The organism is Phycobacter sedimenti (assembly GCF_038148855.1).
In the GTDB taxonomy this organism is placed as follows: domain Bacteria; phylum Pseudomonadota; class Alphaproteobacteria; order Rhodobacterales; family Rhodobacteraceae; genus Phycobacter; species Phycobacter sedimenti.
Map to the genome: position 1 here is coordinate 341,019 of NZ_JBBVGR010000001.1, position 115,343 is coordinate 456,361.

97 protein-coding genes and 3 tRNA genes (2 of these 100 cut by a window edge) are annotated in these 115,343 nt (G+C 62.3%); 53 read left to right on the forward strand and 47 right to left on the reverse strand.

Translation table 11 applies throughout. The features are described 5' to 3' along the window. Positions 1 to 2,987, forward strand: partial view of a translocation/assembly module TamB domain-containing protein gene (locus AADA15_RS01640; RefSeq protein ID WP_341639800.1) — the 3' portion only. 517 nt of this gene lie to the left of the window's left edge; only the last 2,987 of its 3,504 coding nucleotides appear in the window; its start codon lies off the left edge, out of view; the stop codon is at positions 2,985 to 2,987. Here AADA15_RS01640 and AADA15_RS01645 read toward each other — a convergent pair. Next, a complete protein-coding gene (locus tag AADA15_RS01645; protein WP_341639801.1) occupies positions 2,971 to 3,936 on the reverse strand; it encodes a glucokinase in 966 nt (321 codons plus the stop codon). The two genes, AADA15_RS01640 and AADA15_RS01645, sit on opposite strands and share 17 nt — an antisense overlap. Before the next feature lie 175 nt (positions 3,937 to 4,111). On the opposite strand from AADA15_RS01645, the gene AADA15_RS01650 reads away from it, so the two are divergent. Then, entirely contained in the window at positions 4,112 to 5,200 is a 1,089-nt protein-coding gene (locus AADA15_RS01650; RefSeq protein ID WP_341639802.1) for a glycosyltransferase family 2 protein, read from the forward strand. Then, entirely contained in the window at positions 5,193 to 6,185 is a 993-nt protein-coding gene (locus AADA15_RS01655) for a glycosyltransferase family 2 protein (RefSeq protein WP_341639803.1), read from the forward strand. Before AADA15_RS01650 ends, AADA15_RS01655 begins: the two co-directional genes overlap by 8 nt. A 111-nt stretch (positions 6,186 to 6,296) precedes the next feature. Here the strand turns inward: AADA15_RS01655 and AADA15_RS01660 are convergent, their stop codons facing one another. Next, on the reverse strand, positions 6,297 to 7,064 hold the full coding sequence (locus tag AADA15_RS01660; RefSeq protein ID WP_341639804.1) for a WecB/TagA/CpsF family glycosyltransferase: 768 nt from the start codon (positions 7,062 to 7,064) through the stop codon (positions 6,297 to 6,299). A 228-nt stretch (positions 7,065 to 7,292) separates the two neighbouring features. On the opposite strand from AADA15_RS01660, the gene AADA15_RS01665 reads away from it, so the two are divergent. From AADA15_RS01665 to AADA15_RS01700, 8 genes are all read left to right on the forward strand, one after another. Further along, complete coding sequence (locus tag AADA15_RS01665) at positions 7,293 to 8,756, forward strand: hypothetical protein (RefSeq protein ID WP_341639805.1); 1,464 nt, start codon at positions 7,293 to 7,295, stop codon at positions 8,754 to 8,756. 291 nt (positions 8,757 to 9,047) lie between these two features. Continuing rightward, positions 9,048 to 15,524 carry a type I polyketide synthase gene (locus AADA15_RS01670; RefSeq protein ID WP_341639806.1) on the forward strand — a complete coding sequence of 2,159 codons (6,477 nt, stop codon included), beginning with the start codon at positions 9,048 to 9,050 and terminating at the stop codon, positions 15,522 to 15,524. A 5-nt stretch (positions 15,525 to 15,529) separates the two neighbouring features. Beyond that, the gene (locus tag AADA15_RS01675; RefSeq protein WP_341639807.1) at positions 15,530 to 16,585 is read left to right on the forward strand and encodes a glycosyltransferase family 2 protein; all 1,056 of its coding nucleotides are present in this window, start codon (positions 15,530 to 15,532) and stop codon (positions 16,583 to 16,585) included. Continuing rightward, positions 16,582 to 21,177 (forward strand): MupA/Atu3671 family FMN-dependent luciferase-like monooxygenase, encoded by a 4,596-nt coding sequence (locus AADA15_RS01680; protein WP_341639808.1) that lies wholly within the window; start codon positions 16,582 to 16,584, stop codon positions 21,175 to 21,177. The genes AADA15_RS01675 and AADA15_RS01680 overlap by 4 nt, the downstream gene beginning before the upstream one ends. Next, positions 21,174 to 21,890, forward strand: a complete 717-nt coding sequence (locus AADA15_RS01685) for a 4'-phosphopantetheinyl transferase family protein (protein WP_437343159.1) — start codon at positions 21,174 to 21,176, stop codon at positions 21,888 to 21,890. The genes AADA15_RS01680 and AADA15_RS01685 overlap by 4 nt, the downstream gene beginning before the upstream one ends. 2 nt (positions 21,891 to 21,892) lie before the next feature. Beyond that, positions 21,893 to 22,822, forward strand: coding sequence for a hypothetical protein (locus AADA15_RS01690; protein ID WP_341639810.1), 930 nt, complete (start codon positions 21,893 to 21,895; stop codon positions 22,820 to 22,822). After that, a complete protein-coding gene (locus tag AADA15_RS01695) occupies positions 22,822 to 25,344 on the forward strand; it encodes a hypothetical protein (RefSeq protein ID WP_341639811.1) in 2,523 nt (840 codons plus the stop codon). Before AADA15_RS01690 ends, AADA15_RS01695 begins: the two co-directional genes overlap by 1 nt. Beyond that, positions 25,341 to 26,177, forward strand: coding sequence for a glycosyltransferase family 2 protein (locus AADA15_RS01700; RefSeq protein WP_341639812.1), 837 nt, complete (start codon positions 25,341 to 25,343; stop codon positions 26,175 to 26,177). Before AADA15_RS01695 ends, AADA15_RS01700 begins: the two co-directional genes overlap by 4 nt. A gap of 108 nt (positions 26,178 to 26,285) precedes the next feature. On the opposite strand, the gene AADA15_RS01705 is transcribed toward AADA15_RS01700, so the two are convergent. After that, positions 26,286 to 27,497: a glycosyltransferase family 4 protein gene (locus AADA15_RS01705; RefSeq protein WP_341639813.1), complete on the reverse strand. Its 1,212-nt coding sequence runs from the start codon at positions 27,495 to 27,497 to the stop codon at positions 26,286 to 26,288. Positions 27,498 to 27,756: 259 nt separating this feature from the next. On the opposite strand from AADA15_RS01705, the gene AADA15_RS01710 reads away from it, so the two are divergent. Then, positions 27,757 to 29,124: an oligosaccharide flippase family protein gene (locus tag AADA15_RS01710; protein ID WP_341639814.1), complete on the forward strand. Its 1,368-nt coding sequence runs from the start codon at positions 27,757 to 27,759 to the stop codon at positions 29,122 to 29,124. Between the two features lie 24 nt (positions 29,125 to 29,148). Here AADA15_RS01710 and AADA15_RS01715 read toward each other — a convergent pair whose 3' ends face one another. From AADA15_RS01715 to AADA15_RS01730, 4 genes are all read right to left on the reverse strand, one after another. After that, positions 29,149 to 30,369 carry a GumC domain-containing protein gene (locus AADA15_RS01715; RefSeq protein WP_341639815.1) on the reverse strand — a complete coding sequence of 407 codons (1,221 nt, stop codon included), beginning with the start codon at positions 30,367 to 30,369 and terminating at the stop codon, positions 29,149 to 29,151. A 116-nt stretch (positions 30,370 to 30,485) separates the two neighbouring features. After that, a complete protein-coding gene (locus AADA15_RS01720; protein WP_341639816.1) occupies positions 30,486 to 31,421 on the reverse strand; it encodes a CpsD/CapB family tyrosine-protein kinase in 936 nt (311 codons plus the stop codon). Between the two features lie 200 nt (positions 31,422 to 31,621). Further along, entirely contained in the window at positions 31,622 to 32,407 is a 786-nt protein-coding gene (locus tag AADA15_RS01725) for a sugar transferase (RefSeq protein WP_341639817.1), read from the reverse strand. A 534-nt stretch (positions 32,408 to 32,941) separates the two neighbouring features. Then, the gene (locus tag AADA15_RS01730; protein WP_341639818.1) at positions 32,942 to 33,961 is read right to left on the reverse strand and encodes an AraC family transcriptional regulator; all 1,020 of its coding nucleotides are present in this window, start codon (positions 33,959 to 33,961) and stop codon (positions 32,942 to 32,944) included. A 289-nt stretch (positions 33,962 to 34,250) separates the two neighbouring features. Between AADA15_RS01730 and AADA15_RS01735 the strand changes: the two genes are divergently transcribed. Beyond that, positions 34,251 to 35,141 carry a 2-dehydro-3-deoxygalactonokinase gene (locus AADA15_RS01735; protein ID WP_341639819.1) on the forward strand — a complete coding sequence of 297 codons (891 nt, stop codon included), beginning with the start codon at positions 34,251 to 34,253 and terminating at the stop codon, positions 35,139 to 35,141. Positions 35,142 to 35,282: 141 nt separating this feature from the next. Here AADA15_RS01735 and AADA15_RS01740 read toward each other — a convergent pair whose 3' ends face one another. Next, positions 35,283 to 36,077: a TIGR03084 family metal-binding protein gene (locus AADA15_RS01740; protein ID WP_341639820.1), complete on the reverse strand. Its 795-nt coding sequence runs from the start codon at positions 36,075 to 36,077 to the stop codon at positions 35,283 to 35,285. A gap of 128 nt (positions 36,078 to 36,205) precedes the next feature. On the opposite strand from AADA15_RS01740, the gene AADA15_RS01745 reads away from it, so the two are divergent. Together AADA15_RS01745 and AADA15_RS01750 are read left to right on the forward strand one after the other, a co-directional pair. Continuing rightward, complete coding sequence (locus AADA15_RS01745) at positions 36,206 to 36,874, forward strand: TetR/AcrR family transcriptional regulator (RefSeq protein WP_341639821.1); 669 nt, start codon at positions 36,206 to 36,208, stop codon at positions 36,872 to 36,874. After that, complete coding sequence (locus AADA15_RS01750; protein WP_341639822.1) at positions 36,858 to 38,000, forward strand: acyl-CoA dehydrogenase family protein; 1,143 nt, start codon at positions 36,858 to 36,860, stop codon at positions 37,998 to 38,000. The genes AADA15_RS01745 and AADA15_RS01750 overlap by 17 nt, the downstream gene beginning before the upstream one ends. A 21-nt stretch (positions 38,001 to 38,021) precedes the next feature. Here AADA15_RS01750 and AADA15_RS01755 read toward each other — a convergent pair whose 3' ends face one another. After that, entirely contained in the window at positions 38,022 to 38,999 is a 978-nt protein-coding gene (locus AADA15_RS01755; protein WP_341639823.1) for a hypothetical protein, read from the reverse strand. 313 nt (positions 39,000 to 39,312) lie between these two features. On the opposite strand from AADA15_RS01755, the gene AADA15_RS01760 reads away from it, so the two are divergent. Further along, a complete protein-coding gene (locus AADA15_RS01760) occupies positions 39,313 to 40,566 on the forward strand; it encodes a hypothetical protein (protein WP_341639824.1) in 1,254 nt (417 codons plus the stop codon). 189 nt (positions 40,567 to 40,755) lie between these two features. Then, on the forward strand, positions 40,756 to 41,541 hold the full coding sequence (locus AADA15_RS01765; RefSeq protein ID WP_341639825.1) for an EAL domain-containing protein: 786 nt from the start codon (positions 40,756 to 40,758) through the stop codon (positions 41,539 to 41,541). A gap of 47 nt (positions 41,542 to 41,588) precedes the next feature. Here the strand turns inward: AADA15_RS01765 and AADA15_RS01770 are convergent, their stop codons facing one another. Further along, on the reverse strand, positions 41,589 to 42,908 hold the full coding sequence (locus AADA15_RS01770; RefSeq protein WP_341639826.1) for an ATP-binding protein: 1,320 nt from the start codon (positions 42,906 to 42,908) through the stop codon (positions 41,589 to 41,591). An 81-nt stretch (positions 42,909 to 42,989) separates the two neighbouring features. Between AADA15_RS01770 and AADA15_RS01775 the strand changes: the two genes are divergently transcribed. Then, positions 42,990 to 43,904, forward strand: a complete 915-nt coding sequence (locus AADA15_RS01775) for an MBL fold metallo-hydrolase (RefSeq protein ID WP_341639827.1) — start codon at positions 42,990 to 42,992, stop codon at positions 43,902 to 43,904. Between the two features lie 120 nt (positions 43,905 to 44,024). Next, positions 44,025 to 44,099, forward strand: a tRNA-Asn gene (locus AADA15_RS01780). A gap of 370 nt (positions 44,100 to 44,469) precedes the next feature. Here the strand turns inward: AADA15_RS01780 and AADA15_RS01785 are convergent. The 3 genes from AADA15_RS01785 to AADA15_RS01795 all read right to left on the reverse strand — a co-directional run bounded on the left by AADA15_RS01785 (position 44,470) and on the right by AADA15_RS01795 (position 47,724). Next, positions 44,470 to 44,544, reverse strand: a tRNA-Asn gene (locus AADA15_RS01785). Between the two features lie 300 nt (positions 44,545 to 44,844). After that, positions 44,845 to 47,214: a hybrid sensor histidine kinase/response regulator gene (locus tag AADA15_RS01790; protein ID WP_341639828.1), complete on the reverse strand. Its 2,370-nt coding sequence runs from the start codon at positions 47,212 to 47,214 to the stop codon at positions 44,845 to 44,847. 12 nt (positions 47,215 to 47,226) lie between these two features. Beyond that, the gene (locus AADA15_RS01795; protein ID WP_341639829.1) at positions 47,227 to 47,724 is read right to left on the reverse strand and encodes a putative pterin-binding protein; all 498 of its coding nucleotides are present in this window, start codon (positions 47,722 to 47,724) and stop codon (positions 47,227 to 47,229) included. 331 nt (positions 47,725 to 48,055) lie between these two features. Between AADA15_RS01795 and AADA15_RS01800 the strand changes: the two genes are divergently transcribed. Beyond that, positions 48,056 to 48,670 (forward strand): response regulator, encoded by a 615-nt coding sequence (locus AADA15_RS01800; protein WP_341639830.1) that lies wholly within the window; start codon positions 48,056 to 48,058, stop codon positions 48,668 to 48,670. 234 nt (positions 48,671 to 48,904) lie between these two features. Here AADA15_RS01800 and AADA15_RS01805 read toward each other — a convergent pair whose 3' ends face one another. Both AADA15_RS01805 and AADA15_RS01810 read right to left on the reverse strand, forming a co-directional pair. Continuing rightward, positions 48,905 to 49,768: a glycosyltransferase family protein gene (locus tag AADA15_RS01805; protein WP_341639831.1), complete on the reverse strand. Its 864-nt coding sequence runs from the start codon at positions 49,766 to 49,768 to the stop codon at positions 48,905 to 48,907. Between the two features lie 160 nt (positions 49,769 to 49,928). Beyond that, positions 49,929 to 51,155, reverse strand: a complete 1,227-nt coding sequence (locus AADA15_RS01810) for a cytochrome P450 (RefSeq protein ID WP_341639832.1) — start codon at positions 51,153 to 51,155, stop codon at positions 49,929 to 49,931. Positions 51,156 to 51,278: 123 nt separating this feature from the next. Here AADA15_RS01810 and AADA15_RS01815 point away from each other — a divergent pair, with 123 nt between their 5' ends. Next, positions 51,279 to 51,626, forward strand: coding sequence for a TfoX/Sxy family protein (locus AADA15_RS01815; protein ID WP_341639833.1), 348 nt, complete (start codon positions 51,279 to 51,281; stop codon positions 51,624 to 51,626). Positions 51,627 to 51,703: 77 nt separating this feature from the next. On the opposite strand, the gene ndk is transcribed toward AADA15_RS01815, so the two are convergent. Continuing rightward, on the reverse strand, positions 51,704 to 52,126 hold the full coding sequence (ndk, locus tag AADA15_RS01820) for a nucleoside-diphosphate kinase (protein WP_341639834.1): 423 nt from the start codon (positions 52,124 to 52,126) through the stop codon (positions 51,704 to 51,706). A 144-nt stretch (positions 52,127 to 52,270) separates the two neighbouring features. Continuing rightward, positions 52,271 to 53,473, reverse strand: a complete 1,203-nt coding sequence (locus tag AADA15_RS01825) for a multidrug effflux MFS transporter (RefSeq protein ID WP_341639835.1) — start codon at positions 53,471 to 53,473, stop codon at positions 52,271 to 52,273. Between the two features lie 124 nt (positions 53,474 to 53,597). On the opposite strand from AADA15_RS01825, the gene AADA15_RS01830 reads away from it, so the two are divergent. From AADA15_RS01830 to AADA15_RS01840, 3 genes are read left to right on the forward strand one after another with little or no spacing between them, the layout of a single operon-like run. Continuing rightward, on the forward strand, positions 53,598 to 55,451 hold the full coding sequence (locus AADA15_RS01830) for an ABC-F family ATP-binding cassette domain-containing protein (RefSeq protein WP_341639836.1): 1,854 nt from the start codon (positions 53,598 to 53,600) through the stop codon (positions 55,449 to 55,451). Beyond that, positions 55,448 to 56,074, forward strand: coding sequence for a MarC family protein (locus tag AADA15_RS01835; protein ID WP_341639837.1), 627 nt, complete (start codon positions 55,448 to 55,450; stop codon positions 56,072 to 56,074). The genes AADA15_RS01830 and AADA15_RS01835 overlap by 4 nt, the downstream gene beginning before the upstream one ends. A gap of 59 nt (positions 56,075 to 56,133) precedes the next feature. Continuing rightward, positions 56,134 to 56,715, forward strand: a complete 582-nt coding sequence (locus tag AADA15_RS01840; RefSeq protein ID WP_341639838.1) for a retropepsin-like aspartic protease family protein — start codon at positions 56,134 to 56,136, stop codon at positions 56,713 to 56,715. A gap of 19 nt (positions 56,716 to 56,734) precedes the next feature. On the opposite strand, the gene AADA15_RS01845 is transcribed toward AADA15_RS01840, so the two are convergent. From AADA15_RS01845 to AADA15_RS01870, 6 genes are all read right to left on the reverse strand, one after another. Next, positions 56,735 to 58,114, reverse strand: coding sequence for an SPOR domain-containing protein (locus AADA15_RS01845; RefSeq protein WP_341639839.1), 1,380 nt, complete (start codon positions 58,112 to 58,114; stop codon positions 56,735 to 56,737). Between the two features lie 160 nt (positions 58,115 to 58,274). Further along, positions 58,275 to 58,907, reverse strand: a complete 633-nt coding sequence (gene upp, locus AADA15_RS01850; protein WP_065273288.1) for a uracil phosphoribosyltransferase — start codon at positions 58,905 to 58,907, stop codon at positions 58,275 to 58,277. Between the two features lie 79 nt (positions 58,908 to 58,986). Beyond that, positions 58,987 to 60,201 carry a phosphopentomutase gene (locus AADA15_RS01855; RefSeq protein ID WP_341639840.1) on the reverse strand — a complete coding sequence of 405 codons (1,215 nt, stop codon included), beginning with the start codon at positions 60,199 to 60,201 and terminating at the stop codon, positions 58,987 to 58,989. After that, positions 60,201 to 61,505 carry a thymidine phosphorylase gene (locus AADA15_RS01860; protein WP_341639841.1) on the reverse strand — a complete coding sequence of 435 codons (1,305 nt, stop codon included), beginning with the start codon at positions 61,503 to 61,505 and terminating at the stop codon, positions 60,201 to 60,203. Before AADA15_RS01860 ends, AADA15_RS01855 begins: the two co-directional genes overlap by 1 nt. A gap of 6 nt (positions 61,506 to 61,511) precedes the next feature. Continuing rightward, on the reverse strand, positions 61,512 to 61,904 hold the full coding sequence (locus tag AADA15_RS01865; RefSeq protein ID WP_341639842.1) for a cytidine deaminase: 393 nt from the start codon (positions 61,902 to 61,904) through the stop codon (positions 61,512 to 61,514). Beyond that, entirely contained in the window at positions 61,901 to 63,004 is a 1,104-nt protein-coding gene (locus AADA15_RS01870; protein ID WP_341639843.1) for a cupin domain-containing protein, read from the reverse strand. Before AADA15_RS01870 ends, AADA15_RS01865 begins: the two co-directional genes overlap by 4 nt. 162 nt (positions 63,005 to 63,166) lie before the next feature. Here AADA15_RS01870 and AADA15_RS01875 point away from each other — a divergent pair, with 162 nt between their 5' ends. Next, the gene (locus AADA15_RS01875) at positions 63,167 to 65,440 is read left to right on the forward strand and encodes an NADP-dependent malic enzyme (RefSeq protein ID WP_341639844.1); all 2,274 of its coding nucleotides are present in this window, start codon (positions 63,167 to 63,169) and stop codon (positions 65,438 to 65,440) included. A 289-nt stretch (positions 65,441 to 65,729) separates the two neighbouring features. Continuing rightward, positions 65,730 to 67,727 carry a putative bifunctional diguanylate cyclase/phosphodiesterase gene (locus tag AADA15_RS01880; protein WP_341639845.1) on the forward strand — a complete coding sequence of 666 codons (1,998 nt, stop codon included), beginning with the start codon at positions 65,730 to 65,732 and terminating at the stop codon, positions 67,725 to 67,727. A 19-nt stretch (positions 67,728 to 67,746) separates the two neighbouring features. On the opposite strand, the gene AADA15_RS01885 is transcribed toward AADA15_RS01880, so the two are convergent. Beyond that, positions 67,747 to 68,205: a DNA polymerase III subunit chi gene (locus AADA15_RS01885; RefSeq protein ID WP_341639846.1), complete on the reverse strand. Its 459-nt coding sequence runs from the start codon at positions 68,203 to 68,205 to the stop codon at positions 67,747 to 67,749. A gap of 7 nt (positions 68,206 to 68,212) precedes the next feature. Then, positions 68,213 to 69,688, reverse strand: a complete 1,476-nt coding sequence (locus AADA15_RS01890; RefSeq protein ID WP_341639847.1) for a leucyl aminopeptidase — start codon at positions 69,686 to 69,688, stop codon at positions 68,213 to 68,215. A 194-nt stretch (positions 69,689 to 69,882) separates the two neighbouring features. On the opposite strand from AADA15_RS01890, the gene lptF reads away from it, so the two are divergent. Genes lptF through rsmA form a run of 6 tightly spaced genes read left to right on the forward strand, consistent with a single transcriptional unit; the run spans position 69,883 to position 77,439 of the window. Beyond that, positions 69,883 to 71,022, forward strand: a complete 1,140-nt coding sequence (gene lptF / locus AADA15_RS01895; protein ID WP_341639848.1) for an LPS export ABC transporter permease LptF — start codon at positions 69,883 to 69,885, stop codon at positions 71,020 to 71,022. Next, positions 71,019 to 72,140 carry an LPS export ABC transporter permease LptG gene (lptG, locus tag AADA15_RS01900; RefSeq protein WP_341639849.1) on the forward strand — a complete coding sequence of 374 codons (1,122 nt, stop codon included), beginning with the start codon at positions 71,019 to 71,021 and terminating at the stop codon, positions 72,138 to 72,140. The genes lptF and lptG overlap by 4 nt, the downstream gene beginning before the upstream one ends. Before the next feature lies 1 nt (position 72,141). Then, positions 72,142 to 74,304 (forward strand): LPS-assembly protein LptD, encoded by a 2,163-nt coding sequence (locus AADA15_RS01905; RefSeq protein WP_341639850.1) that lies wholly within the window; start codon positions 72,142 to 72,144, stop codon positions 74,302 to 74,304. Further along, positions 74,289 to 75,560 carry a peptidylprolyl isomerase gene (locus tag AADA15_RS01910; RefSeq protein ID WP_341639851.1) on the forward strand — a complete coding sequence of 424 codons (1,272 nt, stop codon included), beginning with the start codon at positions 74,289 to 74,291 and terminating at the stop codon, positions 75,558 to 75,560. Before AADA15_RS01905 ends, AADA15_RS01910 begins: the two co-directional genes overlap by 16 nt. After that, positions 75,557 to 76,534, forward strand: coding sequence for a 4-hydroxythreonine-4-phosphate dehydrogenase PdxA (gene pdxA / locus AADA15_RS01915; protein WP_341639852.1), 978 nt, complete (start codon positions 75,557 to 75,559; stop codon positions 76,532 to 76,534). The genes AADA15_RS01910 and pdxA overlap by 4 nt, the downstream gene beginning before the upstream one ends. 59 nt (positions 76,535 to 76,593) lie before the next feature. After that, entirely contained in the window at positions 76,594 to 77,439 is an 846-nt protein-coding gene (gene rsmA, locus AADA15_RS01920) for a 16S rRNA (adenine(1518)-N(6)/adenine(1519)-N(6))-dimethyltransferase RsmA (RefSeq protein ID WP_341639853.1), read from the forward strand. Positions 77,440 to 78,000: 561 nt separating this feature from the next. On the opposite strand, the gene AADA15_RS01925 is transcribed toward rsmA, so the two are convergent. The 3 genes from AADA15_RS01925 to prfA form a co-directional block, all read right to left on the reverse strand. Next, positions 78,001 to 78,690 (reverse strand): DUF4167 domain-containing protein, encoded by a 690-nt coding sequence (locus AADA15_RS01925; protein WP_341639854.1) that lies wholly within the window; start codon positions 78,688 to 78,690, stop codon positions 78,001 to 78,003. Positions 78,691 to 78,910: 220 nt separating this feature from the next. Further along, positions 78,911 to 79,726 (reverse strand): peptide chain release factor N(5)-glutamine methyltransferase, encoded by an 816-nt coding sequence (prmC, locus tag AADA15_RS01930; RefSeq protein ID WP_341639855.1) that lies wholly within the window; start codon positions 79,724 to 79,726, stop codon positions 78,911 to 78,913. Positions 79,727 to 79,760: 34 nt separating this feature from the next. Continuing rightward, positions 79,761 to 80,816 carry a peptide chain release factor 1 gene (gene prfA / locus AADA15_RS01935; RefSeq protein ID WP_341639856.1) on the reverse strand — a complete coding sequence of 352 codons (1,056 nt, stop codon included), beginning with the start codon at positions 80,814 to 80,816 and terminating at the stop codon, positions 79,761 to 79,763. 85 nt (positions 80,817 to 80,901) lie between these two features. Between prfA and AADA15_RS01940 the strand changes: the two genes are divergently transcribed. Next, complete coding sequence (locus AADA15_RS01940; protein WP_341639857.1) at positions 80,902 to 81,207, forward strand: hypothetical protein; 306 nt, start codon at positions 80,902 to 80,904, stop codon at positions 81,205 to 81,207. A 130-nt stretch (positions 81,208 to 81,337) separates the two neighbouring features. Here AADA15_RS01940 and AADA15_RS01945 read toward each other — a convergent pair whose 3' ends face one another. From AADA15_RS01945 to AADA15_RS01960, 4 genes are all read right to left on the reverse strand, one after another. Then, positions 81,338 to 81,796: a DUF1499 domain-containing protein gene (locus AADA15_RS01945; RefSeq protein ID WP_341639858.1), complete on the reverse strand. Its 459-nt coding sequence runs from the start codon at positions 81,794 to 81,796 to the stop codon at positions 81,338 to 81,340. Between the two features lie 69 nt (positions 81,797 to 81,865). After that, the gene (gene speB / locus AADA15_RS01950; RefSeq protein ID WP_341639859.1) at positions 81,866 to 82,813 is read right to left on the reverse strand and encodes an agmatinase; all 948 of its coding nucleotides are present in this window, start codon (positions 82,811 to 82,813) and stop codon (positions 81,866 to 81,868) included. A 7-nt stretch (positions 82,814 to 82,820) separates the two neighbouring features. Further along, positions 82,821 to 83,792 (reverse strand): agmatinase, encoded by a 972-nt coding sequence (gene speB, locus AADA15_RS01955; RefSeq protein WP_341639860.1) that lies wholly within the window; start codon positions 83,790 to 83,792, stop codon positions 82,821 to 82,823. An 81-nt stretch (positions 83,793 to 83,873) separates the two neighbouring features. Further along, a complete protein-coding gene (locus tag AADA15_RS01960; protein ID WP_341639861.1) occupies positions 83,874 to 85,049 on the reverse strand; it encodes a M20 aminoacylase family protein in 1,176 nt (391 codons plus the stop codon). A 62-nt stretch (positions 85,050 to 85,111) separates the two neighbouring features. On the opposite strand from AADA15_RS01960, the gene mazG reads away from it, so the two are divergent. The 4 genes from mazG (at position 85,112) to AADA15_RS01980 (ending at position 87,752) form a co-directional block, all read left to right on the forward strand. After that, entirely contained in the window at positions 85,112 to 85,936 is an 825-nt protein-coding gene (gene mazG / locus AADA15_RS01965; protein ID WP_341639862.1) for a nucleoside triphosphate pyrophosphohydrolase, read from the forward strand. 33 nt (positions 85,937 to 85,969) lie between these two features. Then, positions 85,970 to 86,911 (forward strand): nucleoside hydrolase, encoded by a 942-nt coding sequence (locus AADA15_RS01970; RefSeq protein ID WP_341639863.1) that lies wholly within the window; start codon positions 85,970 to 85,972, stop codon positions 86,909 to 86,911. Beyond that, on the forward strand, positions 86,908 to 87,357 hold the full coding sequence (locus AADA15_RS01975; RefSeq protein ID WP_341639864.1) for a GNAT family N-acetyltransferase: 450 nt from the start codon (positions 86,908 to 86,910) through the stop codon (positions 87,355 to 87,357). The genes AADA15_RS01970 and AADA15_RS01975 overlap by 4 nt, the downstream gene beginning before the upstream one ends. 119 nt (positions 87,358 to 87,476) lie before the next feature. Then, positions 87,477 to 87,752 (forward strand): YMGG-like glycine zipper-containing protein, encoded by a 276-nt coding sequence (locus tag AADA15_RS01980; protein WP_341639865.1) that lies wholly within the window; start codon positions 87,477 to 87,479, stop codon positions 87,750 to 87,752. 96 nt (positions 87,753 to 87,848) lie between these two features. Here the strand turns inward: AADA15_RS01980 and eno are convergent, their stop codons facing one another. The 3 genes from eno to AADA15_RS01995 form a co-directional block, all read right to left on the reverse strand. Continuing rightward, complete coding sequence (gene eno, locus AADA15_RS01985) at positions 87,849 to 89,126, reverse strand: phosphopyruvate hydratase (protein WP_341639866.1); 1,278 nt, start codon at positions 89,124 to 89,126, stop codon at positions 87,849 to 87,851. Between the two features lie 157 nt (positions 89,127 to 89,283). Then, positions 89,284 to 90,165, reverse strand: coding sequence for a DMT family transporter (locus AADA15_RS01990; protein WP_341639867.1), 882 nt, complete (start codon positions 90,163 to 90,165; stop codon positions 89,284 to 89,286). A 160-nt stretch (positions 90,166 to 90,325) separates the two neighbouring features. Then, positions 90,326 to 90,739, reverse strand: coding sequence for a Fur family transcriptional regulator (locus AADA15_RS01995; protein WP_341639868.1), 414 nt, complete (start codon positions 90,737 to 90,739; stop codon positions 90,326 to 90,328). Positions 90,740 to 91,111: 372 nt separating this feature from the next. On the opposite strand from AADA15_RS01995, the gene AADA15_RS02000 reads away from it, so the two are divergent. After that, positions 91,112 to 92,440, forward strand: a complete 1,329-nt coding sequence (locus AADA15_RS02000) for a DEAD/DEAH box helicase (protein ID WP_341639869.1) — start codon at positions 91,112 to 91,114, stop codon at positions 92,438 to 92,440. Between the two features lie 89 nt (positions 92,441 to 92,529). Here AADA15_RS02000 and AADA15_RS02005 read toward each other — a convergent pair whose 3' ends face one another. Continuing rightward, a complete protein-coding gene (locus tag AADA15_RS02005) occupies positions 92,530 to 93,228 on the reverse strand; it encodes an endonuclease/exonuclease/phosphatase family protein (RefSeq protein WP_341639870.1) in 699 nt (232 codons plus the stop codon). A 137-nt stretch (positions 93,229 to 93,365) separates the two neighbouring features. On the opposite strand from AADA15_RS02005, the gene AADA15_RS02010 reads away from it, so the two are divergent. Then, positions 93,366 to 94,253 carry a DMT family transporter gene (locus AADA15_RS02010; RefSeq protein WP_341639871.1) on the forward strand — a complete coding sequence of 296 codons (888 nt, stop codon included), beginning with the start codon at positions 93,366 to 93,368 and terminating at the stop codon, positions 94,251 to 94,253. 166 nt (positions 94,254 to 94,419) lie between these two features. Here AADA15_RS02010 and AADA15_RS02015 read toward each other — a convergent pair whose 3' ends face one another. Further along, positions 94,420 to 95,838 carry a protein adenylyltransferase SelO gene (locus tag AADA15_RS02015; RefSeq protein WP_341639872.1) on the reverse strand — a complete coding sequence of 473 codons (1,419 nt, stop codon included), beginning with the start codon at positions 95,836 to 95,838 and terminating at the stop codon, positions 94,420 to 94,422. A gap of 69 nt (positions 95,839 to 95,907) precedes the next feature. Here AADA15_RS02015 and AADA15_RS02020 point away from each other — a divergent pair, with 69 nt between their 5' ends. Next, positions 95,908 to 96,327, forward strand: coding sequence for a cupin domain-containing protein (locus AADA15_RS02020; RefSeq protein ID WP_341639873.1), 420 nt, complete (start codon positions 95,908 to 95,910; stop codon positions 96,325 to 96,327). A 402-nt stretch (positions 96,328 to 96,729) separates the two neighbouring features. On the opposite strand, the gene AADA15_RS02025 is transcribed toward AADA15_RS02020, so the two are convergent. Next, positions 96,730 to 97,845, reverse strand: coding sequence for an anhydro-N-acetylmuramic acid kinase (locus AADA15_RS02025; RefSeq protein ID WP_341639874.1), 1,116 nt, complete (start codon positions 97,843 to 97,845; stop codon positions 96,730 to 96,732). A gap of 129 nt (positions 97,846 to 97,974) precedes the next feature. On the opposite strand from AADA15_RS02025, the gene tyrS reads away from it, so the two are divergent. Beyond that, entirely contained in the window at positions 97,975 to 99,228 is a 1,254-nt protein-coding gene (gene tyrS / locus AADA15_RS02030) for a tyrosine--tRNA ligase (RefSeq protein ID WP_341639875.1), read from the forward strand. Between the two features lie 138 nt (positions 99,229 to 99,366). Further along, positions 99,367 to 99,630: a hypothetical protein gene (locus AADA15_RS02035; RefSeq protein ID WP_341639876.1), complete on the forward strand. Its 264-nt coding sequence runs from the start codon at positions 99,367 to 99,369 to the stop codon at positions 99,628 to 99,630. A gap of 26 nt (positions 99,631 to 99,656) precedes the next feature. On the opposite strand, the gene AADA15_RS02040 is transcribed toward AADA15_RS02035, so the two are convergent. After that, on the reverse strand, positions 99,657 to 99,863 hold the full coding sequence (locus AADA15_RS02040) for a hypothetical protein (RefSeq protein ID WP_341639877.1): 207 nt from the start codon (positions 99,861 to 99,863) through the stop codon (positions 99,657 to 99,659). Positions 99,864 to 100,453: 590 nt separating this feature from the next. Between AADA15_RS02040 and AADA15_RS02045 the strand changes: the two genes are divergently transcribed. After that, entirely contained in the window at positions 100,454 to 100,966 is a 513-nt protein-coding gene (locus tag AADA15_RS02045; protein WP_341639878.1) for a hypothetical protein, read from the forward strand. 413 nt (positions 100,967 to 101,379) lie between these two features. Here AADA15_RS02045 and AADA15_RS02050 read toward each other — a convergent pair whose 3' ends face one another. Then, positions 101,380 to 101,529 carry a hypothetical protein gene (locus tag AADA15_RS02050; RefSeq protein WP_341639879.1) on the reverse strand — a complete coding sequence of 50 codons (150 nt, stop codon included), beginning with the start codon at positions 101,527 to 101,529 and terminating at the stop codon, positions 101,380 to 101,382. Between the two features lie 45 nt (positions 101,530 to 101,574). On the opposite strand from AADA15_RS02050, the gene AADA15_RS02055 reads away from it, so the two are divergent. After that, complete coding sequence (locus AADA15_RS02055) at positions 101,575 to 102,489, forward strand: GNAT family N-acetyltransferase (RefSeq protein ID WP_341639880.1); 915 nt, start codon at positions 101,575 to 101,577, stop codon at positions 102,487 to 102,489. Between the two features lie 81 nt (positions 102,490 to 102,570). Next, positions 102,571 to 103,326: an SDR family NAD(P)-dependent oxidoreductase gene (locus AADA15_RS02060; RefSeq protein WP_341639881.1), complete on the forward strand. Its 756-nt coding sequence runs from the start codon at positions 102,571 to 102,573 to the stop codon at positions 103,324 to 103,326. 156 nt (positions 103,327 to 103,482) lie between these two features. On the opposite strand, the gene AADA15_RS02065 is transcribed toward AADA15_RS02060, so the two are convergent. The 3 genes from AADA15_RS02065 to AADA15_RS02075 all read right to left on the reverse strand — a co-directional run bounded on the left by AADA15_RS02065 (position 103,483) and on the right by AADA15_RS02075 (position 106,742). Then, a complete protein-coding gene (locus AADA15_RS02065) occupies positions 103,483 to 105,294 on the reverse strand; it encodes an ABC-F family ATP-binding cassette domain-containing protein (RefSeq protein WP_341639882.1) in 1,812 nt (603 codons plus the stop codon). 82 nt (positions 105,295 to 105,376) lie between these two features. Beyond that, positions 105,377 to 106,126 (reverse strand): GNAT family N-acetyltransferase, encoded by a 750-nt coding sequence (locus AADA15_RS02070; RefSeq protein ID WP_341639883.1) that lies wholly within the window; start codon positions 106,124 to 106,126, stop codon positions 105,377 to 105,379. A gap of 145 nt (positions 106,127 to 106,271) precedes the next feature. Next, on the reverse strand, positions 106,272 to 106,742 hold the full coding sequence (locus tag AADA15_RS02075) for an outer membrane protein assembly factor BamE (protein WP_341639884.1): 471 nt from the start codon (positions 106,740 to 106,742) through the stop codon (positions 106,272 to 106,274). Between the two features lie 111 nt (positions 106,743 to 106,853). Between AADA15_RS02075 and AADA15_RS02080 the strand changes: the two genes are divergently transcribed. From AADA15_RS02080 to AADA15_RS02115, 8 genes are all read left to right on the forward strand, one after another. Next, positions 106,854 to 107,390: a YceD family protein gene (locus tag AADA15_RS02080; protein ID WP_341639885.1), complete on the forward strand. Its 537-nt coding sequence runs from the start codon at positions 106,854 to 106,856 to the stop codon at positions 107,388 to 107,390. Positions 107,391 to 107,629: 239 nt separating this feature from the next. Beyond that, the gene (rpmF, locus tag AADA15_RS02085) at positions 107,630 to 107,836 is read left to right on the forward strand and encodes a 50S ribosomal protein L32 (RefSeq protein ID WP_341639886.1); all 207 of its coding nucleotides are present in this window, start codon (positions 107,630 to 107,632) and stop codon (positions 107,834 to 107,836) included. 40 nt (positions 107,837 to 107,876) lie between these two features. Then, positions 107,877 to 108,983, forward strand: coding sequence for a phosphate acyltransferase PlsX (plsX, locus tag AADA15_RS02090; RefSeq protein WP_341639887.1), 1,107 nt, complete (start codon positions 107,877 to 107,879; stop codon positions 108,981 to 108,983). Positions 108,984 to 109,005: 22 nt separating this feature from the next. Beyond that, a complete protein-coding gene (locus tag AADA15_RS02095) occupies positions 109,006 to 109,977 on the forward strand; it encodes a beta-ketoacyl-ACP synthase III (protein WP_341639888.1) in 972 nt (323 codons plus the stop codon). Positions 109,978 to 110,069: 92 nt separating this feature from the next. Continuing rightward, positions 110,070 to 110,372, forward strand: a complete 303-nt coding sequence (gene ihfA / locus AADA15_RS02100; protein ID WP_065273243.1) for an integration host factor subunit alpha — start codon at positions 110,070 to 110,072, stop codon at positions 110,370 to 110,372. A 43-nt stretch (positions 110,373 to 110,415) separates the two neighbouring features. Then, positions 110,416 to 111,963: a MerR family transcriptional regulator gene (locus tag AADA15_RS02105; protein WP_341639889.1), complete on the forward strand. Its 1,548-nt coding sequence runs from the start codon at positions 110,416 to 110,418 to the stop codon at positions 111,961 to 111,963. 72 nt (positions 111,964 to 112,035) lie between these two features. After that, positions 112,036 to 112,112 (forward strand) — tRNA-Pro (locus AADA15_RS02110). Between the two features lie 115 nt (positions 112,113 to 112,227). Next, entirely contained in the window at positions 112,228 to 113,307 is a 1,080-nt protein-coding gene (locus AADA15_RS02115; protein ID WP_341639890.1) for a 2'-deoxycytidine 5'-triphosphate deaminase, read from the forward strand. 24 nt (positions 113,308 to 113,331) lie between these two features. Here AADA15_RS02115 and AADA15_RS02120 read toward each other — a convergent pair whose 3' ends face one another. From AADA15_RS02120 to nagZ, 4 genes are all read right to left on the reverse strand, one after another. After that, the gene (locus AADA15_RS02120; protein WP_341639891.1) at positions 113,332 to 113,547 is read right to left on the reverse strand and encodes a hypothetical protein; all 216 of its coding nucleotides are present in this window, start codon (positions 113,545 to 113,547) and stop codon (positions 113,332 to 113,334) included. A gap of 65 nt (positions 113,548 to 113,612) precedes the next feature. Continuing rightward, complete coding sequence (scpB, locus tag AADA15_RS02125) at positions 113,613 to 114,281, reverse strand: SMC-Scp complex subunit ScpB (RefSeq protein ID WP_341639892.1); 669 nt, start codon at positions 114,279 to 114,281, stop codon at positions 113,613 to 113,615. After that, complete coding sequence (locus AADA15_RS02130) at positions 114,281 to 115,078, reverse strand: segregation and condensation protein A (protein ID WP_341639893.1); 798 nt, start codon at positions 115,076 to 115,078, stop codon at positions 114,281 to 114,283. Before AADA15_RS02130 ends, scpB begins: the two co-directional genes overlap by 1 nt. Further along, positions 115,071 to 115,343, reverse strand: the 3' end of a protein-coding gene (gene nagZ, locus AADA15_RS02135; protein WP_341639894.1) for a beta-N-acetylhexosaminidase. 735 nt of this gene lie beyond the right edge of the window; only the last 273 of its 1,008 coding nucleotides appear in the window; the start codon falls outside the window, past its right edge; its stop codon occupies positions 115,071 to 115,073. The genes AADA15_RS02130 and nagZ overlap by 8 nt, the downstream gene beginning before the upstream one ends.

A 115,343-nucleotide genomic window follows, 5' to 3' on the forward strand; every position in this document is an offset into this window, starting at 1 on the left:
TCACCCTGGCCGATGGGGCGCTCAGCACCAGACTGGACATCGACCGGCTGGACAAACCCGGCGACCGGGTGACCTTGATTGCGGGCTATGCAGATGCGACCCGGCAGATCGATCTGGATCTGGCCCTGTCGGAATCCTCGGACGGGCTGATTTCCGCAGCTCTGGACCTGCCTGGACGCCCCACACTGCAGTTGACCGCCAAAGGCAGCGGGCCGGTCAGCGATTTTGAAGCCGATATCACCCTGAGCAGCAACGGTCAGGAACGACTGGCAGGACAGGTCGTTCTGGCCGCCCTGCCCCAACCCGAACCAGGCCCGGACGCACAGGCGGACGCGGGCAACCCAGCCGCATCGACCATAGGGTTTTCGGCTGCCTTGAGCGGAGATATCGACCCGCTGCTGCGGCCGGACTACCGCCCGTTTTTTGGCCCTGAACTGCGCCTTGTTGCGCGCGGACGGACCGAAGCGAGCGGCGGCCTGTCCGTCGACACCCTCGCCCTCAATACTCAGGCGCTGCGGCTGACGGGGTCTTTGGCCAGCGCAGCAGAGGGCGGGCTTGGCACCGCGAACCTCAAGGCCACGATCACGCCTCCAAACGGCAACGCAGCCATCATCCTGCCGGTGCCGGGGGCAAGCACCACGCTGGCGGGTGCAGAGCTGGCGCTGCAGAAAACCGCTGATGGCCAATGGACGGTGTCAGGCGATCTGCGCGATCTGTCGCGTCCGGAACTGACACTGGCCAATGCGGCATTGCGCGCCTCCGGGACGATGGCCCAGGCTGGCACCGACACGGAGGGAAGCCGGTTTGACGGGCGCCTGCGGCTTGATCTGAGTGGTCTTGCCTTGCGCGATGCGGCCCTTGCAGCGGCTGTGGGCGACAGGCTTGAGCTCGAGAGCAAGGTTACGACACAAGGCCCCTCAGCGATTTCCTTGACAGAGCTCGAACTACGCGGCGCGGACTACCAGCTGGCTGGCGATGCAGCCTTTTCCGGACTTGAGAGCGGTCTGGAGATCTCTGCGGACGTCGCTGCGGGCGCCTCGGACCTGTCGCGGTTTTCGGCCCTCGCCCAGCGCCCGATTGGTGGAGCGGTCCAGGCCAGCGTCAAAGGCCGCGCGACCCCGCTTTGGGGCGGGTTTGATGCGGATGTTTCCCTCGTGGGACAGGATCTGAGCACGGGCATCGATCAGGTCGATACGCTTCTGTCCGGCACGGTCACGACACGCCTCGTGGCGGCGCGCGGCGCAGAGGGCCTGCGCATCGACCGCTTCGAACTGGACGGCGAGTCGCTGTCCGCCAGGGCACAGGGGGCTTTGAGCAGCAACTCGGGGTCTTTGACGGCAACAGCGCGTCTGGATGGGCTGGAACGGCTTTTACCCGAGGCGCCCGGATCACTGGAACTCTCGGCCGATCTGTCGCGCAGCGGGGATACCATAAGCGGTCAGGCCCGGCTCAAGGGGCCGCGCTCCTCCTCTGCCACGCTGGATGGAGACGTCCAGCTGAGCGGAGATGCGGCGTTCACCTTTGATGCCATCCTGAATGAACTGGAACGCTTTGTCCCCGAACTGGCGGGTGCAGTAGAGGCAAAAGGGCGCGCAGAGCGCCGTGGCGGTCTGTGGCAGATCGGCGCCAGGGCCACTGCGCCGGCCCAGACCACGGTTGATGTCGCGGGCACCTACTCAGAAAGCACCGGCATCATCGACGCAAAAGCCTCTGGCGATCTGCGTCTGGAGGGAGCCAATCCTTTTATCAAACCCAACCTGGCGAAAGGCCCAGCGCGTTTTGATATGGCCATCAAAGGCCCGCCCGCGCTCGACAGTGTGTCCGGGACAATCTTGACAACAGGCTCCGTTCTGGCGCTCCCCTCGGCGGGGCAGCGGATCGAGAATATCAACGCGAGCATTTCGCTGCAGAACAGTGGCGCCCAGGTGCAGATCACGGCCAGTCCCGGAGACAGCGGCACGCTGCGGATCAGCGGTCCGATCGCGCTGGCCCCACCCTTCCAAAGCGATCTTGGCATCGAGATTGTCAACCTCGTTCTCAGCGATCATCTGAGCTATGAGACGCTTCTCAACGGGCGGCTGAGGCTGAAGGGCGCCCTTGCAGGCAACAGCAGTGTCAGCGGCAGGATCGATGTCGGAGAGACGAACATCAACCTCAACACCGCCGCCGGGTCCGTGACCGCCGCCCCGATCCCGCAGATTTCCCATATCGGCGCATCGCAAGCGGTGCAGGCAACGCGCGCTCGTGCAGGTTTGATTGAAACCGCGCAGGGGCAGACCTCCAGCAGAACCTCCCAGACCACACTCGACGTGGTCATCGATGCCCCCGGCAAGGTCTTTGCCCGCGGACGAGGCCTGCGCGCCGAACTGGGCGGGCGTATTCTCTTGCGCGGCAGCACACGCCGGATCTCACCCTCGGGGCAGATCGGTCTGATCCGGGGAAGTTTCGATATCCTCGGGCGTCGTCTCTCCTTGGACGAGGGACAGATCACGCTATTGGGCAACCTAACGCCATTCCTGGATTTCAGCTCCTCCGCGCAGACCGAACAAGGCAGTGCCACGCTGAGGATTTCGGGGCTGATCGATGCACCGCAGATCGTCGTGACCTCAGAGCCGCCCCGCCCCAGTGAAGAAGCGCTGGCACTTCTGCTGTTCGGGGACAATATCAAGGACCTGTCGCCTCTGGCTCTGGCACGGCTGGCCTCCTCTGTGCTCACTCTGAGCGGGCGGAGCGGAAATGCCACCGAACGCCTGCGCAGCAGCACCGGAGCCGATGACGCCGATATCGGCCTCGACAAGCTAGGTGCCGGACAGCTGGGGCTGGGCGGCTACATTTCCGAGAACCTTTATACGGATGTGGACGTCAACACCCGCGGCGAAAGCGAGCTGAGCCTCAACCTGGACATCTCAGAGAGTCTGACTGTGACAGGCAAGGTTGACAGTGTGGGCGAATCCGGCCTTGGGATCCTTTTCAAGCGAGACTATTGAGCCGCGCCTTGGCCGCCTCGATCGCGTATCTGGCGGTGCCGCTCACTCCGGCGGCATCGTCCGTGACCAGCCAGAGGGGCACCTCGGCAGCCCGCTGCGAGAGCCTGCCGTGGGGTTCGGCAAAGGCACGCAGGAAATCCGCGCGCGCATCGGTGCCCAGCACGCCACGCGCAACGCTTCCTGCAAAGAACACCCCCTGCCCCGGCATATAGGTCGGCATCAGTTCATGGCCCAAGAGCCCCAAAAGCCGTGCCCAGATCGGCACGGTGCGCGCTGCGGGGTGGCCCGGTTCCGCGTCCGTGTAGGCCGCAACAATCCGGCTACCTTCTTCGGAAGGATCCCCGCCCAGGGCGCGGTGCAGCCGCACCAGGCCCCGCCCGGAAAAGAGCTCTTCCACACTGGCAAAGCCATGGTCCGGTTTCCCCAAGATGCGCGCCAGTTCCTGAGAGACGATGTCCGGAAGGCTCGCATGGCCAAGCTCGGCTTCGACGGTGCGCCCCGCCACCGAGAGCGCGACATTGAACCCGGTTCCGACACCGGCAACCAGTGCCTGCGCACCCTGTTGCCGCCCAGCCCGCAAGGACATGAGCTGGCCCGGCATCAAGACAGGCAGGGCATGTCCCAGGGCGGCCAGATCGTTGATCACATGCACCTGCCCCCCCGGCATCAGCGGCAGGCAGCCCTGCAGATCCTGCGCCGTTCCTTGCCAGTCCCGGTTTGTCAGACGATAGGTTTCGCCATAGACCGGGCCCGCGACGGCCAGACAGCAGCCCTGAAGATCGGGCAGATCCGGCTGCTCGCAATAGGCCGCCAGAACCTCCTGCAATGAGCCGTAGCTGTCGTTGGAAAAATGCTTGAGCGCGGTGACGCCGATCTCGGGACCGGCAAGCGCCAGGCGGGTATTGCTGCCGCCGACATCCCCTACAAGCACGGTCAGATCCGCTGCCATTGCAACCACCCCTCTCAAACCTATCGGATCGCGGGATCGTGCAACCCAAAGCTGCTTTTTCGAATATCAAATGTGAAATGTTGGCGCAACCATCACCGCTGCCACCTGCCCTCTTGCCGTTCACAACGATCTGGTCATAGGGTGCTTGAAAGACACTCGAACCGGACAGACCGCCATGACGACCAGCACCGCGCGCCTGCCTCTGTCCAAACGGCTGGGCAAACGCCTGGAGCGCTACAGGGAACGCCTGCGCTTTGCCGCGTCCCTGCGTCACATACACGGCCCCCGCCGCAGGTTCGCCGCCCCCGAAGAGGTCACCCTTGTCGCTCTGGTCCGCAACGGCAGCTATTACCTCGATGCCTTCTTCGACTACTATCAGGGCCTCGGCATTCGTCATTTCGTGTTTTTTGACAACGGTTCGGACGACGATACGATCACTCAGATCCGCAAGCGCCCCGGGACGGCAATTCTGCAATCCCGCCTCCCCTGGGGTGCCTTCGAGAACGCCTTTCGCAGTTATGCAGCCCGTCGATACGCAACGGACCGCTGGTGCCTGATCGTGGACATGGATGAAATCTTTGATTTTCAGGGGCGGGCCGACATCGGTCTGACGGGCCTCGTTCAATATCTGTCTGCCAACGGATATACCGCATTCATGGCGCAAATGCTGGAGATGTTCCCCAAGGCGCCCCTGCGTGACGTCGCCAAGATGCCTTATCCGGAGGTTCTCGAGGCTTTCAGCTTCTATGACCTCAGCGCGATCTCGGCTTATCCCTATCATTCAGCAGACACTGGCCTGTCGTTCTTCCTGAACCAGAACCACCCGAAGGATGCCAATGCGCCCCAGGTTCTTTTCGGAGGGGTGCGTGCCAAGGTATTCGGGGAGGCCTGCTGTCTGACCAAACACCCCTTGCTGTTTGTCGGGCCTGCCGTGCAGGCCGGGGTGCACCCCCACGCGGCTTCGGGCGTGCGGGTTGCTCCGATGACCGGGTTGATAAAGCACTACAAGTTCGCGGACGACGCGCTGGCGCGGGACCGCAAATCGGTGGAAACCGCATCCATCGCACACGGAGAGGACAAGCTGCGTCTGGAGCGCCTTTCAAAGCAGCCGGACCTTTCCCTGTGGTCCGAGGCGGCCCGCGAGACGCCAGATATCGCAACCTTGCAGGACCTCGGTTTTCTGAAGGCAAGCGAAGACTATGACGCCTACCTGCGCGAGATGAGCCGGAAACGGACTGGCCCCGGAAAGTCTGTTGATGGCTGATCACCTGTCCCCGAAACGAAATCGCGCCTTGCCGGTCGATGCCGTGGTGATCGGCCGGAACGAGGGGGAACGTCTGAAAAGGTGTCTCACCTCTCTGCGCGGCCAGGTGCGCCGTGTTGTCTACGTGGACAGCGGATCGAGCGACGGATCGGTTGCAGCGGCCCGTGCGCTTGGCGCGGAGGTGGTCGAGTTGGACCTCTCACGGCCCTTCACCGCAGCGCGCGCCCGAAATGCCGGGCTTGCGGCGCTTGGCCCCAGCGATGACGACAGCCTGGTGCAATTCGTCGATGGGGACTGCGAAGTTGATACGGACTGGCTGCCACAGGCCTGCGCCTTCCTGGCAGCGCACAAGGATGTTGCCGTTGTCTGCGGCAGGAGAAGAGAGCAGGACCCGGAGGGTTCCGTCTACAACCGCCTGTGCGACGCGGAATGGAATACTGCCGTCGGAGAGGCCCTGGCCTGCGGGGGGGATGCCCTGATGCGGCTGGGCGCGGTGCGCGCGCTCGGGGGGTACCGCGAAAGCCTCATTGCCGGGGAAGAACCGGAACTCTGTCTGCGCCTGCGACACAAGGGGTGGCGCATCTGGCGACTGGATGCCGAGATGACACGACACGATGCGCAGATCACACGCCTTGGCCAGTGGTGGAAACGCACACGGCGCGCCGGTCACGCCTTTGCCGAAGGTGCCGCGATACATGGCGCCCCCCCAGAGCGGCACTGGGTTCGGGAAACCCGCAGGGCAGTCCTGTGGAGCGCGCTCCTTCCGGCGACCCTTCTAGTCGGCATATTCGTGTCTCCATGGGCTTTGACGGCTCTGACCGCCTACCCCTTGCAATGCCTGAGGCTGGCCAGGTCGATGGGGTTTGAGAGGGCCTTTTTCACAGTGTTCGGGAAGTTCCCCGAATGTATTGGCGTACTTGAGTACCACTGGAACCGCCTCAGAGGACGCTCTCGAAGCATTCTGGAGTACAAGGGAACAAATTAGGCACCGCACCCAAACGGGTCGAGACATGTCAGACAAGAAAGGCTCAGACCAGCGCACCTGCAAGCGCGCAAACAGGATCTTGCACCGCTGGCTGATGCCAGCTCACATCCCTCAGGATGGGCTGTTTCCGCCCTGCCGCAGCCGCAGCGCCATCAGGGTATGTTTCGGCAAGATGGCCAGGCACTTCAAATAGCGCGGAATCATTCTCGACGGGCTGCTCAGCGCCCGCCAAAGCCACTCCAGTGCAAGCCTTCGCACCCAGGCCGGAGCCCGGCGCTGGTGCCCGCCGAGGAAATCCAGACCCGCGCCCACGGACGCAAAACCAACCCCCGGTGCAAGGCCCCGCCCGCGCGCGGCCAGGCGTTCCTGCTTTGGGGCCCCAAGCGCAAGAAAACAGAGCCCCACCTTTTTGCGGTTCAATGCGGACAGGATTTCAGCCGCTTCCTCGCTGTCAGGGTCGAACACCCCGGACGGCGCATGACACCACGTCACATCCAGTCCGGGAACCTCGGCCAACAGGGTCTGCCGCGCATCCGACAGAGCCTCACGGGTGCTGCCAACCAAGGCAACGGATACGCCCGCCTGAACCGCCAATCGGCACAAGGGAACCACCATGTCCGATCCCGGCATAAGCTGGACCGGTCGCCCCGCAACGCGGGACAACCAGACCACCGGGTGCCCATCCGCCACCACAAGGTCATGCGCTGCGTAGGCTGCGAGAAAATCCGCGTCCTGTTCCAGTTTCACCAGGTGATCGAGGTTGATCGTCGCCAATGCGAAGCCGCTCACCTCTTTCAGCCGCACAAGAACCTCATGTTCCAACTGCGGCCGGTCCACGATATTGACCGAGATCCTTTTGTCACCAAATTCGAAGTACAACGGACCATTCCCTCATGAACCGCTTCTGTTGATAGCGCTCCGCTTGCGGCAGCGCCAGCGAAGCATGGTCACAGAGGTTGTATTGTTGCAGTGCTGCCATCCGTTTACCGGATTTCGCTTTGTAGGGGACAGCAGAGGAAAGACTGCGTAGACTTTTAGCGAAAAGGGTGGATAAGGACAGGCCATTGACGCCTTTCCTCGCCCAAGACCGGAAAGCCCTGCGCGCCCATGCCCAATGCACTGGCATACCTGATGCTGATCAGCTGGCCTTTGGTCAGCCTGTTTCTGTTTCTGCGCCTGCCGCTGGAGCGCGCGATCCTGTGGTGCATCATCGGCGGCTACCTGCTTCTGCCTCCCTTGGCGGAATTCGATTTGCCGCTGGTGCCGGACATGGACAAATTCTCGATCCCATCGGTCATGGCTTTTGGACTGTGCCTCTTCGTGCTCCGCAAACCCGTCCCGATCTGGCCCCAGCCCTGGCTTGCCCGGCTTCTGCTACTGTTGTTTGTGACCTGTGTGATCCCGACGGTTCTGACCAATGGTGACCCGATACTGTTCCGCATCCTGCAGAATTCGGACCCGATCATCTTCTTGACCGACATGTTGCCGGGGCTCAGGTGGCGTGATCTGGGTTCGGTAATCATCAACCAGATCATCCTGTTGATGCCCTTCCTGCTGGCCCGCCGCTATCTTTCTGACGAAAAGGGACAAAAAGAGCTGCTTGTGGCGCTCTGCCTGGCCGGTCTGGCCTACAGTCTGCCTGCGCTGTTCGAAGTCCGCTTCAGCCCACAGCTGAACACCTGGATCTATGGTTTCTTTCAGCATGACTTTGCTCAGATGATGCGTCAGGGCGGGTTTCGCCCAATTGTCTTCCTGCCCCATGCGCTTTGGCTCGCGTTTTTTGTTTTCTCCTGCGTTGTGGCAGCGACAGCTTTGGCCCGGGCGGCCAAGGCGCCAGAGCGAACGCGCTTTGCACTGGCGGCGGTCTATCTTTTTGGCGTGCTGGTCCTGTGCAAAAGCCTCGCCTCCCTGGCCTATGGCCTCTCGATCGTGCCTTTGGTGGCGCTGGCATCACCACGCTGGCAGATCCGGGTTGCCAGCCTGATTGCCATCCTCGCGATCACCTACCCGATGCTGCGCAACGTCGGTGTGATCCCGACCGACGCAATCCTTGCGCAGGCCGAGGCGATCAGCGCCGAGCGCGCCCAATCCCTGGGATATCGCTTTGACAATGAAGCCATGATGCTGGCCCGTGCGGCCGAGAAACCCTGGTTCGGTTGGGGCGGCTGGGGCCGGAACCTGATCCGGGATCTTGAAACCGGCCACATCATTTCGATCCCGGATGGCCGCTGGATCATCACCTTCGGTACCTTCGGCTGGCTTGGATACATCGCGGAAATGGGTCTGCTCACGCTGCCAGTCTTTCTGCTGGCCATCGAGGTGCACCGCAGTCGGCAAAACGGTCTTTCTCCCTTTGCCACTCCCATCGCCCTGATACTGGCCGCAACCCTGGCAGACATGCTGCTGAACGACACGCTGATCCCGATCACCTGGCTTTGCGCGGGATCTGTACTGGGCCATGCTGAACGCCTGCGAAATCCAAAGCTTTTTTGCGGGAAACGCAGCCTGTTTGATGGCCAGCAAACCATGACCCCCGCCACAACCAAAGACAGCCCCCGCAGCATCCTCTAGCCACCCTAAATTGACAAGATGCCTCATTTTTTTCCATTTTCCGGCGCAATTGATCACCGTCCGTTCACAGCATGGCCGTATATGCTGACCACTCTGGCCAACGGGAAGGTCCGTTCAAACACTGCATATGCCGCCTGCCATATGCAGTGAGCCAGGAACCGCGGCAAAAGCCGACTTTCGCAGCAGACCGGTAGAAGACCGATAGTGATTGACAGTTACAAGCAACAGCGCACCATCAAGCCGGGTGCAAGCGGTACCGGATAGAGCGATACGTAAAAGGTGAAGATCAAGGTGGAAACGCAAGACGACAGCCAGTTTCGCACTCGGACCTATTCTGGCGACATCGCCATCGTCGGATTGGCGGTTGACGTCCCCGGAGCAGGATCGGCTGCGGCCTTCTGGGACAATCTCAGAAATGGCATCGAAAGCATCGAGGCCCTTGATGAACAGGCTTTGCTGGAGGCCGGAGAACGCGCCGACATTCTGAACCATCCGAATTACGTCCCAGCCGCCGCACGGCTGCAGGGATTTGACACCTTCGATGCGGAGTTCTTTGGCTTCAGCCCCAAGGAAGCCGCGATCCTCGACCCGCAGCACCGCAAGTTCCTCGAGGTGGCCTGGAGCGCGATGGAGGATGCCGGCCACCCGCCGGAGAGCCTTGATGCGCCCATCGGGGTCTATGCCGGCTGCGGCATGGGCAGCTATTTCTACTTCAACATCTGCTCCAACCCCGACCTCGTGGATGAGGTCGGCATGTTCCTGCTCCGCCATACCGGGAATGACAAGGATTTCCTGTCCACCCGCGTCAGCCATGTCTTTGATCTCAAGGGGCCTTCGGTCAACATTCAGACGGCCTGCTCAACATCCCTGGTCGCCGTCCACTATGCCTGCAAGGCCCTGCGCGAGGGCGAATGCGGCATGGCCCTGGCAGGCGGTGTCACCATCGAGCTGCCACAGGGGCGCGGCTATATCTTCAAGGAAAACGAGATCCTGTCGCCGGACGGTCATTGCCATTCCTTTGACCACCGGGCGCAGGGCACCGTCTTTGGCTCTGGCGCGGGTGCGGTCGCGCTGCGCCGCGTCGAAGATGCGATCGCCGACGGCGACCACATCTGGGCCGTCATCAAGGGATCTGCCATCAACAACGACGGCGCCGACAAGGCCGGATACCTTGCGCCTTCGGTCGGCGGACAGGCCGCAGCGGTGCGCAAGGCGCTGGCAGCAGCCGATGTGCCCGCCGACACCATCGATTATGTCGAATGCCACGGCACCGGCACCTACCTTGGCGACCCGATCGAGGTCACCGCCCTGACCGAGGCCTATCGCGATACGACGGATGAGGTGGGCTATTGCCGCATCGGTTCGGTCAAGACCAACATCGGCCATCTGGATACCGCGGCCGGTGTGGCAGGGCTGGCCAAGGCCACGCTTGCGCTGAAACACCGGCAGATCCCGGCCTCTCTTGGCTATGAAGCGCCGAACCCGGCGATCGATTTCGACCACTCCCCTTTCAGGGTGAACGCGGCCCTGACGGACTGGCAGCCCCACAAGGGGCCCCGCCGCGCCGGGATCAACGCACTCGGGGTCGGCGGCACGAATGCCCATGTTATTATTGAGGAAGCGCCCGAACGCAGCCCATCTGAGGAAAGCGACTTTCCGTTCCACGTTCTGTGCCTGTCAGGGCGAAGCAAAGGCGCCCTCGACGACAACACCGCCGCCTTGGTGAACTGGCTACGCGCCAATCCGCGCGCCGATCTCGCTGATGTGGCCTATACGCTGAAGGAAGGCCGCCGGGGCTTTGCCAAACGCCGCGTGGTTGTCGCCGAAACAGCGACCGAGGCCGCAGATCTGCTGGAGTCTGCGGATCCGCGTCAGGTCTTTACCCATGATCACCTCGGCGATGCGCCTGAGGTGGTTTTCATGTTCCCCGGTGGCGGCGCGCAATATGCGGGAATGGCGCGCGACCTTTACGAGACAGAGCCGGTCTTTGCCGACTGGATGGATCGCGGGCTGGATCACCTTCAGGCGAGCCTCGACTATGACATTCGCGCGCTCTGGCTCCCGGAAGAGGGACAGGAGGAGACGGCGAACGCTGCGCTCCAGAAACCTTCGGTGCAGCTGCCGCTGATCATGATCATCGAGTATGCTCTGGCGCAGCTCTGGATCAGCTGGGGCGTAGGCCCCTCGGCTATGGTTGGGCACTCCATGGGGGAAAACACCGCCGCCTGTCTAGCCGGTGTTCTGTCGTTCGAGGATTGCATCGATCTGGTCCTCTTGCGCGGGCGGCTCTTCGATACGGTGCCCGCCGGTGGCATGCTCTCGATCTCCCTGCCTCTGGAAGAGGTTCAGGCGCTCATCGGTGATGACCTCGATATCGCGAGCGTCAATGCGCCAAGCCTCACCGCCGTCTCCGGTCCGCAGGCTGCGCTTGATAGGCTGGCAGAAACCTTGAAAGCGCGTGACATCGATCACCAGCGCATCCAGATCGATATCGCCGCCCATTCGCGGATGCTGGACGGCATCCTTGATCAATACGGCGCGTTCCTGCGCGGTCTGACCCTGTCGGCGCCGACGATCCCGATCCTGTCCAATCGCAGTGGGCAGCTGTTGACCGCAGAAGAAGCGACCGATCCAGACTATTGGGTGCGCCAGCTGCGCGGCACGGTGCTGTTTGCCGACTGCATGGAAACTCTGAGTGCCGTGGCCGGGAGGATCTATCTTGAGGTTGGCCCCGGCAAGGCCCTGAGCGCACTGGCGCAGATGGCCCCAGCGGTGAAACCCGGACAGGTACTCAGCTCCCTGCGCCACCCGGATCAGGACGTAATGGACGATGCCTATTTCTTTGGCGTCATCGGACGGCTCTGGGCCTGTGGCCATGAGGCGGATTGGGATCAGATCTGGGGCGAGGCCAAGCGTCATCGCCTCTCCCTGCCCACCTATACCTTCCAGCGCAGCCGCTACTTCATCGAACCCGGAACCGCAGCGCAGGTCCAGGAGACGCCCCTGACCGCCCGGACGGATGACCTGACAGATTGGGGCTACCGCCCGGTCTGGCGCCCGCGCCTTGCCGATTGTCCCCTCGATATCGAAACGGACCTCGCAGAGGATCCGCAGACCTGGTTGATCTTCGAAGACGATATCGGTCTTGCCGCCAAGGCTGCTGAGCGGCTCGAGGCGGCGGGTCACAGGATCGCCCGTGTGCGTCCCGGCGATACATACGCGCAGCTTGCAGAGGCCTCATACGTTCTTGCGCCTGAACAGGGGCGCACGGGCTACGCCGCCCTTCTGGCCGATCTGGCGCGCGAAGCCATGCTCCCCAGCCGCATCGCGCATTTCTGGCTGGTGACTGATCAAGAGAGCTTCCGCCCCGGATCGTCCTTCTTTGACCGCAATCTGGAGATGGGCTTTCACTCGCTGACGGCCCTGGCGCAAGAGCTTGGCAGCATGGATCTGCCGCAGTCGCCTCATGTGACCGTTTTCACCACCGGCGCCGCGCAGCAACGGGATGAACCGCTGCCCTATCCGGAAAAGGCCCTGATCGCCGGTCCCGCCCGCATGATGTCGCGGGAACTGCCGGGGTTCACCTGCACGACGGTGGATATCGAACTGCCCAAGTCGCCAACAGGCCTCCTCGCCCGGCTGAGCGGCGCAGAGATCCCTGACATGACCCCGCGCCTGCTGGAAGAGATGCTGGCCGAGCCGGGCAATGCCGCCGCGATCTGGCGGGGTGAAAAGCGCTTTGAGAAAGACTGGCGCGCCCTGCCCTTGCCTCAGGCCGGCGCGTCGGCGTTCAAAAAGGGCGGCACCTACCTGATCACGGGTGGCTATGGCGGCATCGGTCTGACCGTCGCCCGCCACCTGATGCAGCATTTTGACGCCAATGTCGTGCTGATCTCCCGCGAAGGGCTGCCGCCGCGCGACGCCTGGATGCGCCATTTGCGCATGCACAGCCCAGCCAATCGCATCGCAAGGCGCATACGCGCCGTTCAGGATCTTGAGAACATCGGAAAAGGCACGATCCTTCCGCTCAAGGCGGATGTCTGCAACTCGGATCAGATGCGTAGCGCAGTCGAAACGGCCAAAGCGCGTTTCGGCCCCCTTACAGGAGTCATCCACGGCGCAGGGCGCATAGACGATGCGCCGCTTCTGGCCAAGACCGAAGAGCAGATTTCAAAGGTCCTTGCGCCCAAGGTCAGCGGTCTGCGGGTCCTGGATACGCTTTTCCCGGATGGCAGCCTTGATCTGATGGTCCTGTTTTCCTCCTCCTCCACAGTGACGGCGCCTGTCGGCCAGGTGGACTACGTTGCGGCCAATGAGTATCTCAACGCCTTTGCCGCCCATCGCGCTGGCGGGAAGACACGCGTCATCGCCGTGGACTGGGGCGTTTGGGCCGATGCGGGCATGGCCGCCGATGTATTGCATGCGCGCAGGGGAAGAACCGGGCCAAGTGATCAGACCCCATCAGGGCAGCCGCTCTTGGACAGTGAAGGCTTCGATGGTGCGGGCAACCGTATCTATCGCACCCGCCTCGATGCGCGTCGGCACTGGCTGCTGGATGAGCACCGCACCAAGGGCGGCACAGCCGTGATGCCCGGCACAGGCTATATCGAACTGGCCGCCGAGGCGCTGGCGGCCCTTGGGCTGACAGAAGATGGCACGCTGCCCGCGCTGGAGCTGCGGGATCTTTATTTCCTGCGCCCCCTGGTGGTGAAAGATGACAGCCCCGTTGACCTGCTGATCCGGCTCGTAGCGCAGGAAGACGGCTATGCGATCAGCTTCTATACTGCGGTGCGGGACGGCTTTGCCCTCCATGCCGAAGCGATGGCAGCTTTTATCGACGACACAGCGCCGCCAGTGGCGCTTGATGCCCTCAGCGCCCGGTGCGCGCAGCGCTTGGCTCCACAAGAAGGTCGCCTGCGCTCCCCGCAAGAGGCACACCTCGCCTTTGGACCCCGCTGGCATGTGCTCCATGAGATGGCATTCGGGACAGACGAAGGGATGGCCAGGCTGCATCTGTCACCGAGCGCAAAAGCCGACAAGGCGCTTTTGCATCCGGGCCTCTTGGACCTTGCGACCGGATGGGCCATATCGCTCGCCCCCGGGTACAGCCCGGATGCCCTGTGGGTTCCCGTGTCGTACCGGTCTATCCGCATCCATGCCCCCCTTTCAGAGACGATCCACAGCCACATGCGGCGTTCGCCTGAAGACACGGGGTCGCAGGATAACGCGCTTTTTGATGTCACCCTTACAGATGCCGCAGGCTCCACCCTGCTCGAAATCAAAGGCTTCCGCATGCAAAAGCTGGCCGCCGGGTTTGAAAGCGCCGCGAGCGATACGGTGGATGTGCAGGCGGCCGGCATCGCGATGTCCTCGCAAAGCAATGCTCAGCCGCTGTCAAAGGAAGAACAGCGTCTGCACCACAATATTGCCCAGGGCATCCGCGCCGATGAAGGGGGCGAAGCCTTGATGCGCGCCCTTGCGGCAGCTGCCAAAGGGACACTGCCGCAGATTGTCGTCTCGTCGATGGATCTGCACGCCCTTGTCGCAGAGGCCAACACCCGCACCGAAACCCTCGGCAAAGAAACCCAGAGTTTTGATCGCCCCGATCTCGATACGGATTATGTGGCGCCCGAAAACGCAGTAGAAGAGCGGCTGGCAGAGCATTTCCAGACCCTTCTGGGCGTTGCGCAAGTCGGCACGCAGGACAGTTTCTTTGATCTTGGCGGTCATTCCCTGATTGCAGTGCGCCTTTTTGCCCAGATCAAGCGGGATTACGACGTGGAATTCCCGCTCTCGGTCCTGTTCGAAGCGCCGAGCGTTGCGAGCCTGGCAGAGCGGATCATCGCCCGCACCGGCGGCGGCGTCAGCTCGGAGAGTACAGGCAAGGCCCCGGACAACCAGGAAGCGCCCGCCTTTACCCACCTCGTGAAGCTGCATCCGGGCGATGGTACCGGGCGGCGCCCCTTCTTCATCGTCGCGGGCATGTTCGGCAACGTGCTGAATCTCAGGCATCTGGCGCAGATGATCGGAGCGGATCGCCCAGTCTATGGCCTGCAGGCCCGTGGGCTGATCGGCAGCGATGCTCCACACGAGCGCATCGAAGAGGCAGCTGCGGATTACTTGCTTGAAATCAAGATGGTGCAGCCCGAAGGCCCCTATCTGCTGGGTGGGTTTTCGGGCGGCGGTATTACCGCCTATGAGATGGCGCAACAGTTGCAGGCCGCAGGCGAGGAAACCGCAGCCCTGATGCTGCTGGACACGCCACTTCCCGTGCGCCCCAGCCTGACGCGCAAGGACAAGGCGCTGATAAAACTGCAGGAAATGCGCCGCAAGGGTCCCTCCTATCTAACCGAATGGGCGCGCAAACGGATCGCCTGGGAGATCGAGAAACGCCGGGTCAACCCCGCCGAAAGTGGCACCAGCCCGGCCTTCAACAACCGCCGGATCGAATTGGCTTTCCGCGCCGCAATCGCAGCCTATGAGCTGCGCGCATGGGATGGCGTGATGACCTTGCTGCGCCCCCCGTTGGACCGGCACTGGGCGGTTTCGGGTGGCCGCTTTGTCAGCGCCGAGCGGGAGTATGTTTTTCCGGACAACGACTGGACCCGCTGGGCCCCCGGCTTGGAGGTGGTCGAGGTGCCGGGTGATCACGACAGCATGGTCTTGGTCCCGAATGTCAGCGTATTGGCCGCCGAGGTCAAGGCACGCCTCGATCGCTCGGACGCCTGCCACAGGCCCCGGCGCGCACATCATCAGGCAGCGGAGTGAAGACCATGTCCCCCCTCCTGCAAAGCTCTTGCACCGATCAGACAGCCCATGACCGCAACAGCGTACTCACCATCATTCTCAATTACCGCACGCCACAGATGACCCTGCAGGCCGCTGAAGCGGCATTGTCCGAAATGGAGGATTTGCCCGGAGGCCTGGTCATCGTCGAAAACGGCTCAGGCGATGGATCTTGGGAAGCCTTGCAGGAAGGGGCCGCCCGGCGCGGCTGGCTCGACGGTAACAAGGTGCACTTGATCCGCTCAGAGGTGAACGGAGGGTTCGGCGCAGGCATGAACATCGGTATGAAGGCCGGGCTGCCCAACGGCGGCGCGCCAGGCTTTTACTACCTTCTGAACTCAGATGCCTTCGTCGAAGGGAGCACCATTTCCCGCCTGCGTGATTTCCTGCTGCAAAACCCGGGAGCGGGGCTTGCCGGCTCTTTCGTCCATGGAACAGACGACAGTCCCCATCGCACTGCCTTTCGCTTTCCCTCGATCGCCGGAGAGTTCGAGATGGCCGCCCGCACCGGCCTATTCACCCGCCTCCTGCGCCACGCTGTCGTTGCAATGGATATCCCAGAAGCCGAAACGCAAGTCGATTGGACCGCAGGTGCCAGCCTGATGATCCGCCGAGAAGTCATTGAAGAGATTGGCGGATTTGACGAGACCTTTTTCCTCTATTTCGAGGAAACCGATCTGTGCCGCCGTGCAGCCCGGGCCGGATGGCGTACGCACTATGTGCCGACCAGTACGGTCGCGCATATCGGATCGGCCTCCACGGGCATGAAATCCTGGGATCGCACCCCGCCCTACTGGTTCGACTCGCGCCTGCATTACTTTGTGAAAAACCACGGGACGGCTTATGCGGCCCTGGCGACAGTTGCGCGGATCGGCGGCTCAGGCCTTTATTGCCTCAGGCGCCTGATCCAAGGCAAACCCGCCGCCGATGCCCCGTACTTCGTTCGTGATCTGACCCTGCATGCGCTGCGCGCGATGATCCGCCCCAAGACTTCCATTCGTGAAACGCGCCTTCACCCCCCCTTCCCGGAGGAGCAGAAATGACCTCATTTTCCTCGGTCATCATTGGTAATGAATCTCTTGCCGTAGGTTGTGGCGATGCGCTTCTGGCGCGCGGCCACAGGATCACGGCCGTCGTCTCGCAAGATGACGCGATCCGGACCTGGGCGAAAGAAAAGGGCATTGCGGCTCTTGCAAACCCAAATGATTTGAAGGACTTGGAAGGCGCATTTGATTGGCTCCTCTCCATTGCAAACCTGAGGGTCATCCCGGATGACGTTTTGAAACAGGCCACTAAAGGCGCCATCAACTTTCACGACGGCCCACTGCCGCGCTATGCCGGTCTCAATGCGCCGAACTGGGCCCTGATCGAGGGCGCACGCGACTATGGCATCACCTGGCACATGATCGAAGGCGGCATCGACGAAGGCGATATCCTTGCCCAGCGTCTGTTCGACGTTGCGACGGATGAGACTGCCTTCAGCCTCAATTCGAAATGCTATGCGGCCGCGATGGACAGTTTCGGTGAGGTGATCGACCAGCTTGAGGCCGGTAGCCTGAACCGTCAGCCGCAGGATCTCAGCCAGCGCAGCTATTACGCCCGCGCAGACCGCCCTGTAGCCGGTGCGCTTTTGGACTTTTCATGCCCGGCAGAAGAGCTTGTCCGGCTTGTCCGCGCGCTTGACTTCGGGGATTACTGGAACCCACTCTGTGCGCCTAAGATTGCCATCGATGACAAGGTCTATCTGGTGTCGCGCGCAGAAGCGGTCGAAGGCGAAGGCACTCCGGGCTGCGTGCTGGAAAACAGCAATGACGGGATGACCGTGGCCTGTTCCACCGGAGCTGTACGCCTCGGAGGCATTAGCGATCCGGTCGGGCGGGCAGTTCCCGCCCTTGATCTCTGCAAGGCGGGCGATGTCCTTGCGACCCGGCGCGCCGCGCAAGCGGATGAAATCAGTGCCGCCCTTGCCGCCACGCAAAAGGGCGAACACCATTGGCGACGTGCCCTTGCCGCCATGCAGCCCGCTCCGGTGCCACTTGCGCGCCAAACCGGTGACCAGGGCGTCAAGCGCCTGTCCATCAAGGCGCCCGAAGGTTTGAGCGACGCACAGATCGCCGTGGCTGTGCTGACATTCGCCCTGCGCAGCGCTGGTGTGGAAACCGCCGACATTGCCCTCTCTACCGAAAACATTGAACCGCTAAGCGGCCTTGTATCCGGCTGGGTGCCCTTGCAGGCCCATCATACGGACAGCATTTCCGACCTCCTGAACAAGACCTCGCAAGGCATTGAAAAAGCGCTCCTATATGGCGGGTTTGCCGAGGATTTGATCGCCCGCGCGCCCGAGCTTTTGCCACAGGATCTACCCGGCGTCGGTTTGTCCATGGGACGGGATGCGGCCCTGTCGGGATGCGCGGTCACCGTTTCTTGGGCGGATGGCGCGCTTACGCTCCACGTGGATGGTGCCCAGCTCGACCAAAAGGCTGCGGAGCTGCTCGCCGCGCGGCTGGAGTTGGTTCTGGGGGCCATTTCTTCCGTTGGAGACAGCAGTACCATCGCCGACCTGCCCATCCTGCCCGAGGCCGAGCGGCAACTGCTGCTGAACAACTGGAACCAGACGAATACTGACGTGGATCTGGAGCAGACCGTCCATTCGGCTTTCGCGGCGCAGGTGGCCCGCACACCCGAGGCCACGGCGCTGGTGTTCGAGGACCAAAGCCTCAGTTACGGCGAACTGGATGCCAGAACCAATGGCGTCGCCGCAAAGCTGCAGGAGATGGGTGTCAAACCGGGCGCCCATGTGGGTATCTACGTCTCTCGCAGCCCCGATCTGGTAGTTGCCGCCCTTGCGGTGATGAAGGCAGGCGGTGCCTACGTGCCGCTCGATCCCGCTTATCCGGCGGATCGGATCGCGCATTTCATCTCCGACAGCGGCGCTCAGGTGATCGTGACGCAAGAGACGCTGAAAGGCAGTCTTCCCGCTTCGGACGCGCAGATATTGGTTCTGGACGGACCTGAGGCGCCCGATCCGAGGGAAACGCCCGTCGATGGCGGTGCCAGCGGGCAGGATCTGGCCTATCTGATCTATACCTCCGGCTCCACCGGCCTGCCCAAGGGGGTGATGGTGCGCCATGCCAACGTGGCGAATTTCTTTGCCGCCATGGATGCCAAGATTCCCCACCAGCCCGGGGACGCCTGGCTGGCCGTGACCAGCCTGTCCTTCGACATCTCGGTGCTGGAGCTGTTCTGGACCCTGTCGCGCGGCTTCAAACTGGTGCTCTCCAGCGATGAATCGCGCCTGCAGCTCTCGAACGGGCCGATTGCCATCTCTGACCGGAAGATGGACTTCAACCTGTTTTACTGGGGTAATGACGACGGCCCCGGCCCGCGCAAATACAACCTGCTGCTGGAAGGCGCCAAGTTTGCCGACAAACACGGGTTCAACGCGGTCTGGACGCCCGAGCGGCACTTCCACGCCTTTGGCGGCCCCTATCCGAACCCTTCGGTCACAGGGGCGGCGGTGGCGGCTGTCACGCAGAACATCGGCGTGCGCTCGGGCTCTTGCGTGGCCCCCCTGCACCATCCCGCCCGCATTGCCGAGGAATGGGCGGTGATCGACAATCTGACGGCGGGGCGCGCGGGCATCGGCTTTGCTGCGGGCTGGCAGCCCGATGATTTCATCCTGCGCCCCGAAAACACACCTCCTGCCAACAAACCCGCCATGTACGAGGCGATCGAGACCGTGCGCAAGCTGTGGCGTGGTGAGGAGGTCGCCTTCCCGCGCAAGGACGGCGGCACCCATGCGGTGATCACCCAGCCGCGCCCCGTCTCCGGGGAACTGCCGGTCTGGGTCACCACCGCAGGCAACCCCGACACCTGGCGCGAAGCCGGAGAGATCGGCGCCAATGTCCTCACCCACCTTCTGGGCCAAAGCATTGACGAGGTGGCAGGCAAGATCCGTATCTACCACGATGCCCTGCGCAGTGCAGGTCACGACCCGGCGGATTTCACCGTGACGCTGATGCTGCACACCTATCTGGCCGAATCCCGCGAGGTGGCCCGCCAGACCGCGCGTGAGCCGATGAAGGACTACCTGCGCTCGGCTGCGGGCCTCATCAAACAATACGCCTGGGCCTTCCCGGCCTTCAAGAAACCCAAAGGCGTGAACAACCCCTTTGAGATGGATCTTGGCATCCTGTCCGAGGAAGAGCTGGACGCGATCCTCGATTTCGCCTTTGAGCGCTATTTCGAGGACTCGGGCCTGTTCGGCACGGTGCAGGACGGCGTCGCCCGTGTCGAGCAATTGAAACGCATTGGCGTCGACGAGATCGCCTGCCTCATCGACTATGGCATCGCGCCCGAGGTGGTTCTCGATGGGCTGAAACCGCTGGCAGAGGTTCTGCGCCTTTCAAACGCGCCGCAGGAGCTTGACCCAGCAGACTTTTCGCTGGCTGCGCAGATTCTGCGCCATGATGTCAGCCATATGCAATGTACACCCTCCATGGCGCGCATGATCGTGCAGCACGACGAAGCGCGTATGGTGCTGCCCCATCTGCGGCACCTTCTGGTGGGCGGTGAAGCGCTGCCCGGCGATCTGGTGGGTGATCTGCGCGAGGCGGGTCCGGGCGAGATCCACAACATGTATGGGCCGACCGAGACCACCATCTGGTCCACCATGCAGACACTTGATGGCACCCCCTCAGGCGTTGCCGACATCGGCGCGCCAATTGCCAATACCCAAGTCTATGTCCTTGACGCGAAAGGCGCCCCGCAACCCATTGGGGCACCTGGAGAATTGCTCATTGCGGGCGATGGTGTCACGGCCGGCTACTGGCAGCGACCCGAACTGACCGAGGACCGCTTTGTCGCCAATCCGTTCAAAGGCGGCCGGATGTATCGCACTGGGGATCTGGTGCGCTGGCGCGAAGACGGACGGCTCGACTTCCTCGGGCGCACCGATCATCAGGTCAAGATCCGAGGCCAGCGGATTGAACTTGGGGAGATAGAAGCCGCGCTTGCAGCACAGCCCGGTGTCACAGGCGCCGTTGTGATGCCGCGCAAGCTTGGCGCCGGAGAGCAGCTTGTCGGCTACGTCACGGCCTCTGCCGCGATCGACGAGACTGCGTTGAAACAGGCGCTTGCCGCCCGTCTGGCCGAGGTGATGGTCCCCGCCCATATCGTAACGCTTGACGCCTTCCCGCTGACCCCGAACAAAAAGATCGACCGCAAGGCCCTGCCCGATCCGAAACCGGCCCGCGTGACGGCTCCGGCAGCCTCAAGCGAGCCGAAGACCGGCGCGCAGGTGCAGATAGCAGCGATCTGGGGACGGATCCTTGGCCTCGACGGGATCGGTCCGCAGGACAACTTCTTTGTGCTGGGTGGCCATTCCCTGCTCGCGGTTCAGGCCCACCGGGATATCCGCACGGCGCTTGAAGTACCGAAACTGTCGATCACCGACATCTTCCGCTTCCCGACCCTGTCCGGGCTGGCAGATCATGTGGAAAGCCTGACGGGCGGATCGCAAGCTGCAGAAGATTCGACTTCCACGGCAGAGGCTGCCGCCACCGAGGCGGCAAAAACGGAAACCATGTCGAAACGGCGCGCCATGCGTGCCAACCGCCGAGCCCGAACCGGATGAGCACTGACACTTCCGAAAGCTCTCTTTCCCTCACGCAAGAGCGGCTGGACCTGGTCCGGCCGCTTTTCAGACCTGAGGTGGCAATGGCTGCCTTTGACCCTCTGGGCACCCCGCCAATGCCCTTTCCCGAGGAGCTGGCCTGCCTGAGCCCGCGTGCGGTTGAAAAGCGCCGCCGGGAGTTTGCAGCAGGCCGTGCTGCGGCGCATCAGGCCATCCGGGACTTGGGTCATGACGCACGGCCAATCCTGATTTCCGAAACCCGCGCCCCGGTCTGGCCCGAGGGCCTGACAGGCTCCATTACCCATACCAAAAGCTGCGCCATTGCAGCTGTGGCCCCTCAGCCTGACCTTCGGGCCATCGGGATCGATGTGGAAGAGGATACCCCCCTCAAGGAGGATCTTCGCCCGGCAATCTGCTCACCCGGAGAACAGGCCTGGCTGGATCAACAGGACAATCCCGGCCAGATGGGGAAGCTGCTGTTTTCGGCCAAGGAAGCCGCATACAAGTGCCAATACGCGGTCAGCCAGAGATTTTTTGGATTTGACGGCATGGAGTTAGAGGTTGAAGCTGACCAATTCAGATCAGGTCAGCGGGGCCGTTTTCTTGCGTTTTTCACTGCGGACCAACCGCCGTTCAGCCGTGGATTTTCGATTGAAGGTGCCTATGTGATCGGTGCGGGGATCATATTCACCACAGCCTCGCTGAGGGAGTGAACATGCGCAAACGGTCTCTTCTTTTGGCACTGACCACCTGTCTCAATGGCCTTTGGGGCGGCACCGGCATTGAGGCTGCGCCTTTCCCGGTCCCCCCCTTGGCGGCGCCTGATCAGCCGCTCAATGTCTATCACCTTGGGCACTCCCTTGTCGGAGCCGTGATGCCCCACATGCTGGCCCAGCTTGCCCCCAAAGGTCACATCTGGAACGGCCAGCTTGGGTCGGGCACCGCACTGAAACAGCATTGGGAGCCGGATGAGACAATTCTGGATTTCGATCTGGTCAACCAGCCCCCCGTCTGGCGCGACGCGAAAGAGGCCATCGGCTCCGGCGACTATGACGCGGTGGTGCTGACCGAAATGGTCGAACTGCGCGATGCCGTGAAATACTTTGGTTCTGCCAAGTACCTGCGCCGCTGGGCCTCTTTGGCGCGTGAGGGATCCCCCGACACCCGAATCTATCTCTACGAGACCTGGCATCACCTGAATGACCCCGATGGCTGGGAGACGCGCATCGACGCGGATCTTGAGCATCTCTGGCTGGGCAAGGTGCTCGGCTCGGACAGCCGCCGCAACCCGAAGCGACCGGTCTACCTCATCCCCGCCGGACAGGTGATGGCCGCGGTTTCTCGGGCGATAGATGCGGGACGGATCGAGGGGATTACGGATATCTCCGATCTTTTCTCCAAAGCACCGGATGGCACACAGGACACCATCCATATCAATGACTTGGGCGCCTATGTTGTTGCACTCACGCATTTCGCTGTGCTCTACCACCGGTCCCCGGTGGGTCTGCCGCACCGCCTCAGCCGCCCGGATGGAGAGGCCGCGACAGCCTTTTCCGCGCCCGCGGCGCGACAGGTACAGGAGATAGTCTGGCAGGTTGTCCGCACAATGCCGCGCACTGGCCTTGCCGAGGCGGGCCAGGGCTGATGCCGTTTGAGACGCTGATCGCCTCGGTCCTGATGGTGGGCCATTCGCTGTTCGGCCCGGACAATCCCGTGATGCTGCAAGACATGCTGCGCGAAACGACCCCTGAAGCCACCGTCGAGGCGCAGATCATCAACGGTGCGCCGCTCAGTTACAATTGGGAGCATGGGGACAGTGCCGAAGGGGTCAATGCCCGCAAGCGGCTGAAAAGCCCTGTCGATGCGGTGATCCTGACCGAAGCCATCCCGCTGGCAAATCACCTCAAGTGGAGCAATACCGAGGAAACGGTCACGCTGTACTATCAGGCAGCAAAGGCAGCGAATCCGGAGGCCAAGGTCTACCTGCAGGAAACCTGGCACAGCCTGAACAGCGGAACCGGCGCCGAGATCCCCTTTGACACAGGCGCAGACATCCCGTGGCGTGATCGGCTGGATCAGGACCTGCCGCGCTGGCAAGCGGTCGTGGATGAGGTCAACGACCGTGTAGATGGCGATCTGCGCCTTCTGCCTGCCGGTCAGGCCATGGCGCGGCTAGACGATGCGATCCGGGCTGGAACCGTTCCGGGCCTCAAGGACATCTCGGATGTCTTTGCGGACGACATCCACCCGAACACCACCGGATTCTACTTTATCAGCCTGCTGCAGTTCTCTGCCCTGACAGGAGAAAATCCAATCGGCCTGCCACCGCAGCTTGAGGGCCGTTGGGGCAGGACCTACCGGGTTCCCTCGGCTGCGCTGGCCCAGCGCCTGCAAGAAATCGCATGGGCCGCGTCCAAGGGGGAAGAGGTGCGGACCGCAGCACTGCCACCGGACCCCGCGCCCTTGCCCAGGGATCCCATCCTGCCGCTGCTGAATGGCTCTGCACCCATCGAAAAAGCAGCACAGACAACAGCAGCTCACGTCTCCCCCCCGAAACATCCCATGGCGATGAACCTGATGGGAGTGGCCGATTGGAGCCCACAGGCCCCCTTCCTGGATCACTTCAAGACGGCGCGCCCGTGGATCGGACACCTTCCGGGGCGCTGGGGCGGCGTCAGTCACGAGGATCTGGCCGCCGCGGGCTACCTCGATGAAAACGGGTGGCCCACCGCCCTGCCGCCCGAGCTTGGCTCCATCGGTACCGTGATCCTGACCGATCTGCCTGCCGAGGCGCGCTCCTTGTCCGGGCGTTATGTCCTGCGCTTTCAGGGCACGGGCATCGTCGAAGTGTCAGGGCGCGCCGAAAACGTCCGCTATGGCAAAAACGAAGTCTCCTTCGACTACACCCCCGGCCCCGGCCCCGTTGAAATCCGCATCCAGCGCATTGGGCGCGGCGGTGACTACATCCGGGATATTACCGTGGTCCGAGAAGACCAGATCGCCGCCTTTGAGGCAGGCGAGGTCTTCAACCCGCTCTGGCTCGACATGCTCGACGGGTTTGAGGCGCTGCGGTTCATGGACTGGATGGACACCAACGACTCCGCCCAGATCGGATGGGAAGATCGGCCCCAGCCCGCTGACTATACCTGGGCCATGGAGGGCGTTCCTGCAGAAGTCCTGGTCGATCTGTCCAATACGCTTGGCGCGGATCCCTGGTTCACCATGCCGCATATGGCCGACGACAGCTACATCCGGAATTTCGCAGAGCTGGTGCGGGAGCGCCTTGACGAGGATCTGCGCGCCTATGTCGAATACTCCAACGAAGTCTGGAACTGGCAGTTCGAGCAGGCCCGATGGGCCGAGGAGCAAGCCCGCGCCCAATGGGGAGGAGAAAACCTCTGGATGCAGTTCTACGGCGGGCGCGCCGCGGAAGTCTCTCGGATCTGGAGCGAGGTCTTTGGCGCAGACGCCAACCAGCGGCTGATCCGGGTGATTTCCAGCCAGACCGGCTGGCTGGGCCTTGAGGAACAGGTGCTGACTGCGCCGCTTTGGGTGGCCTCGGCCGCAGACCACAAACCGCCTGCAGCGTATTTTGATGCCTACGCGGTGACCGGGTACTTCGGAGGCATACTGGGCCTGCGTGAGCGGGCCCCGATCCTGCGCGCCTGGCTGTCGGACAGCCGCGACCGGGCGCGGGCCACGGCCACAGCCGAAGGGTTGATCGGCAAGGATGCAGAGGCCTTTGTATCCGCCCATCAATATGACGTGGCAACGGCACAGGCTGCACTCGAGTTGCAGGACGGGCTGCTGAGCGGCGACAGCGCCGATACGCTTGCCGATCTTCTGGGCCGGGTTCTGCCTTACCACAAAAAGGTTGCAGACCGTCATGGCCTGGATCTGATCATGTATGAGGGCGGCAGCCACGTGGTCGGGATTGGCCCCATGGTCGATGACGCGGAACTGACGGGCTTCTTCACCCATTTCAACTATACCGAGGCCATGGCAGGCCTTTACGAGCAACTTCTTACCGGGTGGAACGATATTGGCGGTGCTCTCTTTGGCGTCTATGCAGATGTGGCAGCTCCGGGAAAATGGGGCAGCTGGGGCGCCAGGCGCAGCTTGAGTGATGACAACCCGCGATGGCGCGTTCTGGAGGCCATGAAATGACCTCGCTCGTTTCCGTCCTCATTCCCGCCCACAATGAAGCGGACTATATCGCGCCTTGTCTTGAGGCCCTCTTTGCCTCGAGGCCATTGCCCGGAGAGATCCAGGTCGAGGTTCTGGTTCTGGCCAACGGCTGCTCTGATGATACGGCCCGCATTGCCTGCGATGTGCCTGCCCCCGATGGCTGGCACATCCGGGTGCTGGAGTTGCCCGAGGGCGGCAAGCTAGGCGCCCTCAATGCAGGCGACGCGGCCGCAAAAGGGTCCGTCCTTGTCTACCTCGATGCAGATGTGATCGTCTCTCCCGCCCTCCTTGGACAGCTGGCCACGGCGCTGTCCGGCGGCGCTCCGCGGTACGCCAGCGGCGCGCCGAGAGTTAGCCCCGCGCGCAGCCTCGTGACCAGAGCCTACGGCCGCTTTTGGTCACGGCTGCCCTTTGTGTGCGAAGGTGTTCCGGGGTTTGGGGTTTTCGCGATGACTCGCGCAGGGCGCGACCGATGGCAGAACTGGCCCGACATCATCTCGGACGACACGTTCGCAAGGTTGTCTTTTACGCCGTCCGAGCGTGTTCCCGTGCCAGCAACCTACCACTGGCCCATGGTCGAAGGCTTCACAAACCTGGTCCGCGTGCGCAGACGGCAAAATGCAGGCGTGGATGAGATCGCCGCCGCGTTTCCCCATCTTATGTCAAACGATGACAACCGCAGCATCGGCCCCCTTGGGGTCTTGCGCCTCGGAGTGCGCGACCCTCTGGGGTTTGGCACCTACGCTCTGGTCAGCCTTGTCGTCAAAACGCCTCTGTTCAAAAGCCGCTCCCGCTGGGCCAGAGGCCGTTAGCCACCTTTGCCGGATCAGAACCACCGCGCCGCGCCCTGGCGCGGCTACCCGCTATGCCGGGATCACGACGGGCGGGAGCGCACCGCTACGTTTCAATCCGCCCCTGTTTCAAGCCGCCCCTGTGGCCGTTTTGAACAAGGCTGACAGTTTCGCGGCTTCCTTGTCGCTGTCATGGCGCTCCAGCACCCGTATGCGTCCCAGATCGCCCATTTCCGCCAGCTTTTCCGGCGGCAGGTCCGCGATCTTTTTCACGCCCTCGGCCAGAGCTGCCTCATCGCCCGCCGGGATCAGCCATCCGGTCTCCCCTTCCATGACCAGCTCCGGTGTGCCGGCAACATAGGTTGCCAGTACCGGGCGGGCTGCGGCCATCGCCTCCATCACCACCATCGGCAGCCCTTCGGCAAAGGACGGCATGACCAATACCTGCGCGGCGGCCAATTCGGCGCGCACCCCCGCCTCATCCAGCCAACCGGTCAGGGTGACATGTGCCTGTAAACCGGACAGTCGGATCTCTCGCTCCAGATCAGAGCGCATCTCGCCATCGCCAATCAGCGTCAGATGCACCTCTGGTCGTTCCGCCACGATCCGCTTCATGGCCCGGATCAGCACCATCTGCCCCTTTTGCTCCACGAATCGTCCAATTGCCACCAGCCGCAATGGCCCATCCGGCATGGGCGCGGATGAGGCAAACCGGGCAGGCTCAATCCCGCAGTGCACAACCTTGATCCGCTCCCAAGCGCCAAAATCCGCCCAGCGGCTCAGCTGGCTCCTGCCAAAGCTGCTGATCGCCACCGCGAAGGCCGCCCGGTTCACCTTTTCGCCCAGGGACAATGCATGAGGCGCATCGAACTCCTCCGGTCCATGCGTGGTAAAGCTGTAGGGAATACCGCTCAACTCGTGGGCCAGCATGGCAACACTGGCGGAGTTGGTGCCGAAATGCGCATGCAGATGGTGCACGCCCTCGGCCGCGCAATACCGGGCGACATAGGCTGCCTCTGCCAGGTAGATCAAGTGCCGCAGGCGCCCCGCCGTCGACACCCTCCCCAGCCGCAGTGCAAGCGCCAGCGCCCGGCGAAAAGCCCCTGGTGCAGTCACGGCAGAGGAAAGCGCAGCGCGCAGAAGCCGCGCAGCCCCGGCCTGCAACACGTAGTGGGTTGCGCGGGCTTCGGCCTGATCGCCGACATCCACCAGCGGAGCCGCGCTGGCGCGCATGGCCAGTCGCAAGACCTGCGTTCCCTGCCGCTCCAGAGCCTGCACTTCACGGCGAATAAAACTATGAGACGGCTGCGGATAAGTATTCAGAATATAGGCAACTTTCACAGCAATCCTGCCTCGCGTCGATCCGGCCTCCCGGCGAGGCCCGCCTTTTGCGCCACGTTATACGCTCACAAATGCCCTGCCTAGAGCCACACAGAAACGGATCACGTCTTTGCATCAATCACGGCCCGCGTCATTCATTGTCTCACCTGCCAGACCGGATTACAGGCCCCGCCCTGCAATCAGGGCGCACCGATTGACCTTGCCACGGTCGCTGCCTAGCGTGCGACGCAGGGCCAACCGGGCATAACAAGGGAATCCGATGATCAAGCTTGCTGCGGTCTTTTCCGGTCGGGGCCTGATGGCCCGGGTGCTGCGCTCGGCGTCCTGGTTGATGATCGGCTACGGGGGCAGCCAGGCCTTGCGCCTTGCCGCCAACCTGGTCCTGGCGCGACTTCTGTTCCCCGAGGCCTTTGGCCTGATGGCGCTGGTCACCGTCGTGACCGTGGGGCTTTCGCTGTTTTCCGACGTCGGGATCGGACCGGCCATTGCGCAGAACCCGCGCGGCGATGATCCCGATTTCCTGAACACCGCCTGGACGATCCAGGTGATACGTGGGTTTGGGCTCTGGGCGATGACATTGCTTCTGGCTTGGCCCGTGGCCTGGGTTTACGACACGCCCGATCTGATACTCTACCTGCCCGTCGCCGGGGTTGCCCTTGCGATTGCGGGCTTCAACCCGACCCGGATCGAAACTGCACACCGACACCTGCTGGTCGGGCGGCTCACGGCGCTCGATCTGGCCGCGCAGGCCATCGGGGTGGGCGCAATGGTGCTGGTGGCCTGGGCCACCGGTTCGGTCATGGCGCTGGTCCTTGGCGGGGTCTTGCAGGCGGGTGCGAAACTGCTCCTGACGCACTATGGCCTGCCGGGCGCGCGAAACCGCTTTCGCTGGGAAAAAACCGCCGCACAGGAGCTGATCCGTTTTGGCAAATGGATCTTCCTGTCCACCGCCTTCTGGTTTCTGACCTCGCAAGGGGACCGGGCGATCCTGGGGCGCTTTGTGTCGCTTGATGTGCTGGGGGTCTACAATATCGGCTATTTCCTGGCCAGCTTTCCGATGCTTCTGGGTCATGCGGTCAACCAGAGACTGATGATCCCCGTTTACCGTGACAAACCCGCTGATGGCCCGCCGGAGAACCGGCGCAAGCACCGCCTGCTGCGGGCAGGGCTGAGCACAGTGGTCCTGTCGATGCTGCTCCTGATGGCCTGGATCGGGCCCTGGCTGACCGAGATCCTCTATGATGCGCGCTATCAGCAGGCGGGCGTCATGATCGTGCTGATCTCGCTTGCCCTGGCACCGGCGGTGATCACCATGACCTATGATCAGGCCGCGCTGGCCGCTGGCGACAGCCGGGCGTTTTTTTTCTTTACCGCCACGCGTGCACTGCTTCAGACAGGACTGTTTCTGCTTGGAACGCTCTGGTTCGGCCTGCCGGGTGGCATTGCCGCACTGGGGCTGGCGATGCTGGGGGCCTATCCGGTGCTGGTATGGCTTGCCCGCCGCCACCGTGCCTGGGACCCGATGCATGACCTGCTGTGCACCCTGATCGTTGGGGGGATCGGTGGTAGCGCCCTAGCCTGGCACTGGGAGGCGGTACAGGCTTTGGTCCTGGCGCTCGCCTCCTAGGCATGCCCCCAGACCGCCACGGTGTCACCTCCGCTTTCGCGCCGCTTTCATTTCCGGGATAGTCACCACCGGCATCAGCCCCGTTTCCCGCTTCATCTGCGCCGCAGACCTCAGGACAGGGTGCCGCAAATCCAGCAGGAAAGCGACCACCATCCCAAGAAGAAGGCTGGCAACACCTCCGAGGAGCGCTTTGCGCTTGCGCCCGCCGGTGACCGGATAGTCCGGCACAGCCGCAGGCTCGAGAACCGTCAGACGCTCTGACTGGCGCGATGTCTCGAGGCGAAAGCCGATCTCGGCCTCGTTCAGGCGCGCGCGCACCACATCCAATTCTCCCTGCAGCTGTTCCTGCTGCCGTTCATATGCCGCCAACCGGCGTTCGACCTCCGGCGTTGTCTCCAGCATCCGCTCAAGCTCTGACTTGCGCTGGTTGAGCAGCTCGCTTTGCGCAGAGAGGGTGGCAAGCTGCTCCTGGAACTCTTCGAGCATACGCTGCGCGGTGGCCGGGCGCTCGCTTGCAACTGCCTGATCCGCGGCGCGGCGGATCTGGATCTGCTCGCGGGCAATATCCAGCAAGGCCTCGTTCAATGTGGCAATTTCCGCCTGTCGGAATTCCAGCGCCCCCGGTTGCGCCACATCGTTGTCCGCCCGGAATTCCGCAATTTCATCTTCAAGGTCCAGCAGATCCGCGGCCAGGGCCTGTTCCTTTGCCGAGAAGAAATTGAGCGTCTCACGGGCCTGTTCGATCCGGGAGTTCACGCTGAGCTCAATGGTGCGGCGTCCAAACTCGGCAGCGACATCACGGGCCTGTTCAGGGCTGGGCATACGGGCAGTGATGGTCAGAACGGCGATGGTGCCATCATCCGCAAAGCCTTCCCGCACCGCTGCCACCCCCGTGATGGTGACGTTTTCCCGCACCAGAGCCACCAGTTCGGAGGGCTTCAGGTCGGGGCGGTCGGAATAGAGCCCGAAGCTCTCCACGATCTCAAGAATGGACCCACGCGCCATCAGTCGCTGCTCGATCAGCTGCATGCGCCGTGCGGTGGAGCCCTCGACAGTGGATTTGGCCAGATCATCCGCGATGGTGGGCTGAGCCACCTGGATGACCTCTGCGCTTTCATAGAGGTGCCGCTGGCTGGCCGCAAACCACAGCGACGCCAAGGCCCCCAGCACGGTGACAGCGACAATCACCGCGGCGCGGCGGCGCAGCATGTCCAGTAAATCCGCTAAGGAATGGATCGGCCCCATGACCTGTCTCTCTTGTACCGTTGCATTGGCATGTCCATGCGTGCGTGACCTGTGGCTGTGCCGGTCACCACTGTTGATCATGGCAAAAGGGCGAAAATTTGGCCAACAATCGATAGTTATGCGACGGCAGCACCGACATTCGCTCCCCGCCCCCGATTGAGCAGGACCCCCAGAAGCGGAACCTGCCCGGCCAGGATACTCTCGCAGGCCGCCAGTTGCGCCGCCGTGGTCCGGGTTCCGTCGGACACCAGGAGAACTCCGTCGACCTGCGGAAGAAAAGCTGCTGCATCATCGAATTCCAGCAAGGGCGGCAGATCGAAAAGCACGGTTTCCACTTCTGTGCGTCTGATCATGTCGTCGAGCACATCAGCACAACGACGGCCATGCAGGATTTCGGCTGCGTTTTCGTCGCGCACCGTATTCAGGCCAAGGGCAAGCGTGTCGAGCGGGCGCACCAGTGCGTCTTCGACGGGAATATCGCCTGCAAGAAAAGCGGGCAAATCACCCTCGGCCGCCAGTCCGAGTGCCGAGGCGACACCTGGCGCGCGGAAATTGAGATCCATCAGCAGGGTACGGCTGGATGGCACGCGCGCCAGGCTCAATGCCAGATTGACGGCGGTAAAGGTCGCCCCGCATTCCGAACTTGGCGCGCAGATTGCGATGCATCTCCAGCTGCGGGCCTTCAGGGTCTGCAGGAGCCGGGTCCGCAGAAGGTCAAACGCCCGCGCAGCCGGAGCGCTGCGACAGGTTGAAACCAGAGGAACGGAAGCACCGGCGGGATGATCCGGGTCAAAGGGAATCTGTGGCAGCCTGTCCCACAAGGGCGGCAGTTTGGCCGGCAGAGAGAGGGGGGTCTCGGACCCGATGTCAGACCTATACGCAGCTTGCCGCTCGGACAGGTGTGCAGATGCGCTGTGACCGGTTTCCTCGGCGGAACGGGCAAAGCCTGCCTGCCCGGAGGTGCTCTCCTGTACCGAAACTTGGTCGGCACCGGAACCCGGCGATGGCCGCTGCACCCTGCGGCGAAACCTTTTGAAGCCCTGTTGCGTCATGCCTTACCGAATTACCTTTGTTCGCTCCGCGTTATCTTGCCACGTTGGGGATCGCCCCTTTTCCAAATCCCGGCAAAGACCGCACAGCAGCCCCAGTTGGCATCCTATGACCCTGTCTGCCCAACGCCAGCCTGTGACAGACGCGAAACCTCATTTGTCACCACACGACCTTGGACAGTCATCATTTAAGCAATGAAGGGTTAATATCCAGTGCCCCTGAGAACCACGCCAAAGGTGCGAACGATCAGCCCAAGATCGTTGCCGAACCCAAGATCCCGGCGGTAGTCGGAATCCAGAGCAGCACGAAAGGCAAAGGTGGTCTCGTTGCGTGCAGAAACCTGCCACAGTCCGGTCAGACCGGGCCTGAGCGCGAAGTAGTCGCCGGGGTCACCGTAAAGGGGCAGCTGGTCCGTCATCATCGGCCTTGGGCCGACCAGGCTCATATCGCCACGGATCACGTTCCAAAGCTGCGGCAGTTCGTCCAGTGAGGTCATCCGCAGAAGCCGACCAACCCGCGTGATGCGCGGATCATGCTTCAGTTTCTGGGTGGTCTCCCACTCGTGGCGCATCGCCGGATCCTTTTCCAGATACATCGCCAGCCGGGCATCCGCGTCAGGGACCATCGTGCGCAGTTTCAGGATGCGAAACCGTTTGCCATTCCGCCCGAGCCGTTCCTGCGTATAGAAGGGATTGCCCCCCTCAAGCAGCAGCGCCAGCGCACAGAACCCGACGACAGGCAGGATCACAGGCAAGGACAACAGGGTCAAAACGAGATCGAGACAGCGCTTTCCCCACTTGTGGTAGCGGCCATCGCTGCGCAAGGCATCAGCGCGCACCGCCGGTTTGCCTGCACCACGATTGCGTCTGACGGGCTGTTCCGATCGGACCGGAACTGTCGAAGCCTGCGCATCAAGACCAATGGCCGAGCACGGAACACCTGCACCATGCAAGACCCGAGCGTTCCCCATCGACGGTGGCCTCTCCATTCCTGCATCCTGATTCAATAGGTCTTTCATGCAAACCCCCATTGATCGCCGAAGCACAGCCCGGCGCTCCGCATTGCGCGGAACTTGTTACGTTGCCTTGATCCGGTTCAGCAGTGACCGGCAAGAACGCTTTGGTTTTCGGTAGGTCTGCCCAGATGCACCCCCATGCATCTGCCGCTGCACCTAGTCTTCGACGCAGAGACCGAAGACGAACGAAATCGCGTCCCTATCTTTTTAGTACATTTTTAACAAAAGTGCCGATAATAAACGAGAAAAGGTTAAGATGAGGCATTTGCAAGGCATAGGCGCCAAGGCTTTCGAAACAATCCAAGTGCCGTCACCGCAACTGTTTCCAGGAGCTCTGAACGCTTCCGACATCGAGGCAGGTGTTATCGGGAATCAATGCAGGCCGAACTCGCAGGCGGAAATCTCCCTCACCCGCTTGTGCAGCTCCCAAATCGGCGCACGCGAGGGCATGATGGCAGACAGGCCCAGCTGACAGCAAAGGCTCAGAAAGTTCGGCGCTGATTGGCCTCACGTCCTGGATCGAAAGCGGCCCGGGCTTTGCCCCGTCCATCTCTTGAAGGCATCATTGAAGGAACTGAGGCTTCTGTACCCCAAAAGGTGGGCAATTTGCGCCAGGCTCAAATCGCTCTCGTTCAGGTACTTTTGGGCCATCTCGTTGCGTAGCGTTTCGAGGATCTGAAAGTAGCTGGTTCCTAGATCTTCGAGTTTGCGTGACAGGGTCCGGGAACTCATGCCCAGGTCTTTGGACACCGCGTCCAGCGACGCGGTACCGCCTCCGAGCCTGAGCGCCAGCAGGTGCCGCACCCGGCCTTGCAACTCTTCCCGCGTCACCGCAAGCGTTCCCGGCCCGCGGCTGGCGGCGCATGTGGTCAAGATTCTGTGCAAACGCGGGTCTGCAGTCACCAATCCAAGGCTCAGATCCGTTTGAGAGAACTCCAGCAGGCATGACGGCGCTTCATGCAGAACCGGGCAGCCAAAGAACTCTTCCAGCCTCGATGTTCCAGACAACCGGCTATGACAAAACGAGACCTTGCGCAGCGCGATGTGTCGTTGCGTGGCCCGGCGCAGTGTCGACAGGATCAAAGCCGCCAGGAACTGGTGATACTGTGCGCCAAGATCGGGGTCCTGCCAATTCGCATACCCCCAGGTGATCTGTCCGTTCTGGGTGAGCTGACTGGTATCAAAAAAGATCCGGCCACCAAAAAGGGACGCAAAATCAGACATGGACGTCCAGAAGCCACTTATATCCTCTGCGCAAAGGGACAGATACCCGATGAGCCCCGCCTCCCGCAGATCCGTGTGTTTGGCAAGATCGAGACTAAACAGGTCATTCCTGCTGATCCTCGCGGCGTGTTCAAAGAAACCAAGGATAAGCCCCAGATCGGCGACGGGATCCTGCTGCACGACAAGATGCTGGGCTTCGGGCAGCTCCGCAAAGACCGCAGGAGAGGTAAAACCCAACTCCCGCAGTCGCGCCGAGGCGCTGCGGACGAAAACTGCGCTCTCCAATGCTTGCGGCAGAGTCATTCGAAAACCCAAACGGCTCCTGATCTGTTTCCACTGTGCCCCCGTGGCGTGTGGAGTGGTGCGGTGTCAGGATAGACGATCCCAGACTGCCCCGACATGCCAGCTTGGGGTCAGCCTGAAAGGCATTTGGCTATGCGATACTGTTTTGGCATAGGTGAAGTACCCCTATCGCATAAGGGGAGCATACTTTCGTATTGATTGCCCCGCACCCCACAGCGGCATTGCCGGTTCACAGGAGGGGGCGGACTTGCTACCTCCGATGACATCGCGCAAGGAGACGAGAACCGACATGACTGCCAAACGCACACCTCCCCCCCTCTGGATCGCAGCCGAAGCCCGAGGCCCGGACTGGACGTTCTGGGCCATGTCCGGCGACAGCGTAAAGGAGCAGCAGCAGGCCCGTCTCGAACACGGAACTGACGATCCGGGCTTTGAGGCGACCTATCTGCAGCTTTGCACTGCCCTTGGAGGACCTACTGATATTCCTTTGATCGTCAGCGGCCTGGGCCGGATTGCTCATGTTCCTGTTCCGACGCGCCCGGAGGCATGCCTCCCCGTTGCGCTGTCGATGGACGGATCGGCAGGCACAGTACCTGCCGCCACGGAATTGCTTGCGGTTCCCGGTCTTTCGCAGACCTCCCCCCCAGCTGTGATGCGTTACGAAGCGATGCGGATCAGTGGCTTCCTGTCGTTGAACCGCTCGTGGGAGGGGGTGATTTGTCTTCCGGGGGCAACAACGCACTGGGCGCTGATCAGTGCCGACGAGGTGGTGAGCTTTCAAAGCTTCCTGACCACCTCGATGGTCGAGACCGCTTTTGCCCGCGCCGGTCTGCAGGCAGATCACTGGAGACCTCAGACTCTTGAGGACACGGTGGCGGATACGATCTCAAGACCCGAACTGACCGCCGCACGTCTGGCCGAGGCCTTGGCCGACCAGGCCCTGAACGGTGCTGAGGCTCTTGATACGGCAGGCAAGATCTGGGGGGCCCTGCTTGGCGCCGAACTGGCGGCCGCTCGCCCGTATTGGCTGGGTCAGAACCTCGCACTGATCGGCGCTCAAGAACACGCCGCGCCCTACGCAACCGCCCTCAAGGCGCAGGGGCTGTCGGTGACCGTCGCAGACGCCGAACGCATGTCCCTTGCAGGACTTACACGGGTCTGGCGGCAGCTTGCCGATTGACGTGACAAGAAAGGCCACAAGAGGCCGCCGGATTGCGCGCCGCGCCGCGCAGAGCGCGGCGCCGGGCCCAAGTGGCAGAAGCCTTTTTCCAAAAGGCGGACGCCGGGCGGGAGATCCACCGGCAGCCTGCGCCCTGTCACGTCAACTCTTGTGGCGCGCCCCCTTGGACGGTGGCGTCTCTGGCGGTCCGGCAAAGCACTGAGCGATCTCCATCCAGCGCGTGGCCGTATCGCCGGTCACCTCGAGATCGGTGTCCGCAATGCTGCGCACCTGGGTAACGACCTGAGCGAACTCCACCGCAGAACCGCGCAGCATGTTGTCCTCCTGCCGGTCGTTCCACTCCCAGACCACTCCCGAAGGCCCCGTCAGTTGCACAAAGGGCGCAGGATCCGGCACCTCTTCCTTGCGATTGAGGAAAGTCCAGCCATAGGTCGCCACCCCAAGATGCGCAATGTTGCGGATCCGGTCCTGCTCGGCGCGCTCAAGTCCCAAAAGATCAAAGACCTCCTGACCGTGCGCCCAGGTCTCCATTTGCCGTGCCGTGATCGACGAAAGCGCGCTCATGTCAGGGCCGACCCATTTGACGCGTGCCTTGGGATCGGCAGCGGCAAAGGCATCGGCACAGGATTCAGCGCCCGCTTTCCAGGCCTCAAACAGCGCACGCCCCGACAGACCATCCAGCCATGGAAACTGACACTCAAGGATCGTCTTGCCCGACTGCATGTCCTGCACGATGGGGCCGATAAACGCGGCGAAGGCCTCTTCGCCCAGCAAAGACGTCTCGGCAGCCACGTTGAAGAGGTGCAAGTGACCGATCACGTGATCAATCGTCCAGTCCTTGAACAATGTGGGCCTGTGAAAATCCGCTTCAGGCAGGTCCTCAAGAATGGCCGCCAGCGCCCTGCTTTCGGCGCGAAAATCCTCTGCTTGCTGCATCGGTGTGTGTCCCTCCCATTTCAACTTCCGCTGCGTCGGTTGTCTTCCAACCGGATTGAACCGACCGAACGTTCTGTTTTACGATTCCACAGCACGATAGGCCCTCAGATCCAGAATTGGCACCCGAAATGGCGGCAAAGAGCCCAGACAAACCTGACGTCACATCCCCCGAGCCGAGCCGCGCCGATCGCACGCGACTGCGGATCTACGATGCGGTGACCGATTGCCTTGACCAGTTTGGTTATGCGGAAACCTCGATCAACCGGGTACAGACCACCGCAGGCGTATCCCGCGGGGCGCTCACCCACCACTTTCCCAGCAAGGAAGAGATGATGGTGCGCACGCTGGAACACCTCCTCGCCCCCGTGCGCGGGCCGAAAGAGGCTGGAGAAACGGCCCACATTCTGCGCAAAGGGGCGCAAGGCGACGATCTGCCCGGCGAACTCCACCGCCTTTGGGCACGCGTCATCAACACCCGTGAGGGGCGCGCCGTGATGGAGATCCTGGTGGCCTCGCGCACGGACGCGGCCCTGCACAAGCGTATCACACCGTCGCTCTGGGACTATAACGACGCTTTCAACCGCAATATCGCCAACCTCTATTCGGCGCCCTCAGGCGAAGATCTGGCCCTGCTGTGGTCGATCTGCCGCAGTTTCATGCGGGGGCTGCACAGCCAGGCCCCCTATGAGCGCGACCCGGAAATCATCACCAAAATGGTCGACCTTTTCGGTCGCATCATGACCCCGCATCTGGCGGCGCGGGCAGATCCGGGAGGACAGAATGAAGAACCCCTTTGAAACCGAGGAACATCGTGCCTTTCGGGACAGCCTCCGCAGTTTTGTTGCGAACAAAATTCAGCCCTATTGCGATGACTGGGACGAAGCAGGCGCGATTCCCTGGGAACTGCATCAGAAGATCGGCGCCTTTGGGGTCTGGGGGTTCGGCATAGACGAGGCCTACGGCGGCCTTGGCTTTGACGACTGTTTCATGCGCATTGCCTATAGCGAGGAACTGGCCCGCTGCGGCGCAGGCGGTGTGACAGCCGCCATGGCCGGACGCACCATTTCGATCGAGCCCATAGCCCGCTTGGCCCATGAAGAGATAAAGTCGCGCGTCCTGCCTGAGATTATTTCGGGCCGCAAAGGCTCTTCCTTGGGCGTTACGGAACCCGGCGGCGGCTCGGATGTGGCGGGTCTCAAGACCACCGCCAGACGGGACGGGAACCACTGGGTCATCAACGGAAGCAAGGCCTTCATCACCGGCGGAATGACCTCCGACTATTTCGTGATCCCCGCCCGCACCGGCGGCGCGGGCCTGAAAGGGATCTCTCTTTTCTTTGTCGAGGCCGACACCCCCGGTTTCAGCCGCAGCGAAATGAGCCGCAAGATGGGGTGGTGGTGCGCCGACCAGGCGACGCTCTTTCTGGACGAGGTGCGCGTGCCTGCGACCAACATGATGGGAGAGGAAGGCGGCGGTTTCCTTGCCATCATGAACAATTTCAACATGGAGCGCATCAACCTGATTGCGGGTGTCCTTGGCATGATGAAAGCCTGCCTTGAGGATTCCATCGCCTGGGCTCAAGAGCGTGAAACCTTTGGCAAAAAGCTCATCGAGCACCAGGTGATCCGCCACAAGATCGCCGAGATGTCGGCCCGAATCGATGCGGTTCAGTCCACGCTCTGGCTGATTGCCTGGCAGGTCAATCAGGGCACGATGCCGGTCGCAGAGCTGAGCAAGGCCAAATTCTTTGCCACCAAGGCCTGCGAATTCTGCGCATCGGAAGCGATGCAGATCCTTGGCGGCGCCGGCTATCTACGCGGCAACCGTATCGAGCGGATCTACCGGGAGGTCAAGGTCATGGCCATCGGCGGCGGCTCGGAAGAGATCATGCGGGATCTGGCGGTGCGGCAGATGGGGCTGTAGCCGTCCCCTGCCCGGCAAGGTTCAGGCCGTTGTAAAGGTCTGTTCGGCGGCCTCGAAATTGCGGGTCAGCGGCGCCGTCAGGGACGACTGGGCAGAGTAATAGGCCCCTACCCGGCACAGCTGTACGGCAAAATCGGGATGCACCCCTGCGTCATCATATTTGCGCACGCGCGCCTTGCGCAGCCAGCCGCGCCGTTTCACCTCCCGCTCGATCAGCTTGAGCCGCTGCACGCAATGGAGCGTGGTGTAGACCGACAGGTACTCCATATACTCTGCAATATCATGTCCGCACCCTTGGTCGAAACACTCGATCACGATATCGGCCATGACATCCGGCGCCAGCGGCCAGGTTTCATCCGCAATAAGCCAGGCCAGATCCTCGGCCCCGTGGCGCAGACCCGCATATTCGAAATCGAACCAGCGCAGATAGCCGTCATCACCGATGGCCGCGTTGCCGGAGCGGCAGTCCCACTTGAGGAACTGAACGCCGGGAAAATCCATGAACTCTGCAACCGCAGTCTTGTCGAACCCGGCAGAGATGCCCAGCGAATAAGGCTCCATCGCGTGTACGGAGGTCACAAATGAGGTGATCCAGTCCGGGTTTGACCCCAGATGCGGCAGGATATCCGCCAGCTCGGTCTGGCGTGCGGCCGCATGGATGCGGAATATGGCGGCAACGGCTTCTGCTGCCAGCTCGACCTGATCCGCCGGGTCATACTCGAGGATCTCGGTGTTGAGACGGTGGGCACCGGTGTCAGACTGGAACATCACATCGCCGCTGACGCCCAGCACCTTTGGGATGTCATCGCAGTGCTGCGCCAGTTCGCTGAGCACGTGCGCCTCAAGGTGGGTCCTGCGAAACTCAGGCCGCAGGGTCGCAATCGCCGTATGATCGCCAAAATGCAGGCGAAGCGAGGAACGGGATGTCCCGCCGGGAGCCGAAATATGGTCCGGCGCCCGCCCCAGAACCGCCTCGGCCCTGGCCGCGATATAGGCCATGCGATCATTTCTGCCACCGTCCGCCACCCTGCCGTCCTTTCTGTTTCAGCCGGTCCTGTCCGTGCTTCTGCCAACCGAAAGAGGCCGTTTTCGGGACAAACCAAGGCAAAGCAATGGGAGATTCGCAGCCCTCCCCTTCCAAGTCCTCCCAGCCCGGACAGTTCAAAGATGGCCACAAACACGGGGTCGGCTTTGCCATTGTTTCCAGGTTGGCCGGATTTGATTGGCTTTTTAACCAAAATGAGGCCAAAAAATGGCACCCCGGCTGGCCGCCTCCTAGTCTTTTTCCGGTGTGGCGCGTTGGATTTGTTGCGTGCCGGTACGCGTGATTTTCAATCTGCGGGGTGAGACGATGCGCTGGGGACATTTTTCGAAACAGAGCTGGAACCATAGCAGCGGGCGCGAAGCCTGCGGCAGCGACAGCTATCACAACGGCGGCGTGCGCGGTGAGCACTTTGCCCGCTGGTATGACAACCACCTGTCCGACCGCTTTTACGGCAAAGACCATCACCACACGTCCTGGTGGGATAAACACGGTCGCAACGGCGATGAGGAAAACGGCAGCGGAACCGGTGGCTCTGCCGGGCACGGCAGCAAAGGATCTGGCGGCTCGAAAGGATCCGGCGGGACCGGCGGCTGCACCACGGGATCCGGCGGCGGATCGGGGCGCGGCACCTGGGGCGGCAAGGGCGATCATGGCAAAGGGGATCACAAGGGCCATCATGGCAGCAAGCACTGGTGGCATCACGACCGCGATGACGACGACTGCGCAAGCGGCGGAACCGGCGGCAGCGGAGGGTCCGGTGGCAGCGGTGGAACCGGAGGAACCTCTGGGGGCCACGGCAGCTGTGGAACCGGAGGGACCGGCGGAACCGGCGGCGGTGATACCGGAAACGACGATGGCAAGACCACCATCAGCTTTACCCTGGGCAAAGACCAACAGATCGACGTTCAGGTAACTCAGACGCCCGAAGGGCAGCTTTTTGTCTCGCTCTCTCCGGCCTCCTATGACGGGGAAGTCGCAGACATTGATGGGATGTTCCTCAATCTGCGCGACGACAGCCGCGCCGATGACCTGAATTTCTACCCGGACGAAAACGCCCTGCCCGTTACCGGACACAGCGCCACGGCAAACGGCGAAACCAGCCTCGACAATGGTGCAACCGTCACCGAAGCCTATGATGCCCACGTGCAGTTCGGCCGGCTGGCGGACAGTACCGAAGGGGCGGTCAACAGCGTGAATTTCACGCTTTGGGCCAACGACGGGCCACTCACCTTGCAGGATCTTGACCTGACCAACCTGTCATTGGTGATCAACAGCGATGGCCCAAGTCCCGAAGTTGTCACCGGTGGTCTGACGGACGAGGCCCAGGCCCTTGTGGACATCGACACGCAAGCCGCAGAAGACGGTCCATTGGACAGTTGGTCCGAAACCAGCCCAGTTGCAATCGTGCCGCCCGCAGCGCCCGCTGACATCATGGCGTTGATGTCACTTCCTGCCGAGCAGATGGTCATGCCCGATGAGCTGGCTGACACCGAAGACGATCTGGTCGTCGAGACCATCTGACCCGGCGTTTTCCGGCAACCTTCAACTCAATCGCATCGCCGCGGGGTCCGTCAAATGGCCTTGCGGCGATGACTTTTTTTCAAGGCGTTTCTTGGGTCTGCAGCTGTTTCCTAAGCGTTCGATCCTAAATCTTTGTTTAGGAAAGACCACTAAAAGCGAGTCGATAGCGCCATCTCGGGAGACCGTGCAGTGAACCGAAAGAAGTGTGAGGCCTGCAAGAACGGCGCAAAGTTCCCTGTTCCGATCACCATGGCATTTCAACCCATAGCTGCCCTTGGGGCGCAAAAGGTATTCGCCTATGAGGCGCTTTTGCGAGGACAAGACGGTTCGGGTCCGCGTGACGTCTTCAAACATGTGACGCCAGACACGCTTTATGCCTTCGATCAGAAATGCCGGACCACCTCTATCGAGCTGGCCGCCCGTCTTGATCTTGCGGGCGATGGCGCGCTCTTGTCGATGAATTTCCTGCCCAATGCCGTCTATGACCCAAAGGCCTGCATCCGCCTGACCCTTGAAATGGCAAAGAAAACCGGTTTCCGCGTGGATCGGATCATGTTCGAGTTCACCGAGACCGAGCGAGTCGACACGCGAAAGCTGCTCGACATCCTGACCACCTACCAGCGTCTCGGGTTCAAGACGGCGATCGATGATTTCGGAGCCGGGTATTCTGGGCTGAAGCTGCTGACGATGTTCCAGCCAGACGTCGTGAAACTGGACGCCGGCCTGATCCGCGACATTGATACGTCGCGGGCAAAGCAAGCCATTGTACGCAATTCAATCCGCATGCTTGAGGAGATGGGCGTCCTGATTGTCTGCGAAGGAATCGAGACGCAGGACGAATACAGCGCTCTCTACGATCTGGGCGTCGATCTGATGCAGGGATACCTGTTTGCAAGACCTGGTTTCGAAACCCTGCCAGAGCCCTATTGGCCCAGCCACGAGCCTGCCCCCATGGACCGCAGCCAGATACGCTAAGCGCAGATCATCCGGAAGTCTCACAAAAGAGACGACCAACAGTCTTCCTAGCGGGCTATGACGATATCAGCGCGCAGCCCGCCCAGTTCGGGGCTTTCGCTCAGACGCAGCGTACCGCCGTGCGCCCGTGCCACATCCACCACGATGGCAAGCCCCAGACCAACACCGGAACCAAGGTTCTGGTTGCGCGAACTGTCCAGCCTCGTGAACGGTCTTACGGCCTCTCCCCTCTGATCCGGCCCGATGCCCGGGCCATCATCCTCTACCCTTATGCGCAGCGACTTTTCTGTCAGCGTCACCGCGACCCGCGCCCGCGTGCCGTAGCGCACCGCATTGGATATGAGGTTCTCAACCGCCCGGCGCATGGACTGGCGCCTCAGCATCACCTGCCCGGATCCGCTCAGCTCTCCAAGCACCACATCCTTGCCCTGGCGCTTCCAATCCTCGACGATGGCTTCGACCAGGGCGACAGGGTCCACGGGTTCCGGCTCACCGGTAGAAGCGCCGCGCGAGAAATCGAGGAAAGCATCCAGCAGCGCCTGCATTTCGTTCACGTCTCGCAGCATGGGCTCGGCCTCGTCCTCATCCAGCATCGCAAGCCCCAACTTCAGCCGCGTCAGGGGCGTGCGCAGGTCATGACTCACCCCCGAGAGCATCAGGGTGCGCTGCTCGATCTGCCGTTCGATCCGCGCCCGCATATCGACAAAGGCACTGCCCGCGGCCCGCACCTCGGTGGCCCCGCGCGGCGAATAGGGCATCATGCGGCCCCGCCCGAACGCCTCGGCGGCCTCTGCCAGGCGCTTGATCGGGCGCAATTGATTGCGCAGGTAGATAAAGGCGATCAAGGCCATGAACAGACCGAAAAAGACCATGGTCACGATCAACTGATGGGGCGCGGCCGCGGTCAGCCGCCGCCGGTCGATCCGCAATTCCAGCCTGCCAAGGTCGCTTGCCAGGAACAGATGGACCTCTCGATTGTCAGGAAACTGCGCCGCCAGGAAGTCAGGCAGATCTGCCTGCAGTTTGTCCCGGACCACGCGCCCCGAGAACTCATACCAGGCAAGATGATCCTGCGGGTCGGGTGCGTCCGCCTCCAGAAACCGCGCCCCCATCTGCAATGGGATCAAGAAGGGGGCCAGACGCTCCAGGAACTCCGATTGGTTTTGGGCGCCAGCGCCTTGCTGCTGCAACAACCGCACTTCTCGCAGAACGGTTGCCGTCATCTGAGAGGTCACATCTTCCAGATCCCGCTTGATGAACACGACCGACACCACCAGCTGCAACGAGACGATGGGCACAATCAGGATCAGCGCAGCACGGCCATAAAGACTGCGGGGAGAATATTGTTTGAGGCTTTGCAATACCATGGGCTAAGCCTACAGGGGCACCACGACAGTGTGAAGCAATCATCCGGCCACAGCCCCCTTTGGTGAAGGACACAGAAACAGATGCAGGCACCAGACGATTTCAACCCCGCCCCAGGCATACCGGACCTCCTGCAACCGGGCGTGCGCCGCATCCTGGCTCCGAACCCCTCACCCATGACCTACCGAGGCACGAACACCTATCTCGTCGGCGAAACAGACCTCGCCGTGATCGACCCCGGCCCCGTGATAGAATCGCATCTGGACGCGATTCTCGCCGCCGTCGGACCCGGACAGCGCATATCCCATGTGATCGTGACCCACGCCCATGTGGATCACTCGCCCCTTGCAGCCGAACTTTCTCGCCGAACTGACGCTCCGGTTCTCGGGTTCGGTCCAGCCAGCGCCGGTCGCAGCGCTGTCATGCAACATTTGGTGGATCAGGGAATGCAGGGGGGCGGCGAAGGCATCGATACCGCGTTCTCCCCCGATATCGAACTGTCGGACGGCGAGGTGATCACCGGCGGTGGCTGGTCATTGGAAGTGCTGCACACCCCGGGCCATCTTGGCAATCATATCGCCCTGGCACTTGGCAGCGCCTGTTTCACCGCCGATCACGTCATGGGCTGGGCCAGCTCCCTTGTCTCCCCCCCCGACGGAGATCTCACCGATTTCATGGCCTCCTGCCGCAAACTGCGCGCCCGCCCCTGGGAGGTATTCTACCCCGGCCACGGCGCCCCGATCGAGGATCCTGCAGCCCGTCTGGATTGGCTCATCACGCACCGCGAGGCGCGCGAGGCCGCCATCCTGGATGCGCTCACCTCGGGCCCGGCCACACCGGGGGACCTGGCGCGAAAGATCTATACCGAAACGCCCGCCGCCCTCCTGATGGCTGCAGAGCGCAACGTCCTCGCGCATCTCATTGACCTTGTCGGAAAATCCCGCGTCGCCCCGTCATCCGGGCTAACCGCAACCGCAAGCTTCCAGCTTCTGGACTGATCCAGTAACAGAGACACGCGATGTGCCTTTCTTCGTCAAAAACAGGGCTGAAAAAAATTCGAGATTTTGCAGCCCCCCTCTGGACGCGCCGCATCAGCCCCGCTATACGGCCTCCACCGTTCCGGCGTAGCTCAGCGGTAGAGCAGTTGACTGTTAATCAATTGGTCGTAGGTTCGATCCCTACCGCCGGAGCCATAATAAGCCCTCAAGTCGCCGACTTGAGGGCTTATTTGCTGTATGCAAGGGTTTTTCTGCATTGAAAGTGCTATCGTTTTCCGGGCGTCGGACCGCTCTGTTGCCCAAGGCGAAAACCAAGGGCCGGTTCGCGCGTTGCAGAGTTGAATGCCACGTGCCACCCAAAAAAGACTCACAAGTACACGCTTCAGCCGTCTTGCTCGTGTCACGCAGGGGTAAGCACGGGAAAGATCAATCACATCACGTTCTTATTCAAAAGCAGACCTGTTCACTGTCAAACGCACCCTCCCTAAAGGCATCAAGCCCTCATTAGTGCCTAGGAAGTGTCAGGACACTGCAAGCACGATTCATCTGAGAAGGAAGAGTGATATGGCTCCGGCGGTAGGGATCGAACCTACGACCAATTGATTAACAGTCAACTGCTCTACCGCTGAGCTACGCCGGAACGGTGCGCGTGGTATAGAATCTCGAACACAACTCGTCCAGAGGAAAATCGCTCCGGTCCGCAGGTTTTTTCACCACCGGCAATGGAAGGCAAATTCTCAAGAAAACGCAGAGACTTAACAGCCATATATCACAAACATTTCGCGCCAATCGAGAAGCGAGAGCAGGGGACTCAGGCACACATATGCACGGACAGAGAGCTTTCGGCTTCGCCCCATATTTCGGCCAAAAGCTGCGGGTCGACCACGTCGGCGGCTTCTCCCGTTTCAATCTGAAGCATCATTTCGCGAAAGCGGGTCAGTCACAACACCGCAGCCGAGCCCGCGAGGCGGTGCGCCTCCCGCCGCAAGGCGCTGGTCAATTCGCCACTTGCGGCCAGATCCGCGCGCAGGCGTTCCACATCCTGACAAAACGTCTCCAGAAAACCACGCGCGCGCTCCGGCCCCAAGGCCTCGAAGAACTGGACTATGTTCTCGTTTGAGGCCCTGTCGGCAAGAACCGGTGTCTTTCCTGCCCTGCGGGCTATCAGATCTGCCAACTCACGCTTGCTGATGGGCTTGGTGATCACCTCGGCAAACCCCGCCTCCAGAATACGCGCGTGATCCTCGGGCGCGGCATGGGCTGTCAGGGCAACGATGTCCGTCCCCTCCGCAAGCTTGCGGTCCCGAATGCGGCGGATGGCTTCGATGCCGTCGACTTCGGGCATGCTGATGTCCATCAGGATCAAATCGAAACTGCCCTGCTCTGCGGCGTTGACAGCCTCTAGCCCGCCTGCTGCGGTCGTGACATCCTGGCCCTGCTGGATGAGCATCTGTTCAAGCAGCAAGCGATTGATATCATTATCTTCCACGATCAGAATTGCGCTGGTTCCGTTTTCTTCTCTGGAGCCGGATTCTGCCTTGTCCACCGGCGCAGTGGCCACCGGCAAGGGAATGGACATGATGAAAAGGCTGCCCTCCCCGACCTCGCTTTCGCAAGTGATTTCTCCGTCCATGGCCTGCACGATCCGGCGGGTGATGGCCAGACCAAGCCCGGTCCCCTCATTGCCGCGCCGATAGCTTGCATCCAGCATCGTGAAGTCTTCGAAGATGCGCTGTTGGTCTTCCTCAGGGATACCGGGGCCGCTGTCGGCGACCTGAAACGAAACCTCATCTGTCTCACCAATGCGCTGAATATCAACCGAAACCGCGCCTTCCCTGGTAAACTTGAGACCATTGGCGATGAGATTGAGCAGCGCCTGCTGAATGGCGCGGGGGCGGCCCGCGACAACCGAAGAGGACCCCAGACTACAGTGCAGCGTCAGATCAATGCCCCGGCTGATCGCATCGGCCTGCTGGCTTTCAAGCAGCCCCTCGGCAAGGTCCTGCAGATCAAAGATACGAATCTTCTCGGGATCCACACCTGCCTCAAGACGTGACAATTGCAGCACGTCGTTGACATGATGCAGCAGCAATTCGCCAGAGACGCGCATGGCTTGCAGATAGCGGGCCTGTTCCTGGCTTGGGCTCGTGTCCTCCAACAGGTCGATCGCCCCCAGAACACCGGTCAAAGGGGTCCGCATTTCATGGCTCATGACGGTCAAGAGGTTGGCCTTGGCCCGCTCGCCTGCCAGGGCGTCATCGCGCGCGGTGCGCAGTTCTTCTTCGGCAACCATACGATCGGAGATATCCCTCAGGAAACTGACAAAGACCGTATCCTGACCGGTCTGACTGAGCGAGAGCGACAGTTCGACCGGGAAGATCTCACCCGATTTGCGTTGCCCCTCCAGCCGGACCCGCCCGGCGCCGATGACCCGTGTTTCCCCGCTCTTGAGAAACCGCGTCATGCCGCGGGCATGCGCCTCTCTCAGATGGGGCGGAATGATCAGGTCCTGCATTTTTTTGCCGATGGCTTCGGCACTGGAATAGCCAAAGATCGTTTCGGCCGCACCGTTAAAAGCCAGGATGCGCCCGTCCTGGTCCACCATGAGAATGGCATCCAGAGAGGAAGAAATCATCGCCGCCATCCGTGAGGCGGCGCGGCTGCGTTCTGCGGCCAGCATACGGCCACGTCTGTACATGCGAGCAAGCATCAATGCGGTGACCGCCAGCGCCGCAAACAGACCCAGCACCACCAAGGCAAGCTGAGACAGTATACTGAACAATTTCAGGCGCTTGGCTTCGGTCCCTTCGACCTGGATGACCACGCCGAAAAGCGCGAGTTCGCGCACTTCTTCGCCATTCTTGATGAGTTCGTCCAGCACAAGCGAGCGGTTTTGGAGCAACTCCTCGTCGCTGACATCGATCAACTCTGCCAGCCGGTCCAGCCGCGCGCTCAATTCCCCGAGAAGACGATCACCGGCTTCGCTTTCGCGCAGATCCTCGAACAGCGGGCTTTCAAGAAAGGTGGCGATCCGGCTGTAGTAGATATCGAATCTGCGCCGCACAATCGGCAGGTCGCCCGGCTCCCGCACCGCATGGACCGCCGCATCCAGTTTCAGATGCTCTACCTCGGCCTGCGACATCACCCATTGCATGTTGTCCGTAGCCGCAGTGGACAGCCCTTCAAGACGCAAGAGCACCTGGTAGCCCAGGCGCACAGACTGAACAGCCAAAAGCGGCAGCACCACCAGTGCCGCCGCCAGGACCCAACGCGATGCCAGTGGAAATCGCCAGTCCGTCTCTTGTGTCACAACGCCTCCACCCTACTGTTCGACGTCGATCCGCTCCAACTGCCAGATGCTTCTGGAATAGACCGCCTCGGTCTTATACGCCGGATTGCTGTCGTAAGGGTAAACAAGCCACAATGGTCCCTTTTCCCGCACCGACATTTCCTGGCCGTTGCGCAAATAGGCTATAATCGGGCCACCCTCGATCGCATCGGCAAGCGGCACTTCCACCATGTAGTCATTGATCGCACGCGCCTCGAGCACCCCGTCTTTCAGGCCAAGATGCTCTGCCAGCGTCTGCAGCGAAACCCCGGTGAAGGTTTGCACACCAGAGGTCCAGATCGTCTCGGTTTCAAAAGAAGTCTCCCCGAGCGCGGCCAGATCGGTACGCGTGAAGGTCACCGTGCGGGCCTCATCCCCGTTGATCTTTACCGTTAGCAGAACCGGCCCGTCCGATGCGGCCTGCGCCACCGGCGCGGCGCCCGGCCAGATCAAGAAAGCAAGCGCACATACGAGACTAATCCAGCGGACCATATTTTACTCCTTATTGTTCAACACATATTCCTTTGCGCCGCATCATGTCAGAGACAGCTCTATATGACACTAACGCCTGCGGATATTTTCCTATTCTTTCGGATAGGCGGTAAGTCGAAAGGCGCGCGAACAAGAGCTGTGCCCGAACCGGCCTGTGGTGACGACGCCTTCGATCCGGCCCGAGACATCACATGAAGTTTTTCATCCTCCGGGAGCTGCTCTGAGGAGTTCAGCTCCTGATCCCATGTGCAATGGTCTGGAGTGTTGATATTTGTGAAACCCTTCTAGTTTAGTATGACAGCTCATCGTCTTGTTCAGACACGGGAAGTGCATGCGTATTCTTTTGGCAGACGACCATGATATGGTCCGGGAAACGATATCGGCCTATCTTCGAAATGAAGGAGGGGCCGAGGTCTCTCTTGCGACGGATCTGTCCGGCGCTTTGGACCTGATCGCCTCGGAGGGGCCGTTTGATCTTGTGCTTCTGGACTACCAGATGCCGGGCATGATGGGCCTTGACGGCCTTTCAAAGGCGCTGGAGGCGAATGGCGGCAAGGGCGTTGGAATCCTCTCGGGCAGTGCGCCGGCCAACACCGCCAAGGCGGCGCTGGATGCCGGTGCCATCGGCTTCATTCCCAAAACCATGGGCGCCCAGTCCCTTCTGAACGCGGTGCGTTTCATGAGCGCAGGTGAAGTCTATGCTCCTGTGGAATTGATGCGCGCTGAAAACGCTGCACCGACCCATCCGCTGGCCGAACGGCTCAGCCCGCGGGAGCTGCAGGTGCTGGACGGCCTGTGCCGCGGCCAGTCCAACAAGGAAATCGCGCGGGAGCTGGACCTGCAGGAGGTCACCATCAAGCTGCATGTGCGGACGCTGTGCAAGAAACTGGACGCCAAGAACCGCACCCAGGCCGCCCTGACCGCAAAAGAGGCCGGCCTGTTCTAGCCCACTGCCCCTGCCTTTTTGTCGGCCGACGTCCGCTCTGGCTTTCTCTGTGCCCGCACTCTGATAGACGGACACTGACCCACTCCATTCACGCGAGCACCCCGCAAAGCGACCTTCTGTGGCCCTGCGGGGTTCGCCCTGCCGTTGAGCTGTCTGGCTGGGGAGGCCGGGAAAGACGCGCTCAGGCAGAATATCCAAAGGTCAGGGCGCAAGCGCCGCACCTGAAGCGCAGCGTCAGGCCGCCAGGCTGTCCACCACGATGTGGCCAGCAGGATTCATAGGCGTGCGCCATGCTTCGACACTCGCACGGGTCTCTGCTGCGCTGCTTTCCAAAGGCCCATCCGGAGAGATCGCCACGACGGTCTGCATCCGCGACAGGACTGCGGTTTCGAAACTTTCTGCCTTCACACGGCCATAGGCTTCGGGCGCCAGGCGCAGGAAACCGGCGCCCTGCTGCATGCCCTCAACGGCTCGCTTGGTGGCTTGCAGCAGGCGCGGCGCATGGCGTTTGAACGCCGACAGAAGGCTGCCGGCCCGCACAAGATACACCCCCGCACTTTCAAAGCACTGAGGGTCATCCGGGTGGTCGGCAGCGGTCGCGGAAAACAGCGCCTGTACCGGCTGCCCGCCACGCACCCGAGACAGGGCGCGCACATGACCGTAGGAACCGACGCCCTCACCAGTCAACAGCACCAGATTCCCGCCAAAGGCAATCTGCATGGCGTTTTCGATCGCACGGCGGAAGACCTCGTTCCTCACATCTGCGTGCTCCGCCGGCAGAATCAGCAAAAGGGCCTCGGGGTCATGTTGAAAGCGCAGTGCAATGGCTGCCATTAGTGCCGCCGGCTTGCTTTGGCAGGGTTCCACAAGTACCTCGCCCGTGGCACCTACGGCCTCCATCTGCTGCACTGCCACAAACCGTTGCGCCGCGCAGGCAACCACGGTGGGAGCAGCGAACATGGGGTGATCCAGACCGTGCAGGACCGACTGGAACGGGCTCGCGCCCGGTCCCTCTGCGCAGAAATGCGCCGGGATCATGGCACCTTCTGCCATCTCGGTTCCGTTCTTCAGACCTGCGAGTACCACCGGATAAATCATGTGCTGTCCCTTCGGAGTGACGCTGACAACCGGCTTACCCGAGTGGGACCGCACGGGTCTCCTATCCATGGGGCGGCTTGCCGCGTCCAAAAGGATAGGTACGCTCTCCCATCATGATTTTGTCAGGGCAAAACGGTAACACCAGCCCCCCCCACAACGCTCAGCCGAGCCTTGCAGGCAGCGCCGCATATCCACGAAACCGGATACGCCCCCCCGGCACCCGCCCTGGCATCAGCTGGTAGTTCGGATAGCGGTTCAGGAAGCGCTCCAACGCGATCTTCCCCTCCAACCGGGCCAAGGTCAGCCCGACGCAGACATGGGGGCCACCGGCAAAAGCGAGATGACGGTTGGGCTTGCGCACTATGTCGAAGGTGGCTGGATCGTCAAAGACCTCCGGGTCGCGGTTGGCCGCGCCGATGACCAGATGAAGGTTGGTTCCGCGCGGGATGGTCATCCCGCCGATCTCGACCATGCGCGTGGTTTCCCGGTTGCCAAGCTGATTGGGGGAGCGGACGCGCAGGATCTCTTCGACCGTCGGTTTCATCAGATCGGAGTCTGCCTTGAGCCGTGCCAACTGCCCGGGATGATCATGGAGCAAGGCCAGGCCGTTGCCGATCAGGTTGGTGGTGGTTTCATGGCCCGCATTCAGAATGAAGATACAGTTCTGAATGAGTTCGATCTCGCTGAGCTGCGCATCGGCCCCCTCTCCCCGAATGAGCCGGGTCAGAACATCCGTTTCAGGATCGCCAGGGGTGGCCCGGCGACGGGCGATGAGATCGGTCAGATAGATCTTGAACTCTTCAACCGCGCGATGCCCACGCTCCAGTTGCGCTGCGCTCAGCGACGGCTCCAGCGCACCAAGAATCGCCAGCGACCAGTCCCGCAGGGGGCCGCGTTCCTCCATCGGGACATCCAGCAGGTTGCCGATGATCTGGATCGGAATGGTGGAGGCAAAATCCTCGATCAGATCCACCTCTTCGCGGCCCTCCATCGCGTCCAGCAGATGATCCACCGTCTCGACCAGCCCCGGCTCCATCCGGGCAATGGCGCGGGGTGTCAGCGCCGAAGTCATGATCTTGCGCACGCGGGTATGAAGTGGCGGATCCGAAAACACCAAGGACGTCGTGTGATGTTCAAAGAGGGGCGAGCCTTCTCCAAACTTGGGACCGAAGGCGGCCTTTTTATCCGAAGAAAACGACGTCGTGTCGCGGTAGACACGGTCAAGGTCCTCGTGGCGGCACAAAAGCACCGATCCGTCAGGCTGTTTCAGCACCGGCGCATGGGCAAGAAGCGCATCATAGAATGGAAAGGGGTCCTCGACGAAACCCTCAGGCGGATTGGCCAGGTCAAAGGCGCGGATGTCTTCGGCGGTTGGGTGTTTGGTCACGTAGGCTCCTCCCAGAACGTGCCGCAAGGTCATCCGCCCTTTTGCGACTGTCAATCGCTGCCCGAGAAAAATCCGTAGCGAAACCCGCGTGACAGGGACATGCAGGCAGCATATGTTCGCCTTATGTCCACGCCCGTCTCATCGATCCGCAATCTTGGCCCCGCCTCGGAAGCGGCCTTTGCCCGCGCTGGCATCCATTCTGCCGAAGAGCTGAGGGAGCTGGGCGCGGATGCGGCCTATGCGCGGCTGCTTCAGTCGGGCAGCCGCCCGCACTTCATAGGCTACTATGTGCTCGTCATGGGCCTTCAGGGGCGCCCCTGGAACGACTGCAAGGGCGATGAGAAAAAGGCGCTGCGCAAGCGGTTCGACCAGATCAAGGCCGAGAACGTGACTGCCGCCACCCAGACGGCTGGACTGTCGCGTCTGGAACGCGAACTGGACGCGATCGGTGTCATTCCACGGCGGGGATAGCAAATCACCCCAAGCAACGAAAAAGGCCGCGCAGGTCACCCTGCACGGCCCCGATTTCTGATCAAAACAGGCTCGACTTAGCCGACCAGTTCCAGACCGGAGAAGAAGTAGGCGATTTCAACCGCTGCGGTTTCCGGTGCGTCGGAGCCGTGGACGGAGTTTTCACCAACCGATTCCGCGAATTCGGCGCGGATGGTGCCGGGGGCCGCGTCTGCGGGGTTGGTTGCGCCCATGATTTCGCGGTTTTTCGCGATGGCGTTTTCACCTTCCAGAACCTGCGCAACGATCGGCGCGGAGGACATGAATTCACACAGTTCGTCATAGAAGGGACGCTCGGCGTGCACTTCGTAGAACTTGCCTGCCTGTTCCTTGGTCAGGTGAATCCGCTTCTGCGCAACGATGCGCAGGCCAGCTTCTTCGAACTTGGCGTTGATCGCGCCGGTCAGGTTGCGGCGGGTTGCATCGGGCTTGATGATCGAAAAGGTGCGTTCCAGAGCCATCGGGCGTTCTCCATTTCAAAGTGCAGGCACGGGGCAAATCCCGCGCCGAGTATCTGGCGCGCCGCCTACCATGCCTGCGCGCGCTTGGGAAGGGCCGAGTTGCCCTTGGCCGGGCAATTCTGGGCCATAGGCACGCGATGCCCGTCAGACCGTGTCCGGCAGCGGCTCGCGCAGATCCACCCAGCGCACATACAGCGCCGAAATCAGCGCCAGAATGCTGGAGCACAGGATGATACCCATAACGGTAAAGGGTGCCAGATCCGGCTCGACCAGGGCACCGGTAAGGGAGGTGATCACCGCGCCAAGCGCCACCGACAAGGCCCCCGACAGGCCCGAGGCACTGCCCGCCAGATGAGGGCGCACCGACATCAGGCCCGCGCTGGCATTGGCGATGGTCAGCCCGTTGCCGAACCCCACAAGGATTGCAGCTCCAAAGAAGACCGGAACGGAGCCCTGCCCCACGGCAAAAAGGAACAGACCGCCAAGCGGGCCGAGGGTTGCGCTGATACGCCCCAGGATGATCAGGGTCAAAAGCGGCACCCGCCCCGCCACGCGCCCGGTGATGAAATTCCCGACCATGAAACCGCTGGTTATGATCCCGATCCCAAGTCCCACCATGGCGGGGCTCAGGTCAAACCACGCAGCGGCAACCAGGGGCGCGCCTGTGATGAAGGCAAAGAACCCGCCAATCGAGAAAGCAACACACAGGCTGTAGCCCCAGAACCGGCGCGAGGTCAAAAGCTCAGGATAGGTGCGCATCTGTGCCCCGAAGGTGGCCGAACGGTTGGTGTTTGTTTCCCCCCAGTCGCCCCAGGCCAGTGCCAGCATGCCAAGACCAAGAACAGTATATAGGACAAAGCCCGCTCGCCAGCCAAAGGCCATCTCCAGAAAGCCTCCCAGCATCGGCCCCAGCATCGGCGCCAGCGCCATCGCCATCGAGACATAGCCCAGCTTGCTGGCGGCCTCTTCGGCGCTGTGCATGTCGCGGATCGCCGCGCGCGAAATCACCTGCCCCGCCACCACCGCGCCCTGCAGCAGGCGAAAGCCCAGAAAGACCCAGATCGACTCTGCCAAGGCGCAGCCGATGGAGGCGAGCGCAAACACCATGATCGACCACAGCATGACCGGGCGCCGTCCGAACCGGTCCGACAAGGGCCCCATCACCAGTTGCAACACGGCCGAGATCGCCAGATACCCCGCAATCGACAGGTTCACGAGGCCATAGTCGGCCTGAAAATCCTCTCCGATCCGGGCCAGCGACGGCAGGAACATGTTGAGCGACAGCACCGACAGGGCGGTGCCAAAGATCAGCGTGACGATATGTGGGGCGGTTTGCGCAGGACGCATGGCAGGATCACCAGATGCTAGGTATCAATGTGATCCAGCTAGCACGCACCCAAGGGCAGGACCAGTGCGACACCACGTGCAATCGCGCTGGTTTGCACCAATCGCCTCTGTTATGAGCGCGGCTATGTTACGCATTCAGGATATCACCTATTCGGTTGAAGGCCGCCCCCTGTTCGACGGGGCCAGCGCCACCATTCCCACGGGCCACAAAGTGGGTCTTGTGGGACGCAACGGCACAGGCAAGACCACGCTCTTTCGCCTCATCAAGGGGGAGTTGTCGCTTGAGGGGGGAAGCATCACCCTGCCCTCCAAAGCGCGGATCGGCGGGATCGCGCAGGAGGCGCCTGCCTCGGACGTGTCGCTGATTAACACCGTGCTGGCAGCGGATACCGAGCGGGCGGCCCTGATGGCCGAAGCCGAAACCGCGACGGACCCCTCACGTATTGCCGAGGTTCAGACCCGCCTTGCCGATATTGACGCATGGTCCGCAGAGGCGCGTGCTGCCTCGATCCTGAAGGGGCTTGGCTTTGATGAAGAGGCGCAACAGCGTCCCTGCGCCGATTTCTCGGGCGGCTGGCGGATGCGGGTGGCTCTGGCGGCAGTGCTCTTCTCGCAGCCCGATCTTTTGCTGCTGGATGAGCCGACCAACTATCTGGACCTTGAAGGCGCGCTTTGGCTTGAGGCCTATCTGGTGAAATACCCCCATACGGTGATCATCATCAGCCACGACCGCGAACTGCTGAACCGGTCTGTCGGCGGCATCCTGCATCTGGAGGATCGCGGGCTGATCTACTATGGCGGCAACTACGACCAGTTCGCCCGCCAGCGCGCCGCCAACCGCGCCAATCAGGCTGCGGCGGCCAAGAAACAAGAAACGCAGCGCGCGCACCTGCAGGCGTTTGTGGACCGGTTCAAGGCCAAGGCCAGCAAGGCCAAACAGGCGCAAAGCCGCGTCAAGATGCTGGAAAAGATGGAGACCATCCGCGCGCCCGAAGATGCGGCCCGCACGGTTTTCACCTTTCCCGAACCCGAAGAACTGTCGCCTCCGATCATCGCGATGGAGGGCGGATCGGTCGGCTATGGCGACACGGTGATCCTGTCGCAGCTCAATCTGCGCATTGATCAGGATGACCGCATCGCCCTGCTGGGCAAGAACGGCGAAGGCAAGTCGACCCTGTCCAAACTGCTGTCGGACCGGCTGAAACCGATGTCGGGCAAGATCACCCGCTCCGGCAAGCTGCGCATCGGGTTCTTTGCCCAGCACCAGGTGGACGAGCTTTACATCGACGAAACCCCGCTCCAGCACCTGCAGCGCGAGCGCCCCGAGGAAGGCCAGGCCAGACTGCGAGCGCGGCTTGCGGGCTTTGGCCTTGGCGCGGCTCAGGCCGACACAGAGGTGGCGCGCCTGTCGGGCGGGCAGAAGGCGCGGCTGTCGCTCTTGCTGGCAACGCTGGACGCGCCACACCTTCTGATCCTTGACGAGCCGACCAACCACCTCGACATTGAAAGCCGCGAAGCCCTCGTTGAGGCACTGACAGCCTACACGGGCGCAGTGATCCTTGTGAGCCACGACATGCACCTTCTGAGCCTCGTGGCAGATCGGCTCTGGCTGGTCTCCAAAGGAACCGTAGCGCCATATGAAGGGGATCTTGCCTCCTACCGGGCGCTTCTGCTCGAAAAAGACAAACCGGCGCCCAAAGCCACCGCGCCGAAGCCACAGCCCAAACGCCCCTCGCGCGATGCCATGCTTGCCCTGCGCTCAGAGGCGCGCAAAGCCGAGGACCGCGTCACCAAGCTGACCGCGATGAAGGACAAGCTTGACATCAAGCTGGCCGACCCGGAACTCTACGAGGCAGAGAAAAAGGACGAGGCCCGCGTCTGGCAGGCCAAACACGCCGAAGTGATCGAGGCGCTGGAGCGCGCCGAAACCCTGTGGATGCGCGCCCTTGAGAAACTGGAAAAGGCCGAGGCCCTATGATCGACACGGCCTTTCTGATCACCTCCTTTGTCACGCTCTTCGTGATCATCGACCCCATCGGCCTGACACCGATCTTTCTGGCGCTGACCCAAGGGATGACCCCGCGCGAGCGGCGCGGCGTTGCGATCCGCGCCTCCCTTACGGCGACCTTCATTCTCGCGCTCTTCACCCTGTTCGGCGAAGCGGTTCTGGCCTTTGTCGGCATTTCCATGCCAGCCTTTCGCGTGGCAGGCGGCATCCTGTTGTTCCTGACCGCGCTCGACATGCTGTTCGAGCGGCGCACCAAGCGGCGCGAGCATCAGGGAGAGGAAGCCACCGAAGTTGAGGATCCGTCGGTCTTTCCCATTTCCATCCCGCTGATCGCAGGACCGGGCTCGATCGCAACGGTGATCCTGCTGGCAGGTCAGAAACCGGGCATCGAGGGCTTTGCCCTGGTGATGAGCATCGTCCTCGCCGTGCTGGCCCTGATGCTGGTGATGTTCATGGTCTCCGGCGTTCTGGAGCGGCTTTTGGGCAAGACCGGCATCAACGTGGTAACACGGCTTCTCGGTATGCTGCTGGCGGCGCTGTCGGTGCAGTTCGTGCTCGACGGCCTGCGCGCCTTTGGTTTCGCCGGCGGTTAGAGCTTGAGGGCTAGGAACCCGGCGCAGGCTTCCTACATCAAGGGTCAGGAGGTGTGCGCATGAGCGATATGGATTATGGTCGGGTGATCTATCTGGTGCTGCTGCTGCTGGCGGTGGGCTCCTGGGTCTTCGTGCAGAACCGGCAGTCGCTGGGCAAGACGGTGCAGTCGCTGGCGATCTGGGCCTTCATCTTTCTCGGTGTGATTGCCGCCTACGGGCTTTGGGGCGACATCCGCCAGACCGTCATGCCCCAGCAAAGCGTGATGACGGATCAGGGCCGCGTCGAAGTCCCCCTGGCCAAGGATGGACATTACTACCTTACGCTTTCGGTAAACGGTACGCCGGTGAATTTCCTCGTGGATACCGGCGCCAGTCAGGTCGTTCTGAGCCGCTCTGATGCCGAACGCGCCGGGATCGATACCGAAAACCTCGCCTATCTGGGGCGCGCGCAGACCGCCAACGGCGAGGTGCGCACCGCCTCGACCTGGGTGGAGGAAATGTCGCTTGGTGGCATCACCGACGAAGGTGTTCGCGTGTGGGTCAACAGTGGCGATATGGACAAATCGCTGTTGGGCATGGGCTACCTGCAGCGCTGGTCGCGCATCGAGATCCAGAACCGCGCCCTTGTGCTGACGCGATAGGCCGCCCTCATTCAGGGCTTCACTTGCTGAGGCGGGCTTTGGGATACCCGGCCGCCTTTACCGCGGTCAGTGCGGCTTTGCCACTGTCGTCGCCGGAAAACGGCCCTGCAAGTACCACCTTGTAGCTTTGCCCCTTGCGCGTGACGGTACCAAGACGCACCGGCAGGCCCGTGCGCTGCGCCAGGGCCTGCGCCGCAACACGCGCGGCTTCGGCATCCTCAAAGGTCGCCGCACGAACATAGCGGCGCGGCGCTCCATTCCCGGCACTCTCGGCCTTCGGATCCGACCGGGTCGACAGGCGCAGCAGCAAGGGTTCACGGGCCTCGGCTGCGCTCACCGCCTCGGCCCCGCCCAGACGCACGGTCTGGCGGTCCACCGGTTTGCGGATCAGTGTGCGCGGCACGGTATTGGTCCAGATTTCGGCCATCCGGGCATCGCCCTCGGGGGTGCCACGCGCCCGCATGGTATTCATGCGGTCATCCTCACGCTCGACCCGAATGTAGCCGGGAGGCACGGTGGAGCTGTGGCGAATGACCGAAGGCGCAACGGTGCGCTCGGCACGGTGCGGATTGAGCCGATCGTCGCCCCAAACGGGGCGATAGCCCTCTGGGACAGAAATATCGCTGCTGGCGCGCCGCGCCTGATAAACATGGGTTGGCACAACCCGCGTATTTGGCGCCAGTATCAGGGATGAGTTCCGGTCACCGCGCCCATAGGTAATGGGTGACTCGGCTTGCGGACCGCAGCGCACGCCCGGCCCGGTGTTGATGTATTGCCGGCTGAGGTCAGATACTCCGGCGCAACCAGAAGCCGCCGGAGCCGTCTGTTCGGGCACAGGTGCAGGCGTCGGCGCGACAGGAACAGGCTTGACCACCTTCCGCGGTGCAGCCGTGCTGACGCGGGCGGGGTTGGCGCTGGTTGTATTTGCCGTGCGGCGCGGCTTGGCTGTGGTCACGACCGTCGGAGCAGCAGCCGGAGCGGCTGGTGCAGCCGAGGGACGGCTCGCGGTGACAGCGGGCTGGGTCGTCGTGCGTTTGGCAGGGGTGGCATCACCCGCTGCGTCCGGGCGCTGCGCCTCGGGCAACGTGATCATCTCGAATGCAGGGCTGCTCTGGCTGGCGGTCCTGGCCGCCCCTTCAACCGTGGTCGGCTTGTAGCCGCACAGCTGTTTGCGGCTGCGCGTCACCCGTGGCACCCAGTTCACATTGCCGTCGATCCCGGCGCGGATATAGATACATCCGCGGCTGTCCACATACTGTTTCCCCTTGTAGGAAGCAGGGGGCACTTCGGCGGGAGGACTGGACGCGCGCAGGGTTTGAGCCTCGGCTCCCTGAGATCCGCCCTGCATACCGATGGTGCCTGCAATGATGGCGAGCGCGACAATTCTTGTTATTCTCATGACTGAGCCCCACAACATATGGGCGCACGATGCCTGAAAATGAATTTTGAGTAAACCCGGCGCAGGGACAATCTGACCCGGAGAATGGAAATTGTTGCCGCGCCACAGCATCAGTGGCGCGGGCATTGCGCCCGAAGGGTCCGGGCGCCAACTGCGGTGCTTACTTGGTTCCGAACATGCGGTCGCCCGCATCGCCCAGACCGGGCATGATGTAGCCCTTCTCGTTCAACTCGCGATCAAGCGACGCGGTGACGATCGGAACATCCGGATGTGCCTCTTTCATGCGCGCAACACCCTCGGGGGCGGCCAGAAGACACAGGAAGCGGATGTTGTTTGCGCCCGCCTCTTTCAGCAGATCAATCGCAGCCGCCGAAGAGTTGCCGGTCGCCAGCATCGGGTCGACCGCGATCACCAGACGGTCCTTCAGCCCTTCGGGCGCCTTGAAGTAGTATTGCACCGGCTGCAGGGTCTCTTCATCGCGGTAAAGACCGACAAAGCCGACGCGGGCCGAGGGGATCAGTTCCAGAACGCCATCCAGCATCCCGTTCCCTGCCCGCAGGATCGACACCAGCGCCAATTTCTTGCCTGCCAGGATCGGCGCTTCCATCTCTTCCATCGGCGTGTCGATGGTGGTGGTGGTCAGGGGCATTTCGCGGGTGATCTCATAGGCCAGCAGCTGAGTGATCTCGCGCAGAAGGCGGCGAAAGCCCGCCGTGGAGGTACCCTTGTCCCGCATCAGGGTCAGCTTGTGCTGCACAAGCGGGTGGTCGACAACGGTCAGATGTTCGGACATGACGGCATTCTCCTGCAGAAATCGTTGCCCTCTCTTATGCGCCCTTGCCCCGGACAGGCAAGCCGGAAGGGCAGAGCAATCATAGAAAGCTGCGACCGGGCCCTTCAGCCCGCACACCAAGGTGCACAGCTATGGACACCCCAACATCCGCAAAGGCGCGGGCACCAATAGCCCCTGCCCGTCCCCTACCAGCGACCAGAACCGGCACCTGCTCGCGGGTATGATCGGTGCCGGGCCAGGACGGGTCATTGCCGTGATCGGCGGTCAGCACCAGGATGTCGCCGTCCCGCAGACGCAGCAGCAGCTTGCCGATCTCGGCGTCGAACCATTCGAGCGCACGGGCGTACCCCGAGATATCGCGCCGGTGCCCGTACAGGCTGTCGAACTCGACGAAGTTGGCAAAGGTCAGGCTGCCCTCCTCTGCCGTCTCGATGGCCTTGGCCAAGTGCCCCATCAGATCCGCGTCGCTGCCCTTTTTCAGGGTGTCGATGCCGCTCATGGTGAAGATATCACCGATCTTGCCGATGGCATGAACCTTGCGCCCGGCCTCCTGAACCCAGTTGGTCAGCAGCTTTGCCGGAGGCGTGATCGCAAAGTCCCGCCGGTTGGTGGTGCGGGTAAAGCCTGTCCCGGGCGTGCCGACAAAGGGGCGCGCGATCACCCGGCCCACCTTCATTGCGTGAAGACGTGGCGCCACCGCGCGGCAGAGGTCCAGCAGGCGCTCAAGCCCGAATGTCTCTTCATGGGCGGCGATCTGAAAGACGCTGTCTGCCGACGTGTAACAGATCGGCGCGCCGGTTTTCATGTGCTCGGCCCCGTGGCGGGCGATGATCTCGGTCCCCGAGGCATGGCAATTGCCGAGGATGCCCGGCGCGTCAGCGGCCTCGGCCACAAAGGCGCTGAGGTCTGCCGGAAAGGCAGGGTCGGTGTCGGGGAAAAAATGCCAGTTCCAGGGCACCGGCAGGCCCGCCAGCTCCCAATGGCCCGAGGGCGTGTCCTTGCCGGGGCTGACCTCCGCCGCGCAGCCCCAAAGACCTTCGGGCGCGGCATCAAACCCCGGACACGGCACGGATGAGGCCAGCCGCATGGCAGCCCCCAGCCCCAGACGATCCAGATTTGGCAGGTTCAGCGGACCGCTGCGCCCCTCTTCGGCGCGCCCTTCGGCGCAGGCTGCAGCGATATGAGCGAGCGTATTGGCACCGATATCGGGCAGATCGCCGTTGAAGAAACGGTGCGCATCCGGGGCGCCGCCAATGCCAACGGAATCCATCACCACAAGAAAGGCGCGGGCCATCAGATGATCCTTTCTTGTATGAGCCGTGGAACTTCGGGCGGCTTGGGCGCAATGGTGAACGCCTTCAAGACCTCCGTTGCGGCACGCTCGGCCGCATCCTCCCTTGACGCATGAATGCGTGCCAGCGGTGCGCCGCGCGCGACCTTGGTGCCGAGCGGCAAGATATCAGACAGGCCGACCGCAGGATCCACCAGATCGCTTTCCACCATGCGCCCGCCGCCAAGACGCACCACGGAGAGGCCCAGCGCCTCACCATTCATAGCACTGACATATCCATCTTCGGGCGCTGTGACCTCGCGGATCACGCTGGCCTCGGGCAGGACACGCCGCCAATCAGTTGCAAAATCGCGCGGCCCGCCCATGGCGGCCACCATGGCCTCAAACCGGCGCGCGGCGCGGCCATCGGACAGGACCGCGAACAGCGTCTCGGACGCGGCCTCCCGGGTCTCTGCAAGCCCGGCCTGAACCAACAGAACCGCGCCAAGGGCCACGGTGATCTCGGCAAGCGGGCCAGAGGCCTCACCTGTGAGGACCCGCATGACCTCGGCCACCTCCAGCGCATTGCCAAGCGCGGGGGCCAGCGGCTGGTTCATATCGGTAATCAGCGCCGAGGTCGGGCAGCCCGCCGCATTGGCAGTATCGACCAGAGACTGCGCAAGGGCGCGGGCGTCCTCGATGGATTTCATGAAGGCGCCAGAACCAACCTTCACGTCCAGCACCAGCGCATCGGGGCTGGCGGCGAGTTTTTTGGACAGGATCGAGGCGGTGATCAGATCGAGGCTTTCGACCGTCGCTGTCACATCGCGGATCGCGTAAAGGCGCTTGTCCGCCGGGGCGATCTGCGCGGTGGCCCCGACGATGGCGCAGCCCACATCGCGCATCAATTCGTGCAGGCGGTCCTCAGTGACATTGACTGACAGGCCCGGAATGGCCTCCATCTTGTCGAGCGTGCCGCCCGTGTGCCCCAGCCCCCGTCCCGAAATCATCGGCACATAGGCGCCGCATTCTGCCAGCGCGGGCGCCAGCAACAGCGAGACGCAATCCCCCACGCCGCCGGTGGAATGCTTGTCCAGCACCGGCCCGTCCAGATCCCATGCCAGCACATCGCCGCTGTCGCGCATCGCCAGGGTCAGCGCGCGCCGCCCTTCGGTGCTAAGGCCCCGAAGGCAAACCGCCATGGCAAAGGCCCCGGCCTGCGCATCGCTGACCGCACCATTGGCCAGCCCTTCGGCGAACCAGCTGAGGTCGGCGTCACTGGGCGTCTCTCCCCGGCGCAGGGCAGCGTTGATCGCGCGGGCATCCATGGCCGGTTACTGTCCGTCCATATGGCAGGTCTGAAATGCACCGGGCAGCAGGTCGGCAATGGTGCTTTGCCGCTCCGTCCCTTGCATGGTGCCCATTGTGACAGGCACATCCCCTGCCCCGAATTCCGCCAGTTTCTGGCGACAGCCCCCACAGGGGGGAACCGGATCGGGGCAATCGGCGATCACATAGACCTCGGTCAGTTCTTTCTCGCCCGCGGCGACCATGGCAGCAATTGCTCCTGCCTCGGCGCAGGTGCCCTCCGGGTAGGCTGCGTTTTCAACGTTGCAGCCCACATAGACCGTGCCAGAGGCAGCCCGGATGGCGGCCCCCACCTTGAAGTTGGAATAGGGCGCATGGGCGTTTTCACGAACGGCGGTGGCGGCGTCTTTCAGGCTCATGATGTCTCCAGGCTTGTGGTGAAGCTCCCCGGCAGGCTGACCTCCAGAAGCTCCAGATCTTCCGAGGCATCGCTGAGGCGGGTTTTCATGGCGGGCGGTAACACAAAGGCATCGCCGGTTTCCAGTGGATACGGCTCGCGCCCCTCCCCGTGCAGCGTGACACTGCCGGACATGACAAAGGTGAACAGTATATCTGTGTCATGGCTCGCCCATGGGCTGTTTCCGGCACCCTCCCCATTGCCAGGGCGCACCACCTGAACCGAGGCAACACCCTTGGTGTTTTCATTGATCGTGGTGTCGCGGCAGATGAAGCCCGGCAGACGGAAGGGCACCCAGTCGGCGCCCGCGGCCTGATTATAGACGAACCGCTGCCCCTGCCATTCGCGGTCGGGGCGGTAGTGGGGCGTCGGCAGGGTCATATCATGGTCGATCTCGGTCACATGTTCCGCCGGAACGCCGATCTCGATCACCTGCACATTGTCGCTGGCCTCCAACACGCGGTGGCGGATTTCGGGGGGCTGGATGAAACAATCGCCCGCCGTCAGGCGCATCTTCTCGCCCTGATCCTCATAGACCACGTCGACCCAGCCGTGGATGCAGAAGATCAGCTGAAACCCGACCCGGTGGAAGTGCACCATATCCGGCACCGGCCCGCCATCGGGGATGCGGATGTGGCTGGCGATGATCGAGCCGCCCAGACGGTCGGGAACCAAGTCACGATAGTGCATGCCCGCGCGCCCGATGATCCAGGGCGCCTGATCTTTCAGCCTGCGCACAACGAAGGAATGCACCGTCTGTGGCATCACCATGGGCGGGTGGCGGTCTTCAATCTCGATCTTCGTGCCATTCGGAGCCGTCAGGGTACGTTTGCCTTCCGCGAACCCCTCAGGGTCATCGGTCAGGATCCGCAGGGTGCCGGGACCCTCGGGTGCGCCGCGTTCGATCCTCAGGCGCAGACCGTGGCCGGAAAACACGCCTATCCGCGGATCATCCGCCGGGTAAATCATATCCAGCTTCATCCCCAGAACCTTCGTATAGAATGGAATATCGTCCCGCAGCTCTGTTGTCGGCAGGCGCATCTCTGCGATGGTCTCGGCCATTATTTTCTCCCTCACGGACTTTTTCGTCGTCTTTTGGCCGGTACAGTGATCCGATTGCCTCGGATGTGCAAGGATGTGCCCATCACACCGAAGTCAATGAAATCCCTGTTTCCCTGACGTCAAATATAGTTTAACGCTAAACTATCAGTTCTGGAGTGCCCCATGTCCGATACGCCCAACCTGCGCGACGCCGCGCTGCGATACCACGAACTCCCCCGCCCCGGTAAGCTTGAGATCCGCGCGACCAAGCCGATGGCCAACGGACGTGACCTGGCGCGGGCCTATTCCCCCGGCGTGGCGGAGGCCTGCCTCGAGATCAAGGAGAACGCCGCGAACGCCGCGCGCTATACCTCGCGCGGGAACCTTGTGGCGGTGGTCACCAATGGCACGGCGGTTCTGGGGCTTGGCAATATCGGCCCGCTTGCCTCCAAACCGGTGATGGAGGGCAAGGCGGTCCTCTTCAAGAAGTTCGCCGGTATCGACTGTTTCGATCTTGAGCTGAATGAGAGTGACCCCGAGCGCCTGGCCGATCTGGTCTGCGCGCTGGAGCCCACGTTCGGTGCGATCAATCTTGAGGACATCAAGGCCCCCGACTGTTTCATCGTTGAAAAGCTCTGCCGCGAGCGGATGGGCATCCCGGTATTCCATGACGATCAGCACGGCACAGCCATCGTCGTTGGCGCCGCAGCACGCAACGCGCTGCATGTGGCCGGCAAGGCGTTTGAGGACATCAAGGTGGTTTCGACCGGCGGCGGCGCGGCAGGTATTGCCTGCCTCAACATGCTGGTAAAGCTCGGAGTGAAACGCGAGAATATCTGGCTTTGCGACCTGCACGGGCTGGTCTACGAGGGGCGAACCGAGGACATGAACCCGGTGAAGTCTGCTTTTGCGCAAGACAGCGATCTGCGCACTCTGGATGACGTGATCGGGGGCGCAGATCTGTTCCTTGGTCTCTCAGGCCCGAATGTTCTGAAACCCGAACATGTGGCCAAGATGGGCAAGCGCCCGATCATCTTTGCGCTTGCGAACCCGAACCCTGAAATCATGCCCGATGAGGCCCGCAAAGTCGCCCCGGACGCGATCATTGCAACCGGCCGAAGCGATTTTCCGAACCAGGTAAACAACGTCCTCTGTTTTCCCTTCATCTTCCGCGGGGCGCTGGACGTGGGCGCAACCGAGATCAACGACGAGATGCAGATCGCCTGCGTCGAAGGCATTGCGGAGCTGGCCCGCAGAACCACCTCTGCCGAAGCGGCAGCCGCCTATCAGGGAGAGCAGCTGACCTTTGGCGCAGAATACCTCATTCCCAAACCCTTTGATCCGCGCCTTGTCGGGGTGGTTTCATCTGCGGTGGCCCGCGCGGCAATGGAAAGCGGCGTCGCCACCCGCCCGATCGAGGATCTGGCAGCCTATCGCGCCAAGCTGAACCAGACCGTGTTCAAATCGGCGTTGCTTATGAAACCGGTATTCGAGGCCGCCCGCGCTGCCGCCCGTCGCATCGTCTTTGCCGAAGGTGAGGACGAACGTGTCCTGCGCGCCGCGCAGGAGGTGCTGGAAGAAACCACCGAGACGCCGATCCTGATCGGCCGCCCCGATGTGATCGAGGCCCGCTGCGAGAAGCTGGGTCTGCGCATCCGGCCGGGCAGCGACCTGCAGATCGTCAACCCGGAGAACGATCCGCGCTATTACGACTACTGGAACAGCTATCACCGGATCATGGAGCGGCGCGGCGTGACCCCGGATCTGGCCAAGGCGATCATGCGCACCAACACCACGGCCATCGGCGCCATCATGGTGCAGCGCGGCGAGGCGGACAGCCTGATCTGCGGCACCTTTGGCGAATACCGCTGGCATCTGAACTATGTCAACCAGGTCCTGGGTGGCGGCACCTATGCGCCACATGGCGCCCTGTCGATGATGATCCTCGAAGACGGCCCTCTGTTCATCGCCGACACGCAAGTCAGGATCGAGCCGACACCCGAGCAGATTGCCCAGACCGTTCTGGGCGCCGCACGGCATGTGCGTCGCTTTGGCCTGGAGCCGAAGATCGCGCTCTGTTCGCAGTCCCAGTTCGGCAACATCGACTGTGATACCGGCACCCGGCTGCGGGCCGCCATCGACATTCTGGACGGCAAACGTCGCGACTTTGTCTATGAAGGCGAGATGAACATCGACACCGCCCTCGATGCCGATCTGCGCGCGCGCATTTTCCCCAACTCACGACTTGAAGGGGCGGCAAATGTGCTGGTCTTTGCCCATGCAGATGCGGCCAGCGGCGTGCGCAACATCCTCAAGATGCGGTCGGGCGGGCTGGAGGTTGGCCCCATCCTGATGGGCATGGGCAACCGCGCCCATATCGTCAGCCCTTCGATCACCGCACGGGGTCTGTTGAACATGGCAGCCATCGCCGGCACGCCGGTTGCCCACTACGGCTGAGGCGCAGGGCTGCCGCGCTATCGGACCTTCCACATCGCAAACTCTGAATATCAACAGAAAAATAACCCGCAGCCGCTAACACGGAAACGAACATCGAGCGCAAGACTGTCTTGCGCCGTCGCTCCCGTGGGCGGAATGCAGGGATATTGGTGTACCCGGACGCGGCGATGCGGCGTCCGGAGCGGTGCAAAGGTTGATAGAATTGTCGGAGAACAATCCGAACCAGGACGCAAGAGGAGCGACCATACCGGTCGGATCCGAGCCCCAATCCGTTGGGCTGAAACGCGACGTGGAAATTCGCCTCCTGACACATGCCTATCAGGGCTATACCTCCAATATCATTGTAAATGTAGCTTGCGGGCTTGGCCTTTACGCGCAGTTTCATCTTACTGGCCAGACCAACCATGCTGTCGATGCGGTGATCCTCTTTCTTCTCCTGCAATCGACAATCAGGGCGATCCTTGGCCTGCGCGATGCGCGGCGCCTGTCCGCAGAGTCCGATCCTTGTTCAAAAATAGCCATTCGAGCGACGCGCCGGTATCTTATGGGCGTGATTCTGGGCAGTGCGACTTGGGGCGGGCTTCTGCACCTGGCACTGCAGAGCAGCAACAACGAGTTGATGTATTTCTCGATCATCATGGTCTCAGCAATGGCCTCGGGCGCCACGGGGCTGATCGCCCCCATGCTAAGGTGCGGGCGGCTTTACATCTCCGCGTTGTTGTCCGTCTTGACAGTCGAACTCTTGCTCATGCCCGAGCCGCAAACCGTTCTGGCCTTCCTGGTGGTGGTCTTCATGGTGGTGATGCTGGGTTCCCATACGCGCAATCACCGCATGCTGCGCAATTCTATCGAGCTGGAGCTTAAGAACAGCGCTCTGGTCGATGATCTCAGGGTGCAGCAGGATGCGCTCACCGAATTCAATGCAACGCTGGAGGATCGTGTCAAGCGGCGCACGCGCGATCTGAAACGCCTGGCCGAGCACGACAGTCTCACGCAACTTTTCAATCGGCGCGGCATCATTCACTGGGTCGAGGAGCAGCAAAGGAATATCCCAGAAGGGTATGCCTTTGCGGTGATCTTCATCGATCTGGACAGGTTCAAGCAGATCAACGATGGGATGGGGCATGCGACGGGCGACTGTGCCCTGGCCGAAATCGGGGAGCGTCTGGCGGCATCGGCGCCGGAGCTTTCTGCGTTTTGCCGCTGGGGCGGGGACGAGTTTGTCGGCCTGCTGGCCGTGCCCGAAGAGCATTGTGCCGACCTTGGCCTGGAATTCACGGCTCAGCTGCGCGCGATCGTGGAAAAGCCGATCAGCTTTTCCAACCGCTCGGTTTCTGTTGGCTTCAGCGCAGGTCTGGCGATCTCAAGACCTCATCCGGTGGCGGTGAGCGAGGCGATCCGTTCGGCCGATCTGGCCGCCGGAGAAATCAAACGTACGGGGCGCGGGGGCACGCTCCTTTTCACGCCCGAACTGGTGGCCGAGCAAGAGCGCAACCTGATCATCGCGCAGCGTCTCAGACACGCTCTGCCTGCAAGAGAAATGTTCCTGGCGTTCCAGCCGCTCGTGCATTCGCATGATTTTTCGATCCACTCCTACGAGGTGCTGTTGCGCTGGGACAACCCGATCCTGGGTCGTGTCAGCCCGGAAGAGTTCATTCCGATCGCAGAGGACATCGGCGAGATCGTCCATATCGGCGAATTCGTCGTGGACACCGCGCTTTCGACCTACGTCGAGGAACTGGGCCGCGCCTCTCCCATCAGGCTCGCACTCAACATCTCGCTCAGGCAGCTGGTCGTTCCCGGTTTTGCGCAATTCATACTGGGCTATCTGGAAAAATACCGCCTGCCCCCCAGCATGCTGATCCTGGAGGTGACCGAAACCATTTTTGATGCCCGCAATCAGGATACGATCATTGCGGTATTGCACGACCTTCATGCGCTCGGCATCGAGATCCACATCGACGATTTCGGGACCGGTTATTCCTCCCTGTCACGCCTGCACGAGATGCCCATATCTGCGCTCAAGATCGACAAGTCCTTTGTCCAGCAGATCGACGACCAGCGCTGCGCAATAATCGAGGGCAGCGTGATGATTGCCGAACGGTTCGGTGTGCACACCGTGGCAGAGGGCGTCGAAACCATCGAGCAGGCCCGCCTGCTCCACGCCATCGGGGTCACTTACCTGCAGGGATATCTTTTTGGCAAACCGGTGGAGCATTTTGCCGAGGTTCTGGTCAACTCCGACTTCCTGATCTGGCCGGAAGCCGCAAGAAGCAAGGCCTCCTGACCGCGTGCTGCGGCCAAGACTATTTTTCCGCCTTCTTTTCCCAGCGCCCGTTTTCCTCGGACCAGTACTGCGCAGCGCAGCCCGCGTCGGTCAGCGCCTTCCATTGCCCGCGCGCGTGCTGAACGGCCTCGGTATCTGTCCCGTCAAAGAGAATGCAGACCCGTTCCAGCACCTGCACTTCTTCGGCCGAAACATCTGCCCCGTCCACCGCCATGACACAGGTCGGCGTATTGGCGGCCGTCTCCCCCGTCGTCAGCAGGATCGGCTGCAGGGCATCATGGGGGCCACCTGCGAGCCCGTGCGGCAGGAAGCTTTCGTCACCGCCCATCCACAACCGCTCATCCAGCCAGGCCATACGTTCAGGATCGCGCCCGCGCACCGCAATGCGCCAGCCTGCGCCGCGCGCCTTTTCCAGCAGAACCGGCAGCGTTTCCTGCAATGGCCTGCGCGTCAGGTGGTAGAAAAAGGCAGCCCCCATGGCAGGCTCATTCCGCCTCGAACCGGTCCTGCACCAGACGGTTCAGCGCCATCACGCCCCAGCCGGTCGCACCCTTCGGGGCATAAGCGGTGTCGCTCTTGACGGACGCCACACCGGCAATGTCCAGATGGATCCACGGCATCCCATCCTTGATGAACCGCTGCAGGAATTGCGCCGCGGTGATGGAGCCTGCCGGGCGTCCGCCGACGTTCTTCATGTCCGCAATGCGCGATTTCAGCATGTCGTCATAGGCCTTGCCCAGCGGCATGCGCCAGGCGCCTTCGTCCTCCGCGCTGGCCGCCTTCAGAAAGCCTTCGCAGAGCTTGTCATCGTTTGAGAAAACACCGGCGTTTTCGTGTCCAAGACCGATGATGATCGCGCCCGTGAGGGTGGCCAGATCGATGATGCCGGCTGGCTTGAAGCGCTCCTGCGCATACCAGAGGACATCGCACAACACCAACCGGCCTTCCGCATCGGTGTTGATCACCTCGACGGTGTCGCCCTTCATGGTCCTGACCACATCACCGGGGCGCGTGGCATTACCCGACGGCATGTTCTCCACCAGGCCGACCAGGCCCACCACATTTGCCTTCGCCTTGCGCAGGGCCAGCGTCTTCATGGTGCCGGTGACAACGCCCGCGCCGCCCATATCCATGGTCATGTCTTCCATGCCCGCCGCCGGTTTCAGAGAGATACCACCGGTGTCGAAGACCACCCCCTTGCCCACCAGCGCCAACGGCGCCGCATCCTTGGGGCCGCCTTTCCACTGCATCACGGCGACCTTGGAGGGGCTGACCGACCCCTGCCCCACGGACAGAAGGCAATGCATGCCCAGTTTCTCTAGATCCGCCTCTTCGAGGATTTCCACCTCAAGGCCGATGTCGCGCAGGCCTTCGATGCGCGCTGCAAACTCGGTGGTGGTCAGCACATTGGCCGGCTCGTTGATCAGATCACGCGTCATGTGCACGCCCTCGGCCACGGCCAGAAGCGGCGCGAACGCGGCAGCGGTCTCATCCGCACTTTTGTGCGCGACCACGACCTCGCCCTTGGCGGTTTCCTCTCCGGCCGTCTTGTGTGCATCAAAATCATAGGTCCGAAGAACAATCCCCATGGCCAGATCCGCCGCCCGGTTCATGTTGCCGGCCATGACGGTCAGGGCTTTGCCGCCTGCCCGCTTGGCAAGTTCAGACCCTGCCTTGCGCGCTTCGGTCTGATCCACACGTTTCGGCAAGACCATGACATGCAGCGCTTCGGCAGCCAGCCCCGCCGGCCAGGCCAGAGTGAAGACCTGCCCGGTCTTTGCGGATTTGAACGCCTCCGAGTCGAGGAGGCGGGCGATTGCGCCCTTCGTCAGCCTGTTCGCGCTGCGTGTGGCCTGATCCATCCCTCCGTCAGGTGTCACCAGAACCACGACATGGCCGCTGATGTCGGCCAAGTCTTTTGGGTCATAGGCATCAAAACGGATTGGAATCAGACGGCTCATCACATTGGCTCCTGTCGATCTGTGCGTGTTTATGCAACAGCTACCCCGTGCTTTGCGGCTTGACCAGCCCGCAGGTTGCCGAGCCCGCAAGCTGGCAGCGCTTTGCCCAGCCAGGGATCAGATTGGAGTTTTCCCCGCCAGACATTTCCTCTAAGCTGCCGCAAAACAACAATGGCAAGATCTGGGGGGATCGGGTGTCACGCTACGACAGATACGTACTGTCGCAATACCTGCTGTTCTTCGGCTTCTTTGCGCTTATTCTTGTGGCGGTTTTCTGGCTGAACCGCGCGGTCGTGCTGTTCGACCGCCTGATCGGCGACGGGCAGTCGGCGCTCGTCTTTCTCGAATTCACCGCTCTGGGCCTGCCGAATCTCATCCGCATGGTCCTGCCGGTTGCGGCATTCGCCGCGACGCTCTGGGTGACCAATCGCCTCAACAGCGAAAGTGAGCTGACGGTTCTGCGCGCGACCGGCACCAGCCCCTGGCAAATGGCACGCCCGGCGCTGGCCTTTGGGATCATCACGGCCCTGATGATGTCGGCGCTCACGCATTTCCTGCTGCCCGCCTCGGTTGGCCAGCTGCAAGTCAGGGAGCGGGAGGTCGCACGGAATGTTACGGCCAAGCTTCTGACGGAAGGGAACTTTTTGCATCCCGCAGATGGCGTGACGTTCTATATTCGCCAAATCGACCCCGATGGCACCCTGCGCGATGTCTTCCTGTCCGACAGACGGGACCCGACACAGACCGTAACCTATACCGGTGCGCGGGCGTTTCTGCTGCGCGATGGCGACAAGGCTCATCTGATCATGGTCGACGGAATGGCCCAGCGTCTGAATACGCAAAGCCGCACCCTCTCGACGACGGCATTTTCCGATTTTTCTTATGATATCAGCGCCATATCACAGAAAGCAGAAAACCCGATCAGAAACATCAGGGCCGTCCCGACCCGCGAACTGATGTTCAACCAGGAGGGCGTCACACAGCGCGACGGGTATGATGCAGGCGTGCAAAACGAAGAACTGCACCTCAGGTTTGCCCAGGCGATCATCTGCATTGCGGTCTCGGTGATTGGCTATGCGACCCTGATGCTGGGAACCTTTTCCCGCTTCGGTGTCTGGCGCCAGGCCCTGCTGGCATTTCTCATTCTCATTGTGATCGAAGGGATGCGGGGCGTGGTGTCCGAACCTGTCCTCAAAACGCCCTCCTTGTGGCCGTTGCTGTATATTCCATCGCTGCTGGGCCTTGCCGTCGGCTTCGCCTTCTTGCATCTCGCCAGCCATCCCGGCTTCGGTCACCGCCTTTTGCGGATTGGTTCCAAAGGACGGACCGCATGACGCTGGACCTTTATTATGCAAAACGGTTTGGACAGTGGTTCCTGGTGATTTCCGGTGTCCTGATGACGCTCGTGATCCTGATCGACCTCAACGAGCAGATCAGGCGATTTGGCAGCCAGGACCTGGGAATCGGCAAGCTTATCGGACTGACGCTTCTGAACGCCCCTGCAGCCTTCAGCGAGTTCCTTCCGCTGATCATGATCCTGACAACGATTGTCCTGTTTGTCGGGCTGGCGCGCAGCAGCGAATTGGTGGTGACGCGGGCAAGCGGTCGCTCGGGGATCCGTGCCCTAGTTGCACCGGTGCTCGTCGCAGCACTGATCGGCATACTCGCCGTCAGTACGCTCAACCCGATTGTCGCGGCGACGAAGAACCAGTCCAGGAGCCTCTCCGACATCTATCGCAACGGCGCGCCCTCGGCCTTGTCCCTTTCCGGCGAGGGACTGTGGCTGCGCCAGGGAAGCCCCCGAGGCCAGTCGGTCATTCACGCCACCGGATATTCCACAGGGGACCATGACATCCGCGATACAGCCAACATCACGCTGCTGGATGTTACCATTCACGACTACGCCCCGGATGGCGGTCCGGTCCGCCAGATCATCGCCGAAAGCGCCAGATTGCAAGGCAGCGACTGGCTGTTGCAACACGCAAAAGTCTGGCCGCTTGCTGCCGGGCTCAATCCCGAGACCAACTCGGCAGAGCATGACCTCCTGATCCTTCCGACCACCCTCACAAGCGAACGCATTCGTGACAGCCTGGGCAGCGCTGACGGGATCTCGGTCTATGACCTGCCCTCAACCATCCGAGACCTGGCCACAGCCGGTTTCTCAACAAAACGCTACGAAGTCTGGCTCCAAAGCGAGTTGGCGCGCCCGTTTTTCCTGGTGGCAATGGTGCTGATGGGCGCGGCTTTTACCATGCGGCACACGCGGCTGGGCGGAACGGGCCTTGCAGTGCTGACAGCGGTACTGCTGGGCTTTGGCCTCTACTTCATTCGCAATTTTGCGCAGGTCCTTGGCGAGAATGGCCAGATTCCGGTGGCTCTGGCCGCTTGGGCCCCTCCGGTGGCTTCGATCATGCTGACGATGGGACTGCTTCTTCATGCCGAGGACGGATAACATGCGCCGCGCCCTTTTGCTCTCCGTGCTGTTGCCCTGGCTCGGGCTGAGCCTACCGGCACATGCCGAAACGACAGCAGAGCCAAGTCCGGCAGCGCCCCCCGCGATGCTGGTGGCGGATCGTGTCTATATCACCGCTCAACGCACCCTGATTGCGACCGGAAATGTCGAAGCCTTTCAGGGGGACATGCGCCTGCGGGCGCAGAAGATCAGCTACGATCAGGCCAGCGGAACACTAGAGATCGAAGGCCCCATCCGCATGGATCAAGGCGGCGATGTCACGATCCTCGCCAGTGCCGCGGAACTGGACCGGGACCTTCAGAACGGCCTGCTGGTCAGTGCGCGCATGGTCTTCAAGCAGCAGCTGCAACTGGCCTCTCTGCAGATGACCCGGGTCAGCGGACGCTACACCCAGCTTTACAAGACTGCGGCAACCTCCTGTCACGTCTGCGAGGACGGGCGACCCCCGCTTTGGCAGATACGGGCAGAGCGCGTCACGCATGATCAACTGGCACAACAGCTCTATTTCGAAAACGCCCAGCTCAGAATTCTGGACGTGCCCGTATTCTATTTCCCCGGCCTGCGCCTGCCGGATCCGACCCTCGAGCGGGCGACCGGCTTTCTCATCCCTTCGATCCGGACCACATCCAACCTGGGATCCGGGGTAAAGATACCCTATTTCTTCCGGATCGGAGATCACAAGGATCTGACCCTATCGCCCTATGTGTCCCGCAAGACGCGCACGCTTGATGCACGCTATCGGCAGGCGTTCCGATCGGGGCGCATCATCTTCGAGGGGGCGCATACCCGTGACGACTTGCGTCCCGGCGAAAGCCGCGGGTACCTCTTTGCAGAAGGTCAGTTCGATCTGCCACGCGGGGTCAAGCTCGGGTTTGATCTGAAGACAGTCTCCGATGACGCCTATCTGGCGGACTATGGCCTGCCCGATCTTGACCGGCTACGTTCGGAAGTGACCCTGACCAAAGTGCGCCGTGACGAGTTGTTCCGGGCCGGCGTCTATCATTACAAGACTTTGCGCGACAGCGAAGATCAGGATCTCATCCCCTCGGCCATTGCCGATGTCACCTATCAGCGCCGCTATTTCCCGGACGCCCTGGGGGGAGAAGTGCGACTGACGTTGGAAGGTCATGGCCACCGGCGCCAATCCGACCTCACCAGCACCGGCAGCCTGCCGCAGGGACGCGATGTGGCGCGACTGACCGCAGACCTCGACTGGCGCCGCACCTGGCGCCTTGCCGGGGGCCTTCTGGCCGAGTGGCAGATCGGTGCTGCAGCGGATGCCTTCTCGGTGTACAACGACGCCAATTTCGCCAATTCCGAAACCCGCCTGGCCCCGCGCAGCGCCCTGACTCTGCGCCTTCCCATGAGCAAACGCGGCATCGCGGGCCATCAGTACTATCTGGAGCCGATCGTCCAGCTTGGCTGGCGCGATCTCTCCGGCGGCGCAGTGCCCGCCGATGAAAGCGGCTTTGTAGAGTTCGATCAGGGCAACCTCCTTGCCCTCTCGCGTTTTCCTGCGATTGATGCCCGCGAAGAAGGGCTGACCCTTGTTTACGGGCTGAACTGGGCCCGCTATTCCAGCGCGGGCTGGCAGGCTTTCGCCACGATTGGCCAGGTGCTGCGTCGGGATGCAGATACCCGTTTCACCAAAAGCTCGGGCCTTGGCGGGACCTCTTCGGATATTCTGATGGCCGGTCAGGTGAAGCTGAGCGAGGACCTGTCGCTGACGGCCCGCGGGCTGCTGAACGGGTCCCTGAATTTCTCCAAGGCCGAATTCCGCGGCGATTGGATGAGCCGGAAGGCTTCGGTGTCCGGCACCTACCTGTGGCTCGGCACGGATCCGGCCGAAGGACGCAGCGAAGAAACCTCGGAGTTGTGGTTCGATGGCTCTTACGAGATCTCCGCCTCCTGGCGGGCCAGCGCCAGCCTGCGGTACGATATCTCGGATGCCCGCGCGACAAGGGCGGGACTTGGCCTAGCCTACAGCAATGAGTGTATCACCGTCGACGTATCGCTCAACCGGCGCTATACATCGACAACAAGTGTTGAGCCTTCGACCGATTTTGGGTTTACCATCGCGTTGAATGGGTTCTCCGTGAACAGCGGCAACAAGAAGTACAGGCGATCATGCAGCAATACCTGACCCTCCGGACACCGGCCCCTCTGACGCGGCGCGCCCTCCAGTTTGCGGCCCGCTCCTGCGCGGCGATCACGCTCTGTGCAGCCCTCATGGTGCCGCCTGCCCCTGCGAGCGCACAGGGCCTGTTTTCGCCGGCAATCACGGTGGATGACACTGTCATCACCTACTACGAACTGGAACAGCGCGCCCGCTTCATGGGCGTCATGCGCGTGCCGGGCGACCTGATGAAAGAAGCCCGCAAAGAGCTGATCAAGGACCGTCTAAAGCTCGCCGCCATGGCCGAGGCCGGAATTGAGCCAAGCGAGGAGGAAGTCACCGCCGGAATGACGGAATTGGCCGGGCGGGCGAATCTGTCGCTCAACGAGTTCCTGTCTGCCTTGCAGGAAAGCGGCATCGACCCGGAAACGGTGCGCGACTTTTCCCGTGTGGGCATCGGCTGGCGGGATCTGATCAGCGCGCGGTTCCTTGCCCGTGCCCGCCCGACAGAGGAAGAGATCGACCGCGCCATGGGCCAGGCAGGTTCGGGCAGCGTTCAGGTGCTGCTGTCGGAAGTGATCCTCCCGATCAACGAACAGAATGCCCCTCAGGTCGAGGATCTCGCCCAGCAGATCGCCGCCCTGACCACACAGGCCGCCTTTTCCGCAGCAGCCTCTCAATACTCTGCCGCTCAAAGCCGCGAAAATGGCGGTGAACTGAACTGGATGCCCATCACGAAACTGCCGCCGCAGTTGCAGGAGGTGGTCCTGGCGCTGGACACCAGCGAGGTCACGGAGCCGCTGCCACTGCAAGGAGCGGTTGCGCTTTTCCAGATGCGGGGGCTGCGCGAAGTGTCTGGGCGCGCACAGCGCTATGATGCAATTGAATATGCCGCACTCTATCTGCCGGGGGGCCGCAGCCCTGAAACCCTTGCAAAGGCGCAGGAGATCATCGAGGGCACCGACACCTGCGACGATCTTTATGGTGTTGCCAAGGGGCAGGATCCTTCTGTCCTTGATCGTGTCAGCCTTCCCCCGGCTGAAATCGACCGCGATATCGCCATCGAGCTTGCCAAACTCGATCCCGGCGAGACCTCGACGGCCGTGACCCGCAACAATGGTCAAACGCTGGTTCTGCTGCGCCTGTGCGGCCGCACGGCCGAGCTGGGCGAAGGCGAAAGCCGCGAAACCGTTGCCAATGCGCTCACCGCTCAGCGGGTCGAATCCCTTTCTGCCAGCTACCTGGAACAGCTGCGCGCCGACGCTCGCATCGAGGAAAAATGACCTCCGAGCGCCCGGTCGCGATCAGCTGTGGTGAACCCGCAGGAATCGGCCCGGAAATCGCCGCCAAGGCCTGGGACGCGCTGAAAGCCGGCATTCCGATGCTGTGGATCGGCGATCCGCGCCACCTGCCCGCCGATGTGCCCTGGCAAGAGGTGGCGGACCCGGCCGATGCCAGCCGCATTTGCCCTCACGCCCTGCCGGTGCTGACGCTCGACTTTGCCGGGAATGCAAGCACCGGGATCCCCGATCCGAGCAATGCGCGGGGCGTGATTGCAGCCATTGAAACCGGGGTGGCACTGGTCCGCTCGGGCGCGGCTTCGGCGCTTTGCACCGCTCCGATTCACAAAAAGGCACTGATTGATGGCGCGGGCTTTGCCTATCCCGGCCATACCGAGTTTCTGGCCCATCTTGCCGGGCGTGACCGGGTCGTGATGATGCTGGCGAGCGAACAGCTGCGCGTGGTGCCGACGACGATCCACATTGCGCTGTCGGATGTGCCAACGGCCCTCACGCCGAGCCTGTTGCGGGACACCATCTCCATCACCGCCGATGGCCTGCGCCGCCAGTTCGGCATTGCTCATCCGCGCCTTGCAATCGCCGGGCTCAACCCCCATGCGGGCGAAGGCGGCGCCATGGGGCAAGAAGAGCTCGAGTGGATCACGCCCTTGATCGAGCAATTGCAGTCACCCGAGATGACGCTGACCGGCCCGCATCCGGCAGATACCCTGTTCCACGCTGCTGCCCGCGCGCGCTATGATGCGGCCATCTGCATGTATCACGATCAGGCGCTGATCCCGATCAAGACGCTGGATTTCGACCGGGGCGTCAATGTCACCCTTGGTCTGCCTTTCATTCGCACCTCGCCCGATCATGGCACTGCATTTGATATTGCCGGAACCGGCCAGGCCAACCCATCCAGCATGATCGAAGCGGTGAAAATGGCGCATCGCATGGCGACCTCCAGCACGGGGTGATCCCGTCTTTCGCGCGCTGGCCCTTGCCATGAGCACGGCTTTCGCCGCATAGGTGGGCCATGAGCCAGATCGATACCCTGCCCCCCCTGCGCGACGTGATCGCCACGCACCAGCTTTCGGCCCGCAAATCGCTGGGCCAGAACTTCCTGTTGGACCTGAACCTGACTGCCAAGATCGCGCGCCAGGCCGGTGACCTTTCGGGGTGCGACGTGCTTGAGATCGGTCCCGGCCCCGGCGGCCTGACCCGGGGCCTGCTCGCGGAAGGCGCACGCCGGGTTCTGGCTGTGGAAAAGGACAGCCGCTGCCTGCCGGTGCTGGAGGAGATCGCCGCCGCCTATCCGGGCCGCCTGCAGGTGATCAACGGCGACGCGCTTGAGATCGACCCGCTGGAGTACCTGACGCCCCCGGTGCGGGTCGTGGCCAACCTGCCCTACAACGTGGGCACCGAACTGCTGGTGCGCTGGCTGACCCCGAAAGACTGGCCCCCCTTCTGGCAGAGCCTGACGCTGATGTTCCAGCGCGAAGTGGCCGAACGTATCGTGGCCCGGCCCGGCTCCAAGGCCTATGGCCGCCTTGCCATTCTGGCCCAGTGGCGAGCCGAGGCGCGCATCGTTCTGTCGCTGCCCCCCGGCGCCTTTACCCCGCCCCCCAAGGTCAGCAGTGCCGTGGTGCATCTCGATGCCCTGCCAGAACCGCGCTATCCGGCGGATGCGGCGACCCTGTCACGCGTGGTGGCCACTGCCTTCAACCAACGCCGCAAGATGCTCCGGGCCAGCCTGAAAGGGGTCTCTCCCGAGATCGAGGACCACCTGAAGACCGCAGGGATCGCCCCGACCGAACGCGCCGAACAGGTGAGTCTCGAAGCCTTCTGCGCCCTCGCCCGCAGCCTGAAACCGCTGAGCTGATCCAACCGCTGGGCGCCGACCGTCTTCTTGCCGTGGAGCGCCGCGAGACAGGCTGCAAGACCGCGGGCCGCATCGTGCCAGTCCGCAATGTGATCTGTCGTGGCCACCTGTCCCTCTATCCAATCGAGAACACCAAACTCGACGACGGGTCCTGCCTCCACCTGTCCCCGAAAACGCAACCGTGGCACAGCAAGAGGCAGGTCTTGCAGATGCGCCAGCCCGTCCAGCTCCTTCTTCAGCAGAACCGCCGCGCTGCGTCGGGGCATCCGCAGGACCAGCCCGTCGCCCAGGCGAAACACGGCGTTGTCGGTGCCGGATGACGTGAGACGGCTCAAGGAAAGATGCCGCCGGTGCGGGGCCTGCTGTGCAAGCGCGCGGGTCAGGTTTTCAATGTCCATGGCAACGAGGGGAGAGGTTTCCGGCATGCCGGACAGCTAACCGAACGCGGCTGTCGCGTCAGCGAAAACCATCGGGGCGATGCAAAAAGCCCCGGTACAGATGCACCGAGGCCTTAGTCTTTTGCTGGGACATCAAAGCGTCCCCACCCATATGGGCATTGCGTTATTCAGCAGCTTCTGCGGTGTCTTCCGGCTTGGGCTTGGCGCGGCTGCGTGTGGTTTTCTTGGCCGCTGGCTTTTTCTCGCCGTCTTCTTTGGCCTCTTCGGCAGAAGCGGCTTCGTCACCGGAGTCATCAGCTGCCTTTTTCGGGGCCGGTTTGCGCGGGGCGCGGGGCTTGCGGGCAGGTTTCTTTGCCGCAGGCTCTCCGGTTTCCCCCTTGCTTTCAGGGGTTTCTACCAGACCACTGTCCTGATCCTGACCGGCCTCCTGCGCCGCGCTTTCGCGCGGGTCGATCACATCGGGCTGCGGCGCCTCAGCTGGATCCTGGGCCTTGGCCGTCGATTCACGTTCCTGCCGTTCCAGCCGCTCGGCGCGTTCGCGGTCGCGCTCGGCCTGGCGTTCGCGGTTCTGGCGTTCCTGCTCTTCGCGGCGCGCATCGATCTCGCGCTGTGCATCGTTGAGCAGGCGCAGGTAATGCTCGGCATGCTGCTGAAAATTCTCGGCAGCGACACGATCGTTGCTCAGCTGGGCATCACGCGCCAACTGATTGTATTTGTCGATGATCTGCTGCGGCGTGCCGCGCACCTTGCCTTCGGGACCGGAACTGTCGAACACACGGTTGACAACATTGGCACCATTGGCGGGACGGTTCCGGTTCGACTTGGAACGCGAACGTGATTTTGACGATCTCATATGTCTAACGTCAGCCTTGATTTAATGTGTCTAGGACCCAACTCTGTGCGCCGTGGCGCCGGATCATCGACTTTTTGGGCTTGATGTCGCCGGGAGGCGGTGGCCTCGCTCTTTAAGCGACAGTTTGAGTAACCATTTTCAACGCCCCCATACAAGAGGGTCATGGCGATTTTCGACCTTTTTTCTTTCTAAAGTACGAATTTTTTTGAGGCAAGCCGGATCAGATGGGCCGAAAACCGCTGACAACCCTGTCACGGCCATCAAGGTCGCGGAGAATCTGCACCTGTTCAAGTCCGGCAGACCGGAACAGATCCGCCACTGCAGCCCCCTGAGTGTGGCCTATCTCGACCAGGAGACGCCCCCCCTCCACAAGATGCTGCATCACCGAGGACAGGATACGCCGATAGGCCTCCAGCCCGTCGGCGCCATCGGTCAGGGCCATCTGCGGCTCATGATCACGGACCTCGGGTGACAGTTCGTCCATTTCGGATTTTGCAATGTAAGGGGGGTTTGAGACGATCAGATCGAAGTGGCCCGACACACGCGAAAGCCAGTCCGACTGGCGGATGTCTGCGCGATCGGCCACCCCATGCAACACCGCATTGGCACTGGCCTGCAGGCAGGCGGCTTCGCTCAGATCAACGCCCAGGCCGGTGGCTTCGGGCCGCTCTGCAAGAAGGGTCACAAGGATACACCCCGACCCTGTGCCAAGATCCAGAATGCGCGTGTAGGGACGTGACAAGGCTGCCTCGATCAGGGTCTCGGTCTCGGGGCGCGGATCCAGCACATCACCAGACACCTTGAAGCGCCGCCCGTAGAACTCCCGCTCACCGATCAGATGAGAGACCGGCACGCGGATACAGCGCAGGGAGACGAGTTGCTCATAGCGGTCGGCCACCTCGGATGACAGCTCTTCCGGGGCAATCAGAGTGACGCGGCTGGCCTCGATCTTGGCCGCGTGGGCCAATAGCACACGCGCGTCGCGCGCCGGATCCGGCACGCCCGCCGCCCGCAGACGCGCGGTGGCCGACGCCATCGCCTGGGCTGCCGTGACCCCGGACAGTTCCACCCTACTGGCCCATCTCGGCCAGCATGCGGGCCTGATCATCCGCGGCCAGCGCGTCGATGATATCATCCAGGTCGCCTTGCATGATCTGGTCCAGCTTATAGAGCGTCAGGTTGATGCGGTGATCCGACATGCGCCCCTGTGGAAAGTTGTAGGTGCGGATGCGCTCGGACCGGTCGCCCGACCCCACCTGGCTTGCGCGGCTGGCGGAACGCTCGCTGTCGATACGCTGACGCTCAAGGTCATACAGCCGCGTGCGCAGCACCTGCATGGCGATCTCGCGGTTGCGGTGCTGGGATTTCTCGGAACTGGTGACGACCGTCCCCGTGGGCAGGTGCGTGATCCGCACCGCCGAGTCGGTGGTGTTCACGTGCTGCCCGCCAGCGCCCGAGGATCGCATCGTATCGATGCGCAGATCGTTGGGATCGATGGTGATATCCACGTCCTCGGCTTCCGGCAGCACGGCAACAGTGGCCGCGGAAGTATGGATGCGCCCGCCCGATTCGGTTACGGGCACACGCTGCACGCGGTGGACACCTGATTCATACTTGAGCCGGGCAAAGACGTTCTCGCCCTTGATATGGACGGTGACTTCCTTGATGCCGCCAAGTTCGCTCGCCTGTTCTTCGAGGATATCGAATTTCCAGCCGCGCGCCTCGGCATAGCGCTGGTACATGCGCAGAAGGTCACCTGCGAACAGGGCCGCCTCGTCGCCGCCGGTGCCGGGGCGGATTTCCAGAATGGCAGGGCGGGCATCGGCCTTGTCCTTGGGCAGCAGCGACAGTTGCAGAGCGCGCTCTGCTTCTGGCAGGGCCGCTTTCAGGCTGGGCAGTTCTTCCTCTGCCAGCTCTTTCATATCGGGATCCGAAAGCATGGCTTCGGCCTCGGCCATATCCGACAACAGCTTTCGATAGGCAACAACCTGCTCGGCCACCGGTTTCAGCTCGGAATACTCCCGCGCCAGGGCCGCAATATCTCCGCCGCTGGCCCCATCCGCCATCGCTGCTTCAAGATATTGAAACCGTTGCAGGATCTGCTCCAGCCGATCTTCGGGTACCATGGGGAAGGCCTATTTTGCTTCTCGGGTCTTGTGGGGCGGCCATGAACGTTTTGGTCTGGCACGTCCCTTGTGATATTCTAGGGCCATGCAATATGCCAGAGCTGTTCTTTTTTGCGCCTCGTTCTGCATCGGCCTGCCTGCCGTGGCGGATGTTGTCGGGCCGGGCGGCAAGACCATAGACTGCTACTGCACCGACAAGGCCGGAGCCCGCGTAGAGCTGGGAGAGTTCCGCTGCCTTTTCGTGGATGGGCGCAGCTTCATGGCGCAGTGCCAGATGTCCCTCAATGTTCCCATGTGGCGAGAGGTGCAGTCGGCCTGCCCCTCGGCCCGTCTGGATCTGCGCCTGACTGCACCGCTGTCGCAGCCACCGGCGCGTCTGCCCAGGCTCTAGCGGTGGCATCCTTTGCAGCGCCATCCGCGCCGCGCGTCAGCGCGGCGCCCGGCCCAACGGGAGCAGTGCATGTATCATGCACCTGCGACGGGCGGGAGAGCTTCGCCTGCGACAAAAGCAGAAAGGCAAATCAGTTTGTCGAGGTCTTCTCACCCTCGTCGGACAGGTGAGCTGCTGAAGGCGCCATCTGGGACAGCCAGGAGTCGATCCGCGCCTTGTTGGTGCCAAGGTCGGAGCGCCCGAACCGCAGCCGCGCATAGACCTTCAGGAATTCCCCGTCCTGGCGCGCCGTGGTGTAATCGGGAAACCCGAACAGCTTGGTGCGGGTCACATAGGTCGTCATCCGGTCTTCGACCGATCCCGCCAATAGCTTGGTCCGCGACGCCTGGCCCGCGATCCGGTGAAACCGTTCCAGCCCATCCGGCCCGGTGCGCACCACCCGGAACACACCGCCGCGGAATTCCTTGTCCTCGGAGAGTTCCGGCTGGGTGTTCCAGTCCAGCGGATCCGACGGCGCCAGCCGAACGAACCCCAAGACGACCACCACAAGGGCCAGTGCAATCCACCCCACCATCATCACCCGTCCCATGCGACTACCCGTCCCCGCCGTCCCGCAACCCGCAGAGGTCATGGTTTCCCGCGTGACCGCTCCGCCTGCCTATTTCGTCTTCACACCCGGCAACACACAGATCAGCTCATACAGCAGGTTTGCCGCCGTCAGTGCCGTGTTCCCCGAAGGATCATAGGGCGGCGACACCTCGACCAGATCGCAGCCCACGATATTGAGCCCCTTGAGGGAGCGGATCAGCTCCAGCGCCTGCGGTGTCGTCAGCCCGCCGATCTCGGGCGTGCCGGTGCCCGGCGCATAGGCCGGATCGAGACTATCAATATCATAGGTCACATAGACCGGCCTATTGCCGATATCGCGACGAATTTCCGCACCCATGTTGTGCAGCTGCCGCCCCCAGAGCTCCTGCGCCGGGAAATGCTGGAACCCCCAGGACTGCGCCTCGGCAAAATCCTGCGCCGAATAACCAGTGCCGCGAATGCCGATCTGATAGGTCTTGTCGGGTACGATCAGACCTTCTTCATAGGCGCGGCGGAAGACGGTGCCATGGGTTTCCTTTTCGCCGAACATCTCGTCGTTGACGTCCGCATGGGCGTCGATATGCACAAGCGCCACGGGGCCGTATTTCGCGGCGATGGCGCGCAGGATCGGCAGGGTGATCGAGTGATCGCCGCCCATCGCCACCGGAATGGCCGTGCCGCCCAGAATCGCCGCATAGCTGTCCTGTATGATGCGCAGCGAATCCTTCAGCGAAAAGGTGTTGATCGCCAGATCGCCGATATCGGCAATGTTCAGACTGTCAAAGGGGGCGGCCCCCGTCGCCATGTTGTAGGGGCGCAGCATGGCGCTTTCGGCGCGGATCTGCTTGGGGCCGAACCGGGTGCCCGACCGCCAGGAGGTGCCGATATCCATCGGGATCCCCAGAACCGCCACATCCAGCCCCACAAGCGAGGTCGCCTGCGGCAGGCGCATATAGGTGTTGGGCCCGGAGAACCGCGCCAGATCGTTGCCACTGATCGGTTGATTGAATTCAGCCATTCTCTGCTCAGCCACTTCTGTTTGTCATGTTCCAGCCCAGAAGGCAGATGATCTCCATCGCCACATGGGCACCCGCAATCGCCGTGGCGCCGGTGGTATCGAACGGAGGGGAGACCTCCACCACATCGCCACCCTTGATATTGATCCCGGCGATATCGCGCAGGATCCGCGCCGCCTGCGCCGAGGTCAGCCCGCCCCAGACCGGGGTGCCCGTGCCCGGCGCATAGGCGGGATCGAGGCAATCGATGTCAAAGGTAAGGTAGGTGGGACGATCGCCGAGGATTTCCTTGATGCGGCGTGCGGTTTCCACCGGACCGATCTCATGCACCATGGGGGCGTCGATGATATTGACGCCCAGCGTGTCCTCGTTGGTGGTGCGAATGCCCACCTGCACCGAAGTCGCAGGATCCACGATCCCCGACTTCACCGCCTTGTAGAACATGGTGCCGTGGTCGACGCGGGTGAAATCATCGTCCGCCCAGGTGTCGGTATGGGCATCGAAATGGAGCAGCGAGATCGGCCCGTATTTCTCGGCATAGGCGCGCAGGATCGGAAAGCTGATGTAGTGATCCCCGCCCAGCGCGACCGAGGCGGTATCGCTGTCCAGCATACCCTTGATATGAGCGGTCAGCGTCTCCGGGAAGGCGGGCACATTGGCATAGTCAAAGGCCAGATCGCCATAATCCGCGATGGCCAGCTCGCTGAGCGGACAATAGCCCCAGCCATAGGGCGCATCGGGGCTTTGAAGCAAGCTCGCCTCGCGGATCGCGCGGGGCCCCAGGCGGGTGCCGGGGCGGTTGGTGACAGCCTGGTCAAAGGGCACGCCCGTTACGGCAATATCGGCGGTGCTCAGGTCCTTGGTGTAGCGGCGGCGCGCAAAGGAGGGTGCCCCGCCAAAGGTGTTTTCGAAACTGAGGCCCTTCAGGTCTTCGCGGGTGAAGGCCTGATCCACCTGGGTCTTTGCGTCTTCGAGTGCCATCGGGCCTGCCCTGCTGTTGTTAACCCTGTTTTAGCCGGGAATAGCCCACTGGCGCGGGCTTGTCACCTCTCCACGCTGATATCAACCTACCGGCTGCGCGCGCTCCACCAGACGGGCAAAGAAGGAGGCTCCGATGGGGGCGATCTCGTCGTTGAAATCATACTTCGGGTGGTGCAGGCCCGCCGTATCCCCCTGCCCGAGGAACAGATAGGCACCGGGGCGTGCCTCCAGCATGTAGGAGAAATCCTCGGCACCCATTTCGCGCCCGGCTTCGGCCTCCACGTTGTCAGCACCAGAAATCTCCCGTGCCACCTCGGCGGCAAAGCCGGTCCTGGCTGGCTCGTTGATGGTAGCCGGGTAGCCCACCTCGTAGTCAAGCCGCGCCTCGACGCCGTAACTGGCCGCCTGGCCTGCGACGATTTCCTCCATGCGGCGCATCACCATCTTCTGCACCTCCGGGTCGAATGTGCGCACGGTGCCGTTGATATAGGCGGTGTCCGGGATCACGTTGTCCACGGTGCCAGTATGGATCTGGGTGACTGAGACAACCAGGTCCTGCAGCGCATAGTGGTTGCGGCTGACGATGGTCTGAATCGCCTGGGCAATGCCGCAGGCCGCCATCACCGGGTCGCGTGTTTCATGCGGCATGGCGCCATGGCCGCCCTGCCCCTGAATATAGACGTGAAAGGTATCGACCGCGGCCATGATCGGCCCCGGCGTGGTCAGAAAGGCCCCTACCGGCAGGCCCGGCGCATTGTGCAGCGCATAGACCTCATTGATGCCAAAGCGGTCCATGATCCCTTCTTCGACCATGATGCGGGCGCCGCCGATGGCCTCTTCGGCGGGCTGGAAGATCAGCGCGACGCGGCCCGAAAAGTTGCGCGTCTCCGCCAGGTATTTGGCCGCGCCCAACAGCATGGTGGTGTGCCCGTCGTGACCGCAGGCATGCATGTTGCCCGCGTGGCCCGAGACGTATTCTACCCCGGTTTCCTCGGGGATCGGCAGGGCGTCCATATCGGCGCGCAGGCCAATGGTCTTTGCGCCCGGCGCATCATGCCCCTGCCCGTTGATGATCGCCACCATACCCGTCTGGGCGATGCCCTCGTGCAGCTCGTCCACGCCGAACTCGCGCAGACGCTCGGCCACGAAGGCGGCGGTCTTCGGCAGGTCCAGCGCCAGTTCCGGGATCTGGTGCAGATGGCGGCGCCATTCGGTCATCTCGGGGGCAAAATCGGCGATGCGGTTGACGACCGGCATGGGGTGGACTCCTTGGTCAGACTCGGGATGATGCATCTGACACTGATCAATGGGCAGCTGCAATGGCCGATAAAGACCTCATCCACGACGAAACCGCCGGAATTGAACGGCTTTTGCAGATCATGCGGGCCTTGCGCGATCCCGACGGCGGCTGCCCTTGGGATGTGGCGCAGGATTTCGCCACCATCGCGCCCTATACCATCGAAGAGGCCTATGAGGTGGCCGATGCGATCGAGCGTGAGGCCTGGGATGAATTGAAAGGCGAGCTGGGCGATCTCCTGTTCCAGTCGGTCTTTCACGCCCAGATGGCCGAGGAAGCCGGGCATTTCACCTTTCAGGACGTGGTGCGGACCATGTCGGACAAGATGGTCAGCCGCCATCCCCATGTTTTCGGCGACGAATCGCGCGACAAATCTCCCGAACAGCAGACCCGCGACTGGGAGGCGATCAAGGCCGCCGAGCGCGCCGACAAAGCGCAAAAAGGCACTTTGGACGGGGTCGCAGTGGGCCTCCCGGCGCTCTTGCGCGCCTACAAGCTGCAAAAGCGTGCGGCGCGAGTGGGGTTCGACTGGCCCGAAGCCAGCCACGTGATTGACAAGATCCAGGAAGAGGCCGCCGAACTGGTGGAGGCGCGCGATGCTCTGACACAGGACGCCGTGGAGGAGGAATTCGGCGATCTGATGTTCGTCATGGCCAACCTTGGCCGCCATCTGGGGGTCGAACCCGAGTCTGCCCTACGCCGCGCCAATGCCAAGTTCATCCGCCGCTTCGAAGGCGTCGAGGCCCGGCTGGCCGCCATGGGCAAACGCCCCGAGGACAGCACACTTGAAGAAATGGACGCGCTGTGGGATGCCGAAAAGAAAGCCCAGCGCGCCAAGACCGCCTGAGCACGCCTTATTGAGACACGGAAAGCCCTTTTCATGACCGCACGCAAGATCATCATCGACACGGATCCCGGCCAGGACGACGCCGTAGCCCTGCTTCTGGCGCTGGCCTCTCCCGAGGAACTGGAAGTGCTCGGCATCACCTGTGTGGCGGGCAATGTGCCGCTGGAGCTGACCCAGAAGAACGCCCGCATGATCTGCGAGGTCGCAGGCCGTACGGATGTGCCGGTGCATGCGGGCTGCGAGGCCCCCCTGTCCCGTCCCTTGGTCACCGCCGAACATGTGCATGGCAAGACCGGTCTGGACGGGCCGAAGCTGTGGGAGCCGAAGCTGCAGCTGACCGAGGGCCATGCGGTGGATTTCATCATCCACAGCCTGCGCCGTCATGCGCCGGGAACGGTCACGCTCTGCCCGCTCGGGCCACTCACCAATATCGCAACCGCCCTGCAGAAGGCGCCCGACATTGCCTCGCGCATAAAGGAGATCGTGCTGATGGGCGGCGCCTATTTCGAGGTGGGCAATGTGACGCCGGCGGCTGAGTTCAACATCTATGTGGATCCCGAGGCGGCCAAGTTGGTCTTTACCTCCGGCGTGCCGCTGGTGGTGATGCCGCTCGATGTGACCCACAAGGCGCTGGCCACCCGCCCCCGGGTCGAGGCGATCCGTGCGCTGGATACCCGCGCCGCCCATTTCACCGCCGATATGCTCGATTTCTTCGAACGCTTTGACGTGGCGAAATACGGATCGCAAGGCGGCCCGCTGCATGACCCCTGCGTGATCGCCTACCTGTTGCAGCCCGAACTGTTTTCGGGCCGCCATGTGAACGTGGAGATCGAAACCCAGTCCGAGCTGACCCTTGGCATGACCGTCGCCGACTGGTGGGGCGTCACCGAGCGCGAGCCAAACGCCATGTTCATGGGAAATATCAACGCGGATGGCTTCTTCCAGCTCATTACTGAAAGGCTGGCCCGGCTATGAGCGCCGCTCTGCACCTTGCCAAGCCCGAACATCTGGGCACGCTCTTGCCACTGGTCGCCGCCTTTCATGCAGAGGAAGGGATCGAGCGGACGGACGCAGCACGCGAGGCGGCCATTGCGCCGCTGCTGGAGGGGATCCCCTATGGCGCGGTCTACATCATCGGCCCCACACGCGCGCCCATTGGCTATATCGTGGTGACCTTCAGCTGGTCGGTGGAATTCGGCGGCATGGACGGCTTTGTGGATGAGATCTACATCCGCCCCGCCGTGCGCGGGCGCGGTATCGCGACCGAGGTGCTGACGGAGCTGCCCAAGACTCTGGCCGAGGCCGGGATCAAGGCCATCCAGCTTGAGGTCGACCGGGAGAACGAACCGGCCCAGCGGCTTTATGCCCGGGCCCGCTTCAAGCCGCGCCTGAACTACGTTCTGATGAGCAAGGAACTTTAACAGGATCCCGCGAAAGGCGCCGCACGAATGAAGAAATCTTGTCTCATTTTGATCTAGAACAGATCACAGCCTCATAATCGGGGCGATACTCCTGCCTGGAACCTGACAGGAGACCTCTGATGAAAACCAAACTCACCGCTTTTGCTGCTGCCGCCCTTCTGGCGCTGACCGCTTGCGAGAACCTGACCACCGAACAGCGCACCGTCGTGGGTGTCACCGGTGGCGCTGCCGCAGGCCTGATCGCCGCCGAGGCTCTGGATGCCAACAAGAACTGGCGCATCATCGCGGCGCTTGCGGGTGCGGCCGCTGGCACCATCGTTGCTCAGAACCAGGCCACCAACACCTGCGCCTATGCCCGTGGCGATGGCACCTACTACGAGGCACCCTGCCCGTAAGATCAACTCATCCGCCCGCAAGACACGAAAAAGCCCCGCACCGATTGGTGCGGGGCTTTTCTTGTTAGTTATCGAAACCCGTGTCTTCGGGGCCGATCAGCCTTTCAGGATCGAGCGGCCCGCGTATTCGGCCACTTCGCCCAGCACTTCTTCGATGCGGATCAGCTGGTTGTATTTTGCAAGCCGGTCCGAGCGCGCCAGCGAGCCGGTCTTGATCTGACCGCAGTTGGTGGCCACGGCGAGGTCGGCGATGGTGGCATCCTCGGTCTCGCCCGAACGGTGCGACATCACGTTGGTGTAGCGGGCGCGGTGCGCCATATCGACGGCGCGCAGGGTCTCGGTCAGCGATCCGATCTGGTTCACCTTCACCAGCATGGAGTTCGCAACGCCGCGCGAGATACCATCGGCCAGACGCGCCGGGTTGGTCACGAAGAGATCGTCGCCCACCAGCTGCACCTTGTCGCCGATCTTGTCAGTCAAGAGCTTCCAGCCGTCCCAGTCATCCTCGGACATGCCGTCCTCGATCGAGATGATCGGGTAATCCGCAACCAGCGCCGCCAGATAGTCGACGTTTTCTTCGGAGGTCAGCGTCTTGCCCTCACCGGACAGGACATATTTGCCGTCCTTGAAATACTCGGTCGCCGCACAATCGAGCGCCAGATAGATGTCCTCACCGGGGCGGTAGCCTGCCTTTTCAACCGACTTCAGGATGAAATCCAGCGCCTCGCGCGAAGAGCCGATGTTGGGGGCAAAACCGCCCTCATCGCCGATCCCGGTGCTGAGACCCGCCGCGGACAGCTCTTTCTTCAGGGTGTGGAAGACTTCGGCGCCCATGCGCACGGCGTCGCGGATGTTTTCCGCAGCCACCGGCATGATCATGAATTCCTGAATGTCGATCGGGTTGTCCGCGTGTTCGCCGCCGTTGATGATGTTCATCATCGGAACCGGCAGAACCCGCGCCGAGGTGCCACCCACATAGCGGAACAGCGGCTGGGTGGTGAAATCTGCAGCCGCCTTGGCCACGGCGAGCGAGACACCCAGAATGGCGTTTGCGCCCAGACGGCCCTTGTTGTCGGTGCCGTCCAGTTCAATCATGGCGCTGTCGATGGCGACCTGCTCGGTCGCGTCAAAGCCGACCAGCTCTTCGGCGATCTCGCCGTTGACGGCGGCCACGGCCTCCAGAACGCCCTTCCCCATGTAGCGGGACTTGTCGCCATCGCGCTTTTCCACCGCCTCATAGGCGCCGGTCGAGGCGCCCGAAGGCACGGCGGCGCGGCCCATGGTGCCGTCTTCGAGGATAACGTCGACCTCGACGGTCGGGTTGCCCCGGCTGTCGAGGATTTCGCGGGCGTGGATGTCGATAATGGTGCTCATCGGTCGGTTCCTGACTATGGCAAATGGTTGCCTGCGTCATAGCAGCCGATGGCGGAAAGTAAACTGGGTTCGTTATCGCTAACGTGCGTAAAATCGCCCCTTTAGGGCTAACAATTCGCTGTTTGCGCCAACAGTCTGCAGGTTTCTGAGGCGAGGCTCAGGCGGCCCGGCTCTGCTGGCGCGCAAGCCGCCGCTCGCGCATGAAAGTGTAAAGGCCGGACGCAATGATCAGCGCCGCCCCTGCCAGAGTCATGGCATCGGGGCGCTCGTTGAACATGACCACCCCCACGAGGATCGAGAAGACCAGACGCGAATACCGGAACGGGGTGACGGCCGAGGCATCTCCGACCCGCATGGCCGTAACAATGCCGTAGTAGCCCAGAACGCCGAAGATCACGCCGCCCAGCATCATCAGCCACTCTGTTCCGACCAGCAGGCGCGCGTCCCCCGGTGTCATCAGCAACAGGATCGCGCCCGCCGGGATCACCACGGCAAAGGCCTGAAAGCTGACCACCGTTGAAGGCACGGCGCTGTCCATGATCCGCGTCATCAGATCCCGCCCCGCCACCGCGACAACGGAGACCAGCACCAGAAGAGCCGCCGGTTCAAAACCCGCAAGGCCCGGCCGGATGATCATGAGAACCCCGGCAAAGCCGACCAGGATCGCACTCCACCGCCGCCAGCCAACCTGTTCACCCAGAAACAGGGCAGCGCCCATGGTGATCACCAAAGGGGTGGCCTGAAACACTGCCGCCACCACCGAGATTTCAACCAACGCTAGGGAACTGGCAAAACTCACCGCCGCCACCGCTTCGCACAGGGCGCGCAGAACCGGAAGCCGTCTCCAGGCACGCGGCGCCAGGATCCGATGGCCCTGCCATTTGGCCAGCGCGGCAAAAACCGTCCCGCTCCCGATCCCCAGAAAGATCAGGATCTGCCCCACCGGCAAATACGCAGAAAGCGATTTGATGAACATGTCCTCAAGAGTGAAGGCCGCCATTGCACCGATCACCAGGAGAATTCCCTGAACGTTGTTCATCTGCGCCCCCTGCCAAAGCCATCCACACGGATTGTGCGGTCAGGACGGGCATGCCCAGAGTTCGCCGCAGCAGCAAGCAATTTCACCGCAGGCCAAAGCCACAAGTTGTGATGTTAATCATCACGAGAATTGATTCCCGCCTCCGGTCGGTCGCGCTGAATCATCCCTTCTTGATGGGAACCCCGTAAAGCTCCAGCTTGTGCCCCTTCAGCCGGTAGCCCAGCTTGGCGGCGATCTTTTCCTGCAGCGCCTCGATTTCGGGGTCGCAGAATTCGATCACCTCGCCCGAGTTGATGTCAATGAGATGGTCGTGATGGTCGCGGTCGGCGTCCTCGTAACGCGCGCGCCCGTCGCCGAACTCGAGCCGCTCCAAGATACCTGCCTCCTCGAACAGCTTTACCGTACGATAGACCGTCGCCAGTGAGATCGCCGCATCCAGCGCGCTGGCGCGGGCATAAAGCTCTTCCACGTCAGGATGATCATCGCTGTCCTGGAGCGCCCGCGCGATCACGCGGCGCTGGCCGGTCATGCGCAGGCCCTTGGCCTCGCAGCGGGCGATAATCGAATCTGGCATCGCGGTCCTCTTTGTTCACTGGGTCCCCTGTTTAACGAAGGACGATCCCCGCGCAAACCGGCAATTCGCCTGCCTTTCGCAGCGCGTGCCATTGACATCCGCCGCAAAGATCGCCATTTGCCTGTCAAGGCATCCCTCCCTGCCGCGTGAGCAGAGACAGCCCGGTGCACCTGAGGTGCGACTGATCCCGGCGTCTAGTGATATGCCCTTGTTCCCAAAATCACGCGTGGGGCGTTTGCAGAGACCGGCGGCCTGGCATTCGGCCAGCCCCCGCCAGAGGTCCCTGCCCCACCACTACCGCGCGCTGGACAGGGTTCCAGTGTTCGCGGCACCGGCTCTTTGCATGTCGCGAAGGCCGCGAAAGGACGACAGTTGACTGAATTTTCCACCATGGGGCTGCCCGAGCAGCTTCTCTCCCGCCTTGATGCAATGGGTCTGAAGGATCCGACCCCGATCCAGGCCCGCGCCATTCCGCACGCCCTCAATGGCGAAGACGTGCTGGGCCTGGCGCAGACCGGCACCGGCAAGACCGCCGCATTCGGCATTCCGCTGGTCACCCGCATGCAGGACTATGGCCGCAAACCGGCAGCCAAGACCGTGCGCGGCCTCATTCTGGCACCAACGCGCGAACTGGCCAACCAGATCGCCGCCACGCTCAGGGACCTGACCGATGGCTCGCCGATGAAGATCGGCCTTGTGGTTGGCGGCGTGTCGATCAATCCGCAGATCCAGCGCATCGCGCGCGGCACCGATATTCTGGTGGCGACACCCGGTCGCCTTCTGGACATTCTGGACCGCAACGCGCTGGACCTCGGCTCCTGCGACTTCCTGGTGCTGGACGAGGCCGACCAGATGCTGGACCTCGGTTTTATCCATGCCCTGCGCAAGATCTCAGGCCTTCTCCCCGAAGAGCGCCAGACCATGCTGTTCTCGGCCACCATGCCGAAGCAGATGAACGAGATCGCCAATTCCTACCTGAAGCGCCCCGTGCGCATCGAGGTCACCCCTCCGGGCAAGCCCGCCGCCAAGGTCACCCAGTCGGTGCACTTTATTGCCAAGGCGGAAAAGCTGAACCTGCTGAAAGAGTTGCTGACCGAACACAAGGACGAGCGCACACTGGTCTTTGGTCGCACCAAACATGGTATGGAAAAGCTGATGCGGGTACTGGAGAAGGCCGGTTTCGCGGCCGCCGCCATCCACGGCAACAAAAGCCAGGGCCAGCGCGAACGCGCCCTGGCCGCCTTCAAATCCGGTGAGGTCAAGGTTCTGGTCGCAACCGATGTGGCCGCGCGTGGTCTGGACATCCCGGATGTGAAATACGTCTACAACTACGAGTTGCCCAATGTGCCGGACGCCTATGTACACCGGATCGGCCGCACCGCGCGCGCGGGCAAGGACGGTCAGGCCGTCGCCTTCTGCGCGCCGGATGAAATGGAAGAGCTGAAGGCGATCCAAAAGACCATGAAGATCACCATCCCCGTGGCCTCGGGTCGGCCCTGGGAAGTGCTGCCCGATCCCGCAGCGCCCAAGGGGCGCCGTGGCGGTCCCGGTGGCGGTGGAAAACCCGGCGGACGCCCCGGCGGCAATCGCCGTCGTCGCGGCGGCGGCGGTGGTCGCGGTGGTCCGGGTCAGGGCCAAGGTCAGGGTGGCGCACAGGGCGCAGCAGGCCAGGGCGGCGGGCAGCGCCGCCGCTCCAGCTGACCCACACTCGATAGCAAGACCGAAGGCCGCCCTGCCCTGCACGGCGGCCTTTTCCTTGCGTTCAAATTCCTTGCGTTCAAACGAAGTCTTCAGACCCGCCGCAGATCCGCCCAGACAGGCAGGTGGTCCGAGGCGATATGGGCCGGCTGCGCCCTGTGGGCCCCGGTGCGCACGGCCTCCAGACCGTCACTATGGGCAATCCGGTCCAGGGCGCCGAGGGGCCGAAGCGCCGGGAAACTGGGCACAGGCGGCAGAAAGCGCATCATCGGGGCCAGCCGGTCCAGAACCGAGCTGCGCGACCAGTCGTTGAAATCCCCGCCCCAGACCGCCGGCATATCGCTCCATGCCTCCATATGCTGGGCAAGGTGCAGAACCTGAGCGCGCCGCGCCCGGCCGGTCAGCCCCAGATGGGCCCCCACCACACGCAAGGGCCCGATCGGGGTATCAAAGGCCGCCCAGACTGCGCCGCGCGGCTCCAGCCCTGGCAGATCGATGTGGCCCTTGTCACGCAAGGCAATGCCCTGCCCCTTCCAGATCACCGCATTGCCGTGCCAGCCAAGCGATCCGGCACCGCCCAGATCCACATCCTGCCAGCCCGCCTCGTTCAGCACGAAATGCGGCAGCGCCGCCGGGCGGGGTGGCAGGCGCTTGTCCGCCTCCTGCAGCAACACGATGCGCGCGCCGATGTCCTCAAGGACGTTCAGGATGCGTCGCGGCTGTCGGCGCAGGTCCAGGCCGATGCATTTCTGAATGTTGTAGCTGGCAACGCGCAGGGTGGTTTCGGGCATGCAGGCTCCTTTCCACGCCAGTTTTCATCGCCTTGCCAGGCTCTGCAAGACAAGAACGGAGAGGGTCCCCGTCGGAAGGCGGATTTTGGCGAAAGGTCAGGCTTGACAGTCCCATACCGCTCGGCGCTGATGCGCCCATGACAGAAAAGAGATCCATGGACGCCGCGGGCGCCCTCGCGCTTACGGGGTTTGCCGCCCTTCTGGGCTTCAACCAGGTGGTGATCAAGATCGCCAATGGCGGCTTTGGCCCGGTGTTTCAGGCCGGTTTGCGGTCGCTCATTGCGCTGGCGGTGATCCTGCTGTGGGTCTTGTTGCGCAAACCCAGACTCCGGCCAGATGGCGGCCTGCCAAAAGGTGCGCATTTTTGGGGTCTTGTGGTCGGCCTTCTGTTCACGGCCGAGTTCATCTGCCTGTTCTGGGCTTTGGACGTCTCATCCGTGTCGCGGGTGACGATCATCTTCAACTCGATGCCGGTCTGGCTGGCGCTGGCCGCACATCTTTGGCTACCCGGAGAGCGGCTGACCGGCCCTCGCATCGCCGGGCTGGTTCTGGCCATGGGCGGCGTGGTGCTGGCGGTGCTGGACCGGGACGCCAGCGGCGCATCGGCGCTGGGGGACATGCTGGCGCTGGCCTCGACCCTGTGCTGGGCGGGGATTGCCTTCTGCGTGCGGGCAACGCCCTTGTCACAGGTGCCCGCCGTGACGCAGCTCGTTTACCAGTTGACGGTCTCAGCCGTCCTGCTGCTGGTGCTGTCGCCACTGTTCGGCCCGATGCTGCGCGCGCCGGAGGCGATCCATATCGCGGGCGTGCTGTTTCAGGCCATCGCCATTGCCAGCCTTGGATATCTTTTGTGGTTCTGGCTTTTCACCATCTACAAGGCTGGTTCGGTCGCCTCCTTCAGCTTCCTGTCACCCGTTCTGGCCGTGCTGATGGGCTGGCTGATCCTCGGCGAGACGCTGACCTACGAGGTCTGGCTCGCGCTTGCGCTGGTGGCGGCAGGCGTCTTCCTGATCAACCGGCCTTAAGCCCGCCAGCGGGTCCTCCCGCCCGTCACGGCCGCATCAAAGATGCGTCCGTTCCCGTTGGGCATGGCGCCCCGACGGGGCGCGCGCCGTGCAGAGCACGGCGCCGGGCCCAAGGGGGCGAGCGCCTCCGCCAGGAGGCCGATCCCGCGCGGGAGAACGCCCGCTTTCAGGTGCCACAGAAGGTTGCGGGAACCACTTCATCGGGACTGGGCGGGTTCTGCAGGTCCGCATGCTCCGGCTGGTCCTCATAGGGTCGCGCCAAGACATCCATCAGCCGCTCAAACGGTGCCATATCGCCGCTGACCGCCGCCGCAATCATTTCTTCCATGCGGTGATTGCGCGGGATGAAGGCCGGGTTGACCTGCCGCATGAGGGTCTTGGGGTCTTCCTCGGCCTCAAGGCGCTGGCGCCAGCCATCCGCCCACCCGTCAAAAGCCTCGGGATCGATGAACTGATCGCGCGCGGTTTCGCCCGAAAGCGCCCGGAAGGTATTGGTGAAATCGGCCTGCCCCGCGGCCATGCGCTCCAGCAGGTCCTCGATCAGCGTCATGTCGCTGGTCTGCGGCGTCGCGATCCCGATCTTGGCGGCAAAGCGCGACAGCCACTCCCGCTCGATCACACCCGGCATGGCGTGCACGATCTCGGTCGCTTCCTCTACCGCCTCCTGCGGATCATCAAGCTGCTGGATCAGGGCCGTTGCCAACTGCGCCAGGTTCCACACGATGATCCCCGGCTGGTTGTCATAGGCATAGCGCCCCATGCGGTCGATGGAACTGAACACCTGCGAAGGATTGTAGACATCCATGAAGGCGCAGGGACCATAGTCGATCGTCTCGCCGGAAATGGCGCAATTGTCCGTATTCATCACCCCGTGGATGAAGCCCACGGACATCCATTGCGCCACCAGCCGCGCCTGAGCATCCCGCACCGCGCGCAAGAGGCCCATCGGCCCCTGCGCCTCCGGGTAGTGTCGCTCAATGGCATATTGCGTGAGCCGCCTCAGCGCCTCCCGCTCCCCGCGCGCGGCGAAGATCTGGAAGGTGCCGACTCGCAGATGGCTCGCCGCGACCCGCGTGAGTACCGCGCCGGGCATCGCGCCCTCGCGCCAGACGGGATCGCCGGTTTCCACCGCAGCCAGCGCGCGCGTTGTCGGGATGCCAAGGGCATGCATCGCCTCGGAGACCACATATTCCCGCAGAACCGGCCCCATCCAGGCGCGCCCGTCGCCCCGGCGCGAATAGGGCGTGCGCCCGGACCCCTTGAGCTGGATATCCCGGCGGACGCCGTCGGCACCGACGACCTCTCCCAGAAGAACCGCACGCCCGTCGCCCAGTTGCGGATTGAAGGTGCCGAATTGGTGCCCCGCGTATAGCTGCGCCAGCGGATCGGCGCCCTCCGGCACCCGGTTGCCGCCAAAGACCTCGGCCATTTCAGGCAAATCGCCGGGCGTAATGCCGAGGACCTGCGCCAGGTCGCGGTTGAAGGCGAGCATGCGCGGCTGCGAGACCGGCTCGGGCGCCTGTTTGCTGTAGAACACCGGGCCAAGGGCCGCGTAGGTGTTGTCAAAGGGGATGTGCAATGTCATGGCTCAAACATATGCGGCAAGGCAGGGATTGCCAGCGCAAAGAGGCGAAATGAAATGGGAGACGGCCCCGTGACAGCCGATGAGATTATCCAGCATCTGGGATTGCAGCCCCACCCCGAGGGCGGCTGGTACCGTCAGACCTGGGTGGCCGAAAACGAAGGCCGCCCCACCGGCACCTGTATCTATTTCCTGCTGAAGGCCGGGGAGGCCAGTCATTGGCACCGGGTCGATGCGGCCGAGATCTGGCTTTTTCACGCGGGCGCGCCGCTGGTGCTGTCGCTGTCGGAAACGGATGAAGGCCCCGCCACAGATCACCTGCTGACCCCGGACCTGACCAAGGGCGCGCCGCAGCTGATCGTGCCCACAGGCCACTGGCAGGCTGCGCGCACGACCGGCGACTATACGCTGGTCAGCTGCACCGTCTCGCCGGGATTTCAGTTCGAAGGCTTCGAACTGGCAAAGCCAGGGTTTGATATTCCGCGCCAATGAGTCCTTGGAAAGTCACGAAATCCGCTTGGCTCCTTCCCGTCTTTGCGGCGGTCCTCATGTGGGGCGAGCAACAGCCTTTCCCGGAGCGTTTCCACAAAGCTCGGATCGATGAGGTCGAGTACCATGTCAGCAGAAGGCTTGGCGGGATTTGGGCCGTTCATGCCAGCCTGTTGGAAGATCCAAAAGCGCCGAAGGTCAAGCTTTCTCGCCTTAGAAAGTCTTCCAGTGGCCGTCCCCTTTTGGAGGAGGGTGAAGAGGTCTGTCTCGCCTCAGCGGTCCCCATTCTGCGCCCTCGCATGTATTGGGAGACTGTTCCGTATAAGTGCAAATCAAAGAGCCAAGACCCGGCCGAGTAAGGCCGGTGTGCTTCGCGCCTACTCGGTCAACTGGGTCATCGCCCGGTCATCCCCCCTCACCCGGCAGGCTGACCACGCCGCCGCCCACGCAGGCGCGCACGCCGGTGGTGCCGGGACAGGAGGTCGGCATGCCCCGCGCCACGCGCACCGCCAGATGGGCAAAGGCCTGCGCCTCCAGCATGTCGCCATCAAGGCCCACATCCTCGACCGGTTTCACCGGGCAGTCGAGCGAGACGCGCAACATCTCCATCAGCACCGGGTTGTGACGCCCGCCGCCGGTCACAAGCACCATTTCTGGCGGCGCGGGGCAATGCTCCATCCCCTGCGCCACGGCGGCTGCACACATGGCCGTCAGCGTTGCGGCCGCATCAGCATCGCTGAGTTCGCCCACCAGCGTGACCATTTCGGCAAAATCGTTCCGATCCAGTGATTTGGGCGGCATTTTTGCAAAGAAAGGCTCGGCCAGGAACAGCTCCAGCGCGCCCTCTTCGACCTGCCCCTTGCGGGCAATCTTACCGTCCCTGTCGAACGGCAGACCCAGCCGCGCCTGCAGCAAATCGTTGAGCGGCGCATTGGCCGGACCTGTGTCAAAGGCCAGAAGTGCACCGGGGTCCTCGGGGCGATCAAAGCGCGGATCCACATAAGTGAGGTTGCCCACCCCGCCGAGGTTCAGGAAGCAAAGCGGAGTCGTCGCTCCGATGTATTTGGCGCAGGCAAAGTGAAAAAACGGCGCAAGCGGCGCGCCCTCCCCGCCCAAAGCGACGTCATCCGAGCGGAAATCCCAGACCACCGGCTTTCCCAGAACTTCGGACAAGGCAGCGCCATCGCCCACCTGCAACGTGCCCTGACGGCGCGGCGCGTGAGCCAGCGTCTGGCCGTGAAAGCCGACAATCTCAGCCTCGGGAAAATCCGCCAGCACTTCGGCATGGACGCGATCTGTCAGCGCGGCGGCGGCTTCGACCTCTGGCCCTGACCATTTGCCCAGACCGGCGCGCAGCACCGCGCGCTCCGCCTCCGAATAGGGGCGATAGCGGTTTTCTCCGAAAGCAAAGATCCGCTTTCCGTCCGTCTCGACCAGCGCCGCATCCACCCCGTCGAGCGAGGTGCCACTCATGGCGCCAAGCGCGATCACGCGGCCCGTCTTTGCAATCGCTCGTGTCATCTTATGCCCTTTTGTCTGAACAGCCCTGAACCCGGCCCGGAACGCACAGGATTTCTGCGCAAAAGCAGGTTCCATGTGCCCCTTTTGCGTTTTATACAGCACATCGCAATAGACAAGCCGAGGCATGCCATGACCTATCATCCCAAATCGGATTTCATCACCGTGATGATGGAGCGCGGGTTTCTCGCCGACTGTACGGACTATCAGGGTCTGGACGAGGCGCTGATGACCCCGGGCCAGTCCGGCTATATCGGCTTTGATGCCACCGCGAAATCGCTGCACGTGGGCTCGCTGATCCAGATCATGATGCTGCGCTGGCTGCAAAAGACCGGCCACAAGCCGATCACCCTGATGGGCGGCGGCACCACCAAGGTGGGCGATCCGTCGTTTCGCGCAGATGAGCGCCCGCTGCTGACCCCGGCACAGATCGATGACAATATCGCTGGCATCAAAAAGGTGTTTTCGGCCTATGTTGATTACAACGATGGCCCAAACGGCGCCATGATGATCAACAACGCCGAATGGCTGGACGAGCTGAACTATCTCGAGTTCCTGCGCGACATCGGGCGGCATTTCTCGGTCAACCGGATGCTGTCCTTCGAAAGCGTGAAATCGCGTCTGGACCGCGAGCAGTCGCTTTCGTTCCTCGAGTTCAACTACATGATCCTGCAGGCCTATGACTTCCTCGAGCTGAACCGCCGCTATGGCTGCATCCTGCAGATGGGCGGATCGGACCAGTGGGGCAATATCGTCAACGGGATCGACCTGACACGCCGGGTCTTGGATCATGAGATCTACGGCCTCACCTCGCCGCTGCTGACCACCTCGGATGGCAAGAAGATGGGCAAATCCCAGAACGGCGCGGTCTGGCTGAACCCGGATATGCTTTCTCCTTACGAGTTCTGGCAATTCTGGCGCAACACCACCGATGCCGACGTGGGCCGGTTCCTGAAGCTTTATACCGAGATGCCGGTTGAAGAATGCGACCGTCTGGGCGCGCTGGCCGGATCCGAGATCAACGCCGCCAAGGTGATCCTTGCCAATGAGGTGACCACCCTTCTGCACGGCGCCGACGCGGCTGCCGCTGCCGAGGCCACCGCGCGAGAGGTCTTTGAGAAGGGCGGCATAGGGGAAGACCTGCCGACGCTGACCCTGACCCCGGCGGATCTTCAGGACGGGATCTCTATCGTGCAGCTGATCGTCAAAACGGGCCTTGCGAAATCCGGCAAGGAGGCCAAGCGCCTGATCGCCGAGAATGGCGCCCGGATCGACGATGCGCCGCTGACGGATGCAGGCCTGATGATCGACGCAGGCGCGCTGGCCTCTCCCATCAAGCTGAGCGCGGGCAAGAAGCGCCACGCGCTGGTGCAGTTGGTCGGCTAAAAGGCGCAGAGCCAAAAACCGCTAAAAACCGGGAAAAAGGGGCGTATCGGCCCCTTTTTTCTTTTGCCATGTCGCTGAATCGTGTTGGATCCTTCTCGCTGAGAAAAGTCGGCCAACATGGCCTTTTGCCCCCCTAGGATGACAAATGCCAAAGCAAATCCCGCACCGGTAAATCAGCACCTGTTTCGATCTCTGCTCGATCAACTGCCGCCGCTGAATGCGAACCAGATCGAAGATCTGCTTTCGGGCACCATGGATATCCGTCGGGCACGTGCGTCTTTGTCCGGAATAGAAGGGCAAGCGAGAAAGACAGCGCGTGTGCACACTGCAGAGGCTGCCGACGGCAAAAATCAGGGCAAACCCGAACCGGAGTTCAGCGCTTCCGATGCAGCCGATGTCTAAAAACCTAGACTGGTCTCGCAGGGACCTCACTTTGCGGGATCCATCGCCATGACCTGTTTCTCCAAGTCTTCAGAAATATGTTTTCCGACAGGCCAGGATCCTGCCACAAACTGGCATTCTCGCTCGGCAAAACCAAGCACCCTATCTGACGATGGAGAATGTTGATTTTGGCAGCGGTTGGCCATGGTTCTGACATCGAGTTCGGCGGCACCGTTGAAGTCGATGAACCCCATCAGCGTGAAGGCCGCAAGGGATCACGGGAGTGGCTTTTGCATCGCCCAAATCCATCTCTAAACCCGCGCCCGCCACGCCATCAATGGTATGTCTACAACAGCGGACGCGTGAAGATGAAACGCGGACCGTCTCGTTGGCAGCTGCCGCGTCTCGCGATCACAGACCGTTCTGGACATCGGTTTCTCGAGCGGATCAAGAACAGGAGCAACCTGTCAGCGACGCCGCCTACAGTCCGGTCGTTGCAACGGATGCAGTCCTTTGCACTGACGGTGCAGCGGCATACTCACGCCTCTCGACATAGAACGGAATGGTGCATCATGTCCTGAACAACAAGCCAGGCCAGACGGGCATTCACAAGGCATTTCACATTCAGAATGTGACCTCGCTCCATTCTCGCCAGGATGAATTCAGGCGCCCGTTCAAAGCTCCTGCGTCCAAGTATCTGAAGCTCTATCTTCGCTGGTCCGTGTTGCGGTCAAGGCTAAGCTCAGAGCAAGCCTTCAGAAACGTGCTTGAAGGGATTGAGTAGTCCATTGACCGCAGGTCTCGCTCGAACCAACTTCAATCGAGTTTCAGACTTGGGTGTCCCATGCGCATTGTCCTTGCTTTTTTCTTAACAGTGGCCCTCGTGGCGGGCTGCAATACTGCGCATCAGGCTTCTGTTACTCTGGCAAGCGGCGTGCGGGTGTCTCTGGCGGTCAGCGGAATGTTCAGCCTCCAGAGCGATTGGCACCGAACCCTGATTGTCGAGCATCGTGGTGAGATAATAACACGCGAGCTGTCCGAAGACACTGGCTGGTGGAGAGGATCCAACTTGTATCTTGCCGAAGCAGGCCTCTTTGTTCTGGGTGAAGGACAAGCTGGGTGCATTGCGTTTCGATTGGATCCTGTCCGGTTCGACGACAAGGCCGCAAGGTGCCGCGAAAGACGCCAATTGCTGACCACTGAGGAAGCCTCTGGCAAAGACGACAACACAAGATCTTTTGTCTATCCGGGAATGCGCTATCTGGGCCGCTTCGCTGAAACCTTGGATGATCGTGCGCGTGTCGAGTTCATTTCCGCTGGAGAGGCCCCAGAAGTCAGGTTGCCCGACCCGCTGTAGTCTCCATCAAAGTCCAGGCTGCCAAAGCCGGGCATTCGGATTGCAACATTCCCGCCACATAGTTGGAGATCCAATTCCCTGACCAACAGGAACATTATACCTTTCTGGGTGCCAACACGGTCTGAAGGCATGGCTTTTTCTTTTGCGCGCAGAGGGTTTCCAAACGGAAAGCGTTGTCCTCCCGCCCGTCACGGGCACAGGAATCTGCGCCGTTCCCGTTGGGCCCGGCGCCGCGCTGACGCGCGGCGCGGTTGCGTGCCACGGCCCTGTTTGACGATCATGTTCAATGAAGAGGTACCTGCGCGGCGCAGCCGCGCCACGCCCAAGGCTGCACAAAGGGGGTAAGGCGTCAGCCGTTACCACCTGCCGGCGCGGGAGCGTTCCGCCTTGACCTGAAGGCTCCCTGCGGCCGATCAGAGGAACAGCAGATCCGCCAATGTCAGCAGAATGAACACCGGAATCGACAGGGCGACCGCGATCAGAAAGGCAGCGGCTTTGGTCATGCGCGGGCCAGGGGCGCAGCGCCCCATGACTTTGCTGTTGGCTTGGCTTTGTTTTTTCATGCGCTCATTAACCCTGAATTAGGTTTCCGTTCGGTAAATGATGTCATGTTCGATTTCATCCCGCCCGCCTCGTCGGCCCGCGCCGATGCCCATGGCACCCTGCCCCAATCCGAGGAATTCCTGCGCGCTCTTCGGGCGACGGGACAGGACCCGCTGGTGCTTGAGAGGATGAAGAATACGGTTATCCTGCGGCAGCGGTTTTGGGGACGCGTGGATGTTGCTATGGTCAATCGCGCGCAGTTGGACAATCCGCTGCGTCTGCTGGAGATCCTGCAAGAGGAGGGGCTGCGCCGCACGCCGGTGATCCTTTCTCCTGAAACGCCCACGCCCGAGCTTGCCGACCTCGGCGCGCTGCCACTGGTCAGCCCGGCCCATGTGGCGCGACTCGACCTGTCCGCCAGCCCCGAACGGCGCCGCGCCGCGCTGCATCAGAAATGGCGCAACCGCCTGAGACATGGCGAAACGCAAGGCCTGCGCCTCACCCGTCAGAACATGCCGATCGATCCCAACCACTGGCTGTTCAAGGCCGATCAGGCCCAACAGGCGAAACGCGGCTATCGCAGCTGGCCCCTGCCCCTGACGCTGACCTATGCGCAGGTGAACAAGGGGATGGCCAAGCTGTTCCAGGCCTTTGACGGCAAAGAGCCCGTCGCCGCCATTCTGGTGCTGCGGCACGGGCGCGATGCCACCTATCACATCGCCCATACCAGCGCCCGCGGCAAGGCGCTGTCGGCCCACAACCTGTTGATGTGGGAAGCCATGAGCTGGCTTTCGGCGCAGGGCTGCAAAACCCTCGATCTGGGCGTGATCAACACCGAGGACGCGCCGGGACTGGCCCGTTTCAAACTGGGCACAGGCGCCAAGTTGCAGCGCCTTGGCGGCACCTGGGTCTTCTGGCCGCCAATGGGGCGTCTTCTGGCGCCACTGGCACGGCTCGACCGGCGGATGATGGGCGCATGATGAGCGCATAGGAGCGCTGGACAGCCCCGCTCCCCCATGTTTATTTGAACACATGTTCAGATACCCGGGAGGACCCCTTTCATGAAACTTGATCAGACATGTGCCGTGATCACCGGCGGCGCATCCGGTCTTGGCGAGGCCACGGCCCGCCACTTTGCCGAAAACGGCGCCAAGGTCACCATCCTTGATCGCGACGCCGAGCGCGGCGCCAAGGTCGCTGCCGAAATCGGCGGCTTTTTCGCCGAGACCGATGTGACGGACGAGGAGTCCGTTGCCGCCGCCATCGCCTATGCCGCCGAGCAGATGGGCCGCATCTCCGCCTGTGTGAACTGCGCCGGCATCGCCTATGGGATCAAGACGGTGGGCAAGGAGGGCGCACACCCGCTCGATGCCTACAAGCGCACCATCGACATCAACCTGGTGGGCACCTTCAACGTCGCACGCCTGGCCGCGGTCGAGATCGCCAAGAACGAACCCGAGCCCGATGGCGCGCGCGGCGTGATCATCAACACCGCCTCCATCGCGGCCTTTGACGGGCAGAAGGGCCAGGTCGCCTATTCCGCCTCCAAGGGCGGCGTCGTGGGCATGTGCCTGCCGATGGCGCGGGATCTGGCTTCGACCGGCATTCGTGTGATGACAATCGCGCCGGGCATCTTCATGACCCCGATGCTGGCCGGCCTGCCCGAAGAGGTGCAGCAGCAGCTGGCCGCCGATGTGCCGAACCCAGCCCGCCTGGGCGATCCGGCGGAATACGGTCGCCTGGCCGGGTTCATCGTTGAGATGGGCTACCTCAACGGCGAAGTGATCCGCATCGACGGCGCTCTGCGTATGCGCTGAAAATAAAGCATTAACATGCCGTTAATAGAAAATTCTAAAGGGGCGCTCCGATCGGGCGCCCCTTTTTTGCACCCTCATCCGCCACTGAAATATGAATGAAGTCTTAAAGATATATGTCTGATTTTAATCAATGTTTCGCGCACGAAACAAAACAGATCAGGCACCTTCGGCCTTTTCTTCGAGCTCCAGCCACTCCTCTTCGGCAGCAGCAAGCTTTTCCTGACGTTCCACAAGGGCTTCGGTGGCCTTCTTGAACTTGACCGGCTCACGCGTGAAGAGCTCCGGATCGGCCATCAACTGCTCCAGCTTGGCGATCTCCTGCTCAAGCCGCGCGATCTCGGCTGGCAGCGACTCCAGCCGGTGCTTTTCCTTGAAGCTGAGCCCCTCCTTCGGAGACGCGTCCTGCTTTGGCTTTGGCTTCTGAGTCTTTGGTTTTTCGAGCTTTTCTTCAGTCTCTTTCGGTGCGCGCTGCGACAGGTAATCGCTCCAGCCGCCGGCATAGGCAGTGGCGCGCCCGTCGCCTTCCATCGCAATGGTGGTGGTGGCGACGCGGTCCAGGAAATCCCGGTCGTGGCTCACCAAGAGGACGGTGCCGTCGTAGGAATCCAGAAGCTCCTGCAACAGGTCCAGCGTTTCCACATCCAGATCGTTGGTCGGCTCGTCCAGCACCAGAAGGTTGCTTTGCCGCGCCATCAGACGGGCCAGCAAAAGCCGCGCCTTCTCTCCGCCCGACAGGGACCGCACCGGTGCGCGGACCTGGCGTTCGTCAAAGAGGAATTCCTTCAGATAGCCCACCACATGTTTGGGCTGTCCCCGCACCATGACCTGATCGGCCTTGCCGGAAATTCCCAGCGCCGGGTCGGTGGTGAGGTTCTCCCAAAGGGAGGCATCGGGGTCGAGCTGATCGCGGGTCTGGTCAAAGAAGGCAATCTCTAGGTTCGTGCCAAGGGTCACGCGGCCTTCATCCGGCTGCTCCATCCCCAACAGCATCTTCAGAAGCGTCGTCTTGCCTGCCCCATTGGGGCCGACAAAGGCAATCCGTTCGCCGCGCTGCACCTTCAGCGAAAAGCCGGTAACGATCGCCTTGCCGTCATAGGCTTTGCTCAGCCCCTCGGCCTCGATCACCTTGCGGCCCGATTTGGGGCCTGCGTCCAGCGCCAGTTCCGCAGCCCCCTGGCGTTTGATCTGGGCGGCGCGCTCGGCCTTCAGATCCTGCAGGGCGCGCACCCGGCCCATGTTGCGCTTGCGGCGGGCCGAGATGCCTTCGACTGCCCAGCGGCTTTCGGATTTGATCAAGCGGTTCAGCTTGTGGCGCTGCTGGTCTTCTTCTTCCCAGATCTTGTCGCGCCAGGCCTCAAACGCCTCGAAACCCTTTTCCTGCCGCCGCACCTGCCCCCGGTCGATCCAGAGCGTCGCGCGGGTCAGGGCGCGCAGGAACGCCCGGTCGTGGGAGATCAGCACAAAGGCCGCGCGGGTCGATTTCAGCTCATCCTCAAGCCAGGTGATCGCCTCGATATCAAGGTGGTTGGTCGGCTCATCGAGCAGCATCAGATCCGGCGCCTCGGCCATCAGCTTGGCCAGGGCCGCGCGACGGCGTTCGCCGCCCGATGCGGTTTCCACGGGGCGCGCCGGGTCGAATTTCAGCCCCTCGCCTGCCCGCTCCACCCGGTACATCTCGCCGGGTTCGAGCGCGCTGGCGGCAAAATCGCCCAAGGTTGCAAACCCGGTCATCTGCGGGTCCTGCTCCATGTAGCCGACCGTCTTGCCCGGAGGGACAACGATGCTGCCCTGATCAGGCTCGACCAGCCCCGCCATCACCTTCATCAGGGTGGATTTACCCGAGCCGTTGCGGCCCACAAGCGCCACCCGGTCTCCGGGTTGCACCACAAGATCAAGATCGGCAAAAACAGGCTCCCCGCCAAAGGTGAGCGATATGCCGGACATCTGCAAAAGAGGGATTCGTGCCATGAAGGCCAGCTAAACCGGCCCGTGCGCCCCGTCAACGGCGTGAATGGGAAAATCACCAGGCCCGGCCCTGGGCCGCAGCGCCTCAGGCCGACGCAGCCACGGACCGGAGCAGACGTTTGCGCCCCTCGGGAATGGCCCCGACCTCGACCCCGGTAAAGACATGGAGCGTGTCCAGAGCCTCATCCACAACGGCATGGTCGCTGACCCACCCCCCCATCAAGAGGTAGGTGCGCAAGAGAGGCGGCATGGCACGCATCGCAGCGCGCAGATCGGGCGCCCGAGGCGGCAGATCGGAAAACTCGAACACCTTTGACGCCTTGATCTCTGGCCGCAAGGTCGCAGGCGCAAGGTGGCGGGCCCTGAGCAGGGAGAGACTGTCGAAATAGGGAGCGGGATCCGTGCCCTTGAACGAGCTGCAGCCAAAAAGTAGCCGCACGCCTTGTGCATCCACCATGGCGGTAATTGCCCCCCAGGCGATGCGCAGCACGTCGGGATCTGTCGCAGCGCCCTCATGAATGCAAAAGCGCCCGATCTCTGCGGTGATTCCCTCGAATGCGGCAAGCCCGGCAAGGTCGTAATACTGGGCAGAATAGCTCTGACGCAGCTGTTCGCCCCGCTGCAACACCAGCACCCTGAAGCAACACACCAAATGACCGCTTGCCTGTTCCTCGATCAGGACATGGCGGCACAGATCGTCAAAGGCATCGACATCCAATCCGCCCGTCCCGAAGCATGCCCCCCGCAAGGCCTGCGCAGTGCGAACATCCGTCGATGTTGCCGCAATACGGGCCACAAAGCGCCCTTTGGCCAAAAGCGTTTCACACTGCGTCATCCCCGACCCCTCGCAAAGGACGAAGCGCTCCCGTCATGGAGCGCATGCCCGCTCATAGCATGCGGGCCTGCCCATCCAACCAAACAGATCAAAACCACGCCCGGAAGACAGCGGTGCGATAGATGCGGCCGTGACTGTCCGTCCGTTATTCTTCGAGAAGCGCACCCGGACCAAAGTTGCCGAGGTTGCCGATCAGCTGTCGCAGGAAGGTCTTGTCCTCGATGCTGGAAGAGGTCACACGGCGCTGCAGCGGAATGACCCGGCCATCTTCAAGGCCAAATTTCTGAACGCCATTGACCACGCCGTTCCTGTCAAAGTTCACCGCCACCAGATCCCGCGAGACCGGTTTTGGTTCAGCGGCACCATAATGGCGCATCCGGGTGGAGACATAGTAGTATCCGCTGTCATTCAACACGCCCGAGGAACTGGGCAGCCCCAGGGTTTCGGCCACCGAGTCGCGGGTGTCCACACCCACCACCACTTCGGCCAGCTGCTCGTCCGATGGCACGTAGCCGTGCTTGCGAATGCTTGCCGAGCAGGCGGCCACCGCCCCCAGTGCCACCAGAAGCATCGTATGCCGCAGCACTGTTTTCAGCTGATTTGACCGTGCACCCATGATGCCCCCCGATAGTCTGCGCAATTCGGGCCCCATGGCCCCGGCTTGATTACCCCGCCCATCCCGATTACCTAATGCACGCTTGTGGTTCAAGAAACGAAAGTCCCTCAAATGAATGAGAGCACTGCTTTGCGGGTGGCCGATCTGTCTCAGAACGCCCCGACGCCCTTCGAGATTCGCCCCGAAAGCGCCGCTCTGACGGCACTGGCAGAAGAGCTCGGGCTCAATGCGCTGCGCAAGCTGCGTTTTGCCGGCGAGATCCGCGCCAGCGGCAAAAGGGACTGGGTTCTGGACGGTGTGCTGGGCGCCACTGTGGTGCAGGACTGCGTTGTCACCCTGGAGCCTGTCACAACCCGCATCGATCAGAAGGTCCGGCGCCAGTACCTTGCGGCCTATGAAACCCCCGAAGGCGACGAGGTCGAAATGCCCGAGGATGACGGCAGCGAACCATTGGGAAGCCACATCGACCCATTCGAGGTGATGATCGAGGCCCTGAGCCTTGCGATTCCCGCCTACCCCCGCAAGGACGGGCAGGAGCTGGGCGAAGCGGTGTTCACGGCGCCCGGCGTTGCCCCGATGCGAGATGAGGACACCAAACCCTTTGCCGCGCTCTCTGCCCTCAAGGATCAGCTGAAGGACAAGGGCTGAACACGGCGAGATGCCCAAAATACGAGGCTGCTCATTTTCCTGCTGGCGCTGAGGACGCGCCTCTTCTAAAAAACAGCTTGCGCCGAAAAGGATTCGCAGTATTTTCGCGCGCTCATCGGAATTTTTGGTTGGACATCGGACAGGCTGCGGCCTAAACGCACGTCACACCGATCACGACACGACAATGAAATCGCGCGGCGGGGAAGGCCCCAAGGCGCCAAGCAGACAAAGGTTGAGACATGGCCGTCCAACAGAACAAAGTATCCAAATCGCGCCGCAACAACCGTCGTGCGCACGATGCCCTGGTTGCTGCAAACCCCAACGAATGCTCCAGCTGCGGCGAACTGCGCCGTCCGCATCACGTGTGCCCGTCCTGCGGCCACTACGATGACAAGGAAATCATCGCGTCGAACGACGAAATCGATCTGGACGAGGACGCGGCATAAGCCCCTCTTCCGATTCACGTAACGCCAGGCAGGCATACCAATGACGGGCACACCCGATCGATCTGCAGGACAAACTGGCCGAATCGTGATTTCTGTCGATGCTATGGGCGGAGATGCCGGCCCCGCTGCAGTGGTGGCCGGTATCGAGAAATCCGCCGAGAAGAACGAGCGTATCTCTTTTCTTCTGCATGGCCCCGAAGACGAGCTGGCACCCCTGGTTGCCAAACGGCGCATCCTGAAGGATCGCGTCGTTATTCGTCATGCGGACAAGGTCGTGACAATGCACGACAAGCCGAGCCAGGTGATGCGCAACGGCAAGGGCACCTCCATGTGGTCCGCCCTTGATGCGGTCAAGAACGGCGAGGCGGCCGGCGTGGTCTCCTGCGGCAACACCGGTGCCCTGATGGCGCTCAGCATGCTGCGCCTGCGCAAGATCCCCGGCGTGAACCGCCCGGCGATCGCGATTCTCTGGCCCTCACGCAATCCGCAGGGCTTCAACGTCATGCTGGATGTCGGCGCCGATGTACGCGCGGATGCCCAGGATCTTCTGCAATATGCGCTGATGGGCACCTCCTATACGCGCAACTCGATGGACATCGCCCGCCCTCGCATCGGCCTGCTCAACGTGGGCACCGAAGAACACAAAGGGCGCGCCGAGCTGAAAGAGGCCTATGCCCTGATCGCCGAGAATGCCTCTGCAGCCGACTACGATTTCGTCGGCTTCGTGGAAGGCAGCGATATTCCCGGCAACGTGGCCGATGTGATCGTGACCGACGGCTTTACCGGGAATGTGGCAATCAAGACAGGTGAAGGCACCGCCAGCCTGCTCCGCACGGCAGTGAAAGAGGCGTTTGAATACTCCTTCCTGTCGAAACTGGCCGCTGTACTGGCCTATTCATCACTGTCGCGACTGGCCAAGAGACTCGATCCGCGCCGCGCAAATGGCGGGGTCTTCCTGGGCCTCAACGGCACGGTGGTGAAATCGCATGGTGGCGCCGATGCCACCGGGGTATCCGCTGCCGTGAAGCTGGCCTTCCACCTCGCTGAGCAGGGCTTTGCCGACAAACTGGCCGCACGGGTTGCATCCGCCGTCGAGCTTACCCAAGATGCCGCCACGGCAGGCGATCCACGCCCTCCCACAGAATAACACCCACAAAGGCAGGCAAAGAATGACGCGACGTGCAGTAGTAGTTGGCACAGGACACTATCTTCCCGAACGGGTGGTGGAAAACGCGGAATTCGAAAAGACGCTGGATACTTCAGACGAATGGATTCGGGCGCGCTCGGGAATCGAGCGGCGTCACTTCGCGGCGGATGGCGAGACCACCTCTTCGATGGCCACCGCAGCGGCTGAGGCCGCCCTAAAGGATGCAGGGCTCACGGCCGATGACATCGACGCCATTGTTTTGGCGACCTCGACCGCCGATCTGACCTTCCCCTCTGCCGCGACCATGGTGCAGGCGCAACTGGGCATGACCCGCGGATTTGCCTTTGACGTGCAGGCCGTCTGTGCCGGGTTTGTCTACGCCCTCTGTAACGCCAACGCGCTGATCGCATCAGGCCAGGCCGACCGGGTGCTGGTGATCGGCGCAGAAACATTCTCACGCATCATGGACTGGACCGATCGCTCCACCTGCGTTTTGTTCGGAGACGGCGCCGGCGCGCTGATCCTTGAGGCGCAAACCGGCAAGGGCTCCAATGAGGACCGTGGCATCCTGTCGACCGACCTCAACTCGGACGGGCGCTACAAAGACTTGCTCTATGTGGATGGCGGGGTATCGACGCAATCGACCGGCCATTTGCGGATGCAGGGCAATCAGGTCTTCAGGCACGCCGTGGAAAAACTCGCCCAGACAGCAACAACCGCGCTGGGACGGGCAGGTCTTGATGCTGGGGACGTGGATTGGATCGTGCCACACCAGGCCAATATCCGCATCATCCAGGGCACGGCCAAGAAGATGGGCCTGAGCATGGACAACGTCGTTGTTACCGTTCAGGACCATGGAAATACCTCTGCCGCCTCGATCCCGCTGGCCCTGTCGGTTGGCAAGGAACGCGGTCAGATCAAGCCCGGCGACCTCATCGTGACCGAGGCAATTGGCGGCGGTTTGGCCTGGGGCGCGGTTGTGCTGCGCTGGTAGCACGGGCAGCAGCAATCTGGCGCCGCGCAATTCATTGATATTGACAGTGAAATTCACCACACCCTATGCTTGAGCAAACAACGGGGATTGGTATGAGTGAAAAAACTCTGACGCGAATGGACCTGAGCGAGGCCGTTTTCCGCGAGGTCGGCCTCTCACGCAACGAAAGCGCGCAGCTGGTCGAGAGCATGCTGCAGCATATGTCCGACGCTCTGGTGCGGGGGGAGCAGGTGAAAATCTCTTCTTTCGGGACCTTTAGCGTGCGGGACAAAACGGCGCGTGTGGGCCGCAATCCCAAGACCGGAGAAGAGGTGCCGATTCAGCCGCGCCGCGTGCTGACCTTTCGGCCCTCCCACCTGATGAAAGACCGCGTCGCCGACGGCAACCGCAGCTAACTCGAGCTGACCGGACCGGTCCCAACCAACGGAACCCTTATTCATGTCCAAATCACCAGACGCCTTCCGCACCATCAGCGAAGTTGCGGAGTGGCTGGGGGTGCAAGCGCATGTATTGCGCTTCTGGGAAAGCAAATTCACCCAGGTGAAGCCCATCAAAAGGGCCGGCGGTCGCAGGTATTATCGCCCCGCCGACATGCTGCTCTTGGGCGGCATTCGCAAACTGCTTCACGACGATGGCATGTCGATCAAGGAAGTTCAGGCCATCCTGCGCGATCTTGGCATCTCACACGTGTCGGAAATGTCCCACAGCCTTGATGCGGCAGGTCCGGGCGAACAGGCCGAAGGCGCAGGCGGCGGCTCAGGGTCGTCATCAGCCGCGCCGCAGGCGCAGACGGCCCAGGCCGAAAGCGGACCGGCCGAAAGCGAACCGGCCGAAAGCGAACCAGCCGCAGAAGACGCGGGTTTCGCCGACAGCGGCGCCCCCGAGGAGATCGAGAACACCGCGTTCATGCAACCGACTTATTCGCAGAACGGGTCCGATCATGGCCCGCTGGATGCGGATCCGTCTCCGGGCGATGCGGTCTTTTCAGCGGACGAGGAGCCCGCTGCCGCGCATCAGGACGAGCCGAGCGGTGCCGTGGAGGATTTTGCGGACGCGCAATCAGACCCCCTGCCCACCCCCGATCCGGTCGGGGAGGAACCGCTCGAGGCAGCCCCGCAAGAGGATCCCGCGCCTGAGGCCGGATTTGAAGACGACGCGCTTCATCCCCAGGACACTGGGGCGCCCGATGCCCCTGTGGAGGCCGGTCTCGAGGCTGCATCCGATCCCGCGCAAGCCGAGGCCAGCCCTGAATCTGCTGAGCCTGAACAGTTCATGATGGATCTCGACAGTCCGGGGCCAATGACTCCAGCTGATGCCCCCGCGCCATCTGCACTGGCCCAGGACCTCGAGAGCACGGCGGCACCTTTCGAAGACTCTGCAGAACTGGACGCCGCTCCTCTCATGGACGCGAACCAGGACGATGCCGCCCCCGCAGAGCTGGACGACGTAGCCCCCCTGTCGCTGGATCCGCAGAACGAGGAGTCTGCGCCACTGGAGCCAACGCCCTTTGAGACGGCTGCCGTGGATGCAGGTTCGGGCGACGATCTGGGTCAGGACCTCGCCGCAACGTCCCTTGGTGCAGATGAGTCGGATTTTGACAGCCCGCAGCTATCCGACGCTCCCCTTTCGCAGGAGGATGAGCCCGCCGAAACAGCGGACCCGACGGCAGAGCTGGAGCCGGGGCTTCCACCGGCTGACGATTTGGCCAGCGACCTGCCACAGGAAGCCTTTGCGCCCTCTTTCGATGCGGCGGCCGACCTTGCAGGTGAACCCGCGCTTGCGGCATCCGAGGATCCTGTCACAGACGGTGCGGCGGAAGCGAAACCGCGAATCATCACCGTCGCGGATGAGGATCTTGCGGCGCAGGTCAGCCTGCGGCCCGGAATTTTCTCCATTCTCTCCCAAACCACCGAAATCCCGCCGCATGTCCACAGCGAAGTGGCCGCCTGCGCTGCCGAGTTGCGCGCCTGGCTGGAGAGTAAATAATTTTCCCAAGCACGGGAAAAACTTGGCAATGCCTCTTGCCCCCGCCGCCAAAACCGGTAGAAAGCGCCTCAGCGGGCTATAGCGCAGCCTGGTAGCGCGTCCGTCTGGGGGACGGAAGGTCGCAGGTTCGAGTCCTGCTAGCCCGACCATACAAAACGCCTGGGTGTTTGCGCACCCGGGCGTTTTGTGTATCTGTAACCGGGGGTTACGGTGTTTGCCCATCGCAGCACACAGGCCCGAGCCCGGCCAGAGGGGAGAGCGGATATGACAGGTGTATTGCCCAGCCAGAGACTGGAAACCATGCTGGAGCGGGGCGAGATCACCCTGACCGAACCACTGGTCCAGGGACAGATCCAGCCCGCCAGCCTTGATCTGCGCCTCGGGCATGTGGCTTACCGCGTGCGGGCCTCCTTCCTGTCGGGCCATGGCAATACGGTGGCTGAGCGCCTGTCGGAATTCGAAATGCATCGCATCGATCTGACCGGCGGCGCGGTTCTTGAAAAAGGCTGCGTCTACGTGGTGCCCCTGATGGAGGGGCTGGCCCTGCCGCAGGATGTCTCGGCCGTCGCCAATGCCAAAAGCTCAACCGGCAGGCTGGACCTTCTGACCCGCACCATCACCGATGGCGGCGAGGAGTTCGACCGGATCAAACCCGGTTACACCGGCCCGCTTTATGCCGAGATCTGCCCGCGATCCTTTTCGGTACTGGTGCGTCCCGGCATGCGGCTCAACCAGATCCGCTTTCGCACCGGTCAGGCCGTCCTGAGCGATCAGGAGCTTGCCGCACTACATGCCCAAAGCCCGCTGGTGGATGGCGAAGCAATGATCGAGGACGGTCTTGGCTTTTCCGTCGATCTCCGGCTTCCGGGCAGCGATCTGGTGGGTTATCGCGCCAAGCCCCACACCGGGGTGATCGATCTGGACCGGATCGGAGAATATGATCCGCAGGACTACTGGGAAGAAGTGCGCACCACCAAGGGGCGCATCATTCTGGACCCTGGCGCTTTCTACATTCTCGTCAGCCGCGAGGCGGTGCATATCCCGCCCGCCTATGCCGCTGAAATGGCGCCCTACCTGGCCATGGTGGGGGAATTCCGGGTGCATTACGCGGGTTTTTTCGATCCCGGTTTCGGCCATGCCCCCGCCGGCGGCTCCGGCTCACGCGGGGTGCTGGAGGTGCGCTGCCACGAGGCGCCCTTCGTGCTGGAACACGGTCAGGTGGTGGGGCGGCTGGTTTATGAGCGTATGGCCGAGGTGCCGCAGCAGCTATATGGCGCGGGCATTGCCTCCAACTATCAGGGCCAGGGGCTGAAACTGTCCAAACACTTCAAGACCCCGCAGTAGCCGCGCCAGAGGCCCTGGTCCGTTTCAGCGATTGTCCCGGTTGGCGCGCTTGGCGCGTCGGTCCTGCCGCATGGCGCGGATGCGCTCCCGCTCGGCACGCTCTTCGGCCTCGGCGGGCGTTTCCTGCCTCGGGCCACGTCCCCTGCCCGCAACCGCATTGATCCCGGCATCGACCCCCTTGTTGACCGCCCGCCCGACAAGCCGGCGCAGGATCATGTTGAAGATGGATTCGATGTTCATAAGTAGGCTCCACGTCTGTCAGAATGACGGATAACGCAGGAATGGGACGATTTCTGGGCGCGCCCTCAGCTCTCGAACAGCTCTGGCTGATCGCCCGCCTCGTCGTCGCCCGCATCCTCGCTCCCCTGTCCCAGGGGGAAGCTGCCCGGCGGCGGGCGGCTTTCCAGGAGGCCCGCAGCACGCAGTTCCTTGAGCCCCGGAAGGTCGCGCGCGCTTTCAAGGCCGAAGTGATCGAGAAACACGGGCGTCACCACAAATGTCACGGGGCGGCCCGGTGTCATCCGGCGACGGCCAAGGCGGATCCACTCCATCTCAAGCAGCTGGTCGATGGTGCCACGCGACACCGACACGCCGCGGATTTCCTCGATCTCGGCACGGGTTACCGGCTGGTGATAGGCGATAATGGCCAGGGTTTCGATCGCGGCGCGGCTCAGCTTGCGGGTCTCGACAACCTCTTTCTGCATAAGAAAGCCAAGGTCAGGCGCGGTGCGGATCGCCCAGGACTCCCCCACGCGCACCACCCGCACGCCGCGCCCCTCATAGCGTTTGCGCAGGTATTCCAATGCCTCGCCCGGATTGCAGCCATGGGGCATGCGCGCTTCCAGATCGCGGATCGTCACCGGCTCGGTGCTGGCGAACAGCACCGCTTCGACCATCCGCTCCTGTTCGGCCATGGGCGGGGCTTCGAACAGGCTATCGGAGCCTTCGGTCTCTGGATTACTGAAATCTTCCATCAGGTGTCCCCATTGAGATGGCGCAACTGGATCGGCGCAAAGATCTCGCTCTGGCGCAGTTCCACCCGGCCTTCCTTCACCAGCTGCAACGAGGCGGCAAAGGTCGCCGCCGTGGCCGAGCGGCGTTTGACCGGATCGCTGTGCCAGCCGTCCGGCAGGTAGCTGAGCATGTCGGTCCAGCTGCCGGTAAATCCGATGAGGCCGCGCATACGCTCAAGTGCCTCTTCCATCGTGTAGACCGAGTCGCGATCCATCACGAAGGGGCGGAAATCGTCCCGCGTGCGGATGCGTGCATAGCCCTGCATCAGGTCCAGTAGGTTCGCACTGTAGGTCACCGTGCGGATCCGTTCCACCGTTTCGCTTTGACCGCGGGCAAAGAAATCACGGCCCAGCTGATCGCGCCCCATAAGGCGCGCGGCAGCATCCCGCATCGCCTGCAGCCGCTCCAGCTGGAAGGCCAGATGCGCCGCGAGCTCTTCACCCGACGGTCCTTCCTCTTCGGGGTCGGGCGGCAGCAGCAGGCGCGATTTCAGAAAGGCAAGCCAGGCTGCCATCACCAGGTAGTCGGCAGCCAGTTCAATCCGCAGCTCCTTGGCGCGTTCCACAAAGGAGAGGTACTGCCGCGCCAGTTCCAGCACCGAAATCCGCCGCAGGTCCACCTTTTGCGTGCGCGACAGCATGAGCAGAAGGTCGAGCGGCCCCTCATAGCCGTCGACATCGACAATCAGCGCTTCGGCGGCCAGACGGTCTTCGACCGACGGCTCATCCGGTTCCGGAAACAGGGTATCTTCAGACATAGACCTTTCCGCCCATCAGGGCAGCAAGTTCGGCCTCGGCGGCCTCCATGTCAAGCGGCACAGGGGGTTTGCGCGCCTCAACGGCCTTTTCGGCGCGCTTTTGCCCGGTTTCATCCAGACGCCCGGCGGCCTCGGCCACGGCAGCACGCGTGGGCAGGTCAGCATTGCACAGAAGGACGATATCACATCCTGCGGCCCGCGATTGCTGCGCGATGTCCTGCGGCGCACCGGCAAGGGCTTTCATCGAGATGTCATCGGTCATGAT

Coding starts and splice junctions, on each gene's coding strand:
- AADA15_RS01720 (WP_341639816.1), bottom strand. CDS start 31,421: ATGACGCAACAGGGCTTCAAAAGGTTTCGCCGCAGGGTGCAGCGGCCA.
- AADA15_RS01910 (WP_341639851.1), top strand. CDS start 74,289: ATGCAGCAATACCTGACCCTCCGGACACCGGCCCCTCTGACGCGGCGC.
- speB (WP_341639860.1), bottom strand. CDS start 83,792: ATGGCACTCGAAGACGCAAAGACCCAGGTGGATCAGGCCTTCACCCGC.
- AADA15_RS01995 (WP_341639868.1), bottom strand. CDS start 90,739: ATGCCAGATTCGATTATCGCCCGCTGCGAGGCCAAGGGCCTGCGCATG.
- AADA15_RS01645 (WP_341639801.1), bottom strand. CDS start 3,936: ATGGCAGCGGATCTGACCGTGCTTGTAGGGGATGTCGGCGGCAGCAAT.
- AADA15_RS02060 (WP_341639881.1), top strand. CDS start 102,571: ATGAAACTTGATCAGACATGTGCCGTGATCACCGGCGGCGCATCCGGT.
- AADA15_RS01940 (WP_341639857.1), top strand. CDS start 80,902: ATGCAATATGCCAGAGCTGTTCTTTTTTGCGCCTCGTTCTGCATCGGC.
- AADA15_RS01745 (WP_341639821.1), top strand. CDS start 36,206: ATGGCGGCAAAGAGCCCAGACAAACCTGACGTCACATCCCCCGAGCCG.
- AADA15_RS01775 (WP_341639827.1), top strand. CDS start 42,990: ATGCAGGCACCAGACGATTTCAACCCCGCCCCAGGCATACCGGACCTC.
- AADA15_RS01840 (WP_341639838.1), top strand. CDS start 56,134: ATGAGCGATATGGATTATGGTCGGGTGATCTATCTGGTGCTGCTGCTG.
- AADA15_RS01825 (WP_341639835.1), bottom strand. CDS start 53,473: ATGCGTCCTGCGCAAACCGCCCCACATATCGTCACGCTGATCTTTGGC.
- AADA15_RS01650 (WP_341639802.1), top strand. CDS start 4,112: ATGACGACCAGCACCGCGCGCCTGCCTCTGTCCAAACGGCTGGGCAAA.
- AADA15_RS01675 (WP_341639807.1), top strand. CDS start 15,530: ATGTCCCCCCTCCTGCAAAGCTCTTGCACCGATCAGACAGCCCATGAC.
- AADA15_RS01735 (WP_341639819.1), top strand. CDS start 34,251: ATGACTGCCAAACGCACACCTCCCCCCCTCTGGATCGCAGCCGAAGCC.
- AADA15_RS01730 (WP_341639818.1), bottom strand. CDS start 33,961: ATGACTCTGCCGCAAGCATTGGAGAGCGCAGTTTTCGTCCGCAGCGCC.
- AADA15_RS01725 (WP_341639817.1), bottom strand. CDS start 32,407: ATGGAGAGGCCACCGTCGATGGGGAACGCTCGGGTCTTGCATGGTGCA.
- AADA15_RS02065 (WP_341639882.1), bottom strand. CDS start 105,294: ATGGCACGAATCCCTCTTTTGCAGATGTCCGGCATATCGCTCACCTTT.
- AADA15_RS02080 (WP_341639885.1), top strand. CDS start 106,854: ATGAATGAGAGCACTGCTTTGCGGGTGGCCGATCTGTCTCAGAACGCC.
- upp (WP_065273288.1), bottom strand. CDS start 58,907: ATGTCCGAACATCTGACCGTTGTCGACCACCCGCTTGTGCAGCACAAG.
- AADA15_RS01885 (WP_341639846.1), bottom strand. CDS start 68,205: ATGGGGGCTGCCTTTTTCTACCACCTGACGCGCAGGCCATTGCAGGAA.
- lptG (WP_341639849.1), top strand. CDS start 71,019: ATGACGCTGGACCTTTATTATGCAAAACGGTTTGGACAGTGGTTCCTG.
- AADA15_RS01685 (WP_437343159.1), top strand. CDS start 21,174: ATGAGCACTGACACTTCCGAAAGCTCTCTTTCCCTCACGCAAGAGCGG.
- AADA15_RS02005 (WP_341639870.1), bottom strand. CDS start 93,228: ATGCCCGAAACCACCCTGCGCGTTGCCAGCTACAACATTCAGAAATGC.
- AADA15_RS01755 (WP_341639823.1), bottom strand. CDS start 38,999: ATGGCCTATATCGCGGCCAGGGCCGAGGCGGTTCTGGGGCGGGCGCCG.
- eno (WP_341639866.1), bottom strand. CDS start 89,126: ATGAGCACCATTATCGACATCCACGCCCGCGAAATCCTCGACAGCCGG.
- AADA15_RS01875 (WP_341639844.1), top strand. CDS start 63,167: ATGTCCGATACGCCCAACCTGCGCGACGCCGCGCTGCGATACCACGAA.
- AADA15_RS01870 (WP_341639843.1), bottom strand. CDS start 63,004: ATGGCCGAGACCATCGCAGAGATGCGCCTGCCGACAACAGAGCTGCGG.
- mazG (WP_341639862.1), top strand. CDS start 85,112: ATGGCCGATAAAGACCTCATCCACGACGAAACCGCCGGAATTGAACGG.
- AADA15_RS01655 (WP_341639803.1), top strand. CDS start 5,193: ATGGCTGATCACCTGTCCCCGAAACGAAATCGCGCCTTGCCGGTCGAT.
- AADA15_RS01710 (WP_341639814.1), top strand. CDS start 27,757: ATGATCAAGCTTGCTGCGGTCTTTTCCGGTCGGGGCCTGATGGCCCGG.
- prmC (WP_341639855.1), bottom strand. CDS start 79,726: ATGGCGTCGGCCACCGCGCGTCTGCGGGCGGCGGGCGTGCCGGATCCG.
- AADA15_RS02040 (WP_341639877.1), bottom strand. CDS start 99,863: ATGGGGTTCATCGACTTCAACGGTGCCGCCGAACTCGATGTCAGAACC.
- AADA15_RS01860 (WP_341639841.1), bottom strand. CDS start 61,505: ATGGATGCCCGCGCGATCAACGCTGCCCTGCGCCGGGGAGAGACGCCC.
- AADA15_RS02130 (WP_341639893.1), bottom strand. CDS start 115,078: ATGTCTGAAGATACCCTGTTTCCGGAACCGGATGAGCCGTCGGTCGAA.
- AADA15_RS02045 (WP_341639878.1), top strand. CDS start 100,454: ATGCGCATTGTCCTTGCTTTTTTCTTAACAGTGGCCCTCGTGGCGGGC.
- AADA15_RS01740 (WP_341639820.1), bottom strand. CDS start 36,077: ATGCAGCAAGCAGAGGATTTTCGCGCCGAAAGCAGGGCGCTGGCGGCC.
- AADA15_RS01990 (WP_341639867.1), bottom strand. CDS start 90,165: ATGAACAACGTTCAGGGAATTCTCCTGGTGATCGGTGCAATGGCGGCC.
- AADA15_RS02050 (WP_341639879.1), bottom strand. CDS start 101,529: ATGAAAAAACAAAGCCAAGCCAACAGCAAAGTCATGGGGCGCTGCGCC.
- AADA15_RS01945 (WP_341639858.1), bottom strand. CDS start 81,796: ATGGGACGGGTGATGATGGTGGGGTGGATTGCACTGGCCCTTGTGGTG.
- AADA15_RS01975 (WP_341639864.1), top strand. CDS start 86,908: ATGAGCGCCGCTCTGCACCTTGCCAAGCCCGAACATCTGGGCACGCTC.
- AADA15_RS01700 (WP_341639812.1), top strand. CDS start 25,341: ATGACCTCGCTCGTTTCCGTCCTCATTCCCGCCCACAATGAAGCGGAC.
- AADA15_RS02010 (WP_341639871.1), top strand. CDS start 93,366: ATGACAGAAAAGAGATCCATGGACGCCGCGGGCGCCCTCGCGCTTACG.
- AADA15_RS01845 (WP_341639839.1), bottom strand. CDS start 58,114: ATGAGAATAACAAGAATTGTCGCGCTCGCCATCATTGCAGGCACCATC.
- AADA15_RS01970 (WP_341639863.1), top strand. CDS start 85,970: ATGACCGCACGCAAGATCATCATCGACACGGATCCCGGCCAGGACGAC.
- AADA15_RS02025 (WP_341639874.1), bottom strand. CDS start 97,845: ATGACACGAGCGATTGCAAAGACGGGCCGCGTGATCGCGCTTGGCGCC.
- AADA15_RS01690 (WP_341639810.1), top strand. CDS start 21,893: ATGCGCAAACGGTCTCTTCTTTTGGCACTGACCACCTGTCTCAATGGC.
- speB (WP_341639859.1), bottom strand. CDS start 82,813: ATGGCTGAATTCAATCAACCGATCAGTGGCAACGATCTGGCGCGGTTC.
- AADA15_RS01890 (WP_341639847.1), bottom strand. CDS start 69,688: ATGAGCCGTCTGATTCCAATCCGTTTTGATGCCTATGACCCAAAAGAC.
- plsX (WP_341639887.1), top strand. CDS start 107,877: ATGACGGGCACACCCGATCGATCTGCAGGACAAACTGGCCGAATCGTG.
- AADA15_RS02105 (WP_341639889.1), top strand. CDS start 110,416: ATGTCCAAATCACCAGACGCCTTCCGCACCATCAGCGAAGTTGCGGAG.
- AADA15_RS02120 (WP_341639891.1), bottom strand. CDS start 113,547: ATGAACATCGAATCCATCTTCAACATGATCCTGCGCCGGCTTGTCGGG.
- AADA15_RS02070 (WP_341639883.1), bottom strand. CDS start 106,126: ATGACGCAGTGTGAAACGCTTTTGGCCAAAGGGCGCTTTGTGGCCCGT.
- AADA15_RS01795 (WP_341639829.1), bottom strand. CDS start 47,724: ATGGTCCGCTGGATTAGTCTCGTATGTGCGCTTGCTTTCTTGATCTGG.
- AADA15_RS01800 (WP_341639830.1), top strand. CDS start 48,056: ATGCGTATTCTTTTGGCAGACGACCATGATATGGTCCGGGAAACGATA.
- AADA15_RS01770 (WP_341639826.1), bottom strand. CDS start 42,908: ATGGTATTGCAAAGCCTCAAACAATATTCTCCCCGCAGTCTTTATGGC.
- scpB (WP_341639892.1), bottom strand. CDS start 114,281: ATGGAAGATTTCAGTAATCCAGAGACCGAAGGCTCCGATAGCCTGTTC.
- prfA (WP_341639856.1), bottom strand. CDS start 80,816: ATGGTACCCGAAGATCGGCTGGAGCAGATCCTGCAACGGTTTCAATAT.
- AADA15_RS01835 (WP_341639837.1), top strand. CDS start 55,448: ATGATCGACACGGCCTTTCTGATCACCTCCTTTGTCACGCTCTTCGTG.
- AADA15_RS01665 (WP_341639805.1), top strand. CDS start 7,293: ATGCCCAATGCACTGGCATACCTGATGCTGATCAGCTGGCCTTTGGTC.
- AADA15_RS01830 (WP_341639836.1), top strand. CDS start 53,598: ATGTTACGCATTCAGGATATCACCTATTCGGTTGAAGGCCGCCCCCTG.
- AADA15_RS01680 (WP_341639808.1), top strand. CDS start 16,582: ATGACCTCATTTTCCTCGGTCATCATTGGTAATGAATCTCTTGCCGTA.
- AADA15_RS01715 (WP_341639815.1), bottom strand. CDS start 30,369: ATGGGGCCGATCCATTCCTTAGCGGATTTACTGGACATGCTGCGCCGC.
- ihfA (WP_065273243.1), top strand. CDS start 110,070: ATGAGTGAAAAAACTCTGACGCGAATGGACCTGAGCGAGGCCGTTTTC.
- pdxA (WP_341639852.1), top strand. CDS start 75,557: ATGACCTCCGAGCGCCCGGTCGCGATCAGCTGTGGTGAACCCGCAGGA.
- AADA15_RS01855 (WP_341639840.1), bottom strand. CDS start 60,201: ATGGCCCGCGCCTTTCTTGTGGTGATGGATTCCGTTGGCATTGGCGGC.
- AADA15_RS01925 (WP_341639854.1), bottom strand. CDS start 78,690: ATGAGATCGTCAAAATCACGTTCGCGTTCCAAGTCGAACCGGAACCGT.
- AADA15_RS02035 (WP_341639876.1), top strand. CDS start 99,367: ATGACAAATGCCAAAGCAAATCCCGCACCGGTAAATCAGCACCTGTTT.
- AADA15_RS02075 (WP_341639884.1), bottom strand. CDS start 106,742: ATGGGTGCACGGTCAAATCAGCTGAAAACAGTGCTGCGGCATACGATG.
- rsmA (WP_341639853.1), top strand. CDS start 76,594: ATGAGCCAGATCGATACCCTGCCCCCCCTGCGCGACGTGATCGCCACG.
- AADA15_RS02015 (WP_341639872.1), bottom strand. CDS start 95,838: ATGACATTGCACATCCCCTTTGACAACACCTACGCGGCCCTTGGCCCG.
- ndk (WP_341639834.1), bottom strand. CDS start 52,126: ATGGCTCTGGAACGCACCTTTTCGATCATCAAGCCCGATGCAACCCGC.
- AADA15_RS01905 (WP_341639850.1), top strand. CDS start 72,142: ATGCGCCGCGCCCTTTTGCTCTCCGTGCTGTTGCCCTGGCTCGGGCTG.
- AADA15_RS02095 (WP_341639888.1), top strand. CDS start 109,006: ATGACGCGACGTGCAGTAGTAGTTGGCACAGGACACTATCTTCCCGAA.
- AADA15_RS01805 (WP_341639831.1), bottom strand. CDS start 49,768: ATGATTTATCCGGTGGTACTCGCAGGTCTGAAGAACGGAACCGAGATG.
- AADA15_RS02115 (WP_341639890.1), top strand. CDS start 112,228: ATGACAGGTGTATTGCCCAGCCAGAGACTGGAAACCATGCTGGAGCGG.
- AADA15_RS01750 (WP_341639822.1), top strand. CDS start 36,858: ATGAAGAACCCCTTTGAAACCGAGGAACATCGTGCCTTTCGGGACAGC.
- AADA15_RS01695 (WP_341639811.1), top strand. CDS start 22,822: ATGCCGTTTGAGACGCTGATCGCCTCGGTCCTGATGGTGGGCCATTCG.
- AADA15_RS01980 (WP_341639865.1), top strand. CDS start 87,477: ATGAAAACCAAACTCACCGCTTTTGCTGCTGCCGCCCTTCTGGCGCTG.
- rpmF (WP_341639886.1), top strand. CDS start 107,630: ATGGCCGTCCAACAGAACAAAGTATCCAAATCGCGCCGCAACAACCGT.
- AADA15_RS01815 (WP_341639833.1), top strand. CDS start 51,279: ATGTCCACGCCCGTCTCATCGATCCGCAATCTTGGCCCCGCCTCGGAA.
- AADA15_RS01960 (WP_341639861.1), bottom strand. CDS start 85,049: ATGCCGGTCGTCAACCGCATCGCCGATTTTGCCCCCGAGATGACCGAA.
- AADA15_RS02055 (WP_341639880.1), top strand. CDS start 101,575: ATGTTCGATTTCATCCCGCCCGCCTCGTCGGCCCGCGCCGATGCCCAT.
- AADA15_RS01865 (WP_341639842.1), bottom strand. CDS start 61,904: ATGAGCCTGAAAGACGCCGCCACCGCCGTTCGTGAAAACGCCCATGCG.
- tyrS (WP_341639875.1), top strand. CDS start 97,975: ATGACCTATCATCCCAAATCGGATTTCATCACCGTGATGATGGAGCGC.